The following is a 115,343-nucleotide window of genomic DNA, read 5'->3' on the forward strand; positions in this document are numbered from 1 at the left end:
CCATTTCATCTATTATCCCGGCTACTATTCCCAAGTGGTCTAAATTTACGATATTTATCCCCGATAATGGCTGGTTCATGATTTTTAGAGTTGCTTTACTGCAGAAATCTATTCTACACTAAAAACTCCCAAACGATTGCACGGCAATCGTTTGGGAGTTTTGTGTTTCCGAATTTATCTTCCTTTCCTTCTGCTTGAATATCTGCGGAATGTGGGTTACTACTCAAACAAATACCGTAGACGGAGTACATTTGGCGTTGGTTGATATAGAGGGCATGGGGTCAATTATCTGGAACAATATAGTGAATCTGTGCAAGACTAAACGCAAGTTAGCTCGTGATAAACTTCGCTTTACTCAACAGGGTATAGGGGCAGAAATTCTGAGTCAGTCTAGTTCTTAGACATCTTTGTTCCCTTCCCCAAATAAGTTGATTAATTGAAAGAATGAATTTCTTAAAAAAATTCGTCAATTTAACTTTCTTATGTTTCCGATTATGGGAACAAAAAGTGACCATAAAGCCCGAAAAATTAGGCAGGAATAAATTTTTAGGGCTGGGATTTTTCAAGCATTTCCAGTGCAGCGAGTCAGATGGGCGGAATGTGCGCTAAAGAGCGCACAAAAACTGTCGCAGTTGGACACCGATCGCCTCCAGAGAAAAATGAGTTTCCACCCGAATGCGAGCGCGCTTGCCCAACTCCCGCCCCCACGCCCGATCGTCCAAAAGCCGCCCGATCGCCCCTGCCAAAGCTGTTGCATCCTCACGGGGCACAACAATCCCGCCATCAGCTTCGCCCCCCTCGAAAATATCCGGCACTCCAGGTGCGTCAGCAGCCACAACGGGCAACCCGCAAGCCATCGCCTCCAGCGGTGCCACCGGAAACCCCTCATGCCGAGAAGGCAAAGTATAAACGTCAGCCGCCGAGAGGTACTGCCGCATCAAAGCGCGATCGCGCACGTATTCATTAATCCAGAGAATACCCGAAAGCTGCATCTGAGCGAGCTGCTGGCTCAATTCCTGGGCGTCGCTACCAGTCCCCACTAGCAACAGTCGCAAATCTCGGTCTGGGCGATCGCTGCATACCCGCTGCCAAGCTTCCAGCAAAATATCTAACCCCTTGCGGCGGATGTCAATCCGCCCGTGACAGGCGACGATTTCAGCATTACTGGGAAAACCCAGCAGTTGTCGAGCTTCCCCGCGCTCCATTGGCTGCCACAGCTCCAAATCCAGGGGGTTAAAAATGCGAGTAATCTTGGCATGAGGCACGCCATAGCGAGTTTGCACGCGCTCCACCTCGGTTTGGGAAGCAATAATTAAACCGGCGCTCGCTTTAAGGGCGATCGGGCGGGACAAGCCTTCCCAAGGACTAACCTGAAAATCGCCCCCCTGAAACGTGGCAAAAACAGGCAGCCCCATTTGCCACCCCAACCAAGTGCAAGCGTCGAAGCGCGGATACTCGTATTCTTGACAGAGAATCGCTTGGCAGTTTTCCCGTCGCAGTTCGCCCGCTAGCAACCCCAACGGTGTCGCCAGGTAAGGAGCCACGCTTTTCACCCCTGTCAACACCAGGCGGCGGATGCCTCGAACCTCTCCAAACATATCCTGAACTGTCCACCCTTGAGGGTTGAGCATCTGACGGCGGACAGCTTGGTAGAGTTGAGGTGCCGGTAGGGCGCAGATTGTTGCTCCTGTGTCTTTGTGGGTGTAGCGCACGGGTTCCGTTACGCTAGCAGAAATGCAGAATAACACTGTCCGCACGCCCACCCGTCGCAGCGCTTCAATGTAGCCAAACATCCAGCCGCCCGTCATTTCGTTGCAGAAAGCTTCAAAGGAAACCCCGATGGTATCTAAAAAATCTTCGATTAAATCGCCCCAGTGCAGGAGAGCGATCGTGACTTCTGGTGTTCTACTCATTGTTTACTGTTTTTCTAATTTTATTGACTAACGAATTCTAATCTCCTGACTGAGGTTGTTTGCGTTCGTAAAATCCTACCACCTCAGCTAAAGTGTAAAGCGGTCTTCGTCTTAGCAAATAAATCGGCACAGCCTGAGAAATTAAGGAAAATAGCGAGATCAAAACGATACTATTTTTAACATTTAACAGAATTTTTTCTCACCAATAATTGTCAACACCATACCTAGGAAATAATTACCAATTATCACTACTTTATAATTCAATGGAATTAGTCTGGCAGAAACCGTTGGTATGGAGCCAATTTAATTTATATTTATGTTCTAAATATTGTTTGACTTCAGGATCACAACTGACCACTATATCACCCTGCCTAAAACTATGCTTTGCCGGCAATACATTGATTTCATTGTTGTTAAAATGATTGTATTTTTTTGTATAAAATAGCAGATGAGCATTATATTCATCATTGTTAGCTACATAAAACTTTTTCAGTGTTGGTTGCTCTTGTTGCAGTTGCTTAAAGTACGAGCCGTACATTAGTTGTGGGTCATTTTTTTTGCTCCAATCATAGATCATGCCCTGATGCCTGTAAATTTTTAAGTACAACATATCAAGATAGGGCAATGAGAATAACCCAATTATCATTAAAGCTAAAAAAGCTATCTTTAAATTCTTATTGCTAATGCTATAGTAATTAGCGAGACTCTGCAAAAACTCGGCCACTCCTAAACCAATCAGTAAAGACATCATCGGATATAAAGGTGCATCATACCAAGGCAATTTCGTTTGAGCGCTAGAAATGATTAGCAAATAACAGATTATTTGTAAAGAAACAAATAAGCTAAGTTCTTTTAATTTTGCTTTAGTACTCATTTGAGTCAGAATAAAGCAAGCAGGCAAAAAATAAACCCAAGGAATAAATTTTGAGTTAAAAAGACCTTTGAGATAAAAAATAAATTCGCCTTTGTGGTTTTCCAATGATGATAAATATCGCCCTGTAACTTCAATTTGTAAAACAGTTTTAATGTAACCCGGATTAGAATAATTCCTCAATATATAATAACTAGACACTGCAAGTATAAAAAATGTAGCTGCTAAATAAGTTTCTCGCGCAAATAAAATTTTTCTAAGTTTTCTTCGCCAAGCCGTATAAATTAAAATCCCCGGTAAGAACATCAATCCAGCGATACTTTTAGTTAAAACTGCTAGGACTAAGGCAATAGTTGTTAGAACCAAATATAGATAGCGCTTTTTAGGTATATCACTATGCAAATAGCTAAAGTAGGATAGTGAATAAATGACTATCCAAAGCACAAGCAGAGCATCGTAATCTCCTGTTCTGCCAACGTGCTCTCCTACAAATCCAATACTGGTGATTAAAACTAGAGCGCTGACCAGACCAATTTTAATATTTTGAAAATAGCTATTGCAGAATTTTAATAAAATGAAAGTCGTAGCTATCCCAGATATTGCCGAAGGAAATCGCACGGCAAATTCGTTCACACCAAATATTTTCATGGAAGCTACAATCAACCAGATTAACAGGGGTGGTTTGGTATTCCACATATCGGGTTTTCCATCAAAATGAGTCACTAAAAAATTACTATTAATGAGCATTTCGAGGGAATTTACAGCTAATCTCGATTCATCCCACATCCGAATTGTAGGCAAATGGAGACGAAACAAAAAGACACCATAGCTCAGGATAAACAAGATAACAATAGTGATTGATTGTTGATGCTCCAACAGCCAACAAATAAGGGAGGAAAGATGTTTGTTGAACCTTGCCTTAAGCTTAGTATTCATCAAGTTCATAAATTTTATAAATTTTATTGTTGTTGCTTGATTGTTGAAGCATGGATAATTAATTAGGCTGGCTTTTGCCAAGCGTATGCAGTTTCCGTCCCCAATGATTCAGGTTTATGCAGCCAATAACTCACCCAGGTTAAAGGACTCAGTGCAGTACAAAAAAATAGGCGCTTGAGAGGAGATAAACGGGAGAAAGCAACATCATGACAAATTACCGTCAATGGATTAATAAAAGTCGCAGAGCTTTGGCAAGGAAAACCAATTAATGCGGTCAGTTCATCGAGCGTATATCCACGCCGGACATGACCCCATTCTGCCATCACCTCCGCTTCCGGTGGGCAAAGTGGTTTCATAAATCCATAGTAGGGAAACCGCCAATTTTCATTGGGAGTGCTCACTAATAAAAATCCCTTGGGTTTGAGCACTCGCAGCGCTTCTGATATTGCTTTTTGATGGTCGGGAACGTGCTCGATCACGTCAAACATCGTTACTATATCAAATGATTCATTTTCAAAGGGTAAATTCGTGGCATCACCGCAGATAAAGCGGACTTTTTCTTGTTGGTTACAAGGGGCATTTGCATATTTAGGATCGAGGTCAATGTTGGTAATCTGTGATTGCGGATAGAGTAAAGCGGTCAAGCCGCCTTGACCGCCTCCGACTTCTAATACTTCTTTACAGGGAACGTCAGGGGCAATTCGGTAAATTGCTCGCATCTTTTCCCGATAAAAGAATCCTTGAGTCAAACCATGAGGAAACGGGTTGCGGGATAAAAAACGACCCAAATTTTCTTTATTTCCTATTGTCTCTGACTGATGAATTGCTACCATTGTTTTTTTCCTATAACTCCAAAAATTACTAATTTTTCTGAGTCTAATTTTTGTTACTCTGATTCTGGATATAAAATTGTACTCCAGCCAAACAGCCTAACACCTCAGAAAAGAGAGTTTTATTGACCCCTCTAAACCCTGTTAACACTCCTATGATGAATCGCTTGACATAATATCTAGGCAAAGCGATGAAAACGCGACGCAAGTTGCCCCAGTGTTTGTACCTTTCAAACTGCACAAAAAGCGCTGCGATATGTCCGCGCATATAGTGATACATTTGGTGTTTTAAGCTATCCAAATCGCCTCGGTGGTAGTGGTAAACGACCGCTGTTGGTTCATAGCGACAAAACCCGCCTTCGGCAAGCACTCTATACCACATTTCTGAGTCTTCACTACACCCAGAAGCGCCTGCTCCCAACCGTTCGTCAAAGTATCCAATTTTATCAAAAAGTTCGCGCCGAAACGCCATATTTGCCCCTGCACCAATGCGCCAAACGGGGACCGCTAAGGGCTTCATTTCATCAAAAAATTGAGTATCAAAGGTTGTAGGGCGGTATCCCCATCCGAAGCCAGTATGACCTTTTTGGAAGATCAATTGGGCTTCATTTTCGAGTTCTGCAGGTAGAATAAGTCCGGTCATGGCGATGACGCGATCGCCCTGGAAACTTTGGGCAATTCTGGCAATCCAATCAGGATGAACAATCACATCATCATCAGTAAAAGCAATTATATTTCCTGTACTGTGATCGATGCCAGTATTGCGGGCCACGCTCAAACCAGGGCGAGGTTCTAAGACATATTTAACCTCTGGTATTTTGGCAACTAATTGCTGCGTAGCGTCTGAACTGGGAGCATTATCAACAACAATAATTTCGTGGGGAAGATGGGATAACTTTTGGAAGGATTGCAAACATCGCTCTAATTGTTCTGGTCGATTTCGAGTACATATCACAACAGAAACAGTTTCACTATTTAAGTGTGAAAAGTGTTGCTCAAGCTTCGCAAGGGGTTGTTCCAAAGCCATTAGAGCTTGGAACTCAGGGGGGCGATCGCGCGCCGGATTCTTGGAAATAACTGGCAAAGCTGCTTTAAAACCTTGCTCTAACAAATGGCTACCGATGGTAGGAGTAATTGCTTGTACCGCTAAATTAGTCAATTCTGTTGCTGACATTGGCAACTGAGCGGCTAAAATCTCCTGTTGACCAAGGGGTATATTATGCCACCAAAACACCGTGTAAATGCCCCCATAACCAGGCATTAAAGGCAAGTCAGGAATGGATTTACTTAGCTCTACGTTAATAACTTTCCAGGGGTTGCTCACAGAAATTACCTCAAAGTAGCAATAGATTTATCGGGTGGCTAAGCGACTAATTTGGCCCGACCCAATAACTCTCGGCGTTCCTCCGGGTTCATGCGGATCATCCGGTTAATTCCCGCCCACTTACCCCGCACAAAACTTTTGTTAATCTCCACTTCCGCCGGATTCATTCGCCCCAAAGCCGCTCTTAAAGATTGAAATACGATATTTTGGGAAGCTTTCACCCCATCCCCCATAAATTTCAACAACCAATCTTGATAAGAACCCGACCAGAGAAGAGAATCGCCCAAAACTTGAGAGGTTCCTAAACCGTAGTTAATATCTATCAAGTATTTTTGAGTGGTACGCCTAGCCGGAATAAAGTGTTTTAACTGGCAATCAGGAGTGTACCACAGGTCGTATCCCGCTCCATAAATCCGTAAAGCTATTTCTACATCTCCCCCAGATATGAGCTTGGTGCCGATGCGATCGTGAAGCAGGGGTTTATCAATCCAACCCGTATGAGCGAGGGCTCCTCTATTCAACACTAATCCTGCTCCCACGAGACAAGATTTTTTTTGGGGTTCTGTGCCGTGTTCTTGTTGTGCGAAGGAGTAACCATAATTCAATACATATTTAGGCGGTGGAGTTTCCCAATCTAAAATCACTCGACCACCAAAAGCGCCGCAGTCAGGATGAGTGGCAGCAAATTTAACAGCTTGATCCACCCAATCTTCTGCCAGGAAGCAATCGTCATCTACGAAAGCAATCCAATCAGCCGTTGTATTTTGAACCCCGTAGTGGCGGGCATAGGTTAATCCTTGCTTTGTTTCTGAGCCTGTAGAAAGATAGGGAATTGTTCCCGACACTCGATGTTTTTCGACAACTTCCTGCGTGTTATCCGTGCAGTTATTATCGACAACTAACACCTTCCACTCTAACTCAGGCGAGACTTGCTGTTGGGCAAGGGCCGATAGAGCTTTGTTTAGAAGAGGAGCATTGTTATAAGTACAGATGACGATATCAATGGGCGGAAGCTTATTCATATTTAATTGTCGTTTCCTGCATTGAACGAGAAATAGATTTCTGAAACCAATCTCCTTTTTTTAGGCAAATTGCCGCCGAATCTGCTCGATACGTTTTAAAGAACGCGGGTACTCGCCAAAAAGCCCTACGATACCACCCCACATTTCAGCTAAAATCATCGTTGGGGGCAAAGGATGACAGCCCCTAATACTCTTTTGCAATTCATCTAACTGATAGCCAATCCACCAAGCGATCAGCCGGATTAGCTGTGATCTCTTGGCAGGATCTGTCTGATAGGATTTTACCACAAAAGCCATAAAACCTAACCCCCAAGTCCAATACTGGCGACGCAGTTTTTCATATTCCCGGCGGTGTTGGTGAAACACCAGATAGCGAGGTTCATAGACGAGGGGATAGCCAGCGCGAACGACTCGATAAAAAATATCTAAATCGCCACCGCCAGGGAGGGGCGCACCTGTATCGAGTGCATCATCAAATCCCCCTATTTTCAGTAAAACATCGCGGCGAAACGCCATATTGCAGCCCGCTCCAAATATGCCTGCACCACAGGGGTATAACGGATTGTAAGGCAAGATTTTGCCATAACGAATTTTCTCAAATCCGCGCCGAAAACCGCCCCGACTTTCAAATAAAATTTGGGCTTCAGTGGCTAACTCATAAGGTAGCACTAACCCTGTAAAACCTCCCGCATCGGGATTTTCTGCCCAAGCTTCCCTCAATCCTTTTAGCCATTGGCGATCGGGCGTGACATCATCATCGAGAAAAGCTAATATCTCCCCAGTTGCTTCCTGCAAGGCGCGATTGCGAGCGAAGTCTAAACCGGGTTTTGGTTCCCGGGCATAGCGAACTCCTGGTAGAGAGTCTACCAATTCTTTTGTTTTTTCATTAGAAGGTGCATTGTCAATGACTAACACTTCAAAGTTAAGGTTTTCACCTAAAATAGGTGTTTGCAACTTGAGTAAATGTTGCAGGCACCGCGCCAGGTTTTCCGGTCTGTCTTTCGTACAAATTGCCACTGTCAGCGAGGGAAATAGATCGCCATTTTCGGCAGGATTTAACTCTTCTATAATCGCTTCCTGAAGTAACTTAGCGCCGACTTTCCCCTCGATCATTTTAGCTAAATCTTCAGGAGAAAGGACGCTCTTTGGAGGAAGAGGCTGCATGATCAAACCAACCGCTTTATCTTTTCGCCGCACCACTAAGGCAATTCCTGTATCTTCCTCAGAAATTGTCAGAGTGGGAAGGGGCTGTGTCACTTCAATGTCAATAATCGGATAAGGCATAAGTGATTCACCAAATTTCTATTAGTTGTGTAAGTTGCGGTGTTGCAGGTGATAAAGCTTCGCAAACAAGCCATCGAGTTTTAGCAAATACTGGAGGTTCCCTTGTTCGATCGCCCTGCCATTTTCCATCACAATAATTTTATCGGCATTTTCAATCGTCGATAAGCGATGAGCAATGACAATGACGGTGCGGTTCTGGCTGAGCGTGTTGAGGGCCTCCTGAATCAAGTTTTCAGCAATACTATCGAGAGCATTCGTTGCTTCATCCAGAATTAGAATATCGGGGTCGCGGACAATCGCGCGAGCGAGGGCAATACGCTGCCTTTGTCCGCCAGAAAGGCGAACGCCACGATCGCCGACTTTTGTGTCATACCCCTCCGGCAGTTGGCTGATGAAACCGTGAGCATTGGCAAGTTTTGCAGCATCAAAAATTTCTGCGTCTGTTGCTTCCAAGCGTCCGTAGGCGATATTATCCTTCACCGTCCCGCTAAAGATATGAACCTCTTGGCTGACTATCGCAATTCCCTTTCGCCAGTCGGTTAAATTCAGTTCTTGTAAGGGGCTGTTGTCAATATAAATTTCTCCTGAAGTTGGCTCGTAAAAGCGACACAGTAGGCTGATAATGCTGGATTTACCCGCACCCGATGGTCCCACTAAAGCAGTAGTTTGGCCGCGTTTAAACTCGAGGGAGACATCCTCTATTGCAGGCTGATCTTCAGGATTGTAAGTTAAGGAAACTGACTCAAAATATATCGCCTGCTTTAACTTGTCAAAGGGAACATTACCAGAGCGGATGTAAGGTTTATCAGCAGTCTCTAAAAAAGACATCACCAGTTCTGCTGAACTGGCGGTAGATATTAAACCTAGCCTCGCTACATCTAGTTGTTGTACCTGGGGTTGCAAGCGGTAGAGTATGAATAAAAAAGTCAGCAGCGTTGGCATAGCTGACTGGTTTTGCAAAAGGGCGATCGCCAAAATTCCTAGCAGGAGGAGTGCGGAAAAAACTTCATAGAGCGGATTGATGAGCCCTCCCAGCATATCGAGTTGCAAAAAGGTGTTTCGCACCTGCTGGGAAGCGCGATCGAAGCGCTCTTGCTCGTAAGGTTCCCGTCCAAAGGAGCGGATGGCTCTCATCCCCCCTAATCCCTCCCACATTCGGACAGCGAGCTGAGAATTGGCGTCTACAGCTTGCTGTGCCAGATGTTTGACTCGGCGGGTCACAAACTGGATGAACTGTGAGATGAGGAAGAGCGCTATAGTGATAATTAAGGTGAGTTGCCAAGAGATGAGCAGTAACAGCGTCGCCAGGACAGTAATCGTACAAGCACACGTAATCAAGTTAACAAACAAACTCAAAGCTTTGCTAGTCTGCCAACTCTCTGTCGCCAAAATATTCATAATCTTTCCCGATTCGCTGCGCTCTAAGAAAGAGTAGCTCACGGTTAAAGTTTGGTTGAAAATTTTGCAACGCAATCGGTGGCTAATCCGTGAGTTTAACCATGCAAAAAGTATAGAATTACTATAGACAATCAGGTTTTTAATCAGGATGCTAACTAAAATACACAAGGGGATGATTAAGACGCGGTAGCCAGCAGGGACAGCAGCGAATATCTTGTTCAGAGAATCAATGAAAGAATTGCCAGTTATAACCTGAGCTTGCTCTTGCTGTAAAGTTTGCAAAAATGGAATGAATAAGCTAATCCCAAAGCCGTCGGAAAGGGAAGCAAGCATACCCAAGGAAATCATTGCCGGGATTGCCCAAGGGTATATCTTGAGGAGGGGAAGCAGAGTTTTAATAGCCTGAATTTCTTTTTTCATAAGACAACTCTGCCTGTGCCGATGGAGTGGCGCTAATGTTCACTTGAGGGAGCGTGTCAATATCTGCTTGATTTCGCTTGACAATGCGGGAAATTGAGCGGTGAAAAATGTTCCCAATCGTTACCATGGATTCGATATTTTTGCGCCGACTCTCAACCAGCAGCTCTCGGCTGCTCAGTTTACAGTCAGAGGATGGCCGGTCTTTTGAACTCAGAGGGGTCTCCAGAGCAGCTTGAGGTTTCCAAAAATGGGATAATAGGTTTAAAAGGCTCTTCCCCAATACTCTGTAAAAACCATAACGGGACAAAGGTGAGATGCACTCAGCTTTTAAAGCTTGGAATAACCAAAATAGCGCGGTGCGATCGCTGCCATTTCGACTACTTTGGTGTGCTAAATACATCAAAAAATTACTGGCAGACAATCGGTGTAGGAACTCTGGAATTTCAGGATGCCGTTGCTTTACATCTTGCAGCATTAAGGCGTGGGACTTCGCCATCGCCACATAATTGCTAGACATACTGCTGTAAACTTTGCGGTATCCAATTAGAAATTCCGGCACGACTCCGAATTGATAGTATTCTGCCAGTCGGAGGTACAAGTCCCAATCTTCACAGCCTTGAGCACTCTTCTCTATATAGCTAGTGTCGTAAAAGCCCACCTTATCTAAAGCAGAACGCCGGATCATCGAAGCGCTAGCATTGCCTAAAAAGTTGTGGCAAATTAAGGTTTCATAAACTTCACCTTCAATCGTAAAAGCGCGGATTCCCCCGGTTAAAAATCCCTTTTCATCAATATCTAATGACCAAGAATAGACAACTCCTAGCGATGGCTCTCCCTCCATCATACATTGAACTTGTTTTTCTATGTTTTCAGGATACCAAATATCATCGGCATCAATGGGGGCAATATATTCTCCTCTCGACTTCTGAATTGCTAAGTTTCGAGCAGCAGCGACCCCAGCATTTTGCTGTTTCAAAAGCTGAACGCGAGAATCTTTTTTGCTGATTTTTTCGACAATTTCCGCGGTTCGATCCTGGGAACCGTCATCGACTACTAAAACTTCAATTTCTGGATAAGTTTGAGCGAGAACCGATTTCAGAGTTTCTTCAATAAATTGCTCAGCGTTGTATGCAGGGATAATGACTGAGACGAGAGGCAAAGAGGGGGATTTGGGAGAATCTGGCAGCATAAGGTTTTAACAAGGTTTTCCAATATTTTTGTTGCTTTTTAAATTGGCGGATATACCTTATACTTCTCGCCGTCAGGACTTAGACATTTGGTGGAAGAGACAGCCAAGATTCCGCTAAGAATAATCATACTGCCTTCTCAGTTGAAAGTCAATGGTACATAGCACGTTTAAATAAGTTGTGCAAATCAAGACAATGCTGATAGACTAAAACAAAAAGTCATATTCTTAGAGGTAAAGAGATGTCAATTTATAAATTCCAAGAGAGCAAATAAAAGTTACCGAAGTGACAAAAATTTGTTTCTAACCATAAGTGTTAACTGTTACCATTTTACCCACAGATAAAGTAATTCTATAAATGTGTTAAATTTTAGTAAAAAAATGCTTTAGTTAATCTTTATATTGGGTAATCTATCCGTTTTTACTATTTGTAATTATTTTAATTAATTTACGAAATAATTATAATCGTACACAATATTTATGTTGTGAATACCTAAAAAAGATGTGAGTACAATACTTCGGACGGTTTTTGAGCGGGAACCGTATAAGCTGAGGCGCATCTAAATTTGACAATCAAATTCGAGCAAATTCTTGTGGGGTGGGCGTCCCGCCTGCCCAAAAATACAATTTAGATGCGTAACAGCTTAATAAGGGTTTCGAGGCTCAAAGGCCAGTTCGCTACTAAAGGAAAATCGGGGGTTTCAGACTACGAACTAAAAACTGTCTGGACTATTGTGAGTAGAGTTGGGCAAAGAAACAGACTGAAGTGAAAATATTTAAATTTTAACATAAAATATTAAACCAAGAACGAAGCCATCCATAGTATTGGGCGATGTGGAAAATCACACATATTTTCTATGAACCAAATCAAAATCTTCCGTTTGTTGCAACTTAGAAAAAAAAATTAATCAAGTTATTAATTTTTTATTTCTAGTTCCACCCCATCCCAATCAATTTTTAACCCTCTATCGCTGCATACCTTATGTAAAATTTTATTGTTCAAAATTTCTAAAAAGCAAGAGTTATAAAACTTCTTCATTTCTGACTAAACTTAACTAGAATAAAAGATGGTTTAAATGTAAGTTATTATCCTAAAGGAAAAAATCTAATTTTCTGTTGGGGTACAATATGCAATAAGCGTGCTGTTATTCATTATATCTGACAATTAATCAATAACTTGCACAGTTAAACCCCAGAAGCATTTATCCAAGGTAAACTATTGCTCTATTAGTCACCTTATTTATTTTTAATTTCTTATCTTTTTTACCACGCAGCGGGCATTCAAAAGCTATTAATTGCAGCAGGGTTTTTAGTTTATCAGGCGGTAATTGCTGCAATATTTTTTCGGGATATTTTTTTGTGAGGAATACAATTTAATTAATGAACAGCAAAGAGCGCAAAGAGAGAAGTAAGAGTTAGTAGGTACGTCGGCTTTGATCCGTCAATTATTGATAGAATAATTCGCTGCTGACGCATTCTACAACTCAATAACAGGCTCACCTGCCTGTTCCACAAAGAGTGAGTTTTCTTGTGGGGTTGGCAGGATAACCCGCGCGTAAAAGGCTGATTGAGGATGGTGTAATATCTCAGATATTAGCAAGGTGCGCGGTGCGTACCCACAGATTAAATAAATCCGTGTTCGGCTAAGAATTCGGGTGTAATTGTTCCCAAACTGTTGATTGTGGGGGTTTCTTCCCAAGGTTCGGGATGGGATTTTGAGCCGCTGCGGAGAAATTTGGCGACATATTTACCCAGAATATCTGCTTCTAAATTAACTAAACTTCCTGGTTGCAAATAGCTGAGGTTTGTCTCACCAAAACTGTGGGGAATGACAGCAACTTCAAACCAATTGCCGTCAGCATCGCAATCTGCCACGGTTAAGCTGATGCCGTTGACGGCGATACTGCCCTTGGAAACGATGTAAGGTGCGATTTGACGTTGCCATCCCGAATTTGCTGTTGGTGGGGCAGTAAACCGCATCTCCCAAGCGTTGGCGGTTTGGGTGGATGTTGCTAAAGTGCCGATCGCATCTACGTGCCCCGTCACAAAATGTCCCCCCAATTTGCTACCGGCGCGCAGGGAGGTTTCTAGGTTCACCAAAGCATCGGGGAATGATCCCAGAGTTGTGCGGCGGAGGGTTTCTGGGGAAGCGACGGCGACAAAACCTTGCGGCAGAACTTCCACTACCGTTAAACAGACTCCATCCACGGCTACGCTGTCCCCAATGGCTAAATCTTGTAAAATCTGGTAGGAGTTGTTTGATGTGCAGGAAATTTGGAAATAATCGTTGCCTAGCGACTTCAGCTTTCCGAGAGATTGAATTAGTCCTGTAAACATAAGTATTTTTCCGTAGTCGATCGCTTATTTACATCAAACCATAGGGACAAACCAGAGACAGGAGGTTTTGCCGTCCCCTTGTCCCCTGGAGTCAATCTAAAATCTCAAATCGACAGTCCCAGATCTGTTGCAGATTCAGGCGAAGATCAAGTCATACTGGATTTAGGTGATCTTTATGTCCAAGTTCTCTACTGCCTTACAGTTTCTTAATTCTATGAGGCCGATCGAATGATTGAAATGAAAGTCGCTGGAATTGCCTTAGATGCAGCCACGCGCAGTCCTATTGTCCTATTGAGAGACGCTACTGAGCGACGGGCTTTGCCTATTTATATCGGTCAGGAGCAAGCAAAGGCTATTATTAGCGCGATCGAAGGTCACAAGCCTCCTCGACCCTTAACTCACGATCTGATGGTCAATTTCTTAGAGGCATGGAGTCTTACCTTGGAGCGTATAGTTATTCACTCGCTGCAAGATAACACGTTTTATGCCGTGCTGATCGTCCGTCAGGGAGAAGTTAAAAAAGAGATCGATGCCCGACCTAGCGACGCGATCGCCCTAGCCCTGCGAACGAACTGCCCTATCTGGGTGATGGAAGAAGTCGTCGCCGATGCTTCGATACCGGTCGATCGAGATGCTGATGAGGCCGAACGCCGGGCCTTCCGGGAATTTATCTCAAACCTCCGTCCAGAGGATTTGATCAAGAGAAGCGGCTTCAGCCCCGGCGAAACTTCCTAATCTTTATGCGCTATCGACGCTTTGGCAAAACGGAGTTGCACCTGTCGGTATTTTCCTTGGGAACCATGCGCTATTTGGCTTCTGAGGAAACTGCCTGTCAGACTGTACAACAGGCGGTGTCTCAGGGAATCAATCACCTGGAAACTGCGGCTGGTTACGGTTGCAGCGAGGAATATCTTGGCGCGGCCCTTTCGGCTGGTTTGTCTGTCGATCGATCGCGCCTCCACGTCACTACAAAAATTTCCCCAACCGAGGATGCAGCAGCCATGGAACGCTGCATCGACGCATCCCTCAAACGCCTGAATTTAGACTATATCGATTGTCTGGCAATTCACGGTTTGAATACTTGGGAACATTTGGCTTGGGTGCGAGATCCCACAGGCTGCATGGAAGCTGTACGCAAAGCCCTGGCTGACGGTCGCATCCGGCACGTCGGCTTTTCGACTCACGGGCCTCTGGATCTGATTTTGGCTGCAATAAATACAGACTTGTTTGAATTTGTCAATCTGCATTATTACTATTTTTTTCAGCGCAACGCCCCGGCAATTGAACTCGCCAAGCACAAAGATATGGGCGTTTTCATAATTTCCCCAGCCGATAAAGGAGGGCAACTCTACACGCCTCCGGAAACTCTCGCACAATTGTGTTCGCCTTTCTCGCCTTTAGAGTTGAACTATCGATTTTTACTGAGCGATACTAGGATTGGGACTCTGAGTGTGGGCCCTGCAAATGCGACAGAATTAGAGCAACCTCTGAAATATTGCGATCGCGACTTTCCCCTCACGCACGCCGAAATCGCTGCGTTCGATCGGCTAGAATCGGCTATTGCAGCCACTTTGAAAACCGACAAATGCAGCCAGTGCTATGCCTGTTTGCCTTGCCCGGAAAACATCAACATTCCCGAAGTATTGCGACTCCGCAATCTCGCCGTGGGGTGTGACATGACTGACTTTGGCAAATACCGCTACGCCATGTTTGAAAATGCCGGACACTGGTTTCCCGGCAGCAAAGGCAACCGCTGCACCGATTGTGGCGAATGTTTGCCCCAGTGTCCCGAAGAGTTAGACATCCCAACTTTGCTCAAAGATACTCACCAGCGACTCGGGGGCAAAGCAGGCAGGCGGTTGTGGGATTGAAAAAAAGGTGAAGCAGGGAAAAGGCGATCGAGCGTATCTAAGTGTTGCAATAATTACGTTAAACTTTGGTTTAAGTGAATTTACGATAGAGTCGATCGAAAAACTACTTAGCTTGCGGACTGTCGGCAGGCATTGGTGTCCACTTAACGTCTTATGTTGTACCAATCTACTGTTTGAGTTCACAGTCTTCCCGATCCCCCCTAACCCCCCAGGGACAAGAGCGTCAAAGTCTCCCTTCTTAAGGGGGATTTACGGGGAGCGAGACTCGGCTATAAACGAGAGATACAAATGGTTTTAGTCTGAAGTTGACACCCATGTCCCCTGTCTGCTCGCAACAAACTTTAAATAGGAGCCGACAGTATATGGAAAAACAACTAAATAAGACAATCTGATTGAACACCGAGAAATTGATTTATTTAAAAATATCCCAGTCATTTTCTTGCTTTATTGCCCCCGGCGAGAGCTAACAATTTTATGATGAGTGACTAAGCGAACTCGATATAAAATATAAAATCGTTCGACTGAGCGCTCACGCCGAAGTCTAAAATCTCAAATCTAAAATCTCAAATTGATTCCCTTTCCGATTAATTGATGGCCTGTCATCTAAAACCGATCCCGTATTTACTACTATGGCTCATACTCAGTTAAACGACAGCCAGCCAAATTGTCTGCAGCAAACTAAAGTGGCGACTTCCGAAAGAAGATTGAAAGCAGCTTTCAAGCCGTGTACCTACAACTTATCTGTTACCAGAAAACAGCTAATCGGACTGCTGACTTTACAAACAATCTTGCCCGTCGGACTAACGGCAGCAGCACTTTGGCTAACATCGGCAGTTGGAAGCAATCAACTGCAAAATCAAGCTAAATCCGAACTGAGCCTTAGTGAAATTAACTACAATCTCCAACTCGATCGCGCCGCCGACCGTTTGCAAAACTCCTCTGACAGCAAAACGATCGCCCAAACAGCCTTAGCTTACAACAGCCGTAGTAAGATATCAGATTTGCAAAAATCTGTCAAGCAAATTCTAGAAAATCAAGTCAAAACAGGGGAAATAGACAGCGCGGCTTTAGTGGGAAAAAACAGGCAGATTGTGGTTAGCGTCAACTCCAACCAGAAAGGAAAAAGTTTTAACCTGCAAAAAATAGTCGATCGAGCATTTGGTACAAAAAACCCAATTACGGCTACCGAAATCATTGCCAAATCAGAAGTTCAGGAACAATTGGGACCTTTGCCTGCCGGAAAGGGCGATCGCCCTGTTCTCGTCCGCTACGCAGCAATTCCCGTAAAAAATCCAAAAACTCAGACAGTGATTGCTGCCTTAGTATTAGGAAAAATTATCAGCAAAACGTCGGTAGTTGCTAGCAGCAAAACCCTCAATTTACAGGGCGGGGGATATCAGGCTATATACGCACCGCTGGCTGACGGCAAATTTGTTTTGGCAAGTTCACAAGCAGTTACAAAAAACCAATCGTTACCTGACTTGCTGGCAGAACAATCGCTGCTGAAATCTGCACTCGCTGGTGGCGGCAAACCAGTCGCCGGAAACCTACAAACAGGCAGTCAAACTTATGCAGTAGCTGCCAAATCCCTTGGCAATTTAGCGGGAAAACCCGCAGCAATTTTAGTGCGGGGCATCCCCAAAACCACGATCGCAACTGGGTGGGGCAATAACTGGCTGCTGGCACTGTCTGCGGCTGCCCTTGTCCCCTTCGCCTTGGGAGTTGCAGTCACCCGCCGGATTGCCAAACCCGCTAACTCAGATTTATCAACAGCAGAGGGGAATTGGGCATCTAACTCCAGCGCCGAACCGCCGCAGCGATCCCGGAATTTGGATCTAATTTATGACAATTTAAATTTCGGCGGATTTCCCGATTTATTTCCCAAACAATCGAGTTTAAACGGTAAATTAGCAGTCGATTTTCAATATAAAAAATTGGCGGGCGCTCGCTCGATCGCAAATCCCCACATCCCGCTGGCTTTCCAACCCCTAGAATTGCCCGAAAACTCCGTCTCAAATCATTCGCGGCAGGTAAATACAGAACTAGAAAAAAGCGCGATCGCCTTAAATCTAGTCCAGGAAGCTTGGCAAGACTTAAATCGCCTCAACTTGGAATTGCAGCCAGAAATACTCGATCGCCAAAACACTCAAAAAGCCCTGCGAAAGAGCGAAGCACTGCTGCAAGCGATTTTAGACAACTCAACAGCAGTGATTTACATCAAAGACATTGACGGAAAATACCTGCTCACCAACCGCCATTTTGACAATTTGTTCGACATCGCAAAAGAGCAAATAACAGGTAAAACCGACGGCGATATTTTTCCCCAAGACAAAGCAGCAGCCTTGCGAGAAAATGACCTGAAAGTTCTCGAATCCTCCTCCCCCCTAACCCTCGAAGAAATCATCCCTCAAGACGACGGCCCACACACTTATATTTCTCTGAAATTTCCCCTCTGCAACTCCGAAGGTAAAGCTTATGCAGTCGGTACAATTTCTACAGATGTGAGCGATCGCAAACTTGCCGAACTCACCCTAGAAAAAGCCAAAGCAGAACTAGAAATAGAAGTCGAACAGCGCACTCTATTCCTCAAACAAGCCAACGAACTCTTGCGGTTTGAACTCGCCGCCAGAGTCCGCGGCGCAATCACAGTCAGACAAATGACGGCTCAGGTAGCCCGACACGCCAGAACAGTTGACGGCATTCTCGGCGCTTCTCTTGACCTAATTTTTCTAGTAGATCGATCGGGAAAATACACTTATGTCAGCCGCACCGCCGCTCAAGCTGCTGGCATGAACCCCAGAGAAATGATTGGCAAAACCTGGCAGGAATTAGGCTGGTCGCCAACAATTATGCAGCGGGTTCACCAAGAATGCGACGGCATATTTGTCACAGCCGAACCCGTGAAAGGCGAAGTAATTGTCCCCACCGCAAGCTGGGGAACCCGCGACTACGAGTACATTCTCAGCCCGGTTTGTGCGACAGACGGCAGCGTCGAAGCGGTGGTGGCGACACTGCGGGATATCACTGAACGCAAAGACGCTGAGGAAGCATGGCAGTTGGCTAAAGAAGCCGCAGAACTCGCCAACCGCGCCAAGAGTGCTTTTCTGGCAAACATGAGCCACGAGTTACGCACTCCCCTCAACGCGATTATCGGCTACAGCGATATGCTGGTGGAAGATGCCGAAGAGTTAGGCAACTTAGAGCTAGTCTCGGATCTAGACAAAATTCGCACTGCTGGCAAACACTTGCTCCACCTAATTGACGACATTCTTGACATTTCCAAAATTGAAGCTGACAAGATGGAGATTTACCTCGAAAGCTTCGATGTTGGAGGCTTAATCGAGGAGGTGGTAACAACTATCAAACCGCTAATGGATAAAAACGGCAATACTTTGCAAGTATTGAGTTCCGACAATATCGGCGCGATGCACGGCGATTTGATGAAAGTGCGGCAGGTAATGCTGAATTTGCTCAGCAATGCTGCTAAATTTTCTGCTAATGGGACGATCGTGCTTACTGTCGAAAGAATTACCAGCGAAGAATTAAAAAATAAATATCAACCGAGAGTTGCTCAAATGTTAATTTTGGATGCAGATTTTTTAATTTTCCGAGTGACGGACACGGGCATCGGCATGACACAAGAACAGCAAGAGCGACTGTTCCAACCTTTTACTCAAGCTGACAATTCAACTACTCGCAAGTATGGCGGTACTGGTTTGGGACTGACTATCAGCCAGCGTTTTTGTCAGATGATGGGCGGCGATATTGAAGTTACTAGCGAGTTAGATTGCGGTTCTACTTTTACTGCTTGTCTGCCTGCTTCATTGTTTAGGCGATCGGAATTTTAATAATTTTGCAGAAATAAAAGCAAGAAGAGTCGGCGGTTGAAACCGCTACTATACAAACAATATCCGCCTCTGCGGACTGAAGAATAATAAAATTAACTTCCAGGCTGGAGCCTGGGAACCTAAATCTAGAGGCTCTGCCTCGCTTGGAAACATGGAGGCAGAGCCTCCGGATCTGCGTTACTAGGCTCCAGCCTAGTAACGAGTAATTTAAAATTATCTGCGTTTATCCGTGTTTATCTGCCTTAAATCTGCGGTTTCTGTATCAATGAATGATTTATGCAATCTTGTCTAATAATATGATGAATTACCACAAAATGCGCCACGAAAATCAAGTTTATCGCCGCAAACACGGCATTTTGACAAAAAGTTTATTTTTGTTCTCTATCGCCTGTTATGCGTGCATCGGAGCCTTGCTGTGGGGACAATCTGCGGCTTTTTCCCAGCAGCCAGTCTGCCCGACTGGCAACGCTGCTAATTTCCCGTCGCCCCCGCTTTCGCAAACCGAAAAAAGCGTGCCGAGTCTGTGGTTAGCTCAAAAACTCTATGGCGGCAAATTGCTCGATCGCTGGTTTGTCGATCCCGGCAATAGTTGGGTAATTCTCATAGTCAATCGCCAACTTTGGAGTTTGCTCGATTATATGGAACGCTATCAGTTTGTTAACCGCTTTGGCACTGTCGCCAACGATTATGGTTACAATGTGCGAGTTTGCAACCGTCAAGGCACTGCTTTGGCAGTTTATTCGTGCAAGGGCGATCGGCTTAACTGTCGGATTGATTTAGAATCTCTCTCAAATCCCGGTATTCGAGGAAGGGTGAAAGGATTTTAGTAGGGTGCGTCAGCCGCGAGTAATTTTCTGGATAATTGATAAATCAAGAGCTGACGCACTCTACATTTTAAGTTCTCACTACTTGCCTAGTTTCTTGCCAGAGCGATCGATATTGGGCAATACCAGCATCCCCAAAAGGCAGCAGAAAGTCGCTAGCAGCAAGAATCTTAGCATCCGGCAACAACACAGGATTAGTGCGAACAGCTTCCGGCAAATCTTCGGGCTTCATGCCGACAATTATCGGCGAACTAGCCTTAGCCAGCAAAGATAATTGAGGAGCAACCCGAGGTTGTAAGCAAAAATCAATCCATTTTTCCACTAAAGAAACTGGATTCCCTGATGCTGGTTGTACCCACAAATCTGTCCAAAGTGCAGTTCCCGAAACTGGAATTACTAAAGCAATATCCTTTTGAGTTTGCAGCAGGGGCAGCAAGTCCCCAGAGGAACCTACGGCCAACCAAGTATCGCCTAAAATTAATGGTTGCAGGTAAGCGTCAGAACTATAAAGTTTAACTTGTTGGTGCAGATTTGCAAGTTCTTTTTTAAGATTTGGGACTTGATCTAATTGCTGCGTATTGTAAGATTTTCCGAGTTTTTTTAATGTTAAACCGATAACTTCTCTGGCACTGTCCGGCAGAGAAATTCGATCGCGCAATTCAGATCGCCACAAGTCTTTCCAATCTGTCGGAGTCCACCCCAAAGCCTTAAATTTGTCGGTTCGATAGGCAATTACCGTACTTCCCCAGCGGTAAGGTGCAGCCCACACTTTACCTTGAGGATCTAATTTACCCTCATCGTTGCGTCTGACGAGTTTTTGCCATCTTTCTGGCAATTGTGGCCAATTAGCAAACTTAGCAGGATCGATCGGCTGAATCAATTTTTGCCTAATTGCCAAACTCAGCCAGTAATCTCCCAACATCACCAAGTTAGCTTGATTTTTTGATTCGGGAACCCGTTTCCACTCCTGCAACATGGCGAATAATTCTTTTAATTGTGGTTCTTGCGTTACCTGTAAAAGCGGAGACGGTTGTACATCGCGCCTAAATTTGCTTACCAGTTGGGCCGGAATACCGTTTTTGAGCGATCGAATTTTGAGAATCGGCTTCGAGTCGCACCCTGCCGCCAATTGACTTAAAGTTAGGGTGGCGGCCCCCAATAGCAAAGACCTTCGTTTCACCTGTCAATCCGCTTTTCTAAATATTGACCCATCGTTTTGTGTTCTACAGCCCGGGAAATAATTGTTTGTCGAGTCCGGTAGTTGGCGCCGATTTGTCTTATTTCTTTGTCAAACACAGAGCCATTGTACTCGGTTCTGCTGCGCTCTGAGTCTGTTTGACTCTTGCCCTGATTCTACCTTCTAACTTGTCGATCGAGCTTTCCGATGCCGAAAAGTCCGTCAACTTAACGCCTAATTTGTCTGCGAAAAGTTCCTTTGAGCCAGTTTTGCTCGCCAGCCGGGTCGATCGACTGCATCTGTGTTACATTTTTTAATATAACGAAACAACGAGAGCGCTGCCCTCTGCCGCTGGATGACGCTTTTTACACAACCGAAGTAAAAAATTCTTTTTAAATCGGCGACAGCTTAATAACTAAAAAAACTAAACATCAATTTATCTAAATCCTGAAAGCACGCGCGAGAGCGAAGTCAATCTAATAGGACGCTCTGCGATCCGACTCTCAGAAACCCGACGTTTTAACTCTGATTGAAGGTTTGAACGAAGTATGGGGGTTAACCAACCCGGTTCCTGTGTCCCAGACTGTGTAAAACCTAGAATCTAAAATCTACAATCGACTCACGAATGGCGAGCGATTATCTTCAAGCTGGCTCCCTAAATCTACCGTCAGGACTGGGAACACAACAATTACGTCAAAAATTAAATAATTTAGTGATAAATCCAAGTTATGTAAAGATTTACCTAAAATGTAAAGATATAAGTTACGAGCCAAAGGATGATTGTATGGAAGCGCTCCGCCAGCAAGTTACAGTATTGAGCCAACAAGTCGAGGCCCTCTACAAACTCATAGAAAACCTCAATGAAAAGCTCTTGGAGTCGGCCAAGGAGACGAAGCTGACCCAGCAACAGAGAAACGATCGCTCTGGAACCCTAGGAAATGACCAAACCTCGTCCTATCAAAGCTACAGCAGTCTCGACGGCCTCCTCGAACACAAGGACATACTGTTAGATGACAGCTACTTCGACAAGAATTCTCAAAGCCTGGAAAAAGAGCTGAGCGCAGAGATTCAAATCCAGCGATTAACTGCTCAGCTAACAGCAGCTTACAATCGAATTGCCGCCTTGGAAGAACAGTTGCTCTCCAAAAGAATGCACTCACAACATCTAGGCGGGCCTAATTAAATATTGCTAGCGGGGCTCGGGTAGTAATTCAAAAAAAATACAAGTTGCATTGATTTATGCTCGTCTACTTATAGATTCATTGCATAGAGTTTTTTATCTCCCGCAATTAGCAGGGGGAATACTGCATCAAAGCCAGATATTGTGTAGGAAATTCTGTAAATCTGAGAGCAGAAAGACTACAGAAAGTTATATAATTATTCAGCCAAAACGAAGCTGGGTGAGCAGGAAAACCATGTTCGCAGCTCGATCGCCGCATCTGAATTTTTAATGTTTAATTCCTAACATTCCTGGGTGAACAGAAAACTCAAAACCCGGTTTGCGAGTGTATTCGTCGCTGCAAAACCCCAATATTTTCAGTAAAAACCTGGTTTTTTTCCTCCAGGACTCTCTAATGTTTAATTTCACAGCGCGAGGCTAAAGCTTCAACAGCTTGAAGGAGTTGAGGAGGAGTCCAATTTGCAGTCAGACCACTGGCGATCGCACAAGCTCCCGCACCGACACCTTCTTTAACATAGCCGCGATCGTAAGCTTGCAGTTGCCCGTAGCGAGATCCAGCAAAACTTAGCTGCGCGGCCAACAGAGGCACACCGCCGATCTCATTAGCAAGTCCTACAGTGTCTCCTGTAGGGTCTTCGGCCACCCAGCGCGTAGTCCCCACCGCAACTTGTTCGGGACTCCATAGCAGAGCATATTCACGGGCTAAGGCTTGCATCAAAGCGTACACTGCCAGCATTTGCGTGCCCCCGGCTAGAAGCACCCCGCAAGTCCGACTCGCGGCGATCGCCATTGCCGCCACCGCTATTTGCATCGGATCGCCCACCGCCGCTACCAATTCCAGTGGAGTGCTGTTTTGTCCGCCAATTTCCCACTCAGCATTATTGAGTCCCGCTGTCACCGCAGCCAATTTTTGAGCGTGATTGCAGCGAGGATGAGAACTATTAACTTTGCCCGCCGCTGCAATACCCAAACCCATTAACACGCCCAAAGCAGTAGTCGTTCCCCCAACCACGCACTCTCCTAAAATTAAATAGCTGTCATTAGTTTGAGCGGCCAATTTAGCTCCCCAAATTAATCCTTGTTCGAGCAAATGTTTGACTGTTTCGAGTTCTAAAGCATTCCCAGAAATCAGACACTTTGCCGGAGTGCCGCCCAAATCAATTGCAGGTACGGGAGGTGGGAGGGGCAAACCAGCATTAAATAGGTAAAGGGGAAGTTCCAAAGCTTCGACTACAGCGCGAGATATCAATACCGGCGAGGCACCCGCTTCTAGGGGCGGCAAAGGATATTGGGGCGACGGTTGGGGGCCGTTATACAAAAATTCTGCATCGGCTAAACAAGTAAATTGTCGATCGTGCGGAGTTGCTCCTGCTGCTGAAATCCCCGGAATTAAGCCAGTAGCGGTAAATCCTAACACGCAGGTAAATATCGGTTTTCGTCCCCGATAGCGATCGAGCCACCGCTGCCCCTGTTCTATTTCTGTATAAATACCAATCATAGTTAGTCATTAGTCATCAGTTATTAGTTATTAGTCAACAGTCAACAGTCAACAGTCAACAGTCAACAGTCAACAGTCAACAGTCAACAGTCAACAGTCAACAACTCCCAATAACTACTCTTCATAATCGATCAAAACTTGAACCCAGCTTGGCGGCCGCGGGATTGGATTTCCCAACCGATCTAATAGCAGCAAAGCTACTAAATGCACTACAAATAAATAGACAATATTGTTAACCAAAATCATCCCGGCGGCGATCGCCCCAATTGTGTTCAAAGTCGGTACATTAAGCCAGCCCAACTTCACAAACACCCATTCCACCATCTCTGTTACCTGGGCCGTTACGTAAACCCATAGATCTTGACCCACCAACGCTGACAGTAGCCAAAACCGAAAAAAGAAGCCTACAGTACCAATGAGAGCGCCCACACTAATAGAGAGTGACCAACTCGCTTTGCGCCTCCAAAGTCCTCCCAGCGCAACTCCCATAACTCCAAAAGGCATCACATATAAAATGCTCCGCGTCGGGCCCATCAGTACCGACAGCAGCAAACCCGATACCAAAGCTGCCATCCAAGCGGCTCGGTTGCCCCAGCGCAAGTAAACGAGGGCGATGGGTATCGGAAAAAAAACCCGCAGCAAAGGCCCCAACGGAAAGTAATAATTTACCAGCCAAATTAAGCTAGCGGTACTTGCCAAAAAAGCCGTTTCTACGAGCCTTAAAGGCGCTTCCCCAGAGGCGCGCTTTTCCGGATCTGGATTGGTGCGATCGCCAGCCATTGCTGAAATATCGGCGGTGGGTGGCTCGTTATTTGTATTGGGTGAACTACCCGAATTAGACGCAGCATCTGCTGACAAAAAATCACTCATCCGATTTTAGATTTTAGATTTTAGATTTTAGATTTTACGGGATCTGCGCCCGATACGGCTGATTCCCGATTTTAGATTTTAGATTTTAGATTTTAGATTTTACGGGATCTGCGCCCGATACGGCTGATTCCCGGTTTCAGTGTTTGGATGCCTCGCCGCCAAATTTAATATTGTTCGCAGAAACCGGGTTTAGGTAGGAACACAAGTCTTATTTTAGATGGATTTTCTCAGCCCAAATTTTCAGCAGCATTATTTTTCGATTTTGACTTCCTGGATTACCAAAACCGAACAAGATGCGTGGTGAACGACATAATTGCTGACGCTGCCGAGGAAAGCTTCTGCGAACCCCGTGCGGCCACGCCTTCCCAACACTATTAAATCGGCGTCCCAATTTTCGGCGGATTCACAGATACAACGCCCCGGATCGCCGTCCATTTTGCAGTCAAATTCCACCTGCAATCCTTTGTTTGCTGCGGCGTCGCAGTAATTTTTCAGCAAACCCGAAGCGTGTTTTACCTCGCTTTCCAGCCGCAAACGTTGAGCTTGGTAAGCTTGATCCATTAACTCGACATTCATGCCCAAATCTACCGGAATTGGCACGGCAGTCTGACCCACCGTGCTCACAGTAACGCAGTTAAATAGCATCACCTGGGCGCGATCGCTCAGAGCTAATTCTAAAGCTTGAGTGAAGACGCGGTGGCCCAGTTCAGAATCATCTAAGGCGGCGAAAATTTTCTTAAAACTCACAGCTTTACCTCCTGCGGGAAATCATTCATATCAGTTAGGTAACAGAGAGTGCTTTTGAATAAGATTCAATAAAAGCAAACTCTGATACTTCTAGACTAACAGACGCTCTAAGGCGTGCAGGTCGGGAATGCACAAAACGTCACGTTCGCGCTGAATAGTTCCTTTTTTTTCCAGCTTGCTCAGCACTCGCGTTACTGTTTCGCGAGCCAGCCCGCTGAGGCTGCTTAATTCTCTGTGTGGCAGGTTCGGTATTTCTGTACCTCCTGTTTCCAGGATTTTTTTGCCTTGCCCCTCGGCCAAAAATAAGAGAATATCTGCTACTCGCGAGGTACTGTCCGACTCTCGCAAACGCAGACGGCGATTGACTTGTCGCAGGCGGCGCGCCATCAGTTGAGCGAGGCGAATGCCTGCTAGCGGCTCGGTATGAATGAGCTGCACAAAATCCTGAGATGGCATATTGCCGATCAGTGTCGGGGCTAGGGTGATCACATCTGTCGATCGCGGTGCTTCTTCGATCGCGGCCATTTCCCCGAATAATTCTCCTTTCCCTAAAATATTCAGTGTTACTTCTTTTCCGTCTAGGTTGTAGGTGCGAATTTTCACCCAACCATCCAATATAAAATACACTGATGTTCCCCAGTCATTTTCGAGTAAAATCACTTGATTTGACGGATGACTGCGGGTAACGATGTGGACAGTTGCTCTCTCGATTACAGGATCGGGTAATCCTGCAAAAAAAGGAGTAGAAACTATCAATTGATTTATATTAGAATTCGGATCTCGGGTGTTAAAGCGGTCTTCCATGAGGCCATCATTTTAATTTATGCGCTTGAGCTGCGCTGGGCAGTTACAAATAGCTTGCAGCCGAGTCATTCGATTTGAGATTCAAGATTTGAGAAACAAGGAGCTAAAATCAAGGATCTAAAATCGGCAATTTTACCTCTAAAGTTTTGCGGTCAAAGGCTCAATATGGGAATTAATAGCCTCAAGCTCTGATTGGGAGCTAGAAACTAAAGAATATACCATAATTTTTTAGATATATACCACTGAGCAAATTTTATTAACAAAATTTTAGCAATGTGGCAAACGACTGAGCCGATCGAATTACCTTTGAAAGCACTTCGCGAAGACAAGCTTAACACTGCTGAGAGATTTGTTGTCACTCGGCCCTGCAGTCGAGAACGCAGAATCCAGGAGTACCAGCCTGCAAGCACGGTAGACAGATCCCAAGTCCAAACTACCTAGAACCTGGCCAATGTCAGCACGAGCGGCAAAATCCACAGCCATTGCGAGCCTAAAGACAGGCGCTCTTGGCGATCCAAACCCACCCACTTCCCAGCAAACTTTTCTGCTACCCCAAGATTATTGTACCATTAGTATCTAGCCATGAATACAGATAATAGGCTATAATTAAAGGTTACTCTAATCCAGTATACGGGGACAATCCCGAATCTCGGTATCCCCAATCCCAAAGTGTTTGAGGTTTTTTCCAAGTCGGTGAAAAATGAACAGACACTGGCGCGCCACCATGCTAATGAAACTCGCGGTGACAGTGTGCGGCCCGCCGTTCAAGCAGGTGAAGGCAAAAGTTCGTCGGGCTCGCAGCTATTCCGAGCAGGAATCAGCCTCCGGGCAGGGAAACTCGCCCCTGAGTCGCAGAATTTGAAAGCACTTGGAATTGATAGAAGCGGGCATTTGGTGCGGAAGTACCGACTAACCTATCATAGGCAATAGAAGCGCTCCGAAGGCAAAAGGTTAATTAACAGTTGTCAGAAAATATTAGTAAATTATTGACGGACTCGCATTCAGATTATTCTATCTATTGGCATCGCTGCCACCTGACTTCAGTCTTTTGTCGGTAAAGTTTCCCCCAAGCCGCATTCCCAGAGGTTCCGCCCTTGAATTCTCAGAAGTACAAAATTCAAGCACTGATTGCTGAGATAGACGAGGTACTCAGCAAGCCCGCACCCCGCTTGCCTTGGACGGGTTCTCTTGATACTGTCCACCAGCGCCAACTTTTAGAGCGAGTTCGCGCTTATCTGGTTTCCTCAGACTCAAAGCTAACGGCCCCAAAGGCCCCCGCCCGCCCAAATGTGCCCCCGCAGCCAGTTCCAGTGCCCAAAGTGCCTCTGCCCGCCCCTCGCCCCTCAGCCGCAGAGCAAATCATGCTTGCCGTAACCGGAGAAATCAGCCACCTGCGTTCCAGCCTGACAGGGCCACTCCAAGAAGACATAGAAGCTTTGCGGCAAGAGCAGCAAGCTCTAATTCAAGAAATCAAACAGCTAGAAGCAAAACGGCAGCAGCAACAATCCCTAGCTCAGCAACAAGCCAACCAACAGCAAATCATTGCTGAATTCTTGCAGGTACTGACTGGTCGCTTGGAAGAAACCTTGAGTAGCGATTTCTCCCAAATTCTAAGTTCCCTAGAAAATCAGTTATTGCAAAGCATCTCAGCACCATACTCTTTGGGCAGTGCGCCTGATGAACAATCGGCTATTGACGTAACACTTAACCGACAAACCTCAGAAGAACAGCCGCTGCTGACGCCGGCTCAGAGGTTGGAGCAAATGCAACTGTTCCAATCTCATGCTGACAGTTTGCTGATGAGTCTCGATTCTAGGATGGCTATCGTGTTCGAAGCTTTGCAAGCAAATCTGCAAAGCTATCAAGCTTCCTTGAGACAAGAACTCGAAAATATGTACGGTTTGAGCCAGCAGAGCGAGGCGATGTTCGCGGCTTTGGTCAACCACTTGGCCTCACAGTTGGGGCGAGAAGCGTCTTCCTACGTTCAACAGCCGATCGATTTAGCAAATAATCTCGAAACTGTCACCCCAACCGCAGCCGATCGATCTCCTGTCGCTCCCACCCTTTCAAATACTTCGATCGAGCACTCAGCCACAGAGACTCTGACTGAAGACTCGGTGCAGGAAATTCGCACCGGCGAATTCGGAGAACAAGACAGATTGCCCTACGCCGGTACAGAAATTTCTCCGCAATTCAGACAGTTGAGGCGCGATCGCGACCGCATTCAAGCCCCAAGTTTGCTCCCGGAGTTGGCAGATAATTTCTTGGGTTCTACCCCCGAAATATCTCAAAATGCAGCTCGGTTTACTGGCGGTGAATCGGAGAATAGGTTAACAGAAACCGAAGAAGAAATTGAGGATTTGTATGCCAGTTTGTTTGCGGGAGAAGCGGTTCCTGAAGTAGAATTAGAAATCGAAAGTTTCCCGGTAGAAAATAATGTCGTTGAGGCAAAAACTGAAGGCGTAGAATATCAAGCGGCGACGGATCGGGAAACTGCCGAATCGCTAAAAATGACCGAAGATTTGTTTGTAAATCTGCTGGATGAAGGCGAATCTCTGGAAGAGACTTTAGTAGATGAAGATTCAGACTTTGTAATGGGGAATTCAGTAGAGTCTCTAACTTTAGATAGTGCAGATTTATTTGAACCGCAAGTGGCAACAGTACCTCAAGTTTCAGAAGCACCACCCTCAACCGCTGAGGTGCAACTTGACGGGGACGATCGAGAAAATCTAGAAACTGGTCAAAACCTCAGCGAGCAGTTCAGCGCTACTGAGCCTCAATCAGCAGCTTCGCCGTTGAGAACGCCTGCCGAAATTAGCCCGAACCGACCCAGTGCCACGCCCGCTGCGCCGAGTGCCGATGACGTTCAAACTGGTGAATTCGACTCATCCTCACAGCGGCTCGATGATGGGTACATCCAAGCTTCGCCGGACGAGGATTTGCTGCCGGTCGAGGCATTAGAAGATGACCTCGATCGAGCTCTAAATTTGGACAACAATACTCTGGAACTTTTGGAGGCAGACCTCTACAATTTGGAGGGATTGGAAAATACTAGCTTCGGGCGATCGAATTTCTCAGTCGCTAACAGCTTGGATTTATCGGCGAGTTCCCCCGAAGGCATTGCAAACAATCCCTTTGCGGAGGCGGCAGAGCAAGAACTCGGCACGCTGGAGGATTTGTTCTCCGATGTGTTGGAACTCTCCTCTGAGGATGAACCCTTTGTTTTGGAAAACGAACTTGAGGATGATTTGTTTGCGGAGGAAGACGACTCGAATTTGACGCTAGACGAGATTTTGGCTAGTTTAACCGAGACCGATCGACCTTTGACTGATTCTCCCCCTCCAGAAACTGCCGAAACTAACGAACTGCGATCGAGTCCTCTAGAAAGTCAAAAAAAAAACCTAATTTCGATAGAGAGTAAAGCAGGAGTTGTTGAGGGGAAAACCGATTTTAGCGAGTTAGCCGGGCCACAGCAGCAAGACTCGGCTGGGCATTCGGCCGCTGGTCCGATCGCCCCATCCCCAGAACGCCGGAATTCTAGCTGGTATTTGGGTATTGATTTCGGTTCCAGCGGGCTGTCTGCGGCTTTGCTCGATCGCACCAGCGGCCAGTTGCACCCGATTTACTGGGAAGCATCGCAGGCTGAGGGTTCCGCTGCAGACGCCAGCTTTCGGATTCCCTCGGCTGCGGTGCTGGCGAACACAGCCCCAGGAAGCCCAGGGTCAGAGGTGACAGTCAAGTCGGTGGGATTCCGACCCCAGGCTTTGGCTGCAGGAGAATTTTTACTGGAAAATTTTAAATTGCCTTTAAAGGTGGGCATTCCTTATCAGCGGGAGGCTGCTGGGATGTACGAACCGCTGTTGCAGTGGTCGCCCTTGCAGCCTTTTTCGATCGCCTTGCCGCTGCAAGGTGTGCGGGCACTGCTGGCTACTTTGAATCCGAGGACGCAGGGGCAAAAATTTGCCGAATCCGAGGAAATTTTGGATTCTGCAATGCCGAGGGCGAATTTTGCAGGATTGCCAGTTTCTAATTTAATTTGTAGGGCTTCGGGACTGACGCCCGAAACTCTCGATGCGGCGCTTTTAGACTTGCAGGGTGTAATTTTGGGGACTCCGGCTGGTTGGTCGGATGTTTATATGTTTAATCTGCGGGAGGCGGTTTTGGGCGCGTCTCTGGTGGCTTCTGGTTCGCAAATTTTTGTGGTGGAAGATGCGATCGCCACTTTGCTTGCTGCTGTAACTCCTGTGAAAAATGGCATGGAAGTCGAGTCGTCAGCCGTGGATTCTGCTAAGGACGCTGAAGAAGTTGCACCGCTGACTGTGAATGCTTCGTCTTTTAGCGGGGGAACTTTGATTTTGAATGCGGGGGCGGCGACGGTGGAATTAGCTTTAGTTGAGTTGCCGTCCAATATTCAAGATTTAACTCGTGCTGATTTTACTTGCCAGAGTTTTGGTTTTGCTGGCGATGCTTTCGATCAGGATATTATCTGTCAGTTGTTGGCTAAAAATGAAACTTGGGGAATGTCGCTCGATTTGCCACGTCCTGGTCATCCAGATTTGCCGAACCGCTATCAATTGCAGCAGCAGTTGCAAGGTTCTGTTTTTGGCCTGCAATTGTTAGAGGCGGCAAGGCAAATAAAAGTTATTTTGCAACATCAAAAAAGTTTTAGTTTGGATATTGGCCAGCAGCATTGGGATGTGAAGCGCAAAGATTTGGAAAGTATGGTTTTAGTGCCTTTTGTGCAGCAGTTGAACCGCGAATTAAATGCTTTGCTGAGCCGCGCGGGAATGTCGCCGGCGGGGATTAATCAGGCGATTTGTGCGGGGGGTATGGGTGCTTGGCCTGCGATCGCCCGCTGGTTGCGGCAGAAGTTGCCGAATGCGATCGTGGTTCAAGACCAGGAATTGCAGGGCGATCGAGATATTTTTGAGATTGACAATTCTGCATTAAATTCTGTATCTCAAAGTACAAATTTTTTCCAAAAAATTGGTCGAGTTGCTTGCGGGTTGGCGAGTTTGGGTCTATATCCTCACATTTTGGATGTGTCGCAGCAGCAGTACAGCGACTTTTTTCTGCTGTGGGAATTAATGCAGGTTTTGGGCGGGGAAACTCTGAGCTTTCAGGAAATTTTGCAGTTGTTGGAACGCCAGGGCGTGAATACCCGCACCTGCGAGCCCCGGATTCTGCGGATTTTGGAAGGAAATTTGCCGGCGGGACTTGTGCCTGCGGAGGAAGATTTCATGCTGTTGGCCGAGGAGTCGAGACAAAATCCTGATTGGGAAGCAATTTTGGCTGAGCCGCTTTTCTTTGAAGATGTCTCACGGGGTTATCGTTTGAATCTCGAACACGCCTTTGTTGTCCGCGAATATTTAGCCAAACTCGCCTCTAGCAGCCAGCAAAAATTGTTAGAACCGCTAACACTTGCTTGGGATGTTCGCACCGATATTTATCGCTAAACGGCAAAAAACCCGGTTTCTCAGTAGAATCCTCCCTGTCTTTCGGGAAGAGTCCTAGTCGAAACCAGGTTTTTTTGTGTCCAGGACTAACTTTTTTCTGTAAATTTACGTAACTTTACATACACTTTATACTTTTTTATAAAAAATACATAGAAACTTTATAAAAGTGTGATTGGTTTTTAAAGATTGTGCAAAGCTGAGTATTTCAGGTTCTGCAGATTTGGGATGGCTAATAAGATGGACGTAAGAGATCGTTAAAGTTGAGAGAAATCATATGAAATTTCCGATGGGTGCCTCGTCGAAATCATCATTATCAGAAACGCTGTCCTTATTTTTTCAAGAATATACTTACAAAGTCTGTGTATCAAAACAACAGCATCACCGATCCGTAACGAGCAAGGTAAAGCGGGCGCTCGATATTTTGGGCTCGCTGCTGGGACTGGCAATTGCTGCAGTGGTGGCGGTGCCGGTGGCAGTGGCGATGCTGTTGGACAATCCGGGTCCGCTGCTTTACAGTCAAGTCCGCTGCAGCTTCAAAGGGCGACCTTTCAGAATATGGAAGTTTCGATCGATGGTTGTCGGTGCAGAAAATCTCAAACATTTAGTTAGCAATCAAGCCAAGGGTCACATTTTTAAGAATGAAAATGACCCGCGAATTACCCGCGTCGGCCGCTTCTTGCGGAGCACGAGTTTGGACGAGTTGCCTCAATTCTGGAATGTGTTAGTGGGCGACATGAGTTTAGTGGGAACTCGACCGCCAACTCCCGATGAGGTTGCTGCCTATGACGAGTTCCACTGGCAACGTTTAAATGTCAAACCCGGTCTGACTGGGGAGTGGCAAGTCAACGGACGGTCTGGAGTTAAAGACTTTGACGAGATTGTCCGCATGGATCTCGACTATCAGGGTAAGTGGTCTGTTGTCTACGACATCACTTTGATTTGCAAAACAATTTGGGTGGTCTTCAGCAAAAACGGTGCGTGTTAATAGACTTGCTGTTTTGGGGTGTTTTTGGATTTTAAATTTTAGGAAAAAATAGGGGATGAAATAGTAGGAAACGGATTAAATATATGTTAATAGAATTAGCGATTGGTGACGCTTACGGTGCGGGTTTTGAATTTGTTGACCAGCAGACGATCGAAATGTACAACAATCTCAACGGCTACATCAAGCATCCCCGTCACGATATCCCGCCTGGATGTTACACAGACGATACGCAGATGAGTTTAGCCGTCGCAGAAGCTATCGTCAGCCGACAACCTTGGACACCGGAACTTTTAGCCAGCAAATTTGTTGCAGCTTTTCAGCGCGATCGGCGATTTGGTTATGCTGGTAAATTTTACAATTTTTTGCTACAAGTTCAAGACGGAAAAGAATTCTTAGAAAAAATTCACTCCGCTAGCGATAAAAGCGGATCGGCGATGCGAGCATGCCCCATAGGCATTTTTCCTACTATTGAAAAAGTAATCGAAAATGCTACCATTCAAGCTGCAATTACTCACAATACTCCTGATGGCATTAAAGCAGCTATAGCGGCCGCTTTGATGTCCCATTACTTTATTTATCAGCTAGGTTTAAAGAAGAATTTGGGAATTTTTCTAGAAAAGCACGTAGCTGGTGAGTGGTCGATACCTTGGCAAGGAGAAGTCAGCGTTAAAGGTTTGGTCTGTGTGAGAGCAGCTATTACTGCTGTCATGCGAAATGATAGTATGAGCAAACTCCTCCAAGATTGCATTGCCTTTTCGGGCGATGTCGATACAGTAGCAACTATTGCTTTAGCTGCTGGTTCCTGTAGCAATGAAATTGCCCAAGACCTGCCAGAAAATTTGGTACAAGGATTAGAAAATAAATCTTACGGCAGAGATTATATCAGAGAACTGGATCGACAGTTAATGAATTGCGCGATCGACTTCTGACTTCTTCCTGAGATATGTTAGATCCCTTAAATCCCGTACACTGCTTTGTGGCCGAACTTATTTCTATTATGAATTTGCCTACTTTGATTACTTTTTATAGCTTGCTGGGAGTGCCTTTTGTGCAGTAGTTGAACCGCGAATTGAATACTTTGGTCAGCCGCGCGGGAATGTCGCTAGTGGGATTAATCAGGCGATTTCTGCGGGGGTTATGGGTGCTTGGTCTGCGATCGATCGCCTGCTGGTTGCGGCAGAAGCTGCCGAAGGCGATCGTCGTTCAAGACCAGGAATTGCAGGTCGATCGACATATTTTTAAAATCCACAATTCTCCATTAAATTCTGTATCTCAAATTACAAAATTATCAGAAAAAAAAATAGTCTAGTTGCCTGCCGGTTGGGGACTTTGGCTCTCTATCCTCTAGCAGCAATGCCAAAAATTGTTAGAGGCACTCACCATTACTTGGGATATTCGCACCGATAGTTATCAGTAAGTATATAAACTTATCATCGCCCTTAGATAAAGCTCATAGGACTTACGCAAATGTCACATTTAAGTCAACTTGTATGGTGCGTCAGACCTCGTGGTTATCGGGCGATTATCAAATGTTTAAGGTTTTGGGCAACCCTACCAATTGTGCCAGTTGTGTAAGTTTTGAATAAAAAACAGCATACCCAGAATCCGCAGCACTTACAGCATAATTCAGGAGTCAAAAGCGTTGCCCTGACGAAGGCCATAACAGCGAATAGTCAGAATCAGTTTGTGCTTTTTCAGTAAAAATACGGGATTTTGTTAGAAATAGTTATGCTTTTTTAGAATAAATTCACACCATCTTTATAAAAGTGTGCTTTTTTTTAAAGATTCTGTAAAGAAAAGGATTTGCCGCTTGTGGGAAATTTGGGAGGCTCATAAGATGTAAACCAGATTCAGCCATTAAAAATATTTGAGTCTAAAGTCTCAAGTCAAGACCAATTGTTTCATGCTCTTCAAAACCTAAGTTTTCACTTTTGGGTAACTACAAATGGTAGCGCAAAACTTTAGTAATCAAAGTTTGGTCGGCAATAACTTTAGTGGGCAAAACCTCAATGGTTCCACATTCTTCAAAGCCCGACTAGAAAACGTCTTGTTCAGGCGCAACGCTCAAGGTATTTCCACTCAACTCAGAGGTACCAACTTTGAAGAGGCATTTCTGCTGAATGTAGATGCAACGAATGCCATCTTTGCTGCCAATACCAACTTTCAACCGGCGAATTTTTATAAAGCGACCTTAGAAAACGTCAATTTCAGTCGCGCCAACCTAACAGGAGTAAATCTGTCGCTGATCAGCACAAAATTCATCAACCTGTCCAACGCCAACCTGACCAATGCCATTCTCCATGAGGCCAATCTCAGCGGCGAACAGTCGGAGCGACCGAACCTAAGAGGAGCAAACTTTACGGGTGCTGATTTCTATAAAACTAAGCTGAAAGCGGCTGACTTTACGGGCGCCAATTTGACCAATGCCAAATTCCAGGGTGCTGAGCTGGATGGAACCTTGTTGATCAATGCGAACTTTACCGGCGCTCAATTCGACGAATCGACTAATTTCACAGACATTATCCTCAGCAACACCATCTTTGACCTTGCCAACCTGAGTGAGGTTAATCTGACGGATGCCGACCCACCCGATGGATTGACACTGACAACTTCTCGCTTTCGCGGAGCCAATATGACTGGCTTTAGTGCCGAAGATGTCAATCTGGCTGGTGCTGACTTCAGCGCCCATGCAAATGGTACGCGCACTCAAATGGGCGGTGCTAGTTTCGCAGATTCTGAGTTGAACAACGCGAACCTGACTCAGGTGATTGCAGAAGGCATAGAGCTGAAGGGTGCAGATTTGAGCAATGCAATCGTGGTTGGTGCTGATCTCAGCAACGCCAATCTGGGTGGAGCAATTCTCGTTGGCGCTAACCTGACGGGTGGAGTTCAACTGGACAACGCTCTTATTGAGAAGAGTAATGTGGCTGGAGCCAACTTTACGGGGGCAAACCTGGCAGGGGCAAACCTGAAGGAGGCAGTTGGAGATAACCTGACCAATTTTAGGAACGCCAATCTGACAGGTGCGAGCCTGGAAGTGGGGAGTTTCATCGGTGCCAACTTCACTAATGCCAACTTAAGCAATGCCAACCTGGTCAAAGCCAACTTCACCGATGCCACGATGGTCGGGGCGAACCTGACCGGGGTCAATGCAGTGGATGTCGTGGGTCTAACGATCGGGACTGGCAGTAACGATACCCTAACTGGAACCGGCAGCAAAGATAATATCTTCGGGCTCGACGGCGATGACTCCATCAATGGCGGTGACGGGGATGATTACCTGGATGGCGGCAGTGGTGCTGATATCCTGACAGGCGGCCCCGGCAATGATGCGTTGTTTGGTGCTGCGGGAAATGACACCCTCACAGGCGGTGGTGGCAGAGATACCATTCACTACCGCAGTGGTCATGGTTCCGATCGCGTGAATGGTTTCACCCTCGGAGCCAGCGGAGACATCCTATCCTTCAGTGGCATTGCAGCGATCGATGTGGTGCCATCTGGCGCGAACACTCAATTGCGATTGGGCAATGGCATTGCTGGCGATGCCGGTTTTGGCACAGGCGCGCTGTTGATCACCCTAGCCAACACTTCGTTTACGGCGGCTAATGTCAGCACCAATATCAGCTCGACCAATCGTCCAATCTTCCAGTTCTCGTAACCTCCTATCAAGTCCGAGCAATTCCCTCCGCTTCGCTGGACCCATAATGACAATGCTTTGACACTAAGGCTTTTCGATATTTCTATTAAGGCGATCGATCGGACATTATCTCAACCGGAGTCTTTGTGATGATTTCTCGCATTTTAGTTCTCCTCTCCATGCCTTGGCATCCCCCTTTTCAACGTTGGAAAGGGGGGAAATGGTGAGGATTGCCAGCAGTAACGAAGCACCGAATTCTAGGGTGCACTAATCACTTTTGTGCGATGCCGACAGTTCACATAACACTACGACACACTTACATAACAACAGGAGAAAATTATGGCTACCAGAAATGGAACTCCAGAGTCCGATACTCTGACCGGAACCAATAACGCCGACATAATTCGTGGCTTTGGTAAGGAAGATCTGCTGTCTGGCTTAGGCGGTAACGACAGCATCTACGGTGGAGAGGATAAAGACACCATGTATGGTGGTGCTGGAGCCGATCGACTCTTTGGAGAAAACGGCGAAGACGATCTATATGGTGAGGATGGTAACGACTTCCTCTACGGTGGGCTGGAGAAGGACAGCCTGCATGGTGGAATGGGAGCCGATCAACTTTTTGGCGATTCAGGCGAAGACTCATTGTATGGCGAGGATGGCAATGACATCCTGTACGGAGGCTCAAACGCCAACGATGTCAACGATGGCAAAGATTTCCTCGATGGTGGGGCTGGGAAAGACCGAATCTTTGTAGGTTTCGAGGACACAGGATTTGGTGGTGCTGGCGATGACACCGTTATTGGTGGCTTTACCGATGACGTGATCTACGGCGATGATGAAAAAGGCGAAATTTTTGGCGGAGCCGATTCCCTGGTTGGCGGCAGCGGCAACGACACCCTCTACGGAGAAGGGGACAGCTTAGCGGGCGGCGGCAACGATACCCTCGATGGCGGCGTAGGCAATGATACGCTCTTTGGCTATGCCGGAGATGACCTCCTCAATGGTGGCGATGGCATTGACTTCCTCGATGGTGGCGATGGCAATGACATCCTTGATGGTGGCGCTGGCTCTAGCACCCTGTTAGGTGGCACTGGCTTAGAAACCATCAGGGGTGGCGCTGAAGGCGACTTCATTGATGGCGGAGAGGGCAATGACAACCTCAGTGGTCTGGGTGGCAATGACACTATCTATGGCGACGAGGGAGTTGCTGAAACACTGGCTGGCAATGACATTCTCAATGGTGGCGCAGGCGATGACTTCCTGGATGCTGGTGCAGGAGTCGATCGTGTCATCGGTGGCGCTGGCGTTGACCTACTCTTTGGCGGCGAAGATGCGGAAACTCAAACCGCCCGCGACACGCTAACCGGCGGGGCTGACACCGACTACTTCCAGTTGCTGTTCACCGATTTTACGCCCGAACCAATCGAGCCCGGTGAGCCAGTTGTTACTCCTCCTGCTGGTGACTACATCGTTGACTTCGTGAAGGGGACTGACTACTTCTTACTGGAGGGGATTACCTTTGAGCAGCTATCGTTCCAGAACATCTCGCTGACAGTTAACGGGGTTGCTACTCCGAGTACGCGGATCTACGTCACGCCTGAAGCCGGAATTCCGATTTCTCAAGCGGAAACGCTAGCTGTGGTTCAAGGAGTGCGTCAATTTAACGCCTCGCATTTCGTTGAGGAATCACCCTTTTAATTAACGGGACTTAAACAAATTTTAAGCCCAAACCAAGCGCAAACTGGCTTTAGACGCGGTAAATAAGTTCATCTTTTCTTGCCACCACCGCGCAAATCTATATTCTGTCCCTTGACAGTTTTTATCTCCTGCTGTCTCTTTAAAGGCAACAGGATTTTAGTCTTGGAGCAGGAATCCGCAGATTCTTTTTTTTCATGCCAATTTCCCTGCCCAGTTTGGTCAGGAGGTAGCCGTGAACGCCAAAGATTGCCCTGAGCTAGTGAACTATATTTCAGAATGTTTCTAGCCAGTTACGATCGCCAATCGGGAGTAAAAATCGAATTCGATCGCGCGAGGCGACACAACAGATTGAGCCGATAAATTATCCAATCTTGTGACAACTCTAATCAGAATGTTTTGAAATTAAGTAAATCCACGTGATTATCAGGCGTGTAAATGTTAAATTAAGGAAAGCATTCGTAGAGTAGCCCTTAATTTTTGATTTATGAATTTGCCTAATTTGATTACTTTTTCTCGCTTGCTGGGAGTGCCTTTTCTGCTCTACGGTTTGTACGACCCAAGCGCTCAAAGCCGCTGGATTTGCACCGCAATTTTTGTGGTAGCTGCGGCTACTGATTGGCTGGACGGCTATTTGGCTAGGAAACTGAATCAAATTACCGATTTGGGTAAGTTTCTCGATCCTTTGGTGGATAAATTGTTGGTGCTCGCGCCGCTTTTAGTGTTGATTGAGTTGGGTCGAGTCCCGGCTTGGGGAGTGTTTTTGATTTTGGGTCGGGAGTTGACAATTGCGGGGTGGCGTGTTAATAAAACTACGATTTCGGGAGCTAATATTTGGGGCAAATTGAAGACGGTGAGTCAGATTGTGGCGATCGCACTTTTAATTGCCCCTCTGTCTGAAGCGTGGAATTTTCCCGCAGTAATTGCTTTTTGGGTTTCTGTGGCTTTAACTTTGATTTCTGGCGCTATTTATCTCTGGCCGGAAAAGACTGCTGAGGAAAAGTAAGCTACCTTCTTGATTACTCGTTCCCAAGCTATTCCTGGTAACGAGTTAAATTCCTATTAAACTAAGCCGAAATCAAGCGATTTTTCGGTTGAGGAATAGAACGCCCCAATTCCTGAGCCGTCTCAATCCACTCCTGCATAACAATCTCTATATTTTGTAGTGCTTCTTGATAAGTTTCGCCATCCGCAGCGCATCCTGGTAATTCCGGCACTTCGGCAATAAATGCTTGGTCTTCTTGACTCCAGTAGAGGATAATTTCATAGCGAAGCATCGTTTGCACCTCCTAGTTGGTGTTTGAGAATTACCTCACGAATTTGCCTGACTTGATAAACTTTGGCTTGCGAGCCTTTGGGTTGAAGATTTAGGATTTCTTCAACACCATCTTTAGCAAATATGTGGTGACTGCCGCGAATCCGTTCCTCAAAGCCGAGTCTGCGTAAAAGTTGGCAAAGTTGAGCAAAGGGTATATTGGCGTCGGAATTACCGAGTAAGATTTTAGCTAGCAGTTTGTCTGGTTGACTCACGCTCTGTCCAAGTGATCAGTTATTTTATGATGACATATTTCTGAGTTGGCGATCGAAAGTCATTCGTCAGAAATCAGAACCCCGAATCTAAAATTCTGACGAATGACAAATTCCTTAATAATGAGTCCCAGATTTCCGATAGTGCACCGCTGTCACGCCGTCATTTTTCAGCAAATGACCGTTTTCAACCGCTGCATAAACTACCCAGTGATCGCCGCATTCCATCCGACTTATCACTTCGCATTCGAGATAAGCTAGAGCATCAGTCAAAACCGGACAGCCGTTGCTAGCTTCCATTGTTTCGACTCCCGCAAATCTGTCTTCTCCCGGAGCAAAGTTTTTCATGAAATACTTCCGCAACTGTCGCCCTTCGGCTAAGATATTCAGCACAAACTTATCTCCGGCATACATCAAAGCTTCGATCGATCGATCTTTCGCCACCGCAATCGTCACACCGGGCGGATTAAAAGTTGCTTGCGACACCCACGAAGCCAGCATCGCACTGGTGACATCCTCCCGCTTCGCCGAGACTACACACAGCGAACCAACGAGTCTCCCTACTGCTTGTTCAGTGCGATCGCTCCCTGCTGCTAACTGCGGTTTCGGTGCCCGCAATTTTTGCGCTCGAATCAAAGCTTGAGCAAAATCTGTGCCCGCTTCTGTACACTCGTGAATTGTCGCCGCCGTCGGCTTAAATTTTGCTCGAATCGGCTCAAATCCAATTCTATAGCCAGCATCTTTCAGCTTATTTTCCACTAAGTCGATCGCCTCTCCGCTCCAGCCAAAAGAACCGAAAACCCCCGCTAATTTGCTCTTAGTTGCGGTAGATAAAACAATTCCCAAAGCAGTTTGAATTTGCGTCGGAGCGTGTCCTGCTAGCGTGGGAGTTCCGATGATAAATCCCGCGCATTTTTCGATCGCCTCTTTAATTTCTCCCGGTTCGGCAAATTCGCAGTTAATACTTTCCACCGCAACGCCGGCTTTAGTAATTCCTTTGGCGATTGCCTGCGCTAAAGTAGCCGTATTCCCGTAAGCCGAAGCATAAATCAAAGCAACTGTCAAGTCTTTTGAATTTTGTTGCTGGCTCCATTCCCGATACAAATTGCTCAGTTCATTAAGGCCGTAACGGACGATCGGGCCGTGACCGGGAGCATAAAATGCTGCTGGTAAATCGGCGAATTTATCCATTGCTGCCAGCACTTGTTTTGCTTGGGATGCGTGCAGGGAATCGTAATAATAGCGCCGATCTTCGCTGTAAACGCTCCACCCTTCATCGAATACTTGATCCCCGCAAACGTGAGCTCCAAATAGTTTGTCAGTGAACACGATTCGAGTGTGCGGATCGTAGGTGCAAAGTTGATCAGGCCAACGGGGAGTTGGAGTTGCGATGAATTTTAAGGCGTGACCTTTTCCTAAATTGAGAGTTTCTTCTCCCCGAACGATCATAATGTTTAATTCTTGGTCGGGAAAAGCTGCGCGCAAACTAATTGCGGCGGGATTGGTGCAAACCAAAGCTACTTGAGGAGCTAAGTCTAACAGAGCTTTAATTGTTACTGACCTATTAGCATTGAAATGCCCCAAAATTATGTAATCCAGCTTGGTCAAGTCCACCCGTTGCTGCAAAAATTCCAGGTAATTTTGAGTAAAAGATTCCCCCGGCGGGTCGAACAAAGCAGTTTGGTCAGCTTGAATAATATAGCTATTGGCTGTCGTACCCTTTTGCAGCGAATACTCGACTTCAAATTTGAGTCTGTCCCAAGTGCGCGATCGCACAATAAAAGTATCGAGTGCGATCGGGATAAACTGCACGTCGCGAGGTTTGGCATCCGATGCGAGTCTAGGAATCAAAGTGTTAGTCATTTATTGCACCTATGAGAAACTGGACTACAGAACTTCTTTTGATTTCGTGCCAAAACTTGGTATCTACAATGTCAAACCTTGCACCTCGACCCTGTAAATTGGTATCCAGGTCAGTCAGAAATTCCCGGGTTTTCAAATCATCCCCAATTTGGATAAAGCTCACTCCAATTTCTTCATCTTTCTCTATTTTATTTGCCGCACTTACAATAATTTCGGCGACAGCAGCGGTATTTTCGGGTTTTTCATCAAGGACTGCAACAATTATTGCTCCTTTCTTCCCTTTGCCATCTGTTTTGTTGGCGAAATAATCGCTAAAACTTGCTTTAAGAGCTTCTTCCAAATTAATTGCAGTGGGGTTTGCTGAATCCGGTTCCGTATTTTGTCGCTGCAAAATTTCAGCTAACTGGGCAACATTGGAATTTTTATACTTCCACATAGGAGTAGAAGCTTCGTAAAGGGTAATGCCGTCGCTGTCAAATTGCTGACATTTTTTTGCTAAGTCGATCAGAGATGCCTGTGCTTCTACCCAATCCTCGTACCAAGGATGGTGAGGGTCTCGGCTGGCATCGCTTCTGGCAATAATAATTGTGTAATCTCGGTCTTCTAAAAGATTCGCAGGCATTGGCAATTCCCCTAGTTAAAATGGAGTCAAAATGACAACGGTTTGCCCGGTTTGCTGCTGGCGCACCCAACACCCAGAACCCGGTAAGGTGCGCCACCAGCACCCAACGTTGAGAGTTTTTGCGTAGCCAGTTGTGTCGTGGACTGTAATTGTAGGGTGCGTCAGTAGATAGTCGATGATGAAGTCGAATAAAACATCGGCTGACGCACCTTACTAATACCTTTGGGGGGTGTTGACTCAGACAGTCAATCAATATATCGTTGAATTTCCCCTTTGCACCTGACAACTGCCAACAGTCAACTGTCAACTGACAACAGTCAACTGTCAACCGTCAACTGACTTCCTAATAATGATTTCCGACTTTTCGGTGGTGAACTGCCGGCAGTGCATCTGGATTGGAGACGCGGCCGCTATCAACGATCGCATATACGATATGATGATCCGAAAGTTCCATCCGGCTGACTACTTCGCATTCCATGTAAGCCAAAGCATCTGTCAAAATCGGAGAACCGTTGGTAGCAGGTTGAGTTTTAACTCCGGCAAATCGATCGGCACCAGGAGCAAAACGCTTTAAAAAGTGCCTCATCAAAGTTTGATAATTGCCTTCTTCCAGCACGTTGAGAACAAATTTATCTCCCGCGTGCATCATCGATTCGATCGCCCGATCCTTCGCAACTGCTATTGTTAAACCCAGCGGTTTAAAGCTAGCTTGAGTTACCCAAGAAGCCAGCATCGCACCGCTAACATCGCCTTTTTGGGCGGTGATGATGTACAGTCCGCCGCTGATCCGTCCCAAAGCTTTATCAAGGTCGCTGTCGAGGGATTTCATCTGTTTGACTGCTTTGTCCCGCGTCAGCCACTGTCCCAAGTCGGTGCCGGCTTCATCGCAAAGTTGATAACTCGCTTCTGTCGGTGATTCTTTAATTAAAATGTTGGGAAATGCTTCTTTTAAACCCAACTCTTTGAACTTGTTTCTCAGCGGGTAAATAGATACGTCATCGCCGCCGCCAGATTCGCACAAACCGAAAGATTGTTTGTTGTTAGCCGCAACTAAAATTGTGTTGATGGCAGCTTCGGCATTCACAGCAGCAGTACCGCTACTCGGGGGCGAACAAATTACGATACCGGCAGCATTACCGACAAGTTCCGCAACTTCTTGCAAGTCGGCGATTCTCAAATCCATCATTTCCACAGCGACACCGGTTTTGGTGATACCGTGGGCTATCGCCTGGCTGAGTCGATCGCTAAATCCGTAATCGGAAGTGTAAAATACCGCTACAGTGGTTTCTGCCTTAGCTTGCGCTTGGCTCCACTTTTTGTAGCGTCCGGTAAGTTCCACCACATTGTGCCGCAGCAAGGGGCCGTGACCGGTCGCAACTAAACCGATTTCTCCCAACTCTGCCATCCGCTTCATTGCAGCGAGTACCGATCGAGCGTTGGGAGCCATTAAACACTCATAATAAAAGTGGTAATCTTCCTCAACTGCTGCTAAATCGTCATCGAAGGTGCTGTCGGAACAGTAGTGCATCCCGAAAGCATCGCAGGTGAACAGCACTTGAGTTTTGCTGTCGTAGCTGAAAATAGTATCGGGCCAGTGCAAGTTTGGCGCCGATACGAATTCGATAATGTGGTCGTTTCCTAAATCTAGTTTGTCCCCGTTTTTGACTACCAATCGCTCAAATGGTTGGTGTACAAGGTTTTCTAAAAATTGAATTGCTACTTTCGCCCCCACGACAATTGCTTGGGGTGCCAGCGCCAGCACGTCTTTGACTAAACCGCTGTGGTCTGGCTCGGTGTGGCTGATAATTAGATAGTCAATCTCTTTGGGGTCAATTTCGCCCGTCAGAGTGTCCATGTATTGCTGGCGAAACTTCTCGTGCGAGGTATCGACGAGGGCGGTTTTTTCACCGCGAATGATGAATGAGTTGTAAGTTGTACCGTTTTTGAGCCCGAATTCGATGTCAAAGCGGTCTCTATCCCAGTCCAGGCATCGAATTGCCGTTGTGTCAGAGGCAATTTCGACTTTTTCCACCGTCAATCTGCGTTGGACTCGTTCAGTCAGCGCTACCATCAGTGCCTCCTTGTCTATTACCCATTACCTTATTGTTTCCATTCTGACACGTTTTTTTTGTAAATCTTTATAAAATTTCTTATGAGGCTGTTAAGTATCCCAAAATTTATGGCGTAAGGCAGTTCGGCAACAAAGCACTGTAAGGGATGTAACGGATTTGAGGAAGAAGGAAAATTCAATAAAATCAATTTTGGGTCTATAAACAGTTGACAATAAACTGATCTCTGTGGTAACAAAAGTGAGATCAAGCGGTTGGGCGATCGCCACTTTAGAAGAATATCACTCAAATGCGATTCTCGATCGCGCGGCAATTTGGATGAGGGACAATAACTTGGCATTTAAGTCAACCTTATCAAACGTCAAATGCGATCGCGCTCTCTTATCCCAGATTTCTTTAAGAAGTCGGGGATTTGGGGATAATGATATAAGAAAAAAATTTCCAATCCGCAATCAAAAATCTACTGATTGATGTAAAGCTATGTCTGAAAGTTCCTTTGATAAAACTAATTTGGGTTGGCAATTAGGACAGTCGCAACAGCGATTGCAGGAGTGGTGGGAACTAAAAACTGCCCAAAATATACCGAATGTCAAATTACCATCTTGGTTTGATTCCCCCATCTTGGGGGCGATCGCTAAAGCAGCCTTTTGGTTAATCTTAGCATTGCTCGCAGCCTGGGCGAGTTGGCAGATTTGGCAACTGTTACGTTTTTATATTCATAATTTCAAAAAGAGGAATCAAACAACTGATGGAAGTGCGAAAAAAACAATTAACGATTTGTCGGTAGCCGAGTGGTTGTTGCGATCGCAAAAATTGCAGCAACAAGGGAAATACCGCCAAGCTTGCCGCTGTCTTTACATGGCGGTGTTGCAGCGGTTAAATGATGCGGGAACCGTGGTTCACCAACCCAGTCGCACTGATGGCGAATATTTGGAATTAATCCAGCAATTACCCCAGCCAGTGCCTTACGAAACTGTGATAACAATACATCAGCAACTATATTTCGGGAATACAGAAGCTTCCGCCTCAACCTTTGAACAGTGTCAGCAAGCTTATCAACAAATTAAGGATTAAGTAGGTAAACGCAAAAAAACAATAATATCGAATCGATAATTTTAGGGTCTGGTTTTATCAACAATAATTACCAAAAACAGACAAACTCAAAAACCCCCACCCAATAGCCAATTGCAATCTACTTCTTTCAATATACAAGGGTTCAAGGTCGTACTATAATAACCGGCGTAGCATCTAAGAGTACGACCTTGAAAGGGTGCTATCAGACCGGAGTAGCAAATGGATTGAAAGCCACGAAACTACTAGCACCAGCAATGGGATTCGGGTCGAGATAGCCCACAATCAGCCCTGTAGGTGAATCCCATTAGTTGTCGGTGCCAGCGACTGTCACACAGTGAAGGTTTTACCTGCGTACCTTACTTTCTTGAAAAAAGCTGTAGTAAGGAGCCCGACTGATAAAACGCATTTAACTACTTGCGGGACATATTAGTAGAGCAAGGATTCCTCGCCCTACTAACAGCCTTAAATCAGAGTAATTGCAGTCGATGGCGGATTGCCGATATTCGCACCGGGGCCAAAGCCTAAACTCACCCCCCCACCAGTCAAACCAGGAGTATTGTTAATCATCAGACTAACGCTAGTTTGACCGGGATTAAAGTTAACCGTGCCTCCAGTAAAACTCGTAGGAAATGGACTCATAATGGTGTAGTCTATGGTGTTCGTAGGTTGACCAGGACCAGGAGGAACAATCAAATAGTCTACCGAAGCCGAAACCGAAGTATTGCCAGTCCGATTAATTGTAAAAGTTCCAGAACCACCATCAGCAATAGGATCAGGAGACGAACCGTAATAGAAGGAAGTCGGAGCCACAGCAGTAGGATCAATAATGCTCAAAACTGCCAGTGACGGACTAGCCAAACTGCCACCACTCAAGAACAAACCCACCGTTTCAGTCGGCTCAGTGAGACTGTCAAATAAAGTTTGAACCGGAACTTGTACGCTGGTTTGTCCGGCTGCAAAATTGATCGTTTGAGCCACACTGACATAATCCGCTGCCGTAGCCTGAGCACTACCGTCACCCGTGCTGAACAAAATCACACTCGGTGCCGTAACGTTGCCACTGCGATTGATGGTAATCGGCGCAGTGCTGCCTTCGTTGACGCTGTAATTAGCAGCACTGAAGAAATACGTGGTTGGCGCCGGAGCTGTCGCCGTCGGCGTCGGAGTCGGCGTCGGAGTTGGCGTCGTCCCAGTTGGCGGCACATCATTAATCGTCAAAATTGATGGACTACTGCCGACATTGCCACCGAAGAGCACCAAATTCACCGTTTCCGGCGATTCCAAAATCGAATCAGTCAAAGCCGTCACGGTGAAACTAGCGGTAGTTTGCCCCGCAGCAAAATTCAACACCCCCGCCGACGTTCCAGTGTAATCCGGTGCACTGCCTGTTGAACTTGCCGAACCGTCAAGAGTAGAGTAGTTAATCGATCCAGCCGCCGTGCCACCGGTGCGAGTAACGTTAATCGTAGCCACGCCGCCTTCAGCTACCGTGTAATTTGGTTGGGCGAACTGGAAGATACTTGGAGTTGTCGCCGGAGTTGGCGTCGGAGTTGGCGTCGTCCCAGTTGGCGGCACATCATTAATCGTCAAAATTGACGGACTACTGCCGACATTGCCACCGAAGAGCACCAAATTCACCGTTTCCGGCGATTCCAAAATCGAATCAGTCAAAGCCGTCACGGTGAAACTAGCGGTAGTTTGCCCCGCAGCAAAATTCAACACCCCCGCCGACGTTCCAGTGTAATCCGGTGCACTGCCTGTTGAACTTGCCGAACCGTCAAGAGTAGAGTAGTTAATCGATCCAGCCGCCGTGCCACCGGTGCGAGTAACGTTAATCGTAGCCACGCCGCCTTCAGCCACCGTGTAATTTGGTTGGGCGAACTGGAAGATACTTGGAGTTGTCGCCGTCGGCGCCGGAGTTGTGCCCGTCCCAGTTGGCGGCACATCATTAATCGTCAAAATTGACGGATTACTGGCGACATTGCCACCGAAGAGCACCAAATTCACTGTTTCCGCCGATTCCAAAATCGAATCAGTCAAAGCCGTCACGGTGAAACTAGCGGTAGTTACCCCCGCAGCAAAATTCAACGTCCCCGCCGTCCCAGTGTAATCCGCTGGTGAACTTGCCGAACCGTCAACAGTAGCGTAGTTAATCGATGCAGCCGCCGTGCCACCGGTGCGAGTAACGTTAATCGTAACCGGGCCGCCTTCAGCCACCGTGTAATTTGGTTGGGCGAACTGGAAGATACTTGGAGTTGTCGCCGTCGGCGTCGGAGTTGGCGTCGTCCCATTTGGCGGCACATCATTAATCGTCAAAATTGATGGACTACTGCCGACATTGCCACCGAAGAGCACCAAATTCACCGTTTCCGGCGATTCCACAATCAAATCGCTCAAAGCCGTCACGGTGAAACTAGCGGTTGTTTGCCCCGCAGCAAAATTCAACAGCCCCGCCGCCGTCCCAGTGTAATCCGGTGCAGTGCCTGCTGAACTTGCCGAACCGTCAAGAGTAGCGTAGTTAATCGATGCAGCCTCTGTACCACCGGTGCGAGTAACGTTAATCGTAGCCACGCCGCCTTCAGCCACCGTGTAATTTGGTTGGGCGAACTGGAAGATACTTGGAGTTGTCGCCGTCGGAGTCGGAGTCGGAGTCGGCGTCGGCGTCGGCGTCGGCGTCGGCGTCGGCGTCACATCAAGGCCTTGATATTGAATACTCCGCACTAGGTAGTCGGAACTATCGCTTTTGATGGAGGTGCTAGTGGCGTAGGCAGCGGTGGGGCTATCGTAGGGTTTGGCGGAGAACCGTAATTCGTCAAAAGCAACGCTAGTGGAATTTGCTTGTATCTGGAATGTGAAATTGCCATCGGCACGATCGCCAGTGAAAGTCACTCCATCTGAAGACACACCGATCGGTTTTGCAGTGGCAGGAGCGTTGACGCGAGTGATCGTAAAATTGCTGGCCGATACCTCCGCCCCATTATTAAAGAGTTTCAGCAAACCAACTTCATTGCCTTGATCGTTCACTGCAGAACTTGATTTGGGAAGTAATCCACTCAGGCCGATCGTGGCGCTAGTGATATCTTTATTATCTGCCCATTTCACCTTCAGCACCTGAGATTTATTGGTGTTGGGGTCATGGTTGAGTTCCGCCCGATTTTTAGTGGCGTCGGTGAACCAACCAGGATAATCAGATGCGGCACCAATACCACCGGGAGCGCCGTAGCTCAACCAGCTTTTAGGGTTTTCGTTCGTTGCTAAGGTGAGGTTGCTGATGGCAGTAGGGTTAGTGTAGTTCGTTTCCACGCCATCAAAAGCTATCCCAGACAGTTGGATGCCTTGATTCTGGGCGGCAGTAGGCCATTTTGCGATCAGGTCACTAATGCTGCTGTAATTAGTGCTTGTACCCAAAGAACCAGTGATTTGAGTAGCCATAGCTTCTGTGTTAATGATGAGTAATTAAGGATTAAAAGTGACTGAAAACCAGAGGTTGGGCTTTCTTGTAGCGATCGGTCACTGCAAGAAAAATTTCCTCATACGTGCAGGTAAATCCAGTAAAAATGCTTGCCCAATCAGCATCTGAAGGTATTATTGCCCCCGATCGAATGTTTGGTGTAAATAATTACACCTACTTAGACCTATTTACATAGAGATGTTTAACTTTCATCATCAATAAGTTTGATCCGGAAAATTTGCGATCTTTTTTTCAGCCCTATAAAAAGCGGGTTTTCCACATCTGTAGAGGAGAGCTTAAATCCCAGATTTCGGCCCCCCAAGAGGCAGCTTTCACTGATTCAGCGGGCAAAAGTGAATCAGGAGAGACAATCATGAGTAAAAATACTCATGATTTTATATGTGTAAGCATCACCCAGTTGGGCATTCCTGAAAATTGAGGTTCGGGCGTAAGTTAAATCTGATGCTATTAAAAATGCGATTGTAAAAAACCAAGTTTATTGGTGCTCGGTAATGTGATTGACGATCGCTAAAAGATGTCAAATATGTTCTACATGAGGAGTGAGTTGATTCATTCAAAACCCGCCCTCATGTTATATTTATTTGTATTTACTTACTTAACGAGCGATGAACTTGTCAAAGCGTAGGTTATGGTTGTTGGGAGCGATCGCCCTTACTGCAATAATTATCATTACCCTGTTATTTGCTCCTGCTAACAACAAAGTCAACAGCGGTTCTACTTATAATAGAGCGCCGGACGGCTACGGAGCATGGTATGCTTTTATGTCAAAACGGGGAACCGAGGTTCAGCGCTGGCAAAAACCTTTTGAAGACTTTGCTAAAAACCAAGATGCCAAACCGCCTAGTACACTTTTACGTATTTATAGTAGCTTGATACCAGAAGTTGTTTCTGAGCCAGAGACAAAGTGGGTGGAACAGGGCAATACTTTAGTAATTTTGGGAGTTCGCACACCGGTGACACCAGCACCTTTTAGTAGCTTGCACCCAGATTCAGCCGGGGAAATAAAGATTGACACGGGGCGGAGATATCCCAGTGACAAAAAACAAGTTTTAGACGATAAATTTGGGGCAATTGTTTGGAAAAAAGCACTGGGTAAGGGAACAGTTTATTTTTCCAGCACTTCCCATTTAGCTGCTAATGCTTATCAGGATTTTCCAGGTAATTATGAATTTTTAGCACGGCTGGTTACTCAATTAGAAGGTGAAGAACAAGAAATAGAAGGGGCCCAGCAGGCTCTAGCAGTGAAATTAATCCAAAATTCGAGCGACCCCCAAAACCAGCAAACGAGTAAAATCCTCAATAAACTCTGGGTAGACGAATACATTCACGGCTACAAAGATTCAGAAGTTATTGAACGCGAATACAAGGGAAATTTATTCACTTATTTAGCCAAAACTCCTCTATTTCCGGTTTTGATACAGGGTACAATTATTTTACTCGTTGCTATTTTTGCCGGGTGGAACAGGTTTGGACAGCCTGTAACTTTATCAGCGCCACAGGTTGACAACAGCGAAGCTTACATTCAAGCATTAGCGGGTGTTTTGCAAAAAGCAAACAGCACTGATTTTGCGGTAGAAATTATCGGAAAAGAAGAACAGTTACAACTGCAAAAAGCATTATTATTGGGACAGGGAGCGCTGGAAAGTGAAACTCTAACAAATGCTTGGGTCGAGCAAACAGGGCGAAAAGCGGCAGAATTGTCAGAACTTCTGCGATCTCCATCACCTAAAGGCCGAATCAGCGATTCAGATTTGCTAACCTGGTTGGGTAAATGGCAGCAGATCCGTCAACATCTCCCCTCTGACAGGAAAAATCTAAAATGAGCGAAACAAACTCGATTTTTAAACGCCTCAGCCAAGCCCTCGACAAAATAGTTGTGGGTCAATCTTCCACTGTACAGCACTTGCTAGTGGCACTTTTGAGCGGCGGCCACGTGATTATTGAGGGAGTCCCTGGAACTGGGAAAACTCTACTTGTAAAAGCGATCGCCCAATTGATTCAAGCAGATTTTCGCCGCATTCAACTAACGCCGGATATTTTGCCGTCGGATATCTTGGGAACGAATATTTTTGATTTTGAAAGCCACAGTTTTACCCTGAAAAAAGGGCCAGTGTTTACTGAAGTTTTGCTGGCGGATGAAATTAATCGCACGCCTCCCAAAACCCAGTCAGCACTGCTAGAAGCAATGGAAGAACAGCAGGTAACGTTAGACGGTGAGACTTTAGCTCTGCCAGAATTATTTTGGACGATCGCTACTCAAAATTCCCTAGAATTTGAAGGCACTTATCCGCTCCCAGAAGCTCAGTTAGACCGATTTTTATTTAAACTTGTGGTTGACTATCCCAATGCAGCGGCCGAAAAGCAAATGTTGCTGAACGCAGAGGCAGGATTTCGCGCTAAACGCCTCGATTTAGCTCGGATCAAATCTTTAGCAACGGTAGAGCAAATAATTAGCGCCCGTCAAGCTGTACAAACAGTCAAAGTAGAAGAGAAAGTGCTCGATTACGTGCTAGCTTTGGTACACAATACGCGAAAACATCCCGATTTGGCATTGGGTGCTTCTCCGCGATCGGCAGTAGCTTGGTTGCAAAGCAGTAAAGCTCACGCTTGGCTAGCCGGCAGGGATTATACTACTCCTGATGATGTCAAGGCGATCGCACTGCCGCTTTTGCGTCACCGCCTGATTCTCAAACCAGAATCGCTGTTAGATGGCTTGCAAATTGATTCGGTAATTGCTTCGGTATTAAAACAAGTCGCTGTACCGAGGTAAACTCAAATATAACTATGACGATCGCAATCAAAATACTGGATCAGAATGATGTAGATATTCTCAAGAATGTCGATCCAGATGTCTTTGACAACTCGATCGATATCCCACGTACTGAAGAATTTTTGACAGACTCGCGCCACCATCTGGCTGTTGCAATCGATGACGATCGAGTTGTCGGCTTTGTCTCAGCAGTTCATTATGTTCATCCCGACAAGGCACGTCCCGAACTGTGGATTAACGAGGTTAGCGTAGCAGAAACTCATCGTCGGCAAGGTGTGGGGAAGCGTTTGATGAATGCAGTATTTGAGGTCGCTCGTGAGTTGGGTTGTACAGAAGCTTGGGTGCTTACCGATCGCGAAAATACAGCAGCGATGAATCTGTATTCGGCTGTTGGTAATCCAGAAACACCGAGCGATCATGTTATGTTTACGTTTCGTTTGGAGGAATCGAATTCATGACAAAAAATGTTTATTAGGCAAGTATTGTAGGCATTGAAATTAAAAATACCACACCAGAACTATGAAGAAGTCTCTAAACGAAGTCAAGAAGCTTGAAGACCTTCCAAACATTGGTAAATCAATTAGTGCGGATTTGCGAAGCATTGGTATTGAGCAACCAGATCAACTTAAAAGGCGATCGCCATTAGAAGTCTTTCACGAACTTGCTAATGTCATGGGACATCGCCACGATCCATGTGTACTTGACGCTCTCATTTCTGTCAAAAGATTCCTCAATGGCGAACCAGCTAAGCCTTGGTGGAGGTATACTGGCGAACGACGTAAGCTACTTGCAAATCATGTAAAGGGAGAAAGCAAGTGAAATTCGGATATACAATTATTTACGTTGCTGACGTACTAAGTTCATTGACTTTTTTTGAAATGGCTTTTGGGTTCAAAAAGAAGTTCATTGATGAATCAGGAGATTATGATGAACTTGACACTGGGGAAACAACTTTATCTTTTGCTACACATTCTCTAGGCGCGTCAAATTTACCAAATGGTTATATTTCGGCTGATTCATCGGATAAACCTTTGGGTGTTGAAATAGCACTTACCACTGATTCAGTAGAAATGGCACATCAACAAGCGATCGCAGCAGGTGCATTAGAGTTAAAAGCACCTCTCAAAAAACCTTGGGGTCAGATTGTTTTTTATGTGAGATGTCCAGACGGAACTCTCGTTGAATTGTGTACACCAGTATCTTAATCAGAAATTTTAATGATTCCTGCTATTCGCCTTTATTTCCTGTTAGCGATCGCAATTCCGATCGCCCTTTTGCTGGCTATGCTTGTAAATCAGCAGACAAGTATTATCGGCACTTTGCTATTTGACAGTTTAATTGTAGGTCTAGCCATTACCGACGCACTGCGCGTAAAATCTCATCGGGTGCAAGTGACACGCCATCCGTTGCACAGACTTTCGATTGGGCGAGATAATCCCGTTTTACTGTCAGTGCGATCCTCTCCGAGGGCTGCGCTAACGGCAAATCAAACAGCTAAAATTCGCCTGCGCGACTCCTATCCGCTAGAGTTTGATGTCTCTCAACCGATGCTGGAAGCCTCCCTCAATCCTAACAGCGAGGAAGAATTAACTTACACAATCCGCCCGTCAAATCGCGGAGAATATAAGTGGGGAGACATTCAAGTACGGCAGTTGGGAAACTGGGGTTTAGCATGGAACGACTGGACAATACCTGCTAGTGAAAAAGTGGCAGTTTATCCCGATTTAGTGATGTTGAAAGAACTCTCTATTCGGCTAACATTGGAAAATAGCGGCACAATGCGTGGGTTACGAAAACTTGGCATGGGAACTGAATTTGCCGAACTGCGGGAATATGGTATTGGTGACGATCCTCGCTTGATTGATTGGAAAGCTACTGCGAGGCGATCGCGCCCTTTAGTCAGAGTTTTAGAACCAGAAAAAGAGCAAACTTTGATTGTGTTACTCGACAGGGGACGGCTGATGACGGCGCGAGTGCAGGGTTTGAAGCGTTTTGACTGGGGAGTTAATGCAGCGCTGTCTTTAGCCTTGGCTGGACTAAATCGGGGCGATCGCGTGGGAGTCGGTGTGTTCGATCGGGAAATCACGACTTGGATACCCCCGGAACGCGGTCAACATCAACACTCTAAATTAATTGAACGCCTGGCGCCAATTCAGCCAGTTTTGTTAGAACCAGACTATGTTGGCGCCGTAACTAAATTAGTAAGTCAACAAACTCGCCGTGCATTAGTAGTGCTAATTACTGATTTAGTAGATGTCACAGCTTCTACAGAAATGCTTTCGGCTTTAGCGCGCTTAACACCTCGTTATTTGCCTTTTTGCGTAACTTTGCGCGACCCTCTCGTTGACAAAATTGCTCACACTTCCACCGTGGAAATTACACCTGCTTATAATCGTGCTGTAGCTTTAGATTTACTAGCACAGCGTCAGGTAGCTTTTGCACAGTTGAAACAAAAAGGAGTTTTGGTTTTGGATGCACCAGCCAATCAAATTAGCGAGCAATTGGTTAACAGATATTTGCAACTTAAGTCGCGGAATCAGCTTTGATTTTCTCAGCTTCGGAAGCATTCGCAAAGTAAGGTAAAGGCCCTTTGAGAACCGACCAGTTTTTATAGATGAAACCGATTACCCAAGGGGCTGACAAAGCAAAAAACAAGACGCCTAGCTGTATTTGAGAGCGAAATACATCTAGAATGTTTGCTGTTTGATTGTCAAAAAATGTTGTATACGACAAATTCCAAATTTTAAAAATAATATTTTCCAAGGCACTAAAAACTATTAGTATAACTAAACTGCGGGTTTTTAAATACAAAATTAAGTACATTAATATCCCAATAACTACAGATATAAAATATTTATAACCAAAAATTATAAATAACAGACAATGAGCTAAGATGGCTGGAATATTACCCCATTTGGCAGCCCATCTGTGTAGCATAATAGCTGTGAAAATAAAGGGATTAAATATGGGATATATTACACAACTATTAATCGCACTAATTAAATAGTAAAGTGCCGGATTAAATGTTTTTGAAGCTGTCATTAAAATACTAATATTTCTACGTTCTGTCAGAACTTTTTCGACAAAAGAAGGTACGAAAAAAGACAAGGGATAATAAAATACTCGGAAGACACTTATTGAAAAAACCACGCTAGCGATCGCCAGACCTACTAATGGCAACCATTGGTATCGATCGGGAACTTTACCAACCAAATATTTAATTTCAATTCCCGCTAGCTTGCATTGTCGCCACACCAAAGCCAGTAACAGAATCGATAAATAAATTCCAAATATTTCTTCAACGAATGGATCTAATGTTAGTTTACTATCAAATTTTATCCCTCGTGTATAGCCAATCATTACTATTTGAAAATAAATACCCATAGCTAATAAAAACCACCCACCAAATATCTGCCGAAGCTTGATTCGATGAAAAGGGTTGTCTTCGGGAAACCTGATGTTAGTAATAGTCATGATTTTAATTAATTACTGGACTCGATATGGCTAGGTAAAATGCGTCTTATTCCGCTAGGAGTGGACTTCGTTTGTGTAACGATTTCAAGATCCGAATTATCTAGGAACTTCAGCCGATCGCCTTTTACTGCAATACATCACCAACAGCGCAAACAACCCGATCCCAGCCACATACTTCAACGGATCGGGAATTGCCGGATTTGGCGAGAAAAAACCCTCGATGATACCAGCAATTACCAGCATCGGCACAATCCCAAATACCAATTGTGCAGCTTGAGTACCGTAAAACTTCATGGCATCAGCACGGCGATATTTGCCAGGAAAAAAAATTGCGCGGGCGATAATTAAACCAGCGCCACCAGCTAAAAAAATCGCCGGCAATTCCAGGGAACCGTGAGGAAATACAAACGCCCAAAAAGGGTAAGCTAAATTGTGCTGAGCAACTAAACTGGCGATCGCGCCGATGCTCACTCCATTAAATGCCATAATATAAACAGTGTAAAGACCGAAAACAATCCCTCCCCCAACAGCCGCAAAACATACGGATAGATTGTTAGTCATAATACCGCTAGAAGCTAAAGGTTCGATTCCCACAATTGAACCCATCCACAATTTCCCGTCATCGCGTACCGTTTTAATCAAATGTCCAGGAACTACTAGGGACAAAAACGCCGGATCTTGCCAAGCAAACCACCAAGCAATCAACGCCATTAGTAAAAAAATACCCGTCGCAGTTGCCGTATAACCAAACGTCTCCTGTACCGTAGCCGGAAAACCCCAGCGACAAAACTCCACCATAGCTTCCCAATCTTGGCGGCGCGAACCTTGGTAAATTTGGGTGTAGCCGCGAGAAGTTAACCTTTGCAAATCTTGTAACAAAATATTACCGACTTCATTTGTCCTCGCCCTAGCCAAATCCGCCGACACAGAACGGTACAAACTCGCTAATTCCCTGATTTCAGACGCAGCTAGGGACTTGAGCCCCTTTTTTTCTACTTGCTGTAAAAGAGTGTCCAACCGTTTCCAGTTGGGTTCCCGCCGCGCGATCCAACGTTTAATATTCATAAAGTTTTCACTAAGTTCTATTAGATATAGCTTAAGATAGTTGTAAATTTTCCGCCTCACACAACTACACCCATCCAGTCATGCCTAAAAACAACCTTAGTTCTTCTGGACAAACAGGCCCCTTGAGCGTCGGTAACGTTGTTAGTGCTAGTTTGCGGATTTACCGCGACCATTTTAAGTCATATTTTGGTTTGGCTTTCACAGCTTATCTGTGGTTGTTAGTTCCGATTTATGGTTGGGCTAAATATTCTGCGATCGCAGGGCTCATTTCTCGTCTGGCTTTCGGTGAAGTTAGGGAAAAGCCAGAGACTGTCAGTGATGCTCGCCGTGAGGTCAATCCTCGGATGTGGAGTTTTTTCGGGGCGGGTATATTGACATCTCTGATTTACATTGGGGTCTACTTGGGATGTGCGATCGCGCTGTTAGTTGTGGGAGTGGGGGCTGCTACTATCTTTGGGCAAAACGGCACAATTATTGGAGGTTTGCTGGTAGCCGTTGGGGTCATTGCTTTCTTAATTATATATATCCGAATTCTCTCTCGCTTGTTGATTGTGGAAGTGCCACTGGCGATCGAGAACAATCAGAGTGCTAGTTCAGCAATCAGTCGCAGTTGGGAGTTAACTAAGGGGTCAGTAGGACGCATTCAGTGGATAGTTTTTGTCGGCATTTTGGTTTCACTCCCGCTCACGATTGTTGTGCAGATACTTACGGTGATCGTTCAAAGTGTTTTAAGGGCAGTTTTGGGCGCAGAATCTGGTATATTTTACTTAGTTTATTATCTTTTGATTTTGCCATTGAGCTTTGGCAGCGGTGCGCTTGTGACTCCTTTTTGGCAGGCTATGAAAGCCATTATCTACTACGACATCCGCAGCCGCAAAGAAGGTTTGGGTTTGCAAATCCGCGATCGCTAATTCAGCCTCAGTCAAAACATAAAATTTGCTCAAATTTATGCGATTTTTTAATCGATTCACTCTCCACACTCCCGAAAGTGTAGAACTCGAATTTACCTTAGCGGGAATTGGCAACCGAGCATACGCATTGCTGATCGACTATATCATTTTGGGTTTGATCATAGTAGTGTTTCTATTAGGTATACTGATATTTAATTCACTGTTGCTTGAGACGATCGCACAGTTGCTAGGAAGTACCAATGGCTTAGAACTCTGGTTGATAGCAGTTCAGGCATTAATTGGTTTTTTCATTTATGTAGGTTACTTTGTATTTTTTGAAACGGTGTGGTCTGGTCAAACACCAGGCAAGCGTCGTGTCAAAATCCGAGTAATTAGGGATGACGGTCGTCCAGTCAGGCTTCAGCAATCAACTCTGCGGGCTTTGCTGCGGCCTTTTGACGACTTATTTTTTATAGGCGTATTTTTTATAGTGTTTAGCCCGCGGGAAAAACGTTTGGGAGATTTGGTAGGAGGCACCCTGGTAATTCAAGAAGAACAACCTCTGACAACTGCTGCATTGAAAGTATCAACATCAGCTCAATCCCTGGCGAAAAAATTGCTGATCGATACCGATATCTCCCGCCTGCTGCCAGAAGATTTTGCTGTAGTTCGAGAGTATTTGCAGCGGCGCGAAGCTATGATACCTAATGCCAGAAATGAATTGAGCAAAGAACTGGCTACTCAGGTTAAAGAAATTATTGGTTTGGGAAAACTGCCGACAAAAGTTGATGCTAATCTCTTTTTAGAGGCTGTATATCATGCCTATCAGCAGCAAGTTGACAATTAATATCAAGTCCGGTTAATTACTTATAAATCCACGGGCAGGGAGAATTAGTCATTAATCTGACTAAAGCAGAAATTATCCACTTACCCTCCTCTGATTTGTCAGGGGCAACTCTACAATAAACTCACTTCCTTCGCCAACCTGACTGACGCAGCTCAGCTTGCCGCCGTGAGCTTGAACAATTACCTGATAGCACACTGAAAGTCCTAAACCAGTGCCTTTTCCCACAGGTTTAGTAGTAAAAAATGGGTCAAAAATCTTGTCTTGAATTTCTGCAGGAATGCCAGTTCCCGTGTCGCGGACAGAGATTGTTACCCAGTCCGGCTCGCTTTGCCAACTGCGAATGGTTAATTCCCCCGGTTGGCTCGTTGACTGGATCGCATCTAAAGCATTGTCAATCAAATTATAAAATACTTGGTTAATTTGACTGGCATGACATTGGACAGGTGGCAAATTGCCGTATTGCTTTTCTATTTTGATATGGGTTTTTAGCTTATTTTGCAGCATCAAGAAACTGCTTTCTAAGCCTTCGTTCAAATCTACTGGTTTTAATTCAGCGTGGTCTAAACGAGAAAAATTTCGCAGCGTCATCACGATCGAGCGAATCCTCCCGCTGCCTTCTCGCATTGAATTGAGCAGTTTACCAAAATCTTCTCGAATGTAATCGAGTTCTAGTTCTTCATTGATTCTGACAATTGCTTCCGCTGCTTCCGGGCACGCATTTCCGACCCGTTCTAGAGCTTGGTTCAAGGCTTTAAAATATTCTTGAGCGTGAAACAAGTTAGCGTGGATGAAATTGTTGGCGTTGTTAATTTCATGAGCAATTCCCGCTACCATTTGCCCCAAACCTGACATTTTTTCGCTTTGAATCAATTGCTGCTGTGCCGATCGCAATTCTTCTAACGCAGCCTGCAACTGCTGGGTTTGAGCTTGAGATTTTACCGCAGCATCTTGGACTTGGCTGTAAAGTTCTGCTTGCTGAATGGCGATCGCCATTTGGTTGGCTATCTGGGATAGCAACTCCATTTCTTGCCGCTGCCAATTGCGGGTATCCCGGCACTCGTGAGCAATCAGCAAACCCCACAGCCTACCGGGAAATTTAGGATTATAACTTCCGGCTGTGTCGGGGGTATTTTCTTCAGTTCTTGATGTAACAATTGGCACTATCAGATTAGCTTTTACCTGCAAACGGTCTAAGAAATTGACATGACAAGGCTCTAAACCAGCATTAAAAATATCATTAATTGCTTTGACTCGCCCTTGCTGGTAAAGATCGGCGTAATCTCCTCGGAAACACTTATCAGCCCCCATATCTCCTAAAATTGAAGGCCAAGGAATGACCATATCTTCAACAACAACTTTTCCTTGCCAGTTGTCTTGAAACTGATAGATGATTACTCGATCGCACTGCAACATTTGGCGGACTTCCCTCACCGCTGTTTCCAGGATAGTTCCCAGATCGAGGGTACTGCGAATTTGGTTGCCGATCAGCCGTAGCAGCGATTCTCGTTCGGCTTGGCGCCTGGTTTTGCTATAGAGTTTGGCTTGATTGATCGCGATCGCCAATTGCGATCCTACCCCTTCTAAAAGCTGCCTTTCCCAATCAGTCCATTCCCGTTCGCGATCGCACTGATGCAAGCCAATTATGCCATTCACTTCACCTTGATAGCGAGTAGCTACTGCCAGCATTGACTTAATCTCCAAAGCTTCGGCAATTTTTCGGGTTTGTGGGTTCAATCCCGGAAAATCGAGAAACTTCGTCACTGCTAGGGACTCTTGCTGAGACACGACCGCAGCCAAATGCGGGTTGTCAGTCATCGGTACTTTCATTCCCAGTTGAATCGGATAGTCCCCCGCGTTGTACTCTCCGCGCGTGACTAAAGTTTTTTCTGTATTTGATTCTTTGACTAAAATGCTCACGCGACTGCACTGTAATGCTTGCCCCAGCAATCTGCAGGCCGATGTCAAAATTTCTTCTATGTCAAGTGTACTGCGAATTTCGTTATTAATTTGGTTCAGCAAGTTTGATAACTGAACTTGCTGCTGCATCTGCACGATTAGGGCTTTTTGTTGGTCTACTTCCGGCAGTGAAAGACTTTCTTCCTGCCTCCAGTTTTCCGATTCAGGCAACCGCGAAGTTACTCTCGGCCAGGGGTTTTCGTGTTCTTGTATTTTCAAAGACATATTTACTCAGCAGTTGTACAGTATTTTGATTGAGTCTGGTTTTATAAACCTATGCTTACCCCGCCAACAGCCCCATCGCAGCTACCAGGACTTTTGGAGTATCTTAAGACATTATAAAGGATGCAGCCTGAGCAAAGCAATTATTTGCTTTACAAATATTTATATTTAGCAAGTATGCCCTCTGTCGCCCACAATACTAATTGGCGCGTGGCATGGAACTTGGTCAGATGTCAAATAGAGTTAACCGCCCGGTTAAGCGAACAAAATTAATCTAAAATCTATCTTTAGTTCAATGTTTGCGCGCGATCAATCAACATGGAAAACTCAATAACCGACAATTTTCGTTCGCCAGCAACCAGCGACAACATTACTTCTGGATGGAAAGGTAAAGACCAGATTAAAATAGCTTTAGCAATCGGCAATTCCCGGCTGCACTGGGGATTATTTGTGGGCAAAACCCTGGAGAAAACATGGGATACAGACCATCTCAATGCTGATGCTGTTTCCCACCTCTCGGAGGGGGAAACAGCAGAATATTTGGTGCAAATAGTAATGAGGTCGATCGAGGAAATATCTTCTCAAAATCTCCTTTCTCTTCCTGCGACTACCGCTTTTTCTAATCCTCACACACTTTCTTTAGTGCCGCTGCCTCTAATTTTGGCCTCAGTAGTTACCCAGCAAACAGCAATTTGGCACAGTTATCCTGATGTCCGAATTATTACTTTAGACCAGTTGCCGATCGGGGGACTCTATCCTACCCTGGGAATTGACAGAGCTTTGGCTGTACTGGGCGCTGGCAACCAATTGGGTTGGCCAGTTTTACTTATAGATGCTGGTACAGCTTTAACATTTACTGGGGCTGATGTCAATAGGTATTTAGTTGGGGGCGCAATCTTACCAGGTTTGGGTTTGCAGTTATTGTCGCTAGGTAAAAAAACTGCTGCATTACCTTTAATCAGTTTACCACAAAATCTGCCGCACCGCTGGGCGAAAGACACTGCTGGGGCAATTCAAAGCGGAGTTGTGTATACGACGGTAGCAGGAGTCAGGGATTTTATTGAAGATTGGCGGTGTTTGTTTCCTGATAGCAAAATTGCGGTCACGGGGGGCGATCGCACTCTGCTTTTAAAATACCTCACAGCAGCCTTTCCTGATACAGCCACAGGCTTAATTGACGCACCAGAGGCTATTTTTTGGGGAATGACTGATAAGTTATGAGTCATAACTTATCAGTCATTGTTAAGGGAGAGGGATAACGGGAAATTCTTCTTCCCTCTTCCCTCTTCCCTCTTCCCTGTTTCTTCCTTACCAATTCCCAATTCACTTAGCAAATTCCCGAATATATTTAGCAACAACCTCCGGGACTTCCTGCGGCAAATTGCTTTCCCCTGGACTAACCAATTGTAGTTCGGCATTAGGAGCCATAGCAGCATAGGATTGACACAGAGACGAAGCTGCGGGCGTATCTTCAGAACCGTGCAACAGCAAAACAGGCGCTTTCAGCAAAGGCAAATTCTCATCAACTAACTCCGCTGTAATTTCAGCCCGCCGCCGCCGGAACAGCAACTGCACCGCAACTGGGGACTGAATCAACTGCTGTCTGAACTTTAGCAGTCCGTCAATCTTGTTTTGACTACCCAGCAACTTAGCAATTGGATAGATCGATCGTAGCAACCAAAAAGCGAGGGGTGGTTGACCCATTAGCCAGCTAGCCGTCTGCCACCGCCCCCGCCGGTTGCCAACCTTGACGCCTTCTGGGGCCAACAAAACCAAACCCTGAACTCGATCGGGATATTTGATAGCGTAGCTGGTGGCCACCCAGCCGCCCAGAGAGTGAGCGATTAAATAAACCTGTCGCAGCTTCAAAGTATCGAGGTATTGGGCGAGACATTCCACTTCCAGGTCGATTGAATAATGAATTTTCGGGCGTTCCGAGTCGCCAAACCCCAGCAAATCCGGTGCGAAGCAGTGGTAGTATGGGCTCAAATGTTCGATCGTCCTCAGCCACTGACTGCTGTCGTGCCAAGAACCGTGCAAAAATACTAAATTCGGGCCTTGACCGACTTCGTGCCAAAAGATTTGCCCTACAGAGAGTTTGACCCGAGAATTGCGTAGCGGTGAGTACATCCGGTTAAATATTTAGTAATAAAAAGATGATTAATTTAATGTTCAGAGATTGTGAATATAAAGTAGGAAAACATTTAAAATTAATTCCCCAGTCATCACAGACAATTTTTGACGGCGAGGTAATTTCCGACTTTTCTGAAATTTCGATGCCCCGCCGATTTACGCCAAAGTTGTCAGGCCTTGAAAATAGTCCTGTAAGTGTTGGTCGTTATCGTGGCTGAGTGCGCCCTCCGGCAGGGATGCGGGCAAAAAAGCCTCAACCTCGCTGACTTCAAGCGTATCCTGAACTTGCATCTTTCCCTCTACCTCTGCTGCCACCACGATACAAATCGAGTGCAGGCGAGGGTCTCGATCGGCCGCCGAATAAACACCCACCAAGCGACGGATTTTGACTAAATCGAGTCCTGTTTCCTCCGCTAATTCCCGGCGCACTGTCGTCGGAATATCCTCTCCCCAATCCACCATACCTCCCGGCAGTGCCCAGCGACCGTTGTCGCGGCGGCGAATTAACACAATTCGCCCGTCAGGCAATACGGGAATCACCGCAGTACCAGTGACGGGATGTCGAAAAATCAGTCCCAGGACAGTTTGTACAATTTGCCACAATCGACGCATAAACTCAAAAGCTTGTTTAGGAGATAATAACTTCAGGCCTCCTAGCTTGCAGCTCCGGAGTCTTAATTTTTAATTTTTGATTCACGCTAGAGGTCGTCTGGCAAGTCTGCTAAGATATCCGCCGCGTGAGTTTCTGGTTTGACTTTCCGATAAACCTTTTCAATCCTACCATCAGGGTCGATCGCGAAGGTCGATCGAGTAATTCCCATAAATTCTTTTCCCATAAACTTTTTGAGTCCGTAACAGCCGTAGGCGGTAGCAACTTCGGCGTTTAAGTCGCACAGCAAGGGAAAAGGCAGTTGATATTTAGCTGCAAACTTGGCGTGGGCCCCGGTCCCGTCTGTACTGACGCCGAGGACTGAAATATTGCGCGACTCGTAGTCTGAGTAAATGTCGCGAAAGCCGCAAGCTTCTTTAGTACAGCCTGGGGTATTGTCCCGAGGGTAAAAGTAAAGTACAACTCGCCGCCCTCGAAAATCGGCAAGGCTGACGACATTGCCTTGCGCGTCGGGCAGGCTGAAGACAGGAGCTATGTCACCGGGGTAAATAGTCATTTCTCGTATTTTGTCAAGAGTTTATAGAAATTTTCTGGGAGATCAAAAACGTTGCGTGCCGATCGCACCCAGATTCCCAGCGACTTGAATCCCCGTGTTCTTTTTTCTGGGTCTTGTACCGGGTGTGCTATAATCGTCATTGGTCTAAAATTGACTATAATCTAGCCAACGTAAAAACTTAACTGGATTAGTTGAGTGCGTAGTCACAGCTAACGGTGTTGCGGTTTAGCTAGGCAGACAGGAACCCCCACACTATACCGATCAAAGGTTAGTGTGGGATCAAAGGCGCGTGAGACTCCTGATTCCACCCGTTCATAATCTCATAAGCATAGCTTTGAGCCGTGGACGGGTGGACAACGAGACGAACCAATTCCTTTTATAATATCAGTGGGGCTGGACGTGTTCCTCACTTTAAAACGCCGTAGAGGGAAACGATTGGAGTACCTTGAAGGAAGTTCTCGATCTCCTTAACAGGACTCAGAAGCCTAAACCATATCGCTTGCGATTGTTGTGGGAGCGTCACGAAAGCTAAATTTGAACAAAACCTAGCTACAGAAAGAGAACTGACCGAGTACGGTAGGGCATACCGGAATTTACGCTTGGGGAGAAGACACCTATATTTTGGCTGGAGAAATCCTGTCACAAGCAAGTGACTTCGTTGAACCAAGAATCTCAGTCACCAAGAGTGCACAGAGTGTCAAACTTAAGAATCCCCGTGCGTGAAAGTCCGGGGACTGTCAATGTTTATTAGTGAGGTCAGAATGGCTAAGCGCCGCAATCTCAAGAAAGAAAAGGCACAACGAAATCAAGCATACGCTCGCAAGTTTCGCAAGCGGAGAAATCAAGATATGTTCTCCAACAAGAGAAGACGATTTGACGGCGGCAACGGCGGTGGCATGGGCGCAATGAGCGGTGGCGGCAGAGACAAAGACATGGCTGCTGCTGAAGATTAATTGAGTCAGGCTATCTGCCGAACTTAGAACCAGAGTGAAAAACACGATCGTTCTAAGGAGAGATAGCCAGCGGGAATTTGTCCAATAATTCAACGATGTTTAGGCGATCCGATCGCGCGCAGCGATAAGTGATTTTCTCACTTGTTCAAACCCGGTACCCCCGTAACTATTGCGAGCCGCCACCACTTGCTGAGGTGCGATCGCGCTGTAAATGTCTGTCTCAAAGGCTGGGTGCAAGTCTTTCCACTCCTCAAGTGTCAAATCTTTGAGGAGTTTGCCCCCCGAAAGGCAAGTTTTGACGACTTTGCCGACAAGGTTGTAAGCTTCCCGGAAGGGAACGCCTTTGGCGGCCAAGTAGTCGGCTACGTCTGTAGCATTAGAAAAGTCTTCCGTAACAGCAGCAGCGAGGCGTGAGCCATTAAACTCGATTCCTTCGCGCAACAAAATGGTCATTGCTTCCAAGCAACCCTGTACCGTTCTTACGGTATCAAACAAAGCCTCTTTATCTTCTTGCAAATCTTTGTTGTAGGCCAAAGGAAGTCCCTTCACTACTACCAACAAGGCTTGCAAGTTACCGAACACCCGCCCCGCTTTGCCCCGCACCAACTCCGGCACGTCGGGATTTTTTTTCTGGGGCATGATGCTAGAGCCCGTAGCGCAGCTATCTTTGAGCGTAATAAATCCAAATTCGTGAGAAGACCACAAAATCATTTCTTCTGACAAGCGGCTCAGGTGTATCATAATCAAGCTGGCTGCTGCGAGAAATTCGATCGCAAAATCTCGATCGCTCACTCCATCTAAGCTATTAGCATAAACCTTGTCAAACTGCAATAGTTCTGCCGTATAATGTCGGTCGATCGGGAAAGTTGTCCCCGCCAGCGCGCCGCAACCCAAAGGCGAAACATTCACCCGCTTGCAGATATCGCCGAGACGTTCCCAATCGCGATCGGTCATTTCAAAATAAGCTAACAGATAATGAGCCAAACTGATCGGCTGAGCGCGCTGCAAATGAGTGTAACCGGGAATTAAAGTTTCCACGTTACGATCGGCAAGATCGAGCAAAACCCGTTGAAATTCCCGCAATTGCTCACGAATTTCGGCGATGCGATCGCGCAAATACAAGCGAGTATCAGTGCCGGCTTGATCGTTGCGCGATCGGGCAGTGTGCAACTTTTTCCCCGCATCCCCCACAATCTCCGTCAGCCGCTTCTCTACAGCGAAGTGAACGTCTTCTGCATCAACTCCCGGAACAAAAAGTCCTTGGCGGTATTCCCGGCGGATCTGTTCCAAACCATTGACTAACTGTTCGCCTTCTGCTGCGGAAATAATCCCGGTTTTGGCCAGCATTTTAGCGTGAGCGACAGAACCAGTCAAGTCATACTCTATCAATTCAATATCGAAGCCAATACTAGCATTGAATCGGGCGATCGCCGGGTGCAGCGCCGATTCAAATCTTTGACTCCAAGTTTTTTGTTGTGTTGTCATTGCTCAAGCTAAAACTAGATTGTATCTCTCTTGCAGAATTCTATAAAACCGGTTTGTAGCAAAGACTTTAGTCTTTCCTCCGGTTTGTATTCAGGACTTTAATCCTCCATTCCCAATTCGGCAAGAAAAAACTCAAGTCCTGACTACAAACTTTTTATACATCTTTTGAGCAGAAAAAACTGAAGTGTGGACTACAAAATTGTGAAACTTTGGCTGCATCAGAAAGAAGTGAAGTTTCGGCTAAAAACCTTTTAAATCCGTTCCCGATACCTTCTGCGACAATAACTCTAACGAAAAATCCCTTTCAAGAACCAGCCAACAAAAATACCTATAAAAAAAGCTCCTATTTGACCAGTCGAAACAAAATTGTCCCAAGCTTTCTGGAAATTCGTAAAAATTTCGTAACTTTGACCCAAAAACACCGTCGAACTCAAATGAGATTTCAAAACTACCACGTGAGCGACATCATTCCAAGTAATCGAACTGGTTAATCCAGCAGTAATTTCCGGCATTAAATTAACTATCATGGTGACTTTCTCCTGCTAAAGGTGTTACCCTCAGTACAACCAATGTCATGTCATCTTCGTTACGATTGCCGATGCCAATAAACTGGTGAACGCGATCGAACAAATAATCCAAAATTTCTTCAGACTGCTGGTAATTTTGACAGGCCCACTGAAAAGCCGAGGTCAAGTTATCCTCGTCAAACCGATCGCCCCTTTGATTAGCAGCATCGGTAAATCCGTCTGTGTAATAAATAATAGTATCTCCTGGCTGCAATTGCACTTGAGCTTCTTGGTAATGCGAATCAGCATCCAGGCCAATTAACATTCCCTCCAAAGTATCGAGCTGAAGAATCGTATTAGTTGCAGCTTGCCACAGCAAAGGCGGGTGGTGAGCAGCATTGCTGTAACACAAAACGCGAGTTTTCGGGTCATACTCCGAATAAAACAGAGTCACAAAACGGTGGGAATTTTCCAAATCCGCGTGCATAACCCGGTTTAAATGTTGCAAAATTCTCGACGGCGAGTGGCGGTTCAACACCTCCGCCCGCAGCATACCCCGTGTCATCGTCATCAACAGGCCAGCCGGTACTCCTTTGCCCATCACGTCGCCGATCACAATGCTCCAGCGGCCCTTGTCGATTCTGGACTTGAGATTTTTAATTAGGGATGGGGGGTTTTCCCCCTCATTCTCCTTGCCGATCGGGTCATAGTCAGCGGGAATAAAATCATAATAATCTCCGCCGACTCTGCTAGCAGTTTGGCAGCGGGCGGCCACGTCAACACCCGGAATTTTTGGACAACTGCGGGGTTGCAGCCGCAATTGAATTTCCGCCCCGATTTCTAACTCTCTATCTAAGCGGTCTTTTTCCGCCAACTTAACAGAAAGTTCGTCTTTGCAAATAGCCACAGCAGTTTGATCCGCCACCAACCGAACTAATTTCTGTCTGCTGGGAGTCCAGAGATATTGTGGGTCACTGCTAAAAACATAAAGCCGCCCACGTTCCAAATTGTTGACTAAAATTGGCGCCCCAAACAAATGAACATCCGGGCCCAAATAACGACCGACTTGCAGGTCTAGACTAGAAGTTTGCCCAGAGGTTTCCGAAAACGATGCAGCAGTAGCGCCCACACCTGCTGTAGCTTGCCTGGTGGCGATTTCCAGCGCTTTTCGCATATCTTGGCACTGCCGTCCTTCCTGACAATGCAACTGCTGGAACCTGACTTGACCGTTGGGTTTGAACAGCACTAAAGCTCCCCCGTCGGCGTCCGTAACGCGAGTCGCCACCAAAGGCACCAACTCCAAAAATTGGTTGAGATTGTTAAAACTTCGCAGGGCAAATCCCAGCGAACCCAACATATCTTGAACGTTGTGCTGATATCGGTGCAAACGCGCCACCAGTTCTTTGAGGGCAAATACTGGCGTCGCGTCGGTGGAATTGCGACCCGAAGGGCGGTCTGCAGGTTGAGGTGAGGAGCGAGGCAAAGGCACAGCAGTCATTTTAAATTTGTGATTTTCGATCTTAGACGGAGGAGGAATGATTGAGGACTTACGGGCCACTTGAACAGAAACCCGTTTTTTTTTCGAGCAAGTAGTTTGGTTTGAGCGAGTAAATTGGGCACTAGGACATTGATATCAACTTAAGTCTAAAGTTCTTAAGAAATCTCGTTTATAGCTGAGTCTAGATACCCCCTAAATCCACGCTGCTTGCTCTACTTGGGGCGGCCCAAGACCGCAGCGGATCCCCTTAAGAAGAAGGGGGACTTTGACCATTTCCTGTCCCACCCGACTATCAAGGGGGCGCCAGGGGGATCTGGAAGAATGTGCAATCAGACAGCCGACTGATACTAAATTTGAGCTGAATTTGACACGCTTGCTTTGGCTCGCGGTTTGATCCCAACCAAGTAATAACAGAACGAAGGTATTGTTTCTAGATATTTATTTTTCACTTGATCGCTCGTGGCGATCGGCGCAAGTCCTGCGATGCTAGTTTGAGGTTAATAATTTGAGATTTTGAAGATCTGTGTCCGCCTCCCAAAGATGGGGGCGGCTGGCAAATGCCTCATCAATCTAAAATCTAAAATCTAAAATCGAGTAGGGCTTCCACAAATTCGTAACTAGAAAACGGACGCAAGTCTTCGATGCTTTCCCCGACTCCAATAAAGCGGATTGGCAGACCAAGCTGCTGCACTACTGCTAGGGCAACACCACCTTTAGCAGAACCGTCGAGTTTTGTCAATACTACTCCGCTTAATTTTGCCGATTCTGCGAACACTTCTGCCTGTCGCAAACCATTTTGACCCAGTGTGGCATCCAAGACCAGTAGAGATTCTACGGTAGCGCCTGGGGCTTTCTTATCTACAATGCGACGGATTTTACTTAATTCGTCCATCAGATTTTTTTTGTTTTGCAGGCGGCCTGCGGTGTCTACGATCAGCAGTTCTGTGCCTCGGGCGCTGGCAGCGGCGATCGCATCAAACACGACAGCAGCCGGATCGGTATTTTTCCCTGGGTTGGCAATAATTTCGACCCCACTGCGGGAACCCCAAACTTTCACCTGTTCGACGGCGGCGGCGCGGAAAGTGTCGGCGGCGGCAATTAGGGTTTTGTAGCCGGATTTTTGGGCAATATGGGCAAGTTTGCCGATCGTCGTAGTTTTGCCCGCACCGTTAACTCCTACAATCAACCAGATGTTAAAAGTGTCTTTTTCCGGGGCAAATGTCAGGCTGTAGGCGGGATTACCAGCGGCGGTTTCGGCACAGGGAGCGTCCAGAATATCGCGCAGAATCGTTTTCAGGTAGGCTAGAGCCTGTTCTGGCGGCAGCACTTCTTGTGTGAGTCTTTCTTGGAGGCGACTGATAATGATGTCGGTGGCTGCGACTCCGACATCGGCTTGTAGCAGCAAAGTCTCAATTTCGGCTACCGCGTCTTGATTGAGCGGGCCTTGACCGACGATCGCCTTTAGTCGATTAATTAAGCTGCGGCGCGTTCTTTCTAAGCCTTTCCGCAGTTTTTGCAGCCAAGTGATTTCTTCGACGGATACTTGGTCTGGTCGGCGGCCTTGACTGGCTAAAATTTCTGAGGACCACAGGAAGCCTTCGTCAAAGGCGAAACCGGGAATTTCTTGGATAATTGCCGCTCTCTCGGCGGCGGCTGCAATTACTTCTGGTTCTTCCAGGGCTGTTTCTTTAAGGCGTTCGATGCGCTCCATGCGATCGGCCTGAGCTCTGGCCCAAAACGGCAGGGCTTCGGCTGCTGCGCCCTCGGATGCGAGTGATTCGGTTTCTACAACCTCTGTTGCAGGTTCGGCAATTTCTATATTTTCTGCTGTAACTTCTAATTGTTGAGCAATAGGTGCAATGTCGATCGCCCCGGCTGTGGGTTGCAGAGTTTCTGGAATTTCTGCTGGGTTGGCTGCATCGAGCTCCATCGCCTCGGTTGCTTCAAGTGCGGCGGGTTCTGCAACTTCTGGAACTTCTGCAACGGTTGGTGCTGTGGGTACTGGTTCAAGTTCGATCGGCTCCGTTGCTTCAATAGTCGCCGGTTCTGCAACTTCTGCAACTGCCGCGCTTTCTGCTTCGGCTGCTGGAACATCGGGCGCTGCTGTCTCGGAAACTTCTGTTTCGGGTTTTTGCTGTTTTTGAATATTTTTGTAAGCAGCTTTTGCCCAATTTAGATAATCTTCGGCTACAGCGGGAGAGCCTTGCTCTGTTGCATCTGTTTGAGGCTCAACCGGTGCGGATTTTGCCGACTCATCTTGTGGCTGTTCGGGGGTTGCCTCTGTTTCAGAAGATTTGCTTTCGCTGTACTGGCGACGAAACCAATTAAATACCATAGGAAATTGGGAATATAGTTATTAGTCCTTAGTTTAGAGCGGATTGCGAATTGCGGATTGTGGATTGCTAATGACTCTGGGTAAGCTTCGCGCCCCGGCGTGCACCCTCCGGGTAAGGTACTCACCAAGCACCCGGAGGACTGAGGACTAAGGACTAGGGACTAACAACTTCTGCATTGATTTTATCGACTACTCGGCGGAGGACTCCGTTGATGAAGCGATGTCCTTCGTCGCCGCTGTAGCGTTTTGCGAGTTGGACGGCTTCGTTGACGCTGACTTGTTCGGGTAAGCCCAGATATAGCATTTCGGCGATCGCGATTCTCATGATATCTCGATCAATCCGGGGCAACCGTTCTATTTGCCAATCTACAAGGGCTTCCGAGAGCAATTCATCAATTTGAACACGGTTGGCGCTGACTTTCGTCAGGATTTGCAAAGCATAGGTGCGGACATCTTGCTGGTTGGCTAGCTGGATCAGTTCTGGAAACTCCATTGCTGAACCGAGACGGTTGATTGCGGTTTGGGTGAGTTCGACTGCTTCCCGCACCATTGTTCTAGCACTTTGTATATCGGCGGCGCGGATTTCGCTGGCAAGCAGTTTGTCGCTACTCCGCTGCACTTCGGATGCTGCTGCTTCTAGGGATTCTTGAACTTCTGCTGTCAGGGTACGGATGGCGGCGAGGAGAACATCTTGCAGTTTCTTGGCTTCTAAGAGTTCTGGATTCGTTGGCAGTTGGCTGATGCCGAGGAGTGCGAGTTCGCGTGCTGTTTCGCGGGCTTTTTTCATAGTTTTTAGATAGGAATTGAGAATTTAGGAAGTTTTTCGATCGCGCGCGGACTTGAACTTTAGCAGAAAACTCGACTAAAAGCGTTACAAGACCAGCCGTCTGACTCGCCAGCGGCGGGTAGTTTACAGATAGTTCACTGTCAAACCTAAGATTTATGCTCGAAACCGGGTTTCTGAGTATAGGCTTTCTCGGTTTGGGCTGGTTTTGTCGAAATATTATCTGCTATGGGGAAAGTTTACACGGTCTTACGGGCCACTAAAGATGTCTTGGTTCACTCTTCTTCGACTGGAACAGCCTGGTATCTTGATTCGGATACCAAGGGTTCGAGTGTTTTGCCCTTGATTTTTTCGGGGGTTACGGGAACTGAGTTGCTGGGGTTGACGATGCCGCCAGAGATGATCACTTTAAAGGCATCTTCGATCGACATTGACAAATTGACTAAATCTGCTTCGGGGACGATAGCGTACCATCCGGTAGTGGGGTTCGGAGTGGTGGGGATGAAAATGCCGATCGGAGTTTCACCGGAAAGGTGAGGTGGGATGTCGTTACTCTCGATCGTACCGGTCACAAATGCTAAGGTCCAGATTCCCCGCCGGGGATATTCCACTAACACCACGCGGCGAAATTTGTCGTTTGATTTGAGGAGGGTTCCCAGCAGTTGTTTGAGGGTTTTGTAAACCGAACCGGCTAGGGGAATTGCCTGCAACAGGCGTTCGCCAAAGTCTAGCAGCCACTTGCCGAAAATGTTGCGGGCCATTAAACCGATGACTAAGATGCTCAGCAGGGGTACAGCCAGCCCTACTAAAAGATTTAGCAGATTCACCAAAATCGGGTGGAGCCCGTCAAAAGGGTTGATCTGCTTGGGAATTTTGGTGAGAAAATTGATGACCCAACTGGCGACGGTAATTGTCAGCCAGATGGTGGTAGCTAAGGGGATCACTACCAATAGTCCTGCGATCAGGTCGTTTTTTAAGTCTTGTTTGATGCGTTGGAGCACGGCGGGTCAAATCTCCTCGTAACTGGTTGCCAATAACCTGAATAAAGCTGAGACTAAAGCAACTGCACGGGCTTTACTGGAAGTCACCATAGACGATGGTTTTCAATTCTGCTAAACCCTACCCTTTCTGAGGGGGAAGAGTTAGGGATCGCCGGTGCTGTACCTCTATTTTAAAGAATTATTGCAAGTTGGCGCTTGGTTTTAATATATGCGGGCTGTGCAGCAGCTCACCGTATTGTATATTTTAAGACACTTTGGGTTTGTTCAATCAATAAGCCGATCGGTCAGAGGCAGCCAGGGAGTGCAAGTGTAGGGAGTCCAGAGAAAATTTTCTGGGATTTGTATAGGAATTTAATTGGTCGATCGAGCTTTCTCAGATTTTCGGCTGGGTGGCACTTCGTTGTACCGAATTCAGGGGAATCTATGCAGGTTGAATGCAGTGTCTATGCAAAAATCTATCTTGGGATAGATGCAGTGTGACCACTTATTACTACAATATAGGTGATTTTTGATGGGCGACAACGATAAACAAGGCAACAGTTGCCTACCATCCAACACTTGCATATTAGGCAAATCCGGCAAAAAGTAAAGCAGACAGACCAGCAACTTTGACTTTTTTTGACAGGATCTATCTATATTCAGGAAATAAGGGCAGAATTCAAGCGAAGTCGAGTTTCAAAGGAGCGGCAAAGCAATATATAATTAACTCGGCCATCACTACAAAAAAAAATAATCTGCCAAACGAGGTAGCAGTAGTTAGTAGCAAGCGAGATAAATTACTACATAGATAGTTGTTTCTAGCCAGAAGAGCGAAACTATTTGTTCAACAGGGTCTACCTAAACTGCTGCAGTGAAGCAAGACTCCAGCGATGCCGATTCCTTGGAAGCCGACGAAAGTTAAGGAAAAACAAGCGTACTAGCCGATAACCTCAGAGCGGGGGTTCACCTAGCGGCAAGCAGCAATAGACTTGATTAGAAGCTAGGATTGAGATATGAATGCTCAACTCATCAAACCAATTGATTTTTACATTTTTTTATGCCATTAAAAACGCAAGACTTTTTTGGGCTTCACTTAACCAGTCGCAGCCCGATCAAATTTTGTATCCGATAATTAATATTTAAGTAAAAGGAATTTTTGTGAAAACGCTCAGTATCCTCTTAGTAGAAGACAGTCCCCTAGATGCCGAACTGATTGAGGCATATCTAATGGATGGTGGGCTCCAATTTTCTCTGGTGTGTGTGGAAACTCGAGAAGACTTTGCCACGGCGCTGGAAAAACAACGTTTTGACATTATTTTGGCAGATTATATGCTGCCTTGTTTTAACGGGATAGCTGCACTGGAAATCGCCCACACTACTTGTCCGGGAGTGCCGTTTATTTTTGTTTCGGCTACTTTGGGCGAGGAAGTGGCGATCGAAACTTTGAAAAGCGGCGCTACTGATTATGTTCTCAAACGCCGTTTGATACGCCTGGTGCCGTCGATTCAGCGGGCCCTGCGGGAAGTTCAAGAACGAAATGAGCGCAAGCAAGCTGAAGCACAGCAGCAGGAGAGCGAAGCGAGATTTCGGATTATGGCAGATACCGCGCCTGTGATGATTTGGATGTCGGACACTGACCAACTTGGCGATTACTTTAACAAAGTTTGGCTGGAGTTTACCGGTAGAACTTTGGCGCAAGAAATGGGCACGGGTTGGATGGAAAACTTGCACCCCGATGACTTACCAGAATGTCTGGATATTTACCAAAAAGCCTTCAAAGCTGGCAGCGACTATCGGATTGAATGTCGCATGAGACGCTATGACGGGGAATACCGTTGGGTTTTGGGTACAGGCGTACCCCGGTACAGGTCTGATCGCACTTTTGCCGGTTACATCGGTTCTTACATCGATATTAGCGATCGAAAACAGGCAGAACAAGAACGCGCTGCGGCTTTGTCCCGCGAACAAGCAGCGAGGTTGCAAGCAGAAGAAACTGCTAAAGCGCTGCAATTGGCAAACGATCAAATTACTAACATTCTCGAAAGCATTACCGATGCTTTTATCGCTGTTGATTTAAATTGGAACTATACCTATGTCAACCACCAAGCTATTGAGCTGTTAGGCAGACCAAAAGCTGAACTGATTGGTAAAAAATTTTGGGATATATTTCCCTGGGCGGTCGATTTACCGTTTTACAAAATGGCTACCAAAGCATTAGCAGAAAAAGTAACGATCGAGTATGAGGGATTCGTACCGTTATGGAATAAGTGGTTGAAGATGCGTTTTTATCCTTCCGATTCTGGTTTGTCGGCTTACATCCAAGACGTTACCGATCGCAAGCAAACAGAAGCTGCACTCCAAGCTAGCGAAGAAAAGCTGAGAATGTTAGCCGAAGCTAACTTGATAGGAATTATCTTCGGGGATGTGAACGGCGCTATCATCGAGGCTAACGATGAATTTTTGCGGATAGTTGGTTACACGCGGGAACAGTTGCAGCGCGGGGAATTAAACTGGATTGACCTCACGCCCCCGGAGTACCAGTCTCTCGACAAGAAGGGGATTGCAGAAGCACAAGCAACGGGGGCTTGCACTCCCTACGAAAAGGAATTCTGGAGGAGAGACGGCAGCCGGATTCCGGTGTTGATCGGATATGTTTTGCTGGCCCAAAAGCGGCAAGAATCGGTGGCTTTTATTCTCGACTTGACGGTGGGCAAGCAGTTGGAAAGAGAACTGCACGATCGAGCCCAGGAATTGGCGCGGGCGAACCGGATTAAAGACGAGTTTCTAGGAACTTTGTCCCACGAATTGCGAACGCCGCTGAATGCGATGCTGGGATGGGCACAACTGTTGCGAAACCGCAAGTTTGACGAAAAAACCACTGTTCGGGCTCTGGAAACGATCGACCGCAATACACGCTCGCTGGCAACTCTGATCGAGGATTTGCTAGACGTGTCCCAGATTATTAGCGGGAAACTGTCGCTGAATTTGCGTTGGGTGGATGTGATTTCGACTGTTGAGGCTGCGATCGATACTCTCGCGCCCGCGATTGCGGCCAAAAATATTGAAATTGTGACGGATTTCGACCCAACTACCGGGCGGATTTTTGCCGATTCGGGCCGGTTGCAGCAGGTAGCCTGGAATTTGCTGTCGAATGCGATTAAGTTTACTCCCGATGGCGGACAGGTGAAGGTGGCGGTGCGAAAGATGCAGGGGACTTTGGCCCATGAGGAATCCGCTTGCTGTAAAAAATTGTCGCCCGCTACTGTGGAAATTGAGGTTAGCGACACGGGACAAGGGATTTCAGAAGAGTTTTTGCCGCACGTTTTCGAGCGGTTCAGCCAAGCGGACAGCTCTACAAGGCGATCGTACAACGGATTGGGTTTGGGTTTGGCCCTAGTGCGGCATTTTGTGGAAATGCACGGGGGGACGGTGCAAGCCGAATCGGCCGGGAAGGGAAAAGGGTCGAGGTTTTTAGTGAGATTGCCAATTCAACACCTTCCTGGCGACGGCGGATTTTCTGTTGCCGGACTCGGGGAGTTGGCGATTCCTCTAAGCAAGGCGCGAGCCCCTGTAAAGGAGTCTTTTGTCAACAGCAATCTTTCTGGAGTGCGGGTATTGGTGGTCGATATCGACGCGGATTCCCTGGATTTTGCCTCTACCGTGCTCGAAGATTGCGGGGCCCAGGTGGAGACTGCTAGCTCTGGAAAGGGTGCGTTGGAGGCGATTGAAAGGCTGAATCCGGATGTGTTGGCGATCGATATCGGGATACAGGCCCTTGACGGAGAGGCTCTGCTGCAACAAGTGCGATCGCGGATGGTGGACAGGGAAATTCCGGCGTTGGCGTTCACGGCGGTTGGTAGGGTAGAGGAACGCATACGGGCACTGCAGGAAGGTTTTCAAATTTATGTGCCCAAGCCGATCGAGCCTGCTGAGTTGGTAGCGGTGGTGGCAAGTTTGGTGGGGCGATCGAACGATTTTAGATTTTAGATTTTAGATTGACTCCGCGAGGACGGAAATCCTAACTACAAACCAATTTTCTTGCCTTCGAGCGATCGAAGAATTCGGGTAAAAAACGTTTTTTTTAGTATTAATCTGAACTAGAGCTAATTTGTCAATGCCCAAAAGTTATAAATTTAATTTCGCTCAAAGTTGGTAGTTTTTGATACTGATAGCAGTGTCAAAAAACAATGCAACTATCAGCCGACGAGCCAAACCCTGATAACCATCAGTAGTCCGACTTCTAAAATCTAAAATCTAAAATTTAAAATCTAAAATCTAAAATTGTATGAGGTGGAGGGACGATCGCCCTTAACACTATTTCCTCACATATCAAGTTCAGCAATTAGCTACTTCATTAAGCATGACTCTTAGTTACAATTAACCTAATTTGTCATACCCTAAAAGTTATAAATTTAATTTAAGTCAAAGTTTTTAGCTTTTGAGCAGAGGTGCAGGGACGATCGCCTTTAACAGCATCTCCTTAAATATCAAGTTCAGCAACGAGATGCTTCATTAGAAAAATATTCGGCCGGCGTAAATGCTTCTAACACTCCTCTATTGCCCGCCGTGCAAGGATTTTTTTGTTTTTGGATGTGGACTGGTCGCCCGCTTCCCACTATCGAGGGCTAGATACCAATTGCACCCGGCCGGCATCCATTTCATCCATTAATAACTCTAAAGCCTCATAATCAATATCCGAGATGTACCCCAAACGGGTAAGCTCGTAGTTGATTTCGTTTTCAATGTCTGGCGTCAACTGCTTAATGTAGAGGGCTTTTTCTACAAGTTGACGAATAGCATGAGTTGCTTGCATAGTAAGTCGGAGAACTCCGTACAGTTTAATTTTCCTCTGAAGTGTCGAGCAAATAGGTGATCTAGATCAGAACTCATAAGTGATTTAAATTACATTGTTCAGTTTTATCTGACAGCTAGGGCAAAGTCGATCGCAATTTTTAGAGTTACCAAGACTCAACCTGCTGGCATTAATAAAAAATAGTATAGTAGCTTACGTTTCCTGCCCAAATCTTACGCAAAATTTCATAAAAAAGAGTCAATAAATAAAGATTCAGTAAAATCACTGAAAAGAACTGGTCAGTTTGCCTCAGATTAAGTTAGGCTCAGAGTAATCAAGTAGGTTTAGGCTTACATCCGTCCAGCGCAGTAGTTGAAAATACGTAGCAATCATAGGTTTGACATATGCAGACACTTCTTGCCCATAAACCAATTACGGTGATTCGACCCCTAGACTACCTGAATGCAGCCACCTGCGGAGAATTCGGACGGCAACTAGCGACAGCAATTGCAGCCCCCGGAGTGGTAGCGGTACTCGTAGATTTGGGTGCAGTAACATTTATTGACAGTGCCGGTTTGATGGCATTGGTTTCGGGCCTGAAGCAGGCGAAAAAAATGGGGCGCAGGTTTAGTCTTTGCTCGGTATCCCCCGGCATTAAGATGATTCTGGAACTCAGCCAACTCGATCGAGTATTTGAGATATTTGAAAATGTCGATAGCTTTGAAGCCGAAAACTCCTGCGTAAACCAGCACTGGTAGAGGTTCCTCCTCGGCGAAAACAAGCAACAAAACACAGCAAATTCGGTTAAATGCCGAACAGACAGACGGCTGTCGTTGGCGTGTTGGCAGATTTTAAGGTAGGCTGCTTAAGAGTCGCAAATATTTAGCGAGTCGAGCCGTGGCAGTAAAAGTCGAAGAATTACTTACAGCAGACATTAATCAGCCTGCTCGTTATCTGGGAAACGAATTGGGATCTACGCACAAGCCTTGGGACGAGGCATTGGTGCGCTGGGTTCTCACTTACCCAGAAGTTTATGAAGTTGGTGCTTCCAATCTGGGGCACATCATCCTTTACAACATTTTGAACGCAGGGCCGAGACAGTTGTGCGATCGGGCTTATTTGCCCGCCCCTGACTTGGCAGCAAAACTGCGATCGACCAAAACTCCGCTGTTTGCCGTAGAATCGAGGCGATCGCTCACAGAATTTGATATTCTGGGCTTCAGCCTCAGCTACGAACTCGGAGCCACAAACATTCTGGAAATGCTGGATTTAGCCGGCATTCCCCTAACTTGGCAAGAAAGAGCGACCAATCCCCAAAACGGTCAAATGCCGCTGATTTTTGCTGGCGGGCAAACGGCAACTTCTAACCCCGAACCCTACGCGGACTTTTTTGACTTCATCGCTTTGGGAGATGGAGAAGAGTTGCTGCCAGAAATTGGCTTGATTTTGGCAGAAGGCAAAACAAATAATTTGAGCCGAGAAGCATTGCTGCTGGATTTAGCGCAAATTCCCGGTGTCTACGTCCCGCAATTCTACGATATGGCGGCCGACGGTTCTGTTCATCCCAACCGCCCGCAAGTTCCAGAACGAATTCTGCGCCGCGTGGCAACTCCGATACCAGCTTATTCGATCGGCCTGGTTCCCTACGTCCAGACAGTACACGACAGACTGACAGTAGAAATCCGCCGGGGATGCACCCGCGGGTGTCGCTTTTGTCAGCCGGGAATGCTGACTCGCCCCGCGCGCGATGTCGAACCGCAGCAAGTCGTAGAGGCGATAGAACAGGGGATGCAAGCCACCGGGCACAGCGAGTTTTCCCTGCTTTCCCTGAGTTGTTCCGATTATCTGGCACTCCCAGCAGTCGGCATGGAAATCAAAAATCGCCTGAAAGATAAAAATATTTCTCTGTCTCTACCCAGCCAGCGGGTTGACAGATTTGACGATAATATTGCCGACATTCTCGGCGGGACGCGGCAAGGCGGTTTGACTTTTGCCCCGGAAGCTGGTACTCAGCGGATGCGGGACATCGTTAACAAAGGTTTGACCAACGAAGAATTGCTTCGTGGTGTCAAAACTGCGGTCGATCGCGGCTGGGATAAAATCAAGCTGTATTTTATGATTGGTTTGCCAGGAGAAACAGATTTTGATGTTCTCGGCATCGCCGAAACAGTCCGCTGGCTGCACCGGGAATGCAGGATCAATGGCAGGCGGGGACTGAATTTTAACTTGACAATTTCTAATTTTACGCCTAAGCCTCACACTCCTTTTCAGTGGCACTCGGTTTCTACTGCTGAGTTTTCCCGCAAGCAAAAACTCCTGAAGGAAGAGTTTCGAGGGATGCGGGGCGTCAAGGTGAATTACACTGATGTGCGGATTTCGGCAATGGAGGATTTTGTCGGACGGGGCGATCGACGTTTGGCTGCTGTAGTCCGCCGCGCTTGGGAACTTGGCGCGGGTATGGATGCGTGGTGGGAAAGCTTGGATCAGGCTTACAAAGCTTGGACTCAGGCAATAGATGAATCGGGCCTTACTTGGAAATACCGCCAAGTCGAAAGCGGCGAGTGGAATCTTTTTGAGAAGGAAGAAGGAAGTTCGGCAACGGATTCTGTAACGGATGTAACGGATGTCAGTCCGATGGAAGTCGGAAGAGAAATCAAGGAAGATTTTCCCAATTCTCCGGATCTTCCCCTCTCCGCTTCCCCCACTCTCCCCCTCTCCCCCTCCCCCTCTCTCCCCCTCTCTCTCGATCAGGCCCTGCCTTGGGATCACTTAGATACGGGAATCGACAAAAACTGGCTGAAAATTGACTTGCAAAAGGCTTTAGAAGCAGCGACGGTTCCCGACTGTTCCTTTGAAGGGTGTTCGCGCTGCGGGGTTTGTGGCACCGATTTCGGACACAATGTGGTTGTGGATGCGCTGCCAATTCCAGAGTTTGCTGGGGAGTTTGTTCCGAATACGGAGCGGAAACAGCGTGTGCGGGTTTGGTTCGGGAAGGTGGGCGATATGGCTTTGGTTGGTCATTTGGATTTGATCCGATTGTTCGATCGAGTAGTCCGCAGAGCCGATTTGCCGATTTCGTTTACCGGCGGGTTTCACCCGAACCCTCGGATTTCTCTGGCAAATGCTCTCCCTCTGGGTGTTACCAGCACTGGGGAAATTGCCGACTTTGAGCTCACTGAGTCGATCGATATTGAGAGTTTTCGGGAAAAATTGGCGGCTAAGCTGCCGGAAAATATTCCGATTTACAAGGTTGAGTCGATCGATCTCAAGGCTCCTTCTGCTAACCAGTTGTTAGAAGCAGCGGAGTACGTAATTACTGTGGCCTCCGCAGGCTCGTTGACAGAAAATGGCGAATTAGGTCGGGAAAATGCTGCTCCTGTCTCGGTGGCTCCTGATGCCAACTGGGAAGCTTGGGTCAAGACGATCGTCGAAACCGAGGCTTTTTGGCGGGTGCATACTACTAAGTCGGGAAAGACGCAGAATGTCAATTTACGCGAAAGGCTGCACAAACTAGAACTTGTAGAGCAGAAACCAGACAGCAGCACCTCTGCCTCTGGTACTACATCCGAAGGTAGAGCCGTCTTGCGCTTTACCGGGAGTTGTCGCAGCGACGGCAACTTGCTAAAGCCAGAACATATTATTTTCATGCTCGAACAAGTCAGCCAGCAGGAAATTCAGCTTCTACAGGTTGAGCGTAGTCAGCTCATCCTGGGTTATGGTTAAGATAGGGAAGCTCTGGTGGAATATTTCACCTTCGGCTCTCGATCGGGATGTGTCGTTTCACGCTATAATCGCTTGTTATGGAAGCCGCGGCGGCTCGAGCGCTTTAGTCGCTCGCCGCCCTCGTCAACCAGCAACGCGGGCTGGGTGCAAATTGCTTCTGTTCAAGACTTCAAGCCTTTTTGTTGTACATTCACGGGCTCAATCTAGCGCCAAACCCGCAAAAGCGGGGTCTGAACCAAATTTAGCGATTAATTTCGATCGATCGACTGGTTGTCGGTGGTCGGCTTATTCAAAAATCTCACGGTTCAAACCGCAGAGCGGGTATTCAACAATAGATGTTTTTGACGGGTCAAAAAACGGAGATAAGCCCCCGACTTAAGTCGTGGAGAACCAAAAATTTTAGATTTTAGATTAAAGTTCCAGCTCCCAGATTTATCTGTGGAGTAAATCTAAAATCTAGAACCTAAAATCTAAAATCGACTGACCCGTCAAAAAACGGAGATAAGCCCCCGACTTAATTCGTGGAGAACCAAAAATTTTAGATTTTAGACTCTAGTTCAATCTCCCAGATTCATCTGTGGAGTAAATCTAAAATCTAAAATTTAAAATCTAAAATCGACTGACCCGTCAAAAAACGGAGATAAGCCCCCGACTTAATTCGTGGAGAACCCAAATTTTAGATTTTAGACTAAATTTCAATCTCCCAGATTCATCTGTGGAGTAAATCTAAAATCTAAAATCTAAAATCTAAAATCGACTGACGAGGTTTTAGGGTTGGCAGGGGCGGAGGTTGCAGTCGAATGCCAAGCTGGGGTATGTTGAGTGCGATCGCGCAAGAATTCAACAAAAGTCTAGGCGCTTTCACTCCTACCTACTTTCCCTCAAAACCAGCCCTCTACCACCACGCAAGCGGAGTTATCAGTTCGTAGTGTTAAGTTGTGTGTTAAGAAATTGGTACGGTGTCAATGAATTTATTCGCTGAGTTCAAAGGAAGAGTTGTAAGTGTTGAATTTTGAGTATTGATTTCGCAATTCTCAACTCAAATCTCAATATTGCTAACTCGATAAAAGCCTCCTTATTTCTATCTCTCAGATTTATCTGCTGAGCATAACTCATAACTCTGTACGGGCGGGTTTAACTACTTTATCTGTAACAGTTAACACTGAACAGCCAACAGTTAACAGTTAACAGTGAACGATCAACAGTTAAATTTCCTTCCTCCCTGCACCAACTCACAGCTCATAACTCTTCAAGCTACTACTAATTACAGTCAAAGTCAGAAACACTTTTGTGCGTAAGTGTCTCTAACTTGCTGCCAGTTTTTTGAGGAAATTGAATGACAAAGCAGATAGTTATAGCAGAGCAGCATCGCATTGCTGCCGTCTTTTCAGAAGATCAAATCCAAGAACTTGTGGTAGCCACAGGCAGCCACCAAGTCAGTGACATTTATTTGGGAATTGTTGAAAATGTACTTCCTGGGATAGATGCGGCCTTCGTCAATATTGGGGACCCAGAACGTAACGGGTTCATGCACGTAACAGACCTCGGCCCGCTGCGTCTTAAACGCTCGGCAGGAGCAATTACAGAACTCCTGACCCCCCAGCAGAAAGTGGTGGTACAGGTAATGAAAGAACCGACGGGCAGCAAAGGCCCCCGGCTAACAGGCAACATTACCCTGCCGGGCCGCTATTTGGTACTGATGCCCTACGGCAGGGGAGTCAATCTCTCGCGGCGGATCAAGTCGGAAGCCGAGCGCAACCGCCTCAGAGCCCTGGCTATTTTGGTGAAACCGGCCGGGATGGGGCTGCTGGTACGCACTGAAGCTGAAGGGATGACCGAAGAAGCGATCATGGAAGATTTGGAAGTCCTCCAAAAACAATGGGAAGCCGTTCAACTCGAAGGCGGTACTTCGCGGGCGCCGGCACTTCTCAACCGGGATGACGATTTTATCCAGCGGGTGCTGCGAGATATGTTCAGCGGTGACGTGAATCGGATTGTGGTGGACTCGCAAAATGGAATTAAGCGGGTGAAGCAGCAGTTGATGAGCTGGAACGGCGGTAAACTTCCTGCGGGAGTTTTGATCGACCACCACCGAGAGCGCGCCTCGATTTTAGAATTTTTCCGCGTTAACGCTGCGATTCGAGAAGCCCTCAGACCGAGGGTGGATTTGCCTTCGGGTGGTTATGTGATTATCGAGCCGACTGAGGCGCTGACGGTGATCGATGTCAACTCTGGCTCGTTTACTCGATCGGCGACGGCTCGGGAAACGGTACTCTGGACAAATTGCGAAGCAGCCACGGAAATTGCTAGACAACTGCGGTTACGCAATATTGCCGGGGTGATTATTGTTGACTTTATTGACATGGAATCCCGCCGCGATCAGTTGCAGGTGCTGGAACATTTCAATAAAGCTCTCAAAGCTGACAAAGCTCGGCCGCAAATCGCTCAACTTTCGGAATTGGGACTGGTAGAACTGACCCGCAAGCGCCAAGGTCAAAATATTTACGAGTTGTTTGGCCACAGTTGTCCTACTTGCAGCGGGTTGGGTCATCTGGTGCAACTCCCCGGAGAAGAAGACTTCGCCGCAGCGGTGCGGGAATCGGGCGATCGCACTGTTGCTACATCGAACCGCGTTTTGTTGAATTTGCCAGAAGGATTGGAACGCCGCAGCTTGACGCCTGTGGCGGCTGCAACTCCTGCCCCGGTGCGGGAAGAACGCCCCCCCGAACCTGCTCGGGCTGCTTGGGAACCTCAGAGCGAAAGTTTGGATTTTGAGACCGGCAGTAACGCCTCGCCTTTGGACTTGCTCAACCATCCCAGCTATCAGGATTTGGGGAACGGAACTAGACGGCGCCGCCGCCGCCGGATTGGCGAAGAGCCTTTTGCTCTCCCGGCGGAGGAGGAACCTGTACGTAGCAAGTTGCGGCTGCCGAATACTTCGAGCGCGCCCGTCGCGGATACGCGCTCTGAGTATCTGGCCCCCCCCGGCATCCGGGCCGCGTCGGAGGGCTTCGGGCTGGTGAATATGGCGACTGCTGGCAGGCGCGAGGATTTCGATCGCGTGCGTCCGGCTAAGTCTGAGTTGATGAAGCCGATGGTGGAGCCTCCAGAGGTGATTTCGGTGGAAATGACGGCGGAGGAGCAGGATGTTTATGCTCTGATGGGGGTTTCTCCTTTGGTGCTTACCGATCGCAGCGTGAAAAATCCTAAAAATGCGATCGTTTCGGTGACTCTCCCCGGAGCGGCCCCGAACAAGCCGCCTTTCGAGCAGCTCGAATTTGAGTTTGAAGCGACGACGCCTCCACAGAATGTTGAGGATGAGGAACGGGATTATTATCCAGAAAGGTCGGTAGTTGAGCCTGTTTTTTCTGAGGCCGATGATGATGATGATGATGATGATGAGTCCCAAATTTATGGCGAGAGTTTGATCGACCAAACTGATGATTTTGATCGGATGGAGGAACCCAGTGATGTGATGGACGAATCCTATGAGCCGATCGAATCCCATGAGCCGATCGAATCCCATGAGCCGATCGAATCCCATGAGGCGATCGAATCCCATGAACCGATCAAATCCCATGAGCCGATCGAATCCCATGAACCGATAGAAGCCAGCCAACCCAGCCAACCCAGCGAGCCCGAGGAGCCTGCTATCAACCGTCGCCGCCGCCGCCGCTCGTCAGCCGTTGTGGATGAGTGATATGAAGTCAGAGGGAAGAAGGAAGAAGTCAGAGGGAAGAGGGAAGAAGGAAGAAGTAGAAATTTTTACTCTCTTCCCATCTTTCCATCTTCCCCTTTCTCCCTCTCCCTCGAACGCTCTGGTAATTGCGGGTGTGGATGAAGTCGGACGAGGGGCTTTGTTCGGGCCGGTGGTGGCTGCGGCCTGCATTTTGCCCGACGAAGTTCTCGATGAATTAGCAAGTTGCGGGGTGCGCGACAGCAAGCAGTTGAGTGCCGCAGCCCGGAGTCGGTTAGCCGTAAAAATCCGGGCTGTGGCGGTTGACTGTCAAGTTGGTGCGGCTTCGGTGCGGGAGATCGATCGCCTCAATATTTTGCAGGCTTCTTTGTTGGCGATGAAACGGGCTATTTTGAAGCTGAAGGTGACGCCTGATTTGTGTTTGGTTGATGGGAATCAAAGGATTCCCAATTTGGCGATCGAGCAAGAGACGATGATCAAGGGTGATGGGCGATCGATTCAGATTGCTGCTGCTAGTATTGTGGCGAAAGTTTGGCGCGATGAATTAATCCAGCGCTTGGCTGTTAAGTATCCTGAATATGACTTGACAAATAACAAGGGATATGGAACAGCTAAACATAAATTGGCTTTAGAACGCTGCGGGCGATCGGCTTTTCACCGAGTGTCTTTTAGTCCTTGTCGAAGATAGCTAGTTGTAGTCAATAATACAAGTTTGGTTAAAGTGAGATGTTGCACCATTCTCGCTTAACAGGTTTTTCGGCCTGTTCCACAAAGAGTGAATTTTGTTGTGGGGTGGGCTTCTAGCCCGCCCATAAAAGGGTAATTGATAATGGTGCAACATCTCAGGTTAAGTAGAAATAGTTCCACTCAAAAAAAGCGACTGTTCAAGAAGGTGCAGATTACCATATTTTACATAAAAATTAACATTCTAAAAATTACCCAAAATGTTAAAAATTGAAGGATACGAGATTCTCGATCGAATTTACGAAAGCCCAAATTCGACGGTTTATCGAGGCATTCGGGAACAGGACAATCAACCTGTTATCTTGAAAATGCTCGATCAAGATTATCCCGATCCTGCTGAACTTACCCGCTACAAGCAGGAATACGAAATTACTTGCAATCTCAACAATATCGAAGGATTTGTCAAAGTTTATAGCCTACAGGAGTATCAAAGAACTCTAGTCATTATATTTGAAGATTTTGGCGGCACTTCTTTAAAAATTTTGAATGATAACCCTATAGAAACGCCAAATATTTCATCTTTACAGCACTTCCTCCGCATCGCTATTCAAACAGCAGAGATTTTAGCTCGAATTCATGCTGCCCAAATTATCCACAAAGACATTAACCCCGCCAATATCCTGCTCAACCCAGAAACCGGGCAAGTCAAAATTATCGATTTTGGCATTGCTACTGTCTTCACCCGCGAAAATCCTACCCTAAAAAACCCCAATGTTTTAGAAGGTACATTACCCTATATTTCTCCAGAACAAACTGGAAGGATGAACCGTTCTCTTGATTATCGAACCGACTTTTACTCTTTGGGCGTTACATTCTACGAACTCCTCACCGGACAACTTCCATTTGCCGCTGACGATGCTTTGGAGTTGGTACATTGCCACATCGCCAAACAACCAGTACCGCCCCATGAGGTTAATCCAGAAATTCCCCCAATTATTTCTGATATCGCGCTCAAACTGATGGCCAAAACAGCAGAAGAACGATATCAAAGTGCCTGCGGAATCAAAGCAGATTTAGAAGAATGCTTGAACCAGTTACAGACAAATGGCAAAATTGAATCATTCCCCCTCTGTCGTCAAGATATTTGCGACAAGTTCCAAATTCCCCAAAAACTTTACGGACGCGAGGCAGAAGTTGCCGATTTACTAGCAGCCTTCTCTCGGATTAGCAAAAACCAAAATAACCAGCAATCCCGTAAAGAATTAATGCTGGTTGCTGGTTATTCGGGAATCGGCAAGTCAGCACTGGTATCCGAAGTTTATAAACCAATAACTAAGGCGAGAGGCTATTTTATAGCTGGAAAATTTGACCAATTTCAGCGCAATATTCCTTATTCTGCTATTGTCAGCGCCTTTAAGGGATTAGTGCGACAACTGTTAACCGAAAGCGAAGAACAGCTTAATCAATGGCGAGAAAAACTATTAAATGCTTTTGGTGCTAACGGTCAAATTATTATTGATGTAATTCCCGAAGTTGAATTGATTGTAGGCAAACAGCCGGCCTTGTCTGCATTAGGTGCAAATGAATCGCAAAATCGCTTTAATCTTATCTTCGGCAATTTCATTCGCGTATTTTGTTCAGAAAAGCATCCTTTAGTCATTTTTCTGGACGATTTGCAATGGGCAGATTCTGCCACCCTCAAATTAATCCAACTGATGATGGTGGATGCAGATACCCAATATCTATTTGTGATTGGAGCTTATCGAGACAACGAAGTCAATTCTACCCATCCCTTGATGGTGACGTTGGAAGATATCCGCTCTGAGGGAGCCACTGTTAACCAGATTAACCTACTACCTTTAGCCCAACCACATATCAATGAATTGATTGCAGATACGTTGCAATGTGAGCGTTATGCTGTCAGAGATTTAGCCGGATTAATTCTTAAAAAAACCAGTGGCAATCCTTTCTTTATTACGGAATTATTGAAAAACTTATATACAGAAAATCTGCTAAATTTCGATTTCAATGAGCGCATTTGGCAGTGGGATATTGTTCAGATTGAGGCGAGGGCAATTACTGACAATGTGGTAGAATTAATGGTTCGCAAGCTCAATAAATTGCCGTCCAATACTCAACAGGTATTGCGTTTTGCAGCTTGTATAGGTGCAGAGTTTGACTTAAACACTCTATCAATTATTTGCGATCGCTCCCCCGCTGAAATTTTCTATTCTCTGAAAAAAGCCATTCATGCTGAGTTAATTTTTACTATCTCAGAATTAGATAGTCAACTTTTAATTCATCACTATAAGTTTGGACACGATCGCATCCAACAAGCAACTTATTCTTTGATTGACGACTCTGAAAAACAAGCCATTCATTTACAAATTGGTCGCCTGTTGCTAAAGAACAGTTCGCCAGAAACACGATCAAAAAAAATATTTGAAATTGTCGATCATCTGAATATCGGGGTAGGGTTAAGCAGGGCCGTACAGCCCCTACTAACCCATCAACAAGAGCGAAACGAAATTGCCAAACTTAATTTGATAGCGGGCCAGAAAGCCAAAGCAGCGACGGCTTACAGTGCTGCGGTTGAATATTTGAAGACAGGATTAAGCCTCTTAACCGAAGAAAGTTGGCAAACTCAGTATGAATTAACCCTAAATCTCTATCAAGAAATGGTAGAGGCTAAATATTTAAACACCAACTTTGAGGGGGCAGAAAAATTAGCTGAAGTTATCTTGGAACGAGCAATAAATCACCTAGACAGGGTAAAAGCTTACGAACTAAAAGTGCAAATTTATACCGCTCAAAATCAGCCACTTAAAGCAATAGAAACTGGTTTAGAAGCATTAAAATTACTAGGAATTTCTCTCTCTACAGGAGAAGATAGTAACGTAGAGCTGCCAGCACTTATGGACTTAGAAAGCTTCCCGGAAATGACTGACGCTGCTCAACTCGCAGCCATGCGAATTTTGATGTCTATTTGTCCGTCAGCTTTATTTGCGAAACCCGGAGTTTTAGTGTTAATTATTTTAACAATGGTTAACCTGACAATTCAAAAAGGTTATTCCGCTTTGGCTGCTTATGCTTATGCTGCGTATGCTGTTATCAGTTCGGGAAAAGGCAACATAGAAACTGGATATCACGCCGGAGAATTGGCACTAAAGTTAGTAAATATCTATCATGCTATAGAGCTAAAAGCCAAAATCTATAACTTATTTTGTTCTTTAGTTAAACACTGGAAAGCTCCCGCAAAAAGTAGTCTTTCTCTGCTACTAGAGGGAAATAAAAGCGGACTTGAAACAGGAGATCATGAGTACGCAGGTTATTGTATTAAAGCTTATTGTGTTACCCTGTTTTTGACTGGAGAAGGACTAGAATGTGTTGCCTCAAAAATGCAGCAATCCTGCGAACAATTATGGAAGCTTAAACAGGAATATGCTCTCTACCAGACTAATATCTGGCGGCAAGTTACCTTAAATCTTTTGGAAACAACTGCCACCCCATCTCGTTTGCTGGGCGAAAGCTTTAACGAGGAGGAAATAATTCCCCGTTTGCTAGCCACGAAGAACCGCACGCTGCTTTGTCTTGTTTACGTAGCCAAACTAAATCTCGCTTATTTATTCAAAAACTATGCCGATGCCGTGAAGAATGCGATCGCAGCTGCAGAATACATAGATTCTCTCATGGGATTTATGTATGTTGCTATCCATAACTTCTACTATTCTCTTGCCCTGCTAGCTCAGTATTCTCCCGAGCTCATGGAAAACTTGGAGGGAGTCGAATCAAACCAAAAGCAAATGAAGCAATGGGCAGAGCTTGCCCCGTTCAATTTCCAGCATAAATACGACATAGTACAAGCAGAAAAAGCGCGAGTATTGGGAGATAATTGGCAAGCAGCAAAACTTTACGAGCGAGCGATTCAAGGAGCAAGAGACAACGGATATATTCAAGATGAAGCTTTAGCCTATGAGTTAGCAGCGGAATTTTATCTAGTAAGCGGTATGGAGGAGATTGCCCAAACCTATCTCAAAGGAGCACACTACGGCTATACTCGCTGGCAAGCTAAGGCAAAAGTTGAGGATTTAGAAGCAAGATATCCACAATTACAGGCAAAATCTGGGGCGATTTTTGGTAAAAACACAGGCCCTATCGTCCCCAATGCTCACACTACCACAGGAGCGAGTACAGCTTTAGATTTAGCGACAGTTATCAAAGCTTCCCAAGCCATTGCTGGTGAAATTGTGCTAGAGCAATTACTACGAAAATTGATGACAATTATGATGGAGAATGCGGGTGCACAGGTGGGATACTTGTTGTTGGAATCTCAGGGTCAACTACTGATTGAAGCATCCGGTGCAGTTGATTCCGATACCATCAATTTGTTGCAGTCCATCCCATCTGCAAGCAGTCAGTTACTGTCCTTATCAGTGATTAATTATGTAAGCCGCACTCACAAAGATGTTGTTTTAAATGATTCTAGTCGTGAAGGCAGATTTACGAATGACACTTATATAAAAGCTCATAAAACTAAATCTCTTCTCTGCGTTCCTCTGCTCAAACAGAATCAGCTTATTTCAATAATTTACTTAGAAAATAACCTAGTAACAGGTGCATTTACTCCCGACAGAGTATCTCTGTTAAAAGTCTTGTGTTCGCAAGCTGCCATCTCAATCGAAAATGCCCAACTCTATGCCAACCTAGAAGCAAAAGTAGAAGAACGCACTCAAGAATTATCACAAGCTTTAAGCAATCTCGAAGCCACCCAAGAAGGATTGATTCAATCAGAAAAAATGGCAGCTTTAGGACAACTTGTGGCCGGAGTTGCTCACGAAGTTAACACTCCCCTGGGCGCGATTCGCTCGTCGGCAGGAAATGTTTCTAAGTTCTTAAATCAAACTTTAGAACAATTGCCCACACTTTTTCAATCTCTCTCCCCAGAAGAAGCACAGAATTTGTTGAGTTTACTGCAGCGTTCCCTGCAACAAGAAGCAAGCTTATCAACCAAAGAAGAACGCAAATTGAAGAGAGCTTTGAGAAGCCAACTGGAAGAATTAGGAATTGAAAGTGCCGATACCATAGCCGATCGCCTAGTGATCATGGGCGTTTATAATGAAATTGATACCTTTGTGTCTTTGTTGCAAAGATCCGATAGTTTACATCTCCTAGAAATCGCCTACAAACTTTCCGAATTAAAAAGAGGAATTGCTACTATCAACACAGCCACAGATAGAGCATCAAAAGTAGTTTTTGCCTTAAAAACTTATGCCCGCTACGAACAGTCTGGCGAAAAAACAGCAGCCAGTCTTAAAGAAGGTATTGAAACAATCTTAACCCTGTATCAAAATCTACTCAAACAGGGAGTTGAGGTCATCAAAAACTATGCCGATATCCCGCCGATACTGTGCTATCCCGACGAACTAAATCAAGTTTGGACTAATTTAATTCACAATGCTTTGCAAGCAATGGATTATCGAGGCACGTTAACAATTGAGTTAACGGCTCAAGATGACCAGGCTAAGATTAGCATTAGCGACAGTGGCAAAGGGATACCAAAAGAGATAAAAGGGAAAATATTTGACCCGTTTTTTACTACTAAGCCCGCAGGAGAAGGCAGCGGATTGGGACTAGATATTGTGAAGAAGATTGTTGACAAGCATCAGGGAAAAATAGAAGTGGAATCAATTCCGGGCAAAACTACATTTAATGTTTTCCTGCCAATGATCACTGTATAAGCAACTCAAGGATCTTGCAAACGATATAAGGTAGTAAGTAGGTCGGATTTTGCTTGGTTGGGCCTAAGCTGCCATCTACCCCATTGGGAGTATTTCAAAAGTTAAAGCGTTTTGAGGCCCCTAACTCCGATTCAACAGGAAACGGATGTAAAACAGCAGTACGATGCGTTATGCTCAGCTAAGGTGCTACGCATATAAGTTTCTTGGTTTCGGCGACTGGGGAGGGGGAGAGGATTTGGCGAGCCGTTGGCTTGTGACATCTTAAGATAAGATGGAGTCTACTAATACACTTTACTACTTTTACTACTTGTGCTACTTGGGCTACTAATAACAATTAAAAAGGAGAAAAAATAGATGTCTAAACCAGTTATTTTGTGCGTTGACGATGAGAAAATAATATTAGACAGTCTCAGGACGCAGCTAGCAGCAGAATTTGGGAATGCGTACACCTACGAAGGAGCTGAAGATGGTGAGGAGGCGTTAGATGTGATCGGCGAACTTTATGATGACAAAATTAGCCTTGTTCTGATTATTTGTGATTGGTTGATGCCCGGTATTAGGGGAGATGAGTTGCTGATTCGCATTCACCAAAACTACCCCAATGTTATTAAAATTATGCTGACTGGTCAAGCGGATGAAGTAGCCATTAACAGAGTACAAAAACAGGCTAACCTTCATGGTTGCTTATCTAAACCTTGGTTGGAATCCGATTTGCTAGAAACTATTAAATCTGGTTTATCTAAACTATGAGCCAACAGGTAATTATCTGTGTAGATGATGAAAAAACTGTACTCAGGAGCCTCAAAGCAGAACTGCAAGAGGCTGTTGGCAAGGATTATATAATCGAAATTTCTGAAGGTGGGCAAGAGGCATTAGAGCTAATTGAAGAATTGCTAGAGGAGGGGGATGAAATTCATTTAATTATTTCCGACCATATTATGCCTGATATCAAGGGAGATGAGCTGTTAAAACAGGCTCATATAATTTCGCCTAAAACTATAAAAATTATGCTGACAGGACAAGCAGATATTGGGGCGATCGCCAATGCTATCAACTCTGCAAACTTATATCGTTATATTACCAAACCTTGGCAACCGGAAGACTTAAAATTGACCGTTAGAGAAGCGCTAAATAGTTATCTTCAAGATCAACAACTGGCACAACAAAATGCCCAACTCCAGCAAATAAATCAGGAGTTGGCCGAGTTAAACAGCCAGCAGACCGTACTCATTGCTAAACTACACGAAAATGAAAATCGGTTGACACAGTTTTTGGAAGCAATGCCGATTGGTGTGGGTGTGCTGAACGCGGACGGCCAACCTTACTACATCAATCGGAAAGCAAAAGAGATATTTGGTAAAGGAGTTGTGCCGGATACCAGTTCCCAGCAATTGTCAGAGGTTTATCAACTCTATCAAGCAGGGACGAATCAAAAGTATCCTACGGAGAATTTGCCCAGCGTGCGCGCCTTGAATGGGGAAAGTGCTACGGCTGACGATGCAGAAGTTCATCAAGGTGACAAGATTATTCCCCTAGAAATCTTCGCTACTCCCATCTACGATCAACAAGGAAATATTGTTTATGCTATCAACACTCTTCAAGATATCACGGAACGCAAAGAAGCTGAGGCAGAACGCAAAAAGTTTATTGAGGATCTCTTTGAGGTCAATTGCAATTTGGAACTTTCACTGGATGCAGAATTAGAAATTGCGGAGGCGACAAGTCGCTTTGTACCCAAGGAGTTTTTAGCTTTTTTGGGATGTGACAGTATTGTTGATATTAAATTGGGAGAAGCGGTGGAGTTGGAAATGTCAGTTTTGTTTTCTGACATCCGCGATTTCACTACTCTTTCGGAACAGATGACACCGGAAGAAAATTTCAAATTTATCAATTCTTATCTGAGTCGAATGGAACCGCTGATTGTGGAAAATAAAGGGTTTATTGATAAATATATTGGTGATGCAATTATGGCTTTGTTTAGCGACGGGGCGGATGATGCTTTGAAAGCGGGAATTGCAATGCTGCATACTCTTGCTGAATACAATCGAGATCGCGCCTCTCTGGGTTATGTACCAGTTGAGATTGGGGTGGGAATCAATACTGGTTCTTTGATTCTGGGTATAGTAGGCGGAAAAAGCCGCATGGACGGTACTGTGATTAGCGATGCGGTTAATTTGGCTTCTCGGATTGAAAGTTTGACGAAGAATTACGGGGTGTCGCTGTTAATTACTCAGCAGACTTTCGATCGCTTGACAAATCCTGCTGATTATGCAATTCGGGTAATTGATAAAGTTCAGGTTAAGGGTAAGTCGGAATGGGTGACTGTTTATGAAGTTTTTGATGCGGATTTGCCGGAAGTGAAAGCGGGGAAGTTAGCGACTCTGCAACTATTTACTCAGGCTTTGTCTTTGTACAATATGAAGAATTTTAGGGAAGCTGGGGGACTTTTTGCGGATTGTTTGGGGCAAAATCCGGGCGATAATGTGGCGCGAATTTATTGGGAAAGGTGTAATTAAGGAAGAAGGAAGTTCGGCAATGGATTCGCTTTCTTCGGATGTAGCGGATGTAACGGATGGCAGGAAGTTCGGCAACGATCACTGTACAATATGTAACGAATATAAGGGATGTAACGGATGGAAGTCGGAAGAAGGAAGAAATAAGAAAAGCCAGGGTTTTAACAATACAGAACTTATGCAAAATTTCTATATGTCTAATCCTATAGAATTCCATGCACACTGCATCTTACCGCTTTAGTCCGATCGAGTTTTAGGAGGACTTTAGTCCTCACTAGAAACCGCGACTCGTTATCTCGATGCGATCGCCCCGATCGCACTTTAGGATTGTTCGATCGGTTGTTCGATCGGCAATTCTATGATAAACTCGGCTCCGTGGCCGAGTGCAGACACGCAGCTCAGTTTGCCACCGTGTTCTTGGACCACTTTGTAGGAAATTGACAGGCCTAAACCGGTGCCTTTGTCGGCGGGTTTGGTGGTAAAAAAAGCCTCGAATAACTGCTGGGAAACTTCTTCTGGCATACCGGGGCCGTTGTCAGAAATCCTAATTACAGCATTGGAGTTTTGGACTTCTGTCCTAATTTTAATTTTGCTGCGGTTAGCTTTGACTTCGGCAACTGAACGCCCTTCGTTGTATTCCTCGATCGCGTCGATCGCATTTCCGATCAAATTCATAAATACCTGATTGATTTTCCCAGCATAACACTCAACCAAAGGCAAATTTCCATAGTCCTTAATTACCGCAATTTCGGGATAGTTGCCTCTGGCTTTCAGGCGACTTTGCAGAATCAGCAACGTTCCTTCAATCCCTTCGTGCAGGTTAACTTTGCTCATTTGAGAATCATCTTTGCGAGAGAAATTTCTGAGCGATCGCACAATTTCCCGAATGCGATCGGCCCCAACCTGCATCGAAGACATCGCTTTCGGCAAATCTTCTAGCAGAAACTCTAATTCGATATCCTTAATTTTATTTTGAATTGCTGCCGGCGGCTGCGGGCAGTGCTGCTGGTACATATCGAGCAAATCCAGCAAATCTTCCGTGTAGTGGCCGACGTGAACGAGATTGCCGCAGACGCTGCTAACAGGATTGTTAATTTCGTGAGCAACACCGGCTACCATTTGACCGAGAGTAGACATTTTCTCAGTGTGAATCAATTGAGCTTGAGTTTGCTGCAATTCGTGCAAAGTATTTTCGAGTTGAAGTTTTTGTTGGGTTAACTCTGTTTGCGATCGCCGCAAAGCTTCTTCACTGCGTTTCTGCTCGGAAATATCAGTAATTAACCCTTCCAAAGCTATCAATTCTCCAGAGTCGGAAAACACTCCCAAACCTTGTTCCCAAACCCATTTTAATTCGCCATTTTTAGCAGTAATTCGGTAATTTAGCTGATAGGGTCGATTTTCTTGCAAAGCAACTTGCACGGCATTCCACAAATTCTCGCGATCGTCCGGGTGAGTCAATTCCGATATAGAAACTTGCCTAGTGCCGATAAATTCTTCAGGAGAATAGCCGGCTAACTGATAGCAACCTTCGCTGACAAACTCCATACTGCGATCGGCATCGTTGCGAAAACGGTAGGCCATTCCCGGCAAATTGCTCATCAGCGTCGCCAAGGCCCGCTGACTTTCCCGTAGGGCTTCTTCGGCGTGTTTGCGATCGGTAATATCCGTCATCACCGCCAGCATACAGAGTTCGCCGTCCAAATTAATCAACTCTGCTGACAGCAAACACACCACCACCGATCCCGACTTCATCCGAAACTCACATTCCTGATTGCGAACAACACCTTGTTCGTGCAAACGTCGCCTAAAATTAAGTCGGTCTTGAGGCCTTACCCAAATATTTAACCCCGGTACTGTATTCCAGGTCGTTTCTTCTAAAGCGTAACCAGTCATCGACAAGAAACTATCATTAACTTCAATAAAACGACCCTCAGCAAAAGTAGTAATAATCATCGGATCTGGACTCGATCGAAAAGCCTTAGAAAACTTTTCTTCAGATAGCCTCAACTTTTTAATAGCCTCTTCCAACTGACTTGTCCGCTCTTTAACCCGGCATTCCAATACCTCATTAGCCTGCTTCAGGGCTTCCTCAGCCTGCACCCGATAAGTGATATCGCGCACCACGCCTTGCAGCCCTATTTTGCCGCCGATATCCATAGAAGTTAGCAGCACTTCCGCCGGAAACTCAGAACCATCCAAACGGCAGTGCCGCCAGTCAAAACGGCAATTTCCCGATCGCATAGCGGTATTAATGCGCTCTTGATAAAGACTCATAGAATCTTGTCCGTCCGGTTGCAACGGCGGGCTGAACTCCGAAGGATGCTTGCCGCAAAACTCCGACTCAGTGCGGCATCCAAATAACTTTAAAGTCGCCGGATTGCAATCCAAAAAACCCTCTTCGTCTAACAGCATTACCGCATCAGTCGTCGATTCGTACAAAGTGCGAAACTTTTTTTCGGACGCTTGCAAAGAAGCAATCAACTGCATTTTTTCCTCAGCCGCCCGCTTTTGCTCAGTAATATCCTGCATTACTTGAGAAAAGCCCTGCAACTTTCCCCTTTCATCGCGCAAAGGAGTAACAATAATATTCGCCCAAAATCGCGATCTGTCTTTGCGAAGCCGCCAGCCTTCATTTTCGTATCGACCTTCTGCCACCGCCCGGATTAGTTTTTCTTTGTGCTTGCCAATCTCAAGATCTTCTTTAGTGAAAAAACACTCCGAATTATTGCCGACTATCTCATGAGATCTGTATCCTAAGATGCGTTCTGCACCAGAATTCCAGCTAGCTACATACCCATCAGGATCTAACATGAATATAGCGTAATCCTTAACGCCTTCAATTATTAAGCGCAGGCGTTCTTCGCTTTCTCGAAGTGCAGATTCTGCTTGCTTGCGCTGGGTGATATCTTCTACAAAACCTTCGTAGTAGAGCAATTTACCTGCTTCATCGCAGACAGCCCGCGCATTCTCAGCGATCCAAATTATTGTTCCGTCCCGCCGATAAATCTGCGATTCAAAATCCGATACGATACCCTGTTCTTGCAAAGCAGAAACAAACTGATCACGCCGATCAGGGTTGACGTAAAGCTGATCGCTGATATCAGTCAGACAGCCCATTAATTCTTCGGCGGAACTATATCCGTAGATGCGAGCCAAAGCTGGGTTAGCGCTGATGTAGCGACCGGATTGGGTTGTTTGAAAAATACCCGACACAGCATTTTCAAACATACTATAATATTTTGCTTCCATTTGGTGCAGTGCCTCCGCGACATTCAGGCATTCTATCGCTTTATTTCCTAATTTTTGATTTCCCACTTGTGAATACCCTGCTCTTGTGTGTGAGTTGAATATTTTGGTCTACCGCCTGTTAAATTTGAGCCGTTAGTTAGGCTGAAAGATGGTGTGTCGCAGCCGGAGACGAGTGTTTTTATTCATCTGTCCTACTGGGCTGTTAGTTGTTAATAGTTGCTGCGGAAAGTTTAGCTGCTCCGGTATTTATTTGAGGCTTGACTGGCTGTCACGATCGCATTGCCATATCGATCGGCCTGCGGTGCAGGTGTTCGAGCAAAACCCGCTCCTGGAAATCTTCCTGAATATATTAGCAGTTGAATACCCTGAAATAAGTTAGTAGCAAGGATGTTGTTACAATAAAAGGCAGCGACTTCTACAACCGCAAGAGCCTATTTTTAGGATTTGGGTGAGAGTGCGATCGACTCTTACCCTAGGCAACTAACCCGCCTGCAAGAGCTAAACGCTCGCTGTCCTTGCTGTCAGTCGATTGGAGATTTTATATTTTAGATTAAAGTTGACTCCACAGATGAATCTGGGGTTCTCCTAAGATCTAAAATTTTTTGCTTTCCACAACTCCTGTCGGAAACTTTTATCGGTCTTTGGGTGCTCTGAGTTACTGTTAAGTATTATTGCTGATAGATAATACAGCAGACTTCTGGCAGTTGTACGATCTGGGGTTTGTATGTAAAGTTGGCACAACAATAGGGTAATTGTTGTATCAAAAAATTCATATTCTGCTGCTGCGGGCGGAAAAATTCTGTAGCGGTGCTGGCATTTGGGTAAAAATCTGGGCCCGGGCGCGCAAAATGTGGTCGGCAAGTCTGGTAAAATCCCGATCGATTCTCGGTTTGGCCGCAAAGCTCGATCGAGCTAAATTTGACTAAAAACTAATAAATGACAGATTCTCCTCTCCTAGCAACGCCAGAGTTATCCCCAGCTTCAACCCAGACGGCGGATTCTCCTGTGTGGCCAGCCCTCCTGCAACAACTATTAGACAGACAATCTCTCTCACGCGCCCAAGCAGCCGACTTGATGCAGGGATGGCTAGCAGAAGCTATTCCCCCCGTCCTCTCAGGAGCAATTTTAGCGGCCATCCAAGCCAAAGGCATCTCTGCCCCAGAATTGGCAGGAATGGCTCAGGTATTGCATTCTCAGTCGCTTGCAGGCGAATCGGAGAGCGTTTTAAATCCCAAATCCTCAATCTCCAATCTCAAATTAATTGATACTTGCGGCACCGGCGGCGACGGCGCTTCCACGTTTAACATTTCCACTGCTGTAGCTTTTGTGGCCGCCGCCGGCAAACTTCGAGTCGCGAAACACGGAAATCGCTCCGCATCGAGCAAAGTGGGTTCTGCTGACGTGTTGGAAGCACTCGGAGTCAACCTCAACGCCGATGCCGCGAAGGTAAAAGCTGCCGTAGACGAAGTAGGCATCACCTTTTTATTTGCGCCTGGGTGGCATCCCGCACTTAAGGCTGTAGCGTCGCTCCGGCGCACTTTGAAGGTGCGGACTATTTTTAACCTATTAGGGCCCCTTGTTAATCCTATGCGCCCTACAGGACAGGTAATCGGGGTGTTCGATCCTAGTCTGGTATCAACTATTGCCCAAGCTTTGGGCGAGTTGGGGACTGAGTTAGCTGTAGTCGTTCACGGCAGAGAAAAATTGGACGAGGCGGGGTTGGGTGATGTGACTGATTTGGCGGTTTTGTCGGATGGCAAAGTGGAACTGACTACTTTAGACCCCCAAAAGGTAGGATTGACACCAAGTGCGATCGGCTCGTTAAAAGGCGGAAATGTTGAGGAAAACGCCGAGATTTTGCGGAACGTTTTGCAAGGCAAAGGTACGCCCGCACAAATGGATGTTGTAGCTTTGAATGCGTCTTTGGCTTTTCAGGTGGGAGGTGCAATTCCTATGGGTTCTCACGCAGCAGGAGTTTCTATGGCGAAGGACATTTTATTGAGCGGTGAGTCTTGGTTGAAGTTGCAGCAGTTGATTGAGTTTTTGAAATGAAGGAAGTTCGGCAACGGATTTTGTAACGGATGTAACGGATGTAACGGATGGAAGAAGGATGAAGGAAGTTCGGCAACGGATTTTGTAACGGATGTAACGGATGTAACGGATGGAAGAAGGATGAAGGAAGAAGGAATTTTTTGTTTTAACTAACCAACAAAAAAAATTCTTTACTTCTCAATTTTTCTTTACTTCTTCCCTCTTCCTCCTTCGTTTTTTTTAAGAGCGCGATCGAAATTCAATGACATCTTGCTTAATAGTCACATCTTTATTACCAAAAAAGTCGTGACCCAACAGTCCGATATCTAGGGATGGCGAGACGGCCACAACTACATTGTTAACCGCCAGACCACCTGCTTCCATAGAAGTCAGGCGACCGAGGGGAAAAGTAGCCACTCCGTTGGGAGTTTGTGCTTGCACTGTTCCCTGTAGAACAACGCCCAAGGCTTTAGCCATTGCTGGTGTAATTACTGTGCCACTCGCTCCAGAATCTACCATCATCTCAAACTTTTGTTTGCCGTTAAACGTGACTTCTATGACGGGGATATTAGCCGCTCGGCGTTTGATTTTTGCCTGAAACACTCCCGACTTTGCCGCCGCCGAAGTGGTGGGAGTCAATTCTTTGGGGAGAAAACCGCAGACTGATTGGCTGAGGTTGACGGTTCGGCCTGACGAGCTCCGCATGAAGCATCCCTCACTTTCTTGAGCCACTGCTGGCGAGGAGTTGGCAACACTTCCTACTAAAATTGAACTGCTCAGAGAAATAACCCCTGCTAAAACCATTAAAGGTTGGTGCAGGTTGTGAGGGATCAGAAGAGGCTTTTTTGAGTTGGAGAGTAAAGGCAAGGGAGATTTGCTAGCCATAGTTTGATTAAACGCTGTAGCTCGATCGTAACAGCGACAACTGCCTTTTGGTATAGATATAGAATTTCCGCCCGCCTCCTAAGCTGCTGGCAGATAAATTGCTGGCGCGGGGGGAGATGGAGAATTTGCACTTGTTGCTGCTTTTTGATTACCTGTGGCATAAGTGCCTCCGGCATCGGGCCTCCGGCATAAGTGCCTTGCTTTTCCGAACCCTTGCACAAATTAAAATAATATCTGTACATTGCCGACTAGCATCAAATCCCTGGCAGTGGTAAGAATTAAACCAAACGAAAGTAATTAAGGATGCCATGTCACTTTCAACTGCACAACCCGCTCTCCTAGTCCTGGCTGACGGTACTGCTTACCGCGGCTGGTCGTTTGGCGCTGACGCCACCGTCGTTGGCGAGGTAGTATTTAATACTGGAATGACGGGCTACCAAGAAGTATTGACTGATCCCAGCTATTGTGGCCAAATTGTAACTTTTACTTATCCAGAATTGGGCAATACCGGGGTAAATCTTGAAGACGAAGAATCCTCGCGCCCGCAAGTTCGGGGTGCGATCGCCCGGAACGTATGCAGCCGCCCCAGCAACTGGCGCTGTTCGCAATCTCTGCAAGACTACCTGAAACAGTACGATATCCCCGGAATTTACGGGATCGACACCCGCGCCCTGACTCGCAAAATTCGCACAGTGGGAGCGATCAACGGTGGGATTTCGACGACGATTCTCGACCAGGCAGAGCTTTTGGAACTCGTGCAAGACGCCCCCAGCATGGACGGGCTGAATCTGGTCCAGGAAGTCACCACCCGCAAGGTTTACGAGTGGTCTGAAGCCACGGACTCGGTTTGGGAGTTCAGTCCTACAGTCAAACCTGCTAACGGCAAAATGTGGACGGTGGTAGCACTAGACTTTGGGATCAAGCGCAACATCCTGCGGCGTCTGGCGAGTTACGGGTGTCGGGTCATCGTTGTCCCCGCTGACACGTCGCCGGAGGAAATCCTCAAATACAACCCGGATGGGATTTTTCTGTCCAACGGCCCCGGAGATCCGGCGGCGGTAACGGAAGGGATCGCGACTGCGAAAGCTTTGTTAAAGTCGGACAAACCCGTATTCGGCATCTGCATGGGACACCAAATTTTGGGACTTTCCTTGGGCGCAGAAACTTTTAAACTTAAGTTCGGCCATCGGGGATTGAATCATCCAGCGGGTTTAACTGAGCAAGTAGAAATTACTAGCCAAAATCACGGTTTTGCGATCGACCCCGATTCCCTAGCCCCCGAAGTAGAAATTACTCATCTCAATTTGAACGATCGCACCGTAGCCGGATTGAAGCATAAAACTCTGCCACTGTTCTCCGTGCAGTATCACCCAGAAGCCAGTCCGGGCCCGCACGACGCCGATTATTTATTCGATCGATTCGTGCAGTCAATGCGAGACAATCAGAAAGCAGCCAGCAGTAAGTAGTCCGCAGTCAGCAGTCAACCGTTAATGGCTGCTGCCTCAAAAAAACTAAAAACCACTGACAAAAAAAACTGTAGACAAAAGACCAAAAAACTCCTATAATGAAGCCTCGACTTTAAGCCATATCTAGCTAGGAGGGTGTCATTCCTGAGTCATTGACCCTGACCGTTAGCCTCAGAGGCACTCGCGAAGTCAGGAATAACTGTCAGTTATTTCGCCTGACGGGCCTGCTGGACGCTTTTTCTGAGGCCACTTTTCGGAAGGTAATAAGCAAATGTATTGACGAGGGCCCAAAACACGTAATTTTGGACTTGTCTCAGATAGACTTTGTGGATAGTTCAGGCTTGGGCGCACTTGTGCAACTTGTCAAAAAAGCCCAAACCTTGGAAGGGACATTGCAAATTGTCTCAAATCCCCGCGTAACTCAGACTGTTAAACTGGTTCGCTTAGAGAAATTTTTGTCTTTGCAGCCTTCGGTTGATGAGGCGGTAAAAAACGTCAAGGATGCTTGACGCCAAAGTGAGTTAAATTAGCTATCCGGTTCTCAACGCTGGATAGCAAATTTTTATTTTTGTGCGGGTAAAACAATACCGATTTTCCCAGAAGCTGCGACACGCGCCAGCCGCTATTTCCCCGATGCTTAGAGTTTCGGTGGATGGGCAGTAAAATATGTGTGTCAAACACGCGGAAAAATGGTATAAAAATTAGAGCATCCCGATTTGGTAAAAAGCCTTTTTTAGGAGTGCCATCGTCGCGCCAAGCTTTGCCTATATATCTCGCTTCGTGATCTGACAGCGAACACTCCTGGGAAAGCTATAATTGCTGAAGTGATGAAAGACGCAATAAGTTAAGTGACTAGAAAAACCAAGCTGTGCGGAAGTTTTATTTAAAAAAGTATGTCGCCGATCGCAGATGACGGGCTCAAACTGAGTCTGACGGATATCAGTTTAAATCGAGTGCATCCTGCGAGGGCTACACCAGCAGAAATAGAAAGAATTTCGCCCGCAGCCTGGGCATATTTGGGAGATGCAGTATACGAACTCTACGTTCGGAGTTCGTACTTAGTCCCACCCAAAAGATTGCAAGCTTATCACGAATTAGTGGTGGGGCAAGTAAGAGCCGAAACTCAAGCGCGTCATTTGCGATCGCTCTCTCCTTACTTGAACATTACAGAATTAGCAATTGTCAAGCGCGGCCGCAATGCTGCAGCGGGCCGTTCTAAACGAGCAGATCCAGAGATATACCAACAAGCCAGCAGCTTAGAAACCTTGGTCGGATATTTGTATCTCACCGATCCCGAAAGATTGACTGAACTTCTGGCACTTTTAGATCTTGAGACTTAAAGGATTTAGCAGTTAAGAGTTGGGCATGGGGAGGGATTAATTAACCATCCTTGCACGGCTAACATAAAACCGCAAAAATGTCGATCGGCAAAACAGGATTTATCAGTTATTAACTAGCAATTTGAACACAGCAAAATCCTTGCTCCCTCGCTAGACTATCTAAAATCTCAAAGCCCCAAGATTGCTCCCTCAATCAAGAATCTCACATCTACAATCTACAACCGATTAGCCTTCAGCCAAAACGTTTTGAGCACAAGAAACCAATGAGAAAATTTACCAAACCCAACTTTTCGCGATCGAATTCCGACAGCAAGCCATTCAAAAGCGAAGGCCGCCGTCAGGACTCACAACCATCCTCTCCCCGCTTTGAACGCAAGCCCCGTCCCGACACTCGCGGAGTAGACGCGCCTCAAAAGCGATCGACCTTCGCCCCGCAATCACGAGAAATGCCCGTGAGAGCAATTTTCAAACGGAGAGCCGATTCCGACAGCCAACCATCCCTTCGCAGAAATAATACTTACCAAGACAGAGACAGCAGCCCGCAGGAAGCTCGGGGCAATTATTACCAAGACAGAGACAGCAGCCCGCAGCCGACCCGCAACAATTTCCGAGACAGAGACAGAGACAGCAGCCCGCAGCCGACCCGCAACAATTTCCGAGACAGAGACAGAGACAGCAGCCCGCAGTCGGCCCGCAACAATTTCCGAGACAGAGACAGAGACAGCAGACCGCAGGAATCCAGGGGCAATTATTACAAAGACAGAGACAAAGACAATAGCCCGCAGGAATTCCGGGGCAACCATTTCAGAGACAGAGACAAAGACAGAGACACTCGCCCTGTTGACAGTGCCTCAAATACAGTCGTGCAACCAGACGCAGACACAGACGACATGATTTACGGCCGCCATGCGGTGCAAGCAGCTTTAGAAACAAACCAAGTCCTCAACCGGATTTGGGTTGTCCCCCACCTGCGCTACGATCCCCGCTTTCATAGCTTGCTAACCGAAGCCAAGGCCAACGGCAGCATCATTGACGAAGTTGACGATTTGCGCCTCGACTACATCACGCGCAAAGCAAACCACCAAGGCGTAGCCGCTCAAGTATCAGCTTACGAATACCTGGATTTGAGCGAACTGATCGCGAAGGCTAAGTCTGCTTGCGAAGATCCAGTAATTGTGGTAGCAGAAGGACTCAACGACCCGCACAATCTAGGGGCGATCATTCGCACCGCAGAAGCATTGGGATCTCAGGGCATGGTGATTCCGCAGCGGCGGGCTGTTGGGATTACCTCGGCAGTAAGAAAAGTGGCAGCAGGGGCATTGGAAAGCCTGCCCGTGGCGAGGGTTGTCAATCTTAATCGGGCGCTGGAAGAACTTAAAGAGGCTGGATTCTGGATTTATGGCACTGCAGCAGGCGTCGGTCAATCTATAGAGACAGTCAAGTTCTCCGGACCCACTGTTTTAGTGGTGGGTGGTGAAGCTGACGGTTTGAGCCTTTTGATACAGCGCGGATGTGACGGATTAGTTTCAATTCCTTTAAGGGGTAATACTCCTAGCCTTAATGTCTCGGTAGCAACGGGGATGGCTTTATACGAAATTTACCGCCAGCGTGGACCCAAAAAGTTTCACGTACACGGATCGTAAAGGTGCTTGAAAAAAAGAGCACAACAGAGTAGTTTATTGTCAATGCCGCCCAGAAGGGAGCAGCACGACACCCGGAACAAGTAAGGATAGCCGATCGACTTTCGTTACTTGTTCAGGCGAAAGTAGAAGGGGCCAGACCCCCAGGTTCAAACAGGAATTCGACACCAATCTATTTAGATATCAGCTTTAAATAGGTTTGGATCGGTCCTTGGCAGCAGTCAGTCACGTGTAAATAACAACAGCCTAGGCGTGTTCGCAGCACCCTGAAAACACCGTCAAATACATTAGAAAAGCAGATGAAAGAATTCTTGATTAGCTTGCTCAACTTTTTCGGATTGGCTTGGTGGGTTGAAGTTAAAACTTCAGCGCCGCGGTGCATTTACTATTTTGGCCCGTTCTTAACCGATGGAGAGGCGGAAGCTGCAAAAGCAGGATATGTAGAAGACATAGAAAATGAAGGGGCAGAAGGTGTTAGTGTTTCGATTCACCGCTGCAAACCAATTACTTTAACTGTTGCAGAAGATTTGGGAAAGCTTGGTGATGGAGGGCTGTGGCCGGTTTTGAGCGGTCAGTAGAAGCAGGGGGAATTTTGAGTTTTGACAGGGCTACGCTTCCCTCGCAACGCTGTGCGGTTTTGATCTATGAGTTGTTATAACTTCAAAACTCTTGACTGTTGCGTGATAAATTGCTTGTGACAAACTCAAAACTCAACACTCGCAATTGCCAACTGCTTCGGGGTGACTCTCAATCCAGCGATCGATGTCTGCGAGTACCCGATCGGGAATTTCCCAAGGGAACAAATGGGCTGTATTGGGATAGCACTGCCACTGACAATTGTGGAGGTGGCGGGCTGTTTCTAAACTTGATGCCGAGGTGATGTGCCGATCACCCTCTCCGGCCAACACCAAGCTGGGACATTGAATGTCGCCGAGGTGGATCAGTCGATCGTATCCAGCCCTCAGAGCGGTATTTAACGCCTTGGTGGCTGTGTTGGAAGTCTTGAGGTAGGCGGGGGTACCTGCCTGTGCTAAGTAGCGGTAAGGGGTGGCGTTATGCTGCTGTATCAAGTAGCGAAAGAGCGATCGCCTCGCAAAAGTATCAATATTCCACTGCCAACCGGGTATCGCCCAATTGATAATTCCGGCTAAACCAGTGTAAAGGTTATCTTGCCAAGAGATGGGAGGGTGACTTCCTCGCGGTTTTGCTGCGGATGCGAGTACAATCAAACCGGTGACTCGCTGGGGATATTTCATGGCTAATTCCAGGGCTAAAATCCCTCCCAAAGACCATCCGATCACCAAACACCGATCGACTTCTAATCTGTCTAATAGTGCTTCTAAATCGACCAGATGATCGGTCATTTCAAAGAAAGTTGAGGTGCGGCTGTTGCCGTAGCCGCGCAAGTCTGGGGCGATCGTCTGGAAGCGTTGTGATAGGTGTTCTGTAAAGACAGACATACAATCGCCGGAACCTGGATGGCCGTGCAAGCAGAGAATCGGAAACCCTTTGCCTTTGACGGAAACACTGAGTTTTTGATGCGGCATTTTTTAACTGTTTGGGCGGTGCGTTGTCCCCCGCTATAAATTGTATATTCCAGCGGTTAAAAGCTGGGGTTTCGGACCATGTAATCGGCAATTTTAGAAATAGACTGGCGCATTTGTAGCTCGCCGCTGCGGCTGTCAATCACAGTAATCACATAGGCCTCGTCGTCAATGCTCATCGCTAAAGTTGTGCCGAGCACCCGGGAATTTTGGCCTGTTTTTTCGCCCAACCACTGAGCTTTAGTTCCTTGCAAGGCAGCAAATCCCAGAGCGTGATCGTACTGGCGGTTGAGAGTTTCTATTAACAGTTTAGCACCGGGTGTTTCGCCGTTGTAAATTTGCACCATCATTTCGGTGAGTTCGTTAGCAGTCAGGCGGTTGCGACCTGAACCGGGGTTGGAGGGCATAATTCTTTCCCCCATCAACTTGAAGTTGACGCGGGTGACTTCGTAACCGCTATTATCTAAATATTGATTGATGTAATCCGAACCCAAATAATCTATCAGTTGATTGGTGGCGATATTGCTGCTGCGATAGATCATTTCTTCTAACAGTAGCTGTAGCGGGTAATTGCGATTGGACGTAATCTTTGCCGATGCGTCTTCGGTGAAATTACCGCGACTGACTAATACTTCCTGGTTCAGACTAATTTTTTCTTTTTCGACTTTTTGCATCAGGGCAACAGCAATCGGCAATTTAATTAAGCTGGCCGGACTGGCAGGAGGCACATCGCCCCGGAGGTTTACGCACTCTCTAGAAAGGTTGCAAACACCGATCGAAGCTTGAGCCGACAAACCGCTTTCCCGGGCAAGCGCACCCAAAAAATCAGATTTTGCTTGCTGCACTTGAAAGGTTGCTGCTGTTAAATTTTCCCGGTATTCTTGAGTTTTTGAGGCAGTGACGGAAGCTAAAAATGAATTTTGAGGAACTTCCTGCAAGTTGTTGAGCGCCTGATGCCAGAAAAATTGAGTTTGCTGCGAAGATGCGATCGACTGATTTGGCTGCCGTTTAGTTTCTATGGCTCTGTTGGCTAAACGCACTGCTTGCTGTAAGTTGTCGTTGGCCCTCTGTTCTACTAATATTTGAGCTTCCACCGCTTGCAACTGCTGTAGCAGTTGTTCTGGAGGATTGGCTGCGAAGGGAACTAAGCCGGAGAGGATGGTTGGTTCTGGGGAGGGAGAGGAGGGTTGTTCTAATTCGGCAATTAGCCCATCGCGAATTTTGTAGAGTTCGTCTAGGGAACGCGGGTTAGATGATTGAGAGAATGAACTTGCGATGGTTAACATCTGAACCAGTCCAATGCCGGCTACTACTGCCGCCATCTTGTTGGCGATCGACAAAAAACACCTAATATCTCGCATATTTAACATCCTCAACACCACCACATTCAATATAAGCAGCTATTGTTACATCAGTCAAACAGTTTTAGATTTTAGATAAGAGAACAAATCTAAAATCTCAAATCTAAAATCTCAAATCTAAAATGGTTTTGCTCGCGCCAATGTGGCACAATAACCAAAATAAAGGGAGCGATCGCACCAAAGCAATCAACCCCCTTTAAATATTGGGAACTATCTACTTTTTGCGCCGCCGTCGCCAGTCAGCACCCAACCGCTTGAGATAATCCCAGCCGCGTTGGGGCCAGACATGATCGCTACCGATTTTTTCGGCAATCCAGCGAGCGACTTTGGGGCCTGTCCAGTCTCCGCCGTCGGGGGCAGGGCCTTGCAGCGCTTGTCGCAGTTCTTCTTGCTGTTCAGGATTCAGCAAGGATTTCGCAGGAGGGGGCTGGCGGTCTCCGCTGCGATTTCTCACAGAGTTAGGCCCTTCTCGGTTGTAGCGCTGGACAATTTCTTTGGCGTAGTCGTAGTTGAGGCCTACGACTTGGGCTGCTTGTTTGATAGTCCAATTTCTGGAAACTAACAGCAGCAAGTGCCAGCGGCGCGACTCTGTGGTGTTTTGTGCCTGCCGGTAGCGAATTTTGAGTTCCTCTGCCGTCAGGTGGGATTCTAAGTGAGCTTTAGGTGGCATTCCTCCAACGGGGCATCGGGAACTTCTTACCATATATCTTGGGTTTTGGGGATAATTCCGGATGAAATTATTTTCCTGGGGATCGTTCGGGCAAATAAGTAGCTTTTTTACCCCAGATGCACGCGGCTAGTCGCACTTGAGGAAGGACTGCTGTTTTTTTGCAGGTGCGCCCAACAAAAGACCTCGGCGGGGCGGTGAGCATTTCGAGCTTTTTTGTGAGCCCCAGATTTCTGACAGGCTTTTTAACCCCTGGCACAATGGGCGTGTATGGGAAAAGGTCGATCGCTATTTTCTTCGATCGCCCAGCCGCCATAAATTCACTCGGATGACTGATAACTTTCAGTCATTTTTGACTAAAAAAGTGTTCTTCATAATCTGACCCTAATTATTAGGGTATCGACCGCCCTAATCTAATATTTTATTATCATAATTTTTTATTTTCATTTCGTTTGTTTCTAGATTTACAGGAGGCGATTAATCTCCTCAAAGATCAGCTTTAAATGCTGTCAGTTATGTTATTTAAAATCACTTAAATTTAATAATTATGTATTTTATCACAACTATAATAGTCTCAACACTCCCCGGAATAAAGCAGTCATAATCTGGGATTAGTTTATTTTTAATGCCATTTTTTTCTACCATAAATCCTGGGTGGCGTCGAAGAGAAGCTGGGTTCTAATATTTTATAATTTAGATTACAGAATTGGGAACGACTGCTTTCCTAATGAGTGTGATCTTGCATACACATTCTTGGAGACAGAACATAATTATGTAGAGACCGGATTGCACACCTTACCCCTTACTCATATAAATCTCGCGTCAAACCACTTTTGGCATCAGTCCTGATACAGTTGTATGCTTGGTTTGTTAAAAGATTAGGTAAAAAACTCGATCGCTATTTTGTGTTCGGTGGGATTTGGGGAATTTAATCTATTGTAGATAAAATGACCGATCGCGCGTTAGCGGAACCCTCTTCGAGGCTCGAACTTTCGCCACAAAAATAGCCGACTTTGCCTTCGGGCTGTAAGCAGGTACAATTGCCAGTTATATTAACTGTATTGTCTCAAAGTAGAAATAATAAAGGTACGAGCATGGCATCCATCCGCGAGTTGCACCGACAACTGGTCAATAAAGAACGCTCTGCTGTGGAAATTACTCAAGAAGCATTAGACCGAATTACCCAGCTAGAGCCGAAGTTGAAAAGCTTTCTGTGCGTGACGGCAGACAGCGCATTGGCGCAGGCCCATAAAGTGGATGCCCAAATCGCAGCCGGAGAGCAAATTGGCCTGTTGGCCGGCATCCCGATCGCCGTTAAAGATAATATGTGTACCGAGGGCGTTCCCACAACCTGCGCCTCTCGAATTTTGGAGAATTTTGTGCCTCCCTACGATGCCACCGTCGTCTCCAAACTCCAAGCAGCCGGTGCGGTGATTGTGGGTAAGGCGAATATGGACGAGTTTGCAATGGGGAGCTCGACAGAAACTTCTGCCTATCAAGTTACCGCGAATCCTTGGGACTTGGAGCGCGTGCCCGGAGGGTCTTCTGGCGGTTCGGCCGCAGCAGTGGCAGCCGGAGAATGCGTCGTGAGTTTGGGTTCGGATACAGGGGGCTCGATCCGTCAACCTGCTGCTTTTTGCGGGTTGGTGGGGCTGAAACCCACTTATGGGTTGGTTTCTCGCTACGGTTTGGTGGCCTATGCTTCTTCTCTCGATCAAATCGGGCCCTTTGGCCGGACTGTTGAGGATACGGCGATTTTGTTGGGGGCGATCGCCGGTTACGATCCGAGAGATTCCACGAGTCTTAATGTCCCAATTCCTGACTACGCTCAAGCTTTAAGACCCAGTTTGCGACCGAAGGGTCAGATTAGAATTGGTGTAATTAAAGAAACTTTTGGTGTAGGGCTGGACTCGGGGGTTAAAGACGCTGTTACTAAGGCGATCGAGCAATTTCAACAATTGGGCGCAGAAATTCAAGTCATTTCTTGTCCCCGGTTCCGCTACGGTTTGCCCACTTACTACATCATTGCTCCCTCGGAAGCTTCGGCAAATTTGGCGCGATATGATGGAGTCAAGTACGGTTTCCGGTCTCCAGACTCAGATAATCTTTTGGATATGTATGCCAAAACCCGCTCTCAAGGGTTCGGTGCGGAAGTTAAACGCCGGATTGCGATCGGCACTTACGTATTGTCGGCTGGATATTACGATGCCTATTATCTAAAAGCTCAAAAAGTTCGGACTTTGATTAAAGAAGACTTTGAAAAAGCTTTTTCTCAAGTTGATGTTTTAGTCTGTCCCACTGCTCCTACTACCGCATTTAAGGCAGGCGAAAAATTCAATGACCCTCTGAGTATGTATTTGTCAGATTTGATGACTATTCCCGTGAATCTTGCTGGTTTGCCAGCTTTGAGTTTGCCCTGCGGATTTGATGATAAAGGACTGCCCGTGGGTATACAACTGATTAGTAATGTTTTGCAAGAATCTCGGTTGTTTCAAGTGGCTCACGCTTACGAACAGTCTACGAATTGGCACTTACACCACCCGGAGTTGCATTAATTTTTGAAAATCGGCGGAATACGGTGGCGGAAGTTAGTAATCGATCTTGGCTAATTGTCTGAATTAATAATTTGCCATTAGCTGTTGAGCGATCTCTAATTTCCCGCGTGCTCTATCTATGAACAATCTGCTAGTATTCCTTTTGTCTAAATCGCTAATAGCTTTTGGGATAGTTTTGGCCGTTGCTTATTCTGGTGCTTGTGTATTCCTATTTGTAGCGCAAGGTAAGTTTATCTTTTTTCCTGCGCGGGCGATCGAAACTACGCCAGATGATTTTCAGTTGAAATATCAAGATGTTTGGCTGCCAATTCCAACTAAAACAGGCGCGGTGGACAGCGTGCACGGGTGGTGGATTCCTGCTTCGGAAAATCCCCCCAGCCCCCCCTTAGCAAGGGGGAGAGCAAGAAAGGGAGAGGCTGTTCCCTCTGTTAACACCGGAGACTCGGATACCCCCCCCAGCCCCCCCTTGCCAAGGGGGGGAGCTAGAGGAGTCGGAACGTCCCCGCAAAGTGAGAGACCGGCAGTCGCTCCGGTTCCCCCCCTTAAGAAGGGGGGGTTAGGGGGGGTAGTTTTGTACCTGCACGGCAATGCTTCAAATGTGGGATCAAATGTCGAACACGCTCATCGATTTCATCGATTAGGTTTGTCGGTATTTGTGATGGATTATCGTGGTTATGGAAAAAGCCAGGGCGATTTTCCGAGTGAATCTCAGGTTTATGAGGATGCTCAACTTGCTTGGGATTATTTGGTGAAACAGCGGGGGATTAACCCGAATCAAATTTATATCTACGGTCATTCTTTGGGAGGGGCGATCGCGATCGATCTAGCCGTGCGTCACCCGGAGGCTGCAGGGGTAATTGTAGAAGGCTCTTTTACTTCGACGCGGGCGATGGTGAATTTCCAAAAAGGGCTGTTTTGGATGTTTCCGATCGATGTTTTGCTGACACAGCGGTTTGATTCTCTTTCAAAAGTCGATCGCCTGCAAATGCCCGTGCTCTTTATTCACGGGACTGCTGACAATGTAGTTCCAGTGGAAATGACCAAAAAACTGTTTGATGCAGCACCGGAGCCCAAACAGTTGTACATAGTTCCTGATGGAGGTCACACTAATGTGGCACAGATCGGGGGCGCAGAATATCTGCAAATACTGAGCCAATTTTTAGGTTCTTCAAAGTAGATAAAAGCTATTGGCGGTCACAGGTTAAGTTTGATATCTGTACCGCCTGCTCGCACTTCTAACAGTACATATTTAAAGCAGAGCAGTGAGCCCGATGATACCGCTTAGTGCAACCTTAATACATTCAGCCACCAGTCATTCAAGGCATAGCAGTAATTACAGTAATTGTTCGTGCTGATCGCTGGTTCTTTCTTAACTTCGCAGCCTCGCCGAGATGTTTTTCTGTTGGGCATCCGGGCGCCGCAGAGATTGGCATCTGTGAGATTAGTTTTGTTCAATCTCGCATCCCTCAAGTCGGCCGATCTAAGGTCGGCACCGCTGAGATTTGCACCGCTTAAATCGGCTTCTTGGAGGTCGGCACCGGTGAGATTTGCACCGCTTAAATCGGCATTTCTCAGGTCGGTTCTATTTAGTTTGGCGGCGCTCAAATTACTGCATTTTAAGTTAGCCAACTGGAGGGATGCGCCTCGAAGAAAACTCTCGCTGAGGTTAGCATTTTCTAAGTTGGCTCCCCTGATGTCTGCCCTGCTCATGTCGGCTTTGCTGAGGTCGGCATCAGCCAAAAAGGCGTTTCTCATGTTGGCGTGGTTTAAATTAGCTTCCATTAAGTCAGCCGCAGTCAAGTCGGCATCAACTAAGTCGGCCCTGTTGAGAGTGGCGCGGCTCAAGGAAGCGCCAAACAAATCTGCACGGCTCAAGGAAGCGCCAAATAAGTCGCATCCCGGACATCCTCTGGTTTCTAGCAGCCGCTTGACTAGAGACAGATTTTGAGCTTCTAAGGGAAGTGCGGCGCAAAATGGGAGTAGCATGATCGCTGCAGTCAGAATTTTCAGTTTGATTTTGGTCATAGTCGGGGTAAGTCCTGTAACTGCCTTTCATCACCGATTTGTCTGCTGGACTTACGTGCGGCGGACCAAAAACCCGGTTTCCTCGTTAATTCCTCGCTGTCAAACCCAATATTCTCAGCAGAAACTGGGTTGTTTGCGTAAGTCCTAGTCTAGTGGATGGACGCGACTCGACGGTGTAAGGTTCGATCGCGCTCACGAATATTACTTACGCGTTGGGGATGGAAGCCCGCACCTCAAGGCTCCCTTGCAGCGAGCGGCGAACTGCAGGATTCCCTGAATACCAGGGATTCGGGAGCTGGCGACGGCTGCAGCAAGTGGCTGACTGCGACAACGGATAAGTATTTGTAATCGATCCAGTTGGATTTTGCTGCCGAGGGCGATCGTTCTCCGTACAGGCGATAGGTAAATAAGCCAATTGGCTTAGACTCTTAAGACATATTGCTGATGCGCTGCCTTCTATAAAGAAGATAGCATTTTTGTGTGATCCCCGAAATAATACCGAGCCAGCAAGTATAAAAAAAATACCACGTGTCTCGGCGGGTGGGAAAATTGGGTACAGCTAATACTTTCAGACGAGGAAAATAGATGTCGAACAGCATAGATCAACTTGCAGAAGGCGGCAGGGGGATCAAACTCATGTGGCAGATTGCAGACGAGCTCAGTTACACCCGGACTCTCGACAATCGAAATTGTTTGTCGCTGAGCAAAAGTTACGAAGTAGAAGGTCGCAATCGCTCACAAGATATAAAAAAAGCTAGCATTTTAGATGGGTTAATGAATTTATTAAACACCTGGGATTGGCAGACTGAAAAACAGCAGGAAGAAGAGCTGCATGAAACTTGTATTCAACATATTAGCCTGCAAGTCAACACAGATGTCAATGCTTTAACCCAAGTTTTGTTGTGGTTTGAACAGTTGAAAGATTTATCGCTCCCCAATGAACTTTGGTGGAACTTTCAGTTGGGGTTGGCTGAAGGTTTCACTAATGCAGTTCGCCACGCTCACAAAAATTTGCCAGTAGAAACTCCTGTTCAACTGGAAATTAGGGTGTTTAACGGACGGTTGGAGCTCAAAGTTTGGGATTGCGGGCCGTGTTTTGATTTTGATGCTAAGCTGAAGGAAATTCTGGCAGCAGATAGAAATAACGGCTTGGATTTAGAGGTTGTGAACGATGCTTGCTTGAGGCCTAGCAGACAGAAAACTTTGGAACAGTCTCTATTTCTAATTGCTGGGTAGCTTTGGAGTGAGGGACAATTAACAGACTGGCACGGTGAAAAATGTGTTATGCTAAAAACGGTGTTAGGGGAAAAGTTACGGGTTTTGTCTCCGCGTGGGTGAGGGTTTTTGAATAACGCCGACCTGCTGCGGCTTGGGTTAAGAGCTATGGTCTTGGGTGATTCTATAGCGGTTTGATAGAAACGGGTGCATCTGTAGAATTAAATATTAAAAACTCAACATTAAAAGTTAAAAATTATTCACACTAATTTTTGATATTTTAATTTATCATAGTATCTGGCCGCTCACCAATTACTAATGATTTCCAAAGAAACTTTATTTGTTCTGTCTCTATTTCCCTACTTGGGATTTCTCTGGTTTTTGACTCGATCGGGAAAAACACCCCGTTTAGCTCTGATGGGATTTTACGGCACTCTCGTTTTTGTAGCGGTGACGATTCCCGCCGCAATTTACGCAAAAGTTGCCTACAACGAGTCACTAGCAAATGTCGATTGGCTGCACGGTTCTGCAGAACTATTCTTAACACTTGCCAATATTTTATTAGTTTTAGGCTTTAGAGAAGCGGTGATTAAAGCCAAAGCATCCTCACAGAAGGGCGGCGAGGAGCAAGAGTGTCTTTTAGACGGGGGAGAATAGCCGGGAGCATCTCACTTTTGTATTTGCTCTCCCTGCGAGCGTCCCGCTCGCTATATGTATATATAATATATAGCGAGCGGGACGCTCGCACTCCTAAAAAATGCTTTTTGCTCTCCGCAGAAATGCTCCCGAATAGCCGCAGTTAACAGTTAACTGTTGACATACCAGTTTGTGATTCGCCAAGAAAGCAAAATTTTAGGAAAGCATTAGAATATATGGAAACTCACCGAAAAAATGGGCGGAGCGTAGCGGAGGGCTGAAGCCCCGTCCTTCGCTCGACGGCTTTTGGTTCGGAATTGTCCGAAATTCCGGTTAATTGTGTTGTATAATCTTTTGTATTAATATGTGAGTTTTCAACAGTCGTGGAACAAGTCTTAACGCTAGTTTGCAAACTTCAACCGACACTTGAGCAAAGCGCTAAAATCGATGCTTTGCTTGCCTCGTTTGCGGATGGTTGCAACTACACCAATGAGACTGTCAAACCATCGGTGACAAGCAAAACCACGATTCAAAGTTTGGTGTATCAAACCTTGCGAGAACAGTTTGGATTGAGCGCCAATCAAGCGGTTAGGGTATGCGCTAGGGTTGGAGCTAATCGTAAGACTGCCAAGCTCAAAAGGAAGCCCGTCAAGACTTTCCGTCCAACGAGTGCAGATTATGATGCCCGCATCTTTTCGTTTCGAGAAAAGGATTGGGCGGTCAGCCTGACCCTGTTGGGTTGCCGTGAGCGCATTAAGTTGAGCCTTGGCAACTATCAGCAAGGTAAACTCAAAGGTAGAGCGCCAACCTCGGCTCAATTGTGCAAGCACAGAGACGGGCAATACTACATCCACATCCAACTCAAAGACGAAACGCCAGAACCGACTAAATCGGACAACGTGATTGGCATTGACTTTGGACGCAGAGACATTGCAGTAACGAGCAAGGGGGAGAAATGGGACGGCAAACCCATTCAGAAGGTTAGAGACACATACGCCAAAGCAAGAGAGTCTATTCAGCGCCAAGCCTCGAAAGGCACACGCAGTTCTCGCAGAAGATGCCGGGGATTGCTGCAACGGCTGTCGGGGAAAGAAAGACGCTATCAAGCCTGGCTCAACCATAACATCAGCAAACACATTGTCTTGGATGCCAAGGCGTCGGCCACGATTATTGCCATTGAGGACTTGACGGGCATTCGAGAACGTACCAACCAGCAACGACGCTCTTTGACAGAACGAAGACGGTCTAACAGTTGGGCGTTCTACCAGTTGCGTTATTTCCTGGAATATAAAGGCATCAAGTACGGCGTTGAAGTTGTTGCAGTGCCACCGGCTTACACGTCGCAGACTTGCCATCAGTGCAACCATTTGGGAGTCAGAAGCCAGAAGCGATTTAAGTGTGCAAACAAGGCTTGTGGTTGGCATGGCGACGCTGATTTCAATGGTTCGATGAATATTGCCAATATTGGAGCCGTCGTAACTCGGCTTCGAGGTTCGGAGTGCCTTAGCTGTTCTCTCAGCTACGATACTTCAGGGCTACTGAAAGCCCCTCGCCTTCTGGCAGGGGATTAGTTACATCAAGCACTTCTAGTGTCGTCACCTTGGTTTCTTGCCACGGGCTCAACCTGAGAGCCGAGATTTTGGGTTAAGAAAGCCAGTTTCTCAGGTATTATCGAGAATGGTGCTCTGGGCGTGAGTGGAAACAGACTACCATGTTGCTAAGTTTAGCTGTAGTGGGAATCTCCAGGCCGGAAAAAAGATGAGCTATTGCCTCAA

General features: G+C 46.3%; 89 protein-coding genes and 1 pseudogene (1 of these 90 running past the window's edge). 49 read left to right on the top strand and 41 right to left on the bottom strand.

Features of this window, described 5'->3' with window-relative positions; genetic code table 11:
- Positions 1–605: 605 nt before the first annotated feature.
- From NDI35_RS17545 to ribE, 9 genes are all read right to left on the bottom strand, one after another.
- Entirely contained in the window at positions 606–1,913 is a 1,308-nt protein-coding gene (locus NDI35_RS17545; RefSeq protein ID WP_445313856.1) for a glycosyltransferase family 4 protein, read from the bottom strand.
- A 253-nt stretch (positions 1,914–2,166) separates the two neighbouring features.
- On the bottom strand, positions 2,167–3,729 hold the full coding sequence (locus NDI35_RS17550) for an ArnT family glycosyltransferase (protein WP_445313857.1): 1,563 nt from the start codon (positions 3,727–3,729) through the stop codon (positions 2,167–2,169).
- 53 nt (positions 3,730–3,782) lie between these two features.
- A complete protein-coding gene (locus NDI35_RS17555) occupies positions 3,783–4,553 on the bottom strand; it encodes a class I SAM-dependent methyltransferase (protein ID WP_445313858.1) in 771 nt (256 codons plus the stop codon).
- A 43-nt stretch (positions 4,554–4,596) separates the two neighbouring features.
- The gene (locus NDI35_RS17560; protein WP_445313859.1) at positions 4,597–5,874 is read right to left on the bottom strand and encodes a glycosyltransferase family 2 protein; all 1,278 of its coding nucleotides are present in this window, start codon (positions 5,872–5,874) and stop codon (positions 4,597–4,599) included.
- A 38-nt stretch (positions 5,875–5,912) separates the two neighbouring features.
- Positions 5,913–6,896, bottom strand: a complete 984-nt coding sequence (locus NDI35_RS17565) for a glycosyltransferase (RefSeq protein WP_445313860.1) — start codon at positions 6,894–6,896, stop codon at positions 5,913–5,915.
- Between the two features lie 60 nt (positions 6,897–6,956).
- The gene (locus tag NDI35_RS17570) at positions 6,957–8,180 is read right to left on the bottom strand and encodes a glycosyltransferase family 2 protein (protein WP_445313861.1); all 1,224 of its coding nucleotides are present in this window, start codon (positions 8,178–8,180) and stop codon (positions 6,957–6,959) included.
- Between the two features lie 21 nt (positions 8,181–8,201).
- Positions 8,202–9,998, bottom strand: coding sequence for an ABC transporter ATP-binding protein (locus NDI35_RS17575; RefSeq protein WP_445313862.1), 1,797 nt, complete (start codon positions 9,996–9,998; stop codon positions 8,202–8,204).
- Positions 9,973–11,187: a glycosyltransferase family 2 protein gene (locus NDI35_RS17580; RefSeq protein ID WP_445313863.1), complete on the bottom strand. Its 1,215-nt coding sequence runs from the start codon at positions 11,185–11,187 to the stop codon at positions 9,973–9,975. Before NDI35_RS17580 ends, NDI35_RS17575 begins: the two co-directional genes overlap by 26 nt.
- A 1,620-nt stretch (positions 11,188–12,807) precedes the next feature.
- Entirely contained in the window at positions 12,808–13,521 is a 714-nt protein-coding gene (gene ribE / locus NDI35_RS17585) for a riboflavin synthase (protein ID WP_333150934.1), read from the bottom strand.
- Between the two features lie 228 nt (positions 13,522–13,749).
- Between ribE and NDI35_RS17590 the strand changes: the two genes are divergently transcribed.
- From NDI35_RS17590 to NDI35_RS17605, 4 genes are all read left to right on the top strand, one after another.
- Positions 13,750–14,256, top strand: a complete 507-nt coding sequence (locus NDI35_RS17590) for a bifunctional nuclease family protein (protein WP_006635481.1) — start codon at positions 13,750–13,752, stop codon at positions 14,254–14,256.
- Between the two features lie 5 nt (positions 14,257–14,261).
- The gene (locus NDI35_RS17595; protein WP_445313864.1) at positions 14,262–15,392 is read left to right on the top strand and encodes an aldo/keto reductase; all 1,131 of its coding nucleotides are present in this window, start codon (positions 14,262–14,264) and stop codon (positions 15,390–15,392) included.
- 629 nt (positions 15,393–16,021) lie between these two features.
- On the top strand, positions 16,022–19,240 hold the full coding sequence (locus NDI35_RS17600) for a PAS domain-containing sensor histidine kinase (RefSeq protein ID WP_445313865.1): 3,219 nt from the start codon (positions 16,022–16,024) through the stop codon (positions 19,238–19,240).
- A 299-nt stretch (positions 19,241–19,539) separates the two neighbouring features.
- Positions 19,540–20,067, top strand: a complete 528-nt coding sequence (locus tag NDI35_RS17605) for a hypothetical protein (protein ID WP_445313866.1) — start codon at positions 19,540–19,542, stop codon at positions 20,065–20,067.
- A gap of 67 nt (positions 20,068–20,134) precedes the next feature.
- Here NDI35_RS17605 and NDI35_RS17610 read toward each other — a convergent pair whose 3' ends face one another.
- Positions 20,135–21,244, bottom strand: coding sequence for an extracellular solute-binding protein (locus tag NDI35_RS17610; protein WP_445313867.1), 1,110 nt, complete (start codon positions 21,242–21,244; stop codon positions 20,135–20,137).
- Positions 21,241–21,369 (bottom strand): annotated as a pseudogene (locus NDI35_RS17615) (phycobiliprotein lyase); the annotation flags it as partial. The pseudogene NDI35_RS17615 and the gene NDI35_RS17610, both read right to left, overlap by 4 nt.
- Positions 21,370–21,399: 30 nt before the next feature.
- Between NDI35_RS17615 and NDI35_RS17620 the strand changes: the two are divergent.
- Together NDI35_RS17620 and NDI35_RS17625 are read left to right on the top strand one after the other, a co-directional pair.
- A complete protein-coding gene (locus NDI35_RS17620; RefSeq protein ID WP_445313868.1) occupies positions 21,400–21,558 on the top strand; it encodes a hypothetical protein in 159 nt (52 codons plus the stop codon).
- Positions 21,559–22,025: 467 nt separating this feature from the next.
- Positions 22,026–22,424 (top strand): hypothetical protein, encoded by a 399-nt coding sequence (locus NDI35_RS17625; protein ID WP_445313869.1) that lies wholly within the window; start codon positions 22,026–22,028, stop codon positions 22,422–22,424.
- A 388-nt stretch (positions 22,425–22,812) separates the two neighbouring features.
- On the opposite strand, the gene cobT is transcribed toward NDI35_RS17625, so the two are convergent.
- From cobT to NDI35_RS17645, 4 genes are all read right to left on the bottom strand, one after another.
- Positions 22,813–23,919, bottom strand: a complete 1,107-nt coding sequence (cobT, locus tag NDI35_RS17630; protein ID WP_445313870.1) for a nicotinate mononucleotide-dependent phosphoribosyltransferase CobT — start codon at positions 23,917–23,919, stop codon at positions 22,813–22,815.
- A 114-nt stretch (positions 23,920–24,033) separates the two neighbouring features.
- Positions 24,034–24,789, bottom strand: coding sequence for a DUF2232 domain-containing protein (locus NDI35_RS17635; protein WP_445313871.1), 756 nt, complete (start codon positions 24,787–24,789; stop codon positions 24,034–24,036).
- 249 nt (positions 24,790–25,038) lie between these two features.
- Entirely contained in the window at positions 25,039–25,536 is a 498-nt protein-coding gene (locus NDI35_RS17640) for a universal stress protein (protein WP_445313872.1), read from the bottom strand.
- 90 nt (positions 25,537–25,626) lie between these two features.
- Complete coding sequence (locus NDI35_RS17645; RefSeq protein WP_190663937.1) at positions 25,627–26,340, bottom strand: Crp/Fnr family transcriptional regulator; 714 nt, start codon at positions 26,338–26,340, stop codon at positions 25,627–25,629.
- Positions 26,341–26,613: 273 nt separating this feature from the next.
- Here NDI35_RS17645 and NDI35_RS17650 point away from each other — a divergent pair, with 273 nt between their 5' ends.
- The 9 genes from NDI35_RS17650 to pgsA all read left to right on the top strand — a co-directional run bounded on the left by NDI35_RS17650 (position 26,614) and on the right by pgsA (position 39,122).
- A complete protein-coding gene (locus tag NDI35_RS17650; protein ID WP_445313873.1) occupies positions 26,614–26,781 on the top strand; it encodes a hypothetical protein in 168 nt (55 codons plus the stop codon).
- Positions 26,782–27,040: 259 nt separating this feature from the next.
- Complete coding sequence (locus NDI35_RS17655) at positions 27,041–27,202, top strand: hypothetical protein (RefSeq protein ID WP_333149694.1); 162 nt, start codon at positions 27,041–27,043, stop codon at positions 27,200–27,202.
- Positions 27,203–27,434: 232 nt separating this feature from the next.
- Complete coding sequence (locus NDI35_RS17660) at positions 27,435–31,796, top strand: hypothetical protein (protein ID WP_445313874.1); 4,362 nt, start codon at positions 27,435–27,437, stop codon at positions 31,794–31,796.
- Positions 31,797–32,070: 274 nt separating this feature from the next.
- On the top strand, positions 32,071–32,781 hold the full coding sequence (locus tag NDI35_RS17665; protein ID WP_445313875.1) for a sugar transferase: 711 nt from the start codon (positions 32,071–32,073) through the stop codon (positions 32,779–32,781).
- A gap of 74 nt (positions 32,782–32,855) precedes the next feature.
- A complete protein-coding gene (locus NDI35_RS17670; RefSeq protein WP_510182638.1) occupies positions 32,856–33,710 on the top strand; it encodes an ADP-ribosylglycohydrolase family protein in 855 nt (284 codons plus the stop codon).
- Between the two features lie 128 nt (positions 33,711–33,838).
- Entirely contained in the window at positions 33,839–34,090 is a 252-nt protein-coding gene (locus tag NDI35_RS17675) for a hypothetical protein (protein ID WP_445313877.1), read from the top strand.
- A gap of 636 nt (positions 34,091–34,726) precedes the next feature.
- Positions 34,727–36,439 (top strand): pentapeptide repeat-containing protein, encoded by a 1,713-nt coding sequence (locus tag NDI35_RS17680; RefSeq protein WP_445313878.1) that lies wholly within the window; start codon positions 34,727–34,729, stop codon positions 36,437–36,439.
- 318 nt (positions 36,440–36,757) lie between these two features.
- Positions 36,758–38,119, top strand: coding sequence for a calcium-binding protein (locus tag NDI35_RS17690; RefSeq protein WP_510182637.1), 1,362 nt, complete (start codon positions 36,758–36,760; stop codon positions 38,117–38,119).
- Between the two features lie 484 nt (positions 38,120–38,603).
- Positions 38,604–39,122 carry a CDP-diacylglycerol--glycerol-3-phosphate 3-phosphatidyltransferase gene (pgsA, locus tag NDI35_RS17695; protein ID WP_333431745.1) on the top strand — a complete coding sequence of 173 codons (519 nt, stop codon included), beginning with the start codon at positions 38,604–38,606 and terminating at the stop codon, positions 39,120–39,122.
- A gap of 61 nt (positions 39,123–39,183) precedes the next feature.
- Here pgsA and NDI35_RS17700 read toward each other — a convergent pair whose 3' ends face one another.
- From NDI35_RS17700 to NDI35_RS17720, 5 genes are all read right to left on the bottom strand, one after another.
- Entirely contained in the window at positions 39,184–39,393 is a 210-nt protein-coding gene (locus NDI35_RS17700; protein WP_445313879.1) for a type II toxin-antitoxin system HicB family antitoxin, read from the bottom strand.
- Positions 39,380–39,646: a type II toxin-antitoxin system HicA family toxin gene (locus NDI35_RS17705; protein WP_445313880.1), complete on the bottom strand. Its 267-nt coding sequence runs from the start codon at positions 39,644–39,646 to the stop codon at positions 39,380–39,382. Before NDI35_RS17705 ends, NDI35_RS17700 begins: the two co-directional genes overlap by 14 nt.
- 114 nt (positions 39,647–39,760) lie before the next feature.
- Entirely contained in the window at positions 39,761–41,506 is a 1,746-nt protein-coding gene (locus tag NDI35_RS17710; RefSeq protein ID WP_445313881.1) for a diflavin flavoprotein, read from the bottom strand.
- Positions 41,499–42,128 carry a vWA domain-containing protein gene (locus tag NDI35_RS17715; RefSeq protein WP_445313882.1) on the bottom strand — a complete coding sequence of 210 codons (630 nt, stop codon included), beginning with the start codon at positions 42,126–42,128 and terminating at the stop codon, positions 41,499–41,501. The genes NDI35_RS17710 and NDI35_RS17715 overlap by 8 nt, the downstream gene beginning before the upstream one ends.
- Before the next feature lie 343 nt (positions 42,129–42,471).
- Positions 42,472–44,199: a diflavin flavoprotein gene (locus tag NDI35_RS17720; RefSeq protein WP_445313883.1), complete on the bottom strand. Its 1,728-nt coding sequence runs from the start codon at positions 44,197–44,199 to the stop codon at positions 42,472–42,474.
- 238 nt (positions 44,200–44,437) lie between these two features.
- Here NDI35_RS17720 and NDI35_RS17725 point away from each other — a divergent pair, with 238 nt between their 5' ends.
- Complete coding sequence (locus tag NDI35_RS17725) at positions 44,438–44,668, top strand: hypothetical protein (RefSeq protein WP_445313884.1); 231 nt, start codon at positions 44,438–44,440, stop codon at positions 44,666–44,668.
- A gap of 9 nt (positions 44,669–44,677) precedes the next feature.
- Entirely contained in the window at positions 44,678–45,271 is a 594-nt protein-coding gene (locus NDI35_RS17730; protein WP_445313885.1) for a DUF4129 domain-containing protein, read from the top strand.
- 462 nt (positions 45,272–45,733) lie between these two features.
- On the opposite strand, the gene NDI35_RS17735 is transcribed toward NDI35_RS17730, so the two are convergent.
- A complete protein-coding gene (locus NDI35_RS17735; RefSeq protein ID WP_445313886.1) occupies positions 45,734–48,703 on the bottom strand; it encodes a Calx-beta domain-containing protein in 2,970 nt (989 codons plus the stop codon).
- 645 nt (positions 48,704–49,348) lie between these two features.
- On the opposite strand from NDI35_RS17735, the gene NDI35_RS17740 reads away from it, so the two are divergent.
- The 6 genes from NDI35_RS17740 (at position 49,349) to NDI35_RS17765 (ending at position 54,059) form a co-directional block, all read left to right on the top strand.
- The gene (locus NDI35_RS17740) at positions 49,349–50,566 is read left to right on the top strand and encodes a DUF4350 domain-containing protein (protein ID WP_445313887.1); all 1,218 of its coding nucleotides are present in this window, start codon (positions 49,349–49,351) and stop codon (positions 50,564–50,566) included.
- Positions 50,563–51,513, top strand: coding sequence for an AAA family ATPase (locus NDI35_RS17745; RefSeq protein ID WP_445313888.1), 951 nt, complete (start codon positions 50,563–50,565; stop codon positions 51,511–51,513). The genes NDI35_RS17740 and NDI35_RS17745 overlap by 4 nt, the downstream gene beginning before the upstream one ends.
- Before the next feature lie 14 nt (positions 51,514–51,527).
- Positions 51,528–51,971 (top strand): GNAT family N-acetyltransferase, encoded by a 444-nt coding sequence (locus NDI35_RS17750; protein ID WP_445313889.1) that lies wholly within the window; start codon positions 51,528–51,530, stop codon positions 51,969–51,971.
- 61 nt (positions 51,972–52,032) lie between these two features.
- On the top strand, positions 52,033–52,332 hold the full coding sequence (locus NDI35_RS17755; protein ID WP_445313890.1) for a helix-hairpin-helix domain-containing protein: 300 nt from the start codon (positions 52,033–52,035) through the stop codon (positions 52,330–52,332).
- A complete protein-coding gene (locus tag NDI35_RS17760; protein ID WP_445313891.1) occupies positions 52,329–52,718 on the top strand; it encodes a VOC family protein in 390 nt (129 codons plus the stop codon). The genes NDI35_RS17755 and NDI35_RS17760 overlap by 4 nt, the downstream gene beginning before the upstream one ends.
- A gap of 12 nt (positions 52,719–52,730) precedes the next feature.
- Positions 52,731–54,059: a DUF58 domain-containing protein gene (locus NDI35_RS17765; RefSeq protein WP_445313892.1), complete on the top strand. Its 1,329-nt coding sequence runs from the start codon at positions 52,731–52,733 to the stop codon at positions 54,057–54,059.
- Here NDI35_RS17765 and NDI35_RS17770 read toward each other — a convergent pair.
- On the bottom strand, positions 54,037–54,987 hold the full coding sequence (locus NDI35_RS17770; protein ID WP_445313893.1) for a hypothetical protein: 951 nt from the start codon (positions 54,985–54,987) through the stop codon (positions 54,037–54,039). The two genes, NDI35_RS17765 and NDI35_RS17770, sit on opposite strands and share 23 nt — an antisense overlap.
- Before the next feature lie 96 nt (positions 54,988–55,083).
- A complete protein-coding gene (locus NDI35_RS17775; RefSeq protein ID WP_445313894.1) occupies positions 55,084–56,052 on the bottom strand; it encodes a stage II sporulation protein M in 969 nt (322 codons plus the stop codon).
- Between the two features lie 80 nt (positions 56,053–56,132).
- Here NDI35_RS17775 and NDI35_RS17780 point away from each other — a divergent pair, with 80 nt between their 5' ends.
- Both NDI35_RS17780 and NDI35_RS17785 read left to right on the top strand, forming a co-directional pair.
- Entirely contained in the window at positions 56,133–56,963 is an 831-nt protein-coding gene (locus NDI35_RS17780) for a hypothetical protein (protein WP_445313895.1), read from the top strand.
- Positions 56,964–57,000: 37 nt separating this feature from the next.
- The gene (locus NDI35_RS17785) at positions 57,001–57,789 is read left to right on the top strand and encodes an RDD family protein (protein WP_445313896.1); all 789 of its coding nucleotides are present in this window, start codon (positions 57,001–57,003) and stop codon (positions 57,787–57,789) included.
- A 72-nt stretch (positions 57,790–57,861) separates the two neighbouring features.
- Here NDI35_RS17785 and NDI35_RS17790 read toward each other — a convergent pair whose 3' ends face one another.
- On the bottom strand, positions 57,862–59,970 hold the full coding sequence (locus NDI35_RS17790) for a GAF domain-containing sensor histidine kinase (protein ID WP_445313897.1): 2,109 nt from the start codon (positions 59,968–59,970) through the stop codon (positions 57,862–57,864).
- Positions 59,971–60,285: 315 nt separating this feature from the next.
- Between NDI35_RS17790 and NDI35_RS17795 the strand changes: the two genes are divergently transcribed.
- Entirely contained in the window at positions 60,286–61,188 is a 903-nt protein-coding gene (locus tag NDI35_RS17795; protein ID WP_445313898.1) for a pantothenate kinase, read from the top strand.
- Between the two features lie 102 nt (positions 61,189–61,290).
- On the opposite strand, the gene NDI35_RS17800 is transcribed toward NDI35_RS17795, so the two are convergent.
- The 3 genes from NDI35_RS17800 to bcp form a co-directional block, all read right to left on the bottom strand.
- The gene (locus NDI35_RS17800; protein ID WP_445313899.1) at positions 61,291–62,097 is read right to left on the bottom strand and encodes an alpha/beta fold hydrolase; all 807 of its coding nucleotides are present in this window, start codon (positions 62,095–62,097) and stop codon (positions 61,291–61,293) included.
- Between the two features lie 159 nt (positions 62,098–62,256).
- On the bottom strand, positions 62,257–62,712 hold the full coding sequence (locus NDI35_RS17805) for an NUDIX hydrolase (RefSeq protein ID WP_333082715.1): 456 nt from the start codon (positions 62,710–62,712) through the stop codon (positions 62,257–62,259).
- Positions 62,713–62,798: 86 nt separating this feature from the next.
- A complete protein-coding gene (gene bcp / locus NDI35_RS17810) occupies positions 62,799–63,266 on the bottom strand; it encodes a thioredoxin-dependent thiol peroxidase (protein WP_445313900.1) in 468 nt (155 codons plus the stop codon).
- 761 nt (positions 63,267–64,027) lie between these two features.
- On the opposite strand from bcp, the gene NDI35_RS17815 reads away from it, so the two are divergent.
- Positions 64,028–64,219: an Asl3888 family RNA-binding protein gene (locus NDI35_RS17815; protein ID WP_190738786.1), complete on the top strand. Its 192-nt coding sequence runs from the start codon at positions 64,028–64,030 to the stop codon at positions 64,217–64,219.
- A gap of 99 nt (positions 64,220–64,318) precedes the next feature.
- Here the strand turns inward: NDI35_RS17815 and argH are convergent, their stop codons facing one another.
- From argH to NDI35_RS17845, 6 genes are all read right to left on the bottom strand, one after another.
- The gene (gene argH / locus NDI35_RS17820) at positions 64,319–65,704 is read right to left on the bottom strand and encodes an argininosuccinate lyase (protein WP_445313901.1); all 1,386 of its coding nucleotides are present in this window, start codon (positions 65,702–65,704) and stop codon (positions 64,319–64,321) included.
- 287 nt (positions 65,705–65,991) lie between these two features.
- Positions 65,992–66,231 carry a hypothetical protein gene (locus NDI35_RS17825; protein ID WP_445313902.1) on the bottom strand — a complete coding sequence of 80 codons (240 nt, stop codon included), beginning with the start codon at positions 66,229–66,231 and terminating at the stop codon, positions 65,992–65,994.
- Positions 66,221–67,708 carry a SpoIIE family protein phosphatase gene (locus NDI35_RS17830; protein ID WP_445313903.1) on the bottom strand — a complete coding sequence of 496 codons (1,488 nt, stop codon included), beginning with the start codon at positions 67,706–67,708 and terminating at the stop codon, positions 66,221–66,223. Before NDI35_RS17830 ends, NDI35_RS17825 begins: the two co-directional genes overlap by 11 nt.
- A 577-nt stretch (positions 67,709–68,285) precedes the next feature.
- Entirely contained in the window at positions 68,286–70,043 is a 1,758-nt protein-coding gene (gene ftsY / locus NDI35_RS17835; protein WP_445313904.1) for a signal recognition particle-docking protein FtsY, read from the bottom strand.
- Positions 70,044–70,197: 154 nt separating this feature from the next.
- On the bottom strand, positions 70,198–70,830 hold the full coding sequence (nusB, locus tag NDI35_RS17840; protein WP_333177448.1) for a transcription antitermination factor NusB: 633 nt from the start codon (positions 70,828–70,830) through the stop codon (positions 70,198–70,200).
- A gap of 272 nt (positions 70,831–71,102) precedes the next feature.
- Complete coding sequence (locus NDI35_RS17845; protein WP_333150796.1) at positions 71,103–71,828, bottom strand: DUF502 domain-containing protein; 726 nt, start codon at positions 71,826–71,828, stop codon at positions 71,103–71,105.
- Positions 71,829–72,965: 1,137 nt separating this feature from the next.
- Between NDI35_RS17845 and NDI35_RS17850 the strand changes: the two genes are divergently transcribed.
- Entirely contained in the window at positions 72,966–75,794 is a 2,829-nt protein-coding gene (locus tag NDI35_RS17850) for a PAS domain S-box protein (RefSeq protein WP_445313905.1), read from the top strand.
- A gap of 628 nt (positions 75,795–76,422) precedes the next feature.
- On the opposite strand, the gene NDI35_RS17855 is transcribed toward NDI35_RS17850, so the two are convergent.
- Positions 76,423–76,620: a hypothetical protein gene (locus NDI35_RS17855; RefSeq protein ID WP_445313906.1), complete on the bottom strand. Its 198-nt coding sequence runs from the start codon at positions 76,618–76,620 to the stop codon at positions 76,423–76,425.
- A gap of 383 nt (positions 76,621–77,003) precedes the next feature.
- On the opposite strand from NDI35_RS17855, the gene NDI35_RS17860 reads away from it, so the two are divergent.
- From NDI35_RS17860 to NDI35_RS17895, 8 genes are all read left to right on the top strand, one after another.
- A complete protein-coding gene (locus NDI35_RS17860) occupies positions 77,004–77,357 on the top strand; it encodes an STAS domain-containing protein (RefSeq protein WP_445313907.1) in 354 nt (117 codons plus the stop codon).
- Positions 77,358–77,496: 139 nt separating this feature from the next.
- Positions 77,497–80,322, top strand: coding sequence for a TIGR03960 family B12-binding radical SAM protein (locus tag NDI35_RS17865; protein ID WP_445313908.1), 2,826 nt, complete (start codon positions 77,497–77,499; stop codon positions 80,320–80,322).
- Between the two features lie 800 nt (positions 80,323–81,122).
- The gene (locus NDI35_RS17870; RefSeq protein ID WP_333073291.1) at positions 81,123–81,251 is read left to right on the top strand and encodes a hypothetical protein; all 129 of its coding nucleotides are present in this window, start codon (positions 81,123–81,125) and stop codon (positions 81,249–81,251) included.
- Positions 81,252–81,658: 407 nt separating this feature from the next.
- Complete coding sequence (gene rne / locus NDI35_RS17875; protein ID WP_445313909.1) at positions 81,659–84,022, top strand: ribonuclease E; 2,364 nt, start codon at positions 81,659–81,661, stop codon at positions 84,020–84,022.
- A 1-nt stretch (position 84,023) separates the two neighbouring features.
- Positions 84,024–84,707 (top strand): ribonuclease HII, encoded by a 684-nt coding sequence (locus NDI35_RS17880; RefSeq protein ID WP_445313910.1) that lies wholly within the window; start codon positions 84,024–84,026, stop codon positions 84,705–84,707.
- Between the two features lie 256 nt (positions 84,708–84,963).
- On the top strand, positions 84,964–90,441 hold the full coding sequence (locus tag NDI35_RS17885; RefSeq protein WP_445313911.1) for an ATP-binding sensor histidine kinase: 5,478 nt from the start codon (positions 84,964–84,966) through the stop codon (positions 90,439–90,441).
- A gap of 354 nt (positions 90,442–90,795) precedes the next feature.
- Complete coding sequence (locus tag NDI35_RS17890; RefSeq protein ID WP_445313912.1) at positions 90,796–91,191, top strand: response regulator; 396 nt, start codon at positions 90,796–90,798, stop codon at positions 91,189–91,191.
- A complete protein-coding gene (locus NDI35_RS17895) occupies positions 91,188–92,957 on the top strand; it encodes an adenylate/guanylate cyclase domain-containing protein (RefSeq protein WP_445313913.1) in 1,770 nt (589 codons plus the stop codon). Before NDI35_RS17890 ends, NDI35_RS17895 begins: the two co-directional genes overlap by 4 nt.
- A 318-nt stretch (positions 92,958–93,275) precedes the next feature.
- Here the strand turns inward: NDI35_RS17895 and NDI35_RS17900 are convergent, their stop codons facing one another.
- Positions 93,276–96,269 (bottom strand): PAS domain-containing sensor histidine kinase, encoded by a 2,994-nt coding sequence (locus NDI35_RS17900; protein WP_445313914.1) that lies wholly within the window; start codon positions 96,267–96,269, stop codon positions 93,276–93,278.
- 689 nt (positions 96,270–96,958) lie between these two features.
- Here NDI35_RS17900 and NDI35_RS17905 point away from each other — a divergent pair.
- Both NDI35_RS17905 and trpD read left to right on the top strand, forming a co-directional pair.
- Entirely contained in the window at positions 96,959–97,129 is a 171-nt protein-coding gene (locus tag NDI35_RS17905) for a hypothetical protein (RefSeq protein ID WP_445313915.1), read from the top strand.
- Positions 97,130–97,139: 10 nt separating this feature from the next.
- Positions 97,140–98,255, top strand: coding sequence for an anthranilate phosphoribosyltransferase (gene trpD, locus NDI35_RS17910; protein ID WP_445313916.1), 1,116 nt, complete (start codon positions 97,140–97,142; stop codon positions 98,253–98,255).
- Between the two features lie 219 nt (positions 98,256–98,474).
- Here the strand turns inward: trpD and NDI35_RS17915 are convergent, their stop codons facing one another.
- Positions 98,475–99,119: a retropepsin-like aspartic protease family protein gene (locus NDI35_RS17915; RefSeq protein ID WP_445313917.1), complete on the bottom strand. Its 645-nt coding sequence runs from the start codon at positions 99,117–99,119 to the stop codon at positions 98,475–98,477.
- Positions 99,065–99,361, bottom strand: coding sequence for a hypothetical protein (locus tag NDI35_RS17920; RefSeq protein ID WP_445313918.1), 297 nt, complete (start codon positions 99,359–99,361; stop codon positions 99,065–99,067). The genes NDI35_RS17915 and NDI35_RS17920 overlap by 55 nt, the downstream gene beginning before the upstream one ends.
- Positions 99,362–99,427: 66 nt before the next feature.
- On the opposite strand from NDI35_RS17920, the gene carA reads away from it, so the two are divergent.
- The 5 genes from carA to NDI35_RS17945 all read left to right on the top strand — a co-directional run bounded on the left by carA (position 99,428) and on the right by NDI35_RS17945 (position 104,143).
- Positions 99,428–100,585, top strand: a complete 1,158-nt coding sequence (carA, locus tag NDI35_RS17925; RefSeq protein WP_445313919.1) for a glutamine-hydrolyzing carbamoyl-phosphate synthase small subunit — start codon at positions 99,428–99,430, stop codon at positions 100,583–100,585.
- 152 nt (positions 100,586–100,737) lie between these two features.
- Positions 100,738–101,094, top strand: a complete 357-nt coding sequence (locus tag NDI35_RS17930) for an STAS domain-containing protein (RefSeq protein ID WP_015176627.1) — start codon at positions 100,738–100,740, stop codon at positions 101,092–101,094.
- A gap of 384 nt (positions 101,095–101,478) precedes the next feature.
- Positions 101,479–101,925 (top strand): Mini-ribonuclease 3, encoded by a 447-nt coding sequence (locus tag NDI35_RS17935; protein ID WP_445313920.1) that lies wholly within the window; start codon positions 101,479–101,481, stop codon positions 101,923–101,925.
- A gap of 263 nt (positions 101,926–102,188) precedes the next feature.
- Positions 102,189–103,568, top strand: coding sequence for a 23S rRNA (guanosine(2251)-2'-O)-methyltransferase RlmB (gene rlmB / locus NDI35_RS17940; protein ID WP_445313921.1), 1,380 nt, complete (start codon positions 102,189–102,191; stop codon positions 103,566–103,568).
- 296 nt (positions 103,569–103,864) lie between these two features.
- The gene (locus NDI35_RS17945) at positions 103,865–104,143 is read left to right on the top strand and encodes a DUF1816 domain-containing protein (protein ID WP_333037226.1); all 279 of its coding nucleotides are present in this window, start codon (positions 103,865–103,867) and stop codon (positions 104,141–104,143) included.
- Between the two features lie 132 nt (positions 104,144–104,275).
- On the opposite strand, the gene NDI35_RS17950 is transcribed toward NDI35_RS17945, so the two are convergent.
- The 3 genes from NDI35_RS17950 to NDI35_RS17960 form a co-directional block, all read right to left on the bottom strand.
- Positions 104,276–105,112, bottom strand: a complete 837-nt coding sequence (locus tag NDI35_RS17950; protein ID WP_445313922.1) for an alpha/beta fold hydrolase — start codon at positions 105,110–105,112, stop codon at positions 104,276–104,278.
- Between the two features lie 56 nt (positions 105,113–105,168).
- The gene (locus tag NDI35_RS17955; RefSeq protein ID WP_445313923.1) at positions 105,169–106,470 is read right to left on the bottom strand and encodes a serine hydrolase; all 1,302 of its coding nucleotides are present in this window, start codon (positions 106,468–106,470) and stop codon (positions 105,169–105,171) included.
- A gap of 214 nt (positions 106,471–106,684) precedes the next feature.
- A complete protein-coding gene (locus NDI35_RS17960; RefSeq protein WP_039886916.1) occupies positions 106,685–107,140 on the bottom strand; it encodes a helix-turn-helix domain-containing protein in 456 nt (151 codons plus the stop codon).
- 1,091 nt (positions 107,141–108,231) lie between these two features.
- Here NDI35_RS17960 and gatA point away from each other — a divergent pair.
- Both gatA and NDI35_RS17970 read left to right on the top strand, forming a co-directional pair.
- Positions 108,232–109,692 carry an Asp-tRNA(Asn)/Glu-tRNA(Gln) amidotransferase subunit GatA gene (gene gatA, locus NDI35_RS17965; RefSeq protein WP_333082744.1) on the top strand — a complete coding sequence of 487 codons (1,461 nt, stop codon included), beginning with the start codon at positions 108,232–108,234 and terminating at the stop codon, positions 109,690–109,692.
- A gap of 118 nt (positions 109,693–109,810) precedes the next feature.
- Complete coding sequence (locus NDI35_RS17970) at positions 109,811–110,869, top strand: alpha/beta hydrolase (protein WP_445313924.1); 1,059 nt, start codon at positions 109,811–109,813, stop codon at positions 110,867–110,869.
- A gap of 104 nt (positions 110,870–110,973) precedes the next feature.
- Here NDI35_RS17970 and NDI35_RS17975 read toward each other — a convergent pair whose 3' ends face one another.
- Positions 110,974–111,717, bottom strand: a complete 744-nt coding sequence (locus NDI35_RS17975) for a pentapeptide repeat-containing protein (RefSeq protein ID WP_445313925.1) — start codon at positions 111,715–111,717, stop codon at positions 110,974–110,976.
- A gap of 585 nt (positions 111,718–112,302) precedes the next feature.
- Between NDI35_RS17975 and NDI35_RS17980 the strand changes: the two genes are divergently transcribed.
- From NDI35_RS17980 to NDI35_RS17995, 4 genes are all read left to right on the top strand, one after another.
- Complete coding sequence (locus NDI35_RS17980) at positions 112,303–112,953, top strand: ATP-binding protein (protein WP_445313926.1); 651 nt, start codon at positions 112,303–112,305, stop codon at positions 112,951–112,953.
- A gap of 297 nt (positions 112,954–113,250) precedes the next feature.
- Positions 113,251–113,589: a DUF3593 domain-containing protein gene (locus NDI35_RS17985; protein ID WP_333073253.1), complete on the top strand. Its 339-nt coding sequence runs from the start codon at positions 113,251–113,253 to the stop codon at positions 113,587–113,589.
- Between the two features lie 362 nt (positions 113,590–113,951).
- Positions 113,952–115,139, top strand: a complete 1,188-nt coding sequence (locus tag NDI35_RS17990) for an RNA-guided endonuclease InsQ/TnpB family protein (protein WP_445313927.1) — start codon at positions 113,952–113,954, stop codon at positions 115,137–115,139.
- A 187-nt stretch (positions 115,140–115,326) separates the two neighbouring features.
- A protein-coding gene (locus NDI35_RS17995; RefSeq protein ID WP_445313928.1) for a protein kinase domain-containing protein crosses the window boundary here: on the top strand, positions 115,327–115,343 show its 5' portion. It continues 2,074 nt past the right edge of the window; the window shows 17 of its 2,091 coding nt (coding positions 1–17); it begins with the start codon at positions 115,327–115,329; the stop codon falls past the right edge of the window.

The organism is Microcoleus vaginatus FACHB-2002 (assembly GCF_040004035.1).
In the GTDB taxonomy this organism is placed as follows: domain Bacteria; phylum Cyanobacteriota; class Cyanobacteriia; order Cyanobacteriales; family Microcoleaceae; genus Microcoleus; species Microcoleus vaginatus_C.

Coding starts and splice junctions, on each gene's coding strand:
- nusB (WP_333177448.1), bottom strand. CDS start 70,830: ATGAAAAAAGCCCGCGAAACAGCACGCGAACTCGCACTCCTCGGCATC.
- NDI35_RS17680 (WP_445313878.1), top strand. CDS start 34,727: ATGGTAGCGCAAAACTTTAGTAATCAAAGTTTGGTCGGCAATAACTTT.
- NDI35_RS17975 (WP_445313925.1), bottom strand. CDS start 111,717: ATGACCAAAATCAAACTGAAAATTCTGACTGCAGCGATCATGCTACTC.
- NDI35_RS17740 (WP_445313887.1), top strand. CDS start 49,349: ATGAACTTGTCAAAGCGTAGGTTATGGTTGTTGGGAGCGATCGCCCTT.
- NDI35_RS17715 (WP_445313882.1), bottom strand. CDS start 42,128: ATGCCTGCGAATCTTTTAGAAGACCGAGATTACACAATTATTATTGCC.
- NDI35_RS17570 (WP_445313861.1), bottom strand. CDS start 8,180: ATGCCTTATCCGATTATTGACATTGAAGTGACACAGCCCCTTCCCACT.
- NDI35_RS17590 (WP_006635481.1), top strand. CDS start 13,750: ATGATTGAAATGAAAGTCGCTGGAATTGCCTTAGATGCAGCCACGCGC.
- rlmB (WP_445313921.1), top strand. CDS start 102,189: ATGAGAAAATTTACCAAACCCAACTTTTCGCGATCGAATTCCGACAGC.
- trpD (WP_445313916.1), top strand. CDS start 97,140: ATGACAGATTCTCCTCTCCTAGCAACGCCAGAGTTATCCCCAGCTTCA.
- NDI35_RS17765 (WP_445313892.1), top strand. CDS start 52,731: ATGATTCCTGCTATTCGCCTTTATTTCCTGTTAGCGATCGCAATTCCG.
- NDI35_RS17735 (WP_445313886.1), bottom strand. CDS start 48,703: ATGGCTACTCAAATCACTGGTTCTTTGGGTACAAGCACTAATTACAGC.
- NDI35_RS17790 (WP_445313897.1), bottom strand. CDS start 59,970: ATGTCTTTGAAAATACAAGAACACGAAAACCCCTGGCCGAGAGTAACT.
- NDI35_RS17700 (WP_445313879.1), bottom strand. CDS start 39,393: ATGCTTCGCTATGAAATTATCCTCTACTGGAGTCAAGAAGACCAAGCA.
- NDI35_RS17780 (WP_445313895.1), top strand. CDS start 56,133: ATGCCTAAAAACAACCTTAGTTCTTCTGGACAAACAGGCCCCTTGAGC.
- NDI35_RS17595 (WP_445313864.1), top strand. CDS start 14,262: ATGCGCTATCGACGCTTTGGCAAAACGGAGTTGCACCTGTCGGTATTT.
- cobT (WP_445313870.1), bottom strand. CDS start 23,919: ATGATTGGTATTTATACAGAAATAGAACAGGGGCAGCGGTGGCTCGAT.
- NDI35_RS17655 (WP_333149694.1), top strand. CDS start 27,041: ATGAACAGACACTGGCGCGCCACCATGCTAATGAAACTCGCGGTGACA.
- NDI35_RS17770 (WP_445313893.1), bottom strand. CDS start 54,987: ATGACTATTACTAACATCAGGTTTCCCGAAGACAACCCTTTTCATCGA.
- NDI35_RS17880 (WP_445313910.1), top strand. CDS start 84,024: ATGAAGTCAGAGGGAAGAAGGAAGAAGTCAGAGGGAAGAGGGAAGAAG.
- NDI35_RS17825 (WP_445313902.1), bottom strand. CDS start 66,231: ATGATAGTTAATTTAATGCCGGAAATTACTGCTGGATTAACCAGTTCG.
- gatA (WP_333082744.1), top strand. CDS start 108,232: ATGGCATCCATCCGCGAGTTGCACCGACAACTGGTCAATAAAGAACGC.
- NDI35_RS17635 (WP_445313871.1), bottom strand. CDS start 24,789: ATGAGTGATTTTTTGTCAGCAGATGCTGCGTCTAATTCGGGTAGTTCA.
- NDI35_RS17920 (WP_445313918.1), bottom strand. CDS start 99,361: ATGTACAGATATTATTTTAATTTGTGCAAGGGTTCGGAAAAGCAAGGC.
- NDI35_RS17795 (WP_445313898.1), top strand. CDS start 60,286: ATGGAAAACTCAATAACCGACAATTTTCGTTCGCCAGCAACCAGCGAC.
- NDI35_RS17650 (WP_445313873.1), top strand. CDS start 26,614: ATGTGGCAAACGACTGAGCCGATCGAATTACCTTTGAAAGCACTTCGC.
- NDI35_RS17545 (WP_445313856.1), bottom strand. CDS start 1,913: ATGAGTAGAACACCAGAAGTCACGATCGCTCTCCTGCACTGGGGCGAT.
- NDI35_RS17575 (WP_445313862.1), bottom strand. CDS start 9,998: ATGAAAAAAGAAATTCAGGCTATTAAAACTCTGCTTCCCCTCCTCAAG.
- NDI35_RS17730 (WP_445313885.1), top strand. CDS start 44,678: ATGTCTGAAAGTTCCTTTGATAAAACTAATTTGGGTTGGCAATTAGGA.
- NDI35_RS17815 (WP_190738786.1), top strand. CDS start 64,028: ATGGCTAAGCGCCGCAATCTCAAGAAAGAAAAGGCACAACGAAATCAA.
- NDI35_RS17710 (WP_445313881.1), bottom strand. CDS start 41,506: ATGACTAACACTTTGATTCCTAGACTCGCATCGGATGCCAAACCTCGC.
- NDI35_RS17945 (WP_333037226.1), top strand. CDS start 103,865: ATGAAAGAATTCTTGATTAGCTTGCTCAACTTTTTCGGATTGGCTTGG.
- NDI35_RS17935 (WP_445313920.1), top strand. CDS start 101,479: ATGTCGCCGATCGCAGATGACGGGCTCAAACTGAGTCTGACGGATATC.
- NDI35_RS17915 (WP_445313917.1), bottom strand. CDS start 99,119: ATGGCTAGCAAATCTCCCTTGCCTTTACTCTCCAACTCAAAAAAGCCT.
- carA (WP_445313919.1), top strand. CDS start 99,428: ATGTCACTTTCAACTGCACAACCCGCTCTCCTAGTCCTGGCTGACGGT.
- NDI35_RS17805 (WP_333082715.1), bottom strand. CDS start 62,712: ATGCGTCGATTGTGGCAAATTGTACAAACTGTCCTGGGACTGATTTTT.
- bcp (WP_445313900.1), bottom strand. CDS start 63,266: ATGACTATTTACCCCGGTGACATAGCTCCTGTCTTCAGCCTGCCCGAC.
- NDI35_RS17830 (WP_445313903.1), bottom strand. CDS start 67,708: ATGACTGCTGTGCCTTTGCCTCGCTCCTCACCTCAACCTGCAGACCGC.
- NDI35_RS17960 (WP_039886916.1), bottom strand. CDS start 107,140: ATGCCACCTAAAGCTCACTTAGAATCCCACCTGACGGCAGAGGAACTC.
- argH (WP_445313901.1), bottom strand. CDS start 65,704: ATGACAACACAACAAAAAACTTGGAGTCAAAGATTTGAATCGGCGCTG.
- NDI35_RS17985 (WP_333073253.1), top strand. CDS start 113,251: ATGATTTCCAAAGAAACTTTATTTGTTCTGTCTCTATTTCCCTACTTG.
- NDI35_RS17745 (WP_445313888.1), top strand. CDS start 50,563: ATGAGCGAAACAAACTCGATTTTTAAACGCCTCAGCCAAGCCCTCGAC.
- NDI35_RS17645 (WP_190663937.1), bottom strand. CDS start 26,340: ATGGAAGACCGCTTTAACACCCGAGATCCGAATTCTAATATAAATCAA.
- NDI35_RS17605 (WP_445313866.1), top strand. CDS start 19,540: ATGAATTACCACAAAATGCGCCACGAAAATCAAGTTTATCGCCGCAAA.
- NDI35_RS17890 (WP_445313912.1), top strand. CDS start 90,796: ATGTCTAAACCAGTTATTTTGTGCGTTGACGATGAGAAAATAATATTA.
- NDI35_RS17855 (WP_445313906.1), bottom strand. CDS start 76,620: ATGCAAGCAACTCATGCTATTCGTCAACTTGTAGAAAAAGCCCTCTAC.
- ribE (WP_333150934.1), bottom strand. CDS start 13,521: ATGTTTACAGGACTAATTCAATCTCTCGGAAAGCTGAAGTCGCTAGGC.
- NDI35_RS17785 (WP_445313896.1), top strand. CDS start 57,001: ATGCGATTTTTTAATCGATTCACTCTCCACACTCCCGAAAGTGTAGAA.
- NDI35_RS17860 (WP_445313907.1), top strand. CDS start 77,004: ATGCAGACACTTCTTGCCCATAAACCAATTACGGTGATTCGACCCCTA.
- NDI35_RS17600 (WP_445313865.1), top strand. CDS start 16,022: ATGGCTCATACTCAGTTAAACGACAGCCAGCCAAATTGTCTGCAGCAA.
- NDI35_RS17565 (WP_445313860.1), bottom strand. CDS start 6,896: ATGAATAAGCTTCCGCCCATTGATATCGTCATCTGTACTTATAACAAT.
- NDI35_RS17690 (WP_510182637.1), top strand. CDS start 36,758: ATGGCTACCAGAAATGGAACTCCAGAGTCCGATACTCTGACCGGAACC.
- NDI35_RS17550 (WP_445313857.1), bottom strand. CDS start 3,729: ATGAACTTGATGAATACTAAGCTTAAGGCAAGGTTCAACAAACATCTT.
- NDI35_RS17980 (WP_445313926.1), top strand. CDS start 112,303: ATGTCGAACAGCATAGATCAACTTGCAGAAGGCGGCAGGGGGATCAAA.
- rne (WP_445313909.1), top strand. CDS start 81,659: ATGACAAAGCAGATAGTTATAGCAGAGCAGCATCGCATTGCTGCCGTC.
- NDI35_RS17970 (WP_445313924.1), top strand. CDS start 109,811: ATGAACAATCTGCTAGTATTCCTTTTGTCTAAATCGCTAATAGCTTTT.
- NDI35_RS17625 (WP_445313869.1), top strand. CDS start 22,026: ATGGAAGCGCTCCGCCAGCAAGTTACAGTATTGAGCCAACAAGTCGAG.
- ftsY (WP_445313904.1), bottom strand. CDS start 70,043: ATGGTATTTAATTGGTTTCGTCGCCAGTACAGCGAAAGCAAATCTTCT.
- NDI35_RS17895 (WP_445313913.1), top strand. CDS start 91,188: ATGAGCCAACAGGTAATTATCTGTGTAGATGATGAAAAAACTGTACTC.
- NDI35_RS17755 (WP_445313890.1), top strand. CDS start 52,033: ATGAAGAAGTCTCTAAACGAAGTCAAGAAGCTTGAAGACCTTCCAAAC.
- NDI35_RS17955 (WP_445313923.1), bottom strand. CDS start 106,470: ATGCGAGATATTAGGTGTTTTTTGTCGATCGCCAACAAGATGGCGGCA.
- NDI35_RS17950 (WP_445313922.1), bottom strand. CDS start 105,112: ATGCCGCATCAAAAACTCAGTGTTTCCGTCAAAGGCAAAGGGTTTCCG.
- NDI35_RS17885 (WP_445313911.1), top strand. CDS start 84,964: ATGTTAAAAATTGAAGGATACGAGATTCTCGATCGAATTTACGAAAGC.
- NDI35_RS17800 (WP_445313899.1), bottom strand. CDS start 62,097: ATGTACTCACCGCTACGCAATTCTCGGGTCAAACTCTCTGTAGGGCAA.
- NDI35_RS17665 (WP_445313875.1), top strand. CDS start 32,071: ATGAAATTTCCGATGGGTGCCTCGTCGAAATCATCATTATCAGAAACG.
- NDI35_RS17720 (WP_445313883.1), bottom strand. CDS start 44,199: ATGGTAGCGCTGACTGAACGAGTCCAACGCAGATTGACGGTGGAAAAA.
- pgsA (WP_333431745.1), top strand. CDS start 38,604: ATGAATTTGCCTAATTTGATTACTTTTTCTCGCTTGCTGGGAGTGCCT.
- NDI35_RS17555 (WP_445313858.1), bottom strand. CDS start 4,553: ATGGTAGCAATTCATCAGTCAGAGACAATAGGAAATAAAGAAAATTTG.
- NDI35_RS17580 (WP_445313863.1), bottom strand. CDS start 11,187: ATGCTGCCAGATTCTCCCAAATCCCCCTCTTTGCCTCTCGTCTCAGTC.
- NDI35_RS17775 (WP_445313894.1), bottom strand. CDS start 56,052: ATGAATATTAAACGTTGGATCGCGCGGCGGGAACCCAACTGGAAACGG.
- NDI35_RS17750 (WP_445313889.1), top strand. CDS start 51,528: ATGACGATCGCAATCAAAATACTGGATCAGAATGATGTAGATATTCTC.
- NDI35_RS17870 (WP_333073291.1), top strand. CDS start 81,123: ATGCCAAGCTGGGGTATGTTGAGTGCGATCGCGCAAGAATTCAACAAA.